Annotated in this window: 99 protein-coding genes (2 of these 99 cut by a window edge); 23 read left to right on the top strand and 76 right to left on the bottom strand. The window is 72.5% G+C overall.

Annotated features, from left to right (window positions below):
- Positions 1-842 carry the 3' portion of a fumarylacetoacetate hydrolase family protein gene (locus tag ABME02_RS12135; protein ID WP_353815593.1) on the top strand. The gene continues 34 nt to the left of window position 1, outside the view, so only the last 842 of its 876 coding nucleotides appear in the window; its start codon lies off the left edge, out of view; its stop codon occupies positions 840-842.
- A 109-nt stretch (positions 843-951) separates the two neighbouring features.
- Here ABME02_RS12135 and ABME02_RS12130 read toward each other — a convergent pair whose 3' ends face one another.
- The 9 genes from ABME02_RS12130 to ABME02_RS12090 form a co-directional block, all read right to left on the bottom strand.
- The gene (locus ABME02_RS12130) at positions 952-2,463 is read right to left on the bottom strand and encodes an aspartate ammonia-lyase (RefSeq protein ID WP_353815607.1); all 1,512 of its coding nucleotides are present in this window, start codon (positions 2,461-2,463) and stop codon (positions 952-954) included.
- Positions 2,464-2,638: 175 nt separating this feature from the next.
- Positions 2,639-4,030 carry an adenylate/guanylate cyclase domain-containing protein gene (locus ABME02_RS12125; RefSeq protein ID WP_353815592.1) on the bottom strand — a complete coding sequence of 464 codons (1,392 nt, stop codon included), beginning with the start codon at positions 4,028-4,030 and terminating at the stop codon, positions 2,639-2,641.
- A 108-nt stretch (positions 4,031-4,138) separates the two neighbouring features.
- Positions 4,139-4,429, bottom strand: coding sequence for a hypothetical protein (locus ABME02_RS12120; RefSeq protein ID WP_353815591.1), 291 nt, complete (start codon positions 4,427-4,429; stop codon positions 4,139-4,141).
- 133 nt (positions 4,430-4,562) lie between these two features.
- Positions 4,563-6,059: an NCS2 family permease gene (locus tag ABME02_RS12115; RefSeq protein WP_353815590.1), complete on the bottom strand. Its 1,497-nt coding sequence runs from the start codon at positions 6,057-6,059 to the stop codon at positions 4,563-4,565.
- Between the two features lie 108 nt (positions 6,060-6,167).
- Positions 6,168-6,503: a peptidase gene (locus ABME02_RS12110; protein ID WP_353815589.1), complete on the bottom strand. Its 336-nt coding sequence runs from the start codon at positions 6,501-6,503 to the stop codon at positions 6,168-6,170.
- Complete coding sequence (locus tag ABME02_RS12105) at positions 6,500-7,678, bottom strand: inorganic phosphate transporter (RefSeq protein WP_353815588.1); 1,179 nt, start codon at positions 7,676-7,678, stop codon at positions 6,500-6,502. The genes ABME02_RS12110 and ABME02_RS12105 overlap by 4 nt, the downstream gene beginning before the upstream one ends.
- Before the next feature lie 91 nt (positions 7,679-7,769).
- Positions 7,770-8,252 (bottom strand): 8-oxo-dGTP diphosphatase, encoded by a 483-nt coding sequence (locus tag ABME02_RS12100; RefSeq protein ID WP_353815587.1) that lies wholly within the window; start codon positions 8,250-8,252, stop codon positions 7,770-7,772.
- A 4-nt stretch (positions 8,253-8,256) separates the two neighbouring features.
- Positions 8,257-9,288, bottom strand: coding sequence for a 6-phosphofructokinase (locus tag ABME02_RS12095; protein ID WP_353815586.1), 1,032 nt, complete (start codon positions 9,286-9,288; stop codon positions 8,257-8,259).
- Positions 9,289-9,444: 156 nt separating this feature from the next.
- Positions 9,445-11,568: a DEAD/DEAH box helicase gene (locus ABME02_RS12090; protein ID WP_353815585.1), complete on the bottom strand. Its 2,124-nt coding sequence runs from the start codon at positions 11,566-11,568 to the stop codon at positions 9,445-9,447.
- Positions 11,569-11,858: 290 nt separating this feature from the next.
- On the opposite strand from ABME02_RS12090, the gene ABME02_RS12085 reads away from it, so the two are divergent.
- The gene (locus ABME02_RS12085) at positions 11,859-12,071 is read left to right on the top strand and encodes a hypothetical protein (RefSeq protein ID WP_353815584.1); all 213 of its coding nucleotides are present in this window, start codon (positions 11,859-11,861) and stop codon (positions 12,069-12,071) included.
- 9 nt (positions 12,072-12,080) lie between these two features.
- On the opposite strand, the gene ABME02_RS12080 is transcribed toward ABME02_RS12085, so the two are convergent.
- A complete protein-coding gene (locus tag ABME02_RS12080) occupies positions 12,081-14,045 on the bottom strand; it encodes a DUF2207 family protein (RefSeq protein ID WP_353815583.1) in 1,965 nt (654 codons plus the stop codon).
- A 90-nt stretch (positions 14,046-14,135) separates the two neighbouring features.
- On the opposite strand from ABME02_RS12080, the gene ABME02_RS12075 reads away from it, so the two are divergent.
- Both ABME02_RS12075 and ABME02_RS12070 read left to right on the top strand, forming a co-directional pair.
- On the top strand, positions 14,136-14,414 hold the full coding sequence (locus ABME02_RS12075) for a metal-sensitive transcriptional regulator (RefSeq protein ID WP_129236061.1): 279 nt from the start codon (positions 14,136-14,138) through the stop codon (positions 14,412-14,414).
- A 7-nt stretch (positions 14,415-14,421) separates the two neighbouring features.
- On the top strand, positions 14,422-14,970 hold the full coding sequence (locus ABME02_RS12070) for an O-acetyl-ADP-ribose deacetylase (RefSeq protein WP_353815582.1): 549 nt from the start codon (positions 14,422-14,424) through the stop codon (positions 14,968-14,970).
- Between the two features lie 46 nt (positions 14,971-15,016).
- Here the strand turns inward: ABME02_RS12070 and ABME02_RS12065 are convergent, their stop codons facing one another.
- The 9 genes from ABME02_RS12065 to ABME02_RS12025 form a co-directional block, all read right to left on the bottom strand.
- Positions 15,017-15,874: a glycerophosphodiester phosphodiesterase gene (locus ABME02_RS12065; protein WP_353815581.1), complete on the bottom strand. Its 858-nt coding sequence runs from the start codon at positions 15,872-15,874 to the stop codon at positions 15,017-15,019.
- Positions 15,875-16,090: 216 nt separating this feature from the next.
- Complete coding sequence (locus tag ABME02_RS12060) at positions 16,091-17,626, bottom strand: SDR family oxidoreductase (protein ID WP_353815580.1); 1,536 nt, start codon at positions 17,624-17,626, stop codon at positions 16,091-16,093.
- 33 nt (positions 17,627-17,659) lie between these two features.
- A complete protein-coding gene (locus ABME02_RS12055; RefSeq protein ID WP_353815579.1) occupies positions 17,660-17,899 on the bottom strand; it encodes a hypothetical protein in 240 nt (79 codons plus the stop codon).
- A 10-nt stretch (positions 17,900-17,909) separates the two neighbouring features.
- Positions 17,910-18,770, bottom strand: coding sequence for an aldehyde dehydrogenase family protein (locus ABME02_RS12050; RefSeq protein WP_353815577.1), 861 nt, complete (start codon positions 18,768-18,770; stop codon positions 17,910-17,912).
- Positions 18,767-20,335 (bottom strand): aldehyde dehydrogenase family protein, encoded by a 1,569-nt coding sequence (locus ABME02_RS12045; RefSeq protein WP_353815576.1) that lies wholly within the window; start codon positions 20,333-20,335, stop codon positions 18,767-18,769. Before ABME02_RS12045 ends, ABME02_RS12050 begins: the two co-directional genes overlap by 4 nt.
- 17 nt (positions 20,336-20,352) lie before the next feature.
- Positions 20,353-21,360 (bottom strand): deoxyribose-phosphate aldolase, encoded by a 1,008-nt coding sequence (gene deoC, locus ABME02_RS12040; RefSeq protein ID WP_155051793.1) that lies wholly within the window; start codon positions 21,358-21,360, stop codon positions 20,353-20,355.
- A 33-nt stretch (positions 21,361-21,393) separates the two neighbouring features.
- The gene (locus ABME02_RS12035; protein ID WP_353815575.1) at positions 21,394-22,338 is read right to left on the bottom strand and encodes a sugar-binding transcriptional regulator; all 945 of its coding nucleotides are present in this window, start codon (positions 22,336-22,338) and stop codon (positions 21,394-21,396) included.
- A gap of 127 nt (positions 22,339-22,465) precedes the next feature.
- Positions 22,466-23,680, bottom strand: a complete 1,215-nt coding sequence (locus ABME02_RS12030) for an MFS transporter (protein WP_353815574.1) — start codon at positions 23,678-23,680, stop codon at positions 22,466-22,468.
- 60 nt (positions 23,681-23,740) lie between these two features.
- Complete coding sequence (locus ABME02_RS12025; protein ID WP_353815573.1) at positions 23,741-24,352, bottom strand: TetR/AcrR family transcriptional regulator; 612 nt, start codon at positions 24,350-24,352, stop codon at positions 23,741-23,743.
- A gap of 83 nt (positions 24,353-24,435) precedes the next feature.
- Here ABME02_RS12025 and ABME02_RS12020 point away from each other — a divergent pair, with 83 nt between their 5' ends.
- The gene (locus ABME02_RS12020; RefSeq protein WP_353815572.1) at positions 24,436-25,890 is read left to right on the top strand and encodes a DHA2 family efflux MFS transporter permease subunit; all 1,455 of its coding nucleotides are present in this window, start codon (positions 24,436-24,438) and stop codon (positions 25,888-25,890) included.
- 103 nt (positions 25,891-25,993) lie between these two features.
- Positions 25,994-26,683, top strand: coding sequence for a hypothetical protein (locus tag ABME02_RS12015; RefSeq protein ID WP_353815571.1), 690 nt, complete (start codon positions 25,994-25,996; stop codon positions 26,681-26,683).
- A 38-nt stretch (positions 26,684-26,721) separates the two neighbouring features.
- On the opposite strand, the gene ABME02_RS12010 is transcribed toward ABME02_RS12015, so the two are convergent.
- The 4 genes from ABME02_RS12010 to truB are packed head-to-tail and all read right to left on the bottom strand — an operon-like array spanning position 26,722 to position 29,442.
- Positions 26,722-27,651, bottom strand: coding sequence for a bifunctional riboflavin kinase/FAD synthetase (locus ABME02_RS12010; RefSeq protein ID WP_353815570.1), 930 nt, complete (start codon positions 27,649-27,651; stop codon positions 26,722-26,724).
- Complete coding sequence (locus ABME02_RS12005) at positions 27,648-28,136, bottom strand: hypothetical protein (RefSeq protein WP_353815569.1); 489 nt, start codon at positions 28,134-28,136, stop codon at positions 27,648-27,650. Before ABME02_RS12005 ends, ABME02_RS12010 begins: the two co-directional genes overlap by 4 nt.
- 26 nt (positions 28,137-28,162) lie before the next feature.
- Positions 28,163-28,531, bottom strand: a complete 369-nt coding sequence (locus ABME02_RS12000) for a hypothetical protein (RefSeq protein ID WP_353815568.1) — start codon at positions 28,529-28,531, stop codon at positions 28,163-28,165.
- The gene (truB, locus tag ABME02_RS11995; RefSeq protein WP_353815606.1) at positions 28,528-29,442 is read right to left on the bottom strand and encodes a tRNA pseudouridine(55) synthase TruB; all 915 of its coding nucleotides are present in this window, start codon (positions 29,440-29,442) and stop codon (positions 28,528-28,530) included. Before truB ends, ABME02_RS12000 begins: the two co-directional genes overlap by 4 nt.
- Positions 29,443-29,491: 49 nt before the next feature.
- Between truB and ABME02_RS11990 the strand changes: the two genes are divergently transcribed.
- Together ABME02_RS11990 and ABME02_RS11985 are read left to right on the top strand one after the other, a co-directional pair.
- Positions 29,492-30,499, top strand: a complete 1,008-nt coding sequence (locus ABME02_RS11990; RefSeq protein ID WP_353815567.1) for a ketopantoate reductase family protein — start codon at positions 29,492-29,494, stop codon at positions 30,497-30,499.
- 84 nt (positions 30,500-30,583) lie between these two features.
- Positions 30,584-31,648 carry a hypothetical protein gene (locus ABME02_RS11985; RefSeq protein WP_353815566.1) on the top strand — a complete coding sequence of 355 codons (1,065 nt, stop codon included), beginning with the start codon at positions 30,584-30,586 and terminating at the stop codon, positions 31,646-31,648.
- A gap of 12 nt (positions 31,649-31,660) precedes the next feature.
- On the opposite strand, the gene ABME02_RS11980 is transcribed toward ABME02_RS11985, so the two are convergent.
- On the bottom strand, positions 31,661-32,329 hold the full coding sequence (locus tag ABME02_RS11980) for a nucleoside/nucleotide kinase family protein (protein ID WP_353815565.1): 669 nt from the start codon (positions 32,327-32,329) through the stop codon (positions 31,661-31,663).
- Between the two features lie 61 nt (positions 32,330-32,390).
- On the opposite strand from ABME02_RS11980, the gene ABME02_RS11975 reads away from it, so the two are divergent.
- Positions 32,391-33,299, top strand: a complete 909-nt coding sequence (locus ABME02_RS11975; RefSeq protein ID WP_353815564.1) for an HhH-GPD family protein — start codon at positions 32,391-32,393, stop codon at positions 33,297-33,299.
- Positions 33,300-33,336: 37 nt separating this feature from the next.
- Here ABME02_RS11975 and ABME02_RS11970 read toward each other — a convergent pair whose 3' ends face one another.
- The 3 genes from ABME02_RS11970 to ABME02_RS11960 form a co-directional block, all read right to left on the bottom strand.
- Positions 33,337-34,737, bottom strand: coding sequence for an adenylate/guanylate cyclase domain-containing protein (locus ABME02_RS11970; RefSeq protein WP_353815563.1), 1,401 nt, complete (start codon positions 34,735-34,737; stop codon positions 33,337-33,339).
- Positions 34,734-36,557 carry an NAD(P)/FAD-dependent oxidoreductase gene (locus ABME02_RS11965; RefSeq protein ID WP_353815562.1) on the bottom strand — a complete coding sequence of 608 codons (1,824 nt, stop codon included), beginning with the start codon at positions 36,555-36,557 and terminating at the stop codon, positions 34,734-34,736. Before ABME02_RS11965 ends, ABME02_RS11970 begins: the two co-directional genes overlap by 4 nt.
- Before the next feature lie 207 nt (positions 36,558-36,764).
- Positions 36,765-38,135 carry an MFS transporter gene (locus tag ABME02_RS11960; protein ID WP_353815561.1) on the bottom strand — a complete coding sequence of 457 codons (1,371 nt, stop codon included), beginning with the start codon at positions 38,133-38,135 and terminating at the stop codon, positions 36,765-36,767.
- A 123-nt stretch (positions 38,136-38,258) separates the two neighbouring features.
- Between ABME02_RS11960 and ABME02_RS11955 the strand changes: the two genes are divergently transcribed.
- A complete protein-coding gene (locus ABME02_RS11955; RefSeq protein WP_353815560.1) occupies positions 38,259-39,179 on the top strand; it encodes a LysR family transcriptional regulator in 921 nt (306 codons plus the stop codon).
- A 10-nt stretch (positions 39,180-39,189) separates the two neighbouring features.
- Here ABME02_RS11955 and ABME02_RS11950 read toward each other — a convergent pair whose 3' ends face one another.
- The gene (locus ABME02_RS11950) at positions 39,190-40,476 is read right to left on the bottom strand and encodes a nucleotide disphospho-sugar-binding domain-containing protein (RefSeq protein ID WP_353815559.1); all 1,287 of its coding nucleotides are present in this window, start codon (positions 40,474-40,476) and stop codon (positions 39,190-39,192) included.
- A 64-nt stretch (positions 40,477-40,540) separates the two neighbouring features.
- Between ABME02_RS11950 and ABME02_RS11945 the strand changes: the two genes are divergently transcribed.
- A complete protein-coding gene (locus ABME02_RS11945) occupies positions 40,541-41,167 on the top strand; it encodes a TetR/AcrR family transcriptional regulator (RefSeq protein WP_353815558.1) in 627 nt (208 codons plus the stop codon).
- Between the two features lie 28 nt (positions 41,168-41,195).
- Here ABME02_RS11945 and rbfA read toward each other — a convergent pair whose 3' ends face one another.
- The 4 genes from rbfA to nusA all read right to left on the bottom strand — a co-directional run bounded on the left by rbfA (position 41,196) and on the right by nusA (position 45,954).
- Positions 41,196-41,651: a 30S ribosome-binding factor RbfA gene (gene rbfA, locus ABME02_RS11940; RefSeq protein WP_353815557.1), complete on the bottom strand. Its 456-nt coding sequence runs from the start codon at positions 41,649-41,651 to the stop codon at positions 41,196-41,198.
- 129 nt (positions 41,652-41,780) lie between these two features.
- Entirely contained in the window at positions 41,781-44,567 is a 2,787-nt protein-coding gene (infB, locus tag ABME02_RS11935; RefSeq protein ID WP_353815556.1) for a translation initiation factor IF-2, read from the bottom strand.
- An 88-nt stretch (positions 44,568-44,655) separates the two neighbouring features.
- Complete coding sequence (locus ABME02_RS11930) at positions 44,656-44,901, bottom strand: YlxR family protein (protein ID WP_353815555.1); 246 nt, start codon at positions 44,899-44,901, stop codon at positions 44,656-44,658.
- Positions 44,902-44,955: 54 nt separating this feature from the next.
- Positions 44,956-45,954, bottom strand: coding sequence for a transcription termination factor NusA (gene nusA / locus ABME02_RS11925; RefSeq protein ID WP_353815554.1), 999 nt, complete (start codon positions 45,952-45,954; stop codon positions 44,956-44,958).
- 174 nt (positions 45,955-46,128) lie between these two features.
- On the opposite strand from nusA, the gene ABME02_RS11920 reads away from it, so the two are divergent.
- On the top strand, positions 46,129-47,634 hold the full coding sequence (locus ABME02_RS11920; RefSeq protein WP_353815552.1) for an alanine/glycine:cation symporter family protein: 1,506 nt from the start codon (positions 46,129-46,131) through the stop codon (positions 47,632-47,634).
- A gap of 27 nt (positions 47,635-47,661) precedes the next feature.
- Here ABME02_RS11920 and ABME02_RS11915 read toward each other — a convergent pair whose 3' ends face one another.
- The gene (locus ABME02_RS11915) at positions 47,662-48,216 is read right to left on the bottom strand and encodes a helix-turn-helix domain-containing protein (protein ID WP_353815551.1); all 555 of its coding nucleotides are present in this window, start codon (positions 48,214-48,216) and stop codon (positions 47,662-47,664) included.
- A gap of 124 nt (positions 48,217-48,340) precedes the next feature.
- Between ABME02_RS11915 and ABME02_RS11910 the strand changes: the two genes are divergently transcribed.
- Positions 48,341-49,957: a flavin monoamine oxidase family protein gene (locus ABME02_RS11910; RefSeq protein WP_353815550.1), complete on the top strand. Its 1,617-nt coding sequence runs from the start codon at positions 48,341-48,343 to the stop codon at positions 49,955-49,957.
- 18 nt (positions 49,958-49,975) lie between these two features.
- Here the strand turns inward: ABME02_RS11910 and ABME02_RS11905 are convergent, their stop codons facing one another.
- The 3 genes from ABME02_RS11905 to ABME02_RS11895 all read right to left on the bottom strand — a co-directional run bounded on the left by ABME02_RS11905 (position 49,976) and on the right by ABME02_RS11895 (position 55,166).
- Positions 49,976-53,341 (bottom strand): nSTAND1 domain-containing NTPase, encoded by a 3,366-nt coding sequence (locus ABME02_RS11905; protein WP_353815549.1) that lies wholly within the window; start codon positions 53,339-53,341, stop codon positions 49,976-49,978.
- 45 nt (positions 53,342-53,386) lie between these two features.
- Positions 53,387-53,905 carry a hypothetical protein gene (locus tag ABME02_RS11900; RefSeq protein ID WP_353815548.1) on the bottom strand — a complete coding sequence of 173 codons (519 nt, stop codon included), beginning with the start codon at positions 53,903-53,905 and terminating at the stop codon, positions 53,387-53,389.
- Positions 53,906-54,056: 151 nt separating this feature from the next.
- Entirely contained in the window at positions 54,057-55,166 is a 1,110-nt protein-coding gene (locus ABME02_RS11895) for a helix-turn-helix transcriptional regulator (RefSeq protein WP_353815547.1), read from the bottom strand.
- Between the two features lie 169 nt (positions 55,167-55,335).
- Here ABME02_RS11895 and ABME02_RS11890 point away from each other — a divergent pair, with 169 nt between their 5' ends.
- Positions 55,336-55,764: a hypothetical protein gene (locus ABME02_RS11890; RefSeq protein WP_353815546.1), complete on the top strand. Its 429-nt coding sequence runs from the start codon at positions 55,336-55,338 to the stop codon at positions 55,762-55,764.
- A gap of 57 nt (positions 55,765-55,821) precedes the next feature.
- Here the strand turns inward: ABME02_RS11890 and ABME02_RS11885 are convergent, their stop codons facing one another.
- Positions 55,822-57,858 carry a PhoX family protein gene (locus ABME02_RS11885; RefSeq protein WP_353815545.1) on the bottom strand — a complete coding sequence of 679 codons (2,037 nt, stop codon included), beginning with the start codon at positions 57,856-57,858 and terminating at the stop codon, positions 55,822-55,824.
- A gap of 237 nt (positions 57,859-58,095) precedes the next feature.
- Between ABME02_RS11885 and ABME02_RS11880 the strand changes: the two genes are divergently transcribed.
- A complete protein-coding gene (locus ABME02_RS11880) occupies positions 58,096-58,902 on the top strand; it encodes a DUF1206 domain-containing protein (protein WP_353815544.1) in 807 nt (268 codons plus the stop codon).
- A 72-nt stretch (positions 58,903-58,974) separates the two neighbouring features.
- Here ABME02_RS11880 and ABME02_RS11875 read toward each other — a convergent pair whose 3' ends face one another.
- From ABME02_RS11875 to ABME02_RS11795, 17 genes are all read right to left on the bottom strand, one after another.
- Positions 58,975-60,741, bottom strand: a complete 1,767-nt coding sequence (locus ABME02_RS11875) for a proline--tRNA ligase (protein ID WP_353815543.1) — start codon at positions 60,739-60,741, stop codon at positions 58,975-58,977.
- A 57-nt stretch (positions 60,742-60,798) separates the two neighbouring features.
- Complete coding sequence (locus tag ABME02_RS11870; protein ID WP_353815542.1) at positions 60,799-60,972, bottom strand: hypothetical protein; 174 nt, start codon at positions 60,970-60,972, stop codon at positions 60,799-60,801.
- Positions 60,973-61,088: 116 nt separating this feature from the next.
- The gene (gene ispG, locus ABME02_RS11865; protein WP_353815605.1) at positions 61,089-62,219 is read right to left on the bottom strand and encodes a flavodoxin-dependent (E)-4-hydroxy-3-methylbut-2-enyl-diphosphate synthase; all 1,131 of its coding nucleotides are present in this window, start codon (positions 62,217-62,219) and stop codon (positions 61,089-61,091) included.
- A gap of 92 nt (positions 62,220-62,311) precedes the next feature.
- The gene (locus tag ABME02_RS11860; RefSeq protein ID WP_353815541.1) at positions 62,312-63,397 is read right to left on the bottom strand and encodes a YihY/virulence factor BrkB family protein; all 1,086 of its coding nucleotides are present in this window, start codon (positions 63,395-63,397) and stop codon (positions 62,312-62,314) included.
- 90 nt (positions 63,398-63,487) lie between these two features.
- Positions 63,488-64,141: a hypothetical protein gene (locus ABME02_RS11855; protein WP_353815540.1), complete on the bottom strand. Its 654-nt coding sequence runs from the start codon at positions 64,139-64,141 to the stop codon at positions 63,488-63,490.
- Positions 64,142-64,368: 227 nt separating this feature from the next.
- Entirely contained in the window at positions 64,369-65,445 is a 1,077-nt protein-coding gene (locus tag ABME02_RS11850; RefSeq protein ID WP_353815539.1) for an alpha/beta fold hydrolase, read from the bottom strand.
- Between the two features lie 57 nt (positions 65,446-65,502).
- Positions 65,503-66,156, bottom strand: a complete 654-nt coding sequence (locus ABME02_RS11845) for a CoA transferase subunit B (RefSeq protein ID WP_353815538.1) — start codon at positions 66,154-66,156, stop codon at positions 65,503-65,505.
- Between the two features lie 2 nt (positions 66,157-66,158).
- Positions 66,159-66,932, bottom strand: coding sequence for a CoA transferase subunit A (locus tag ABME02_RS11840; RefSeq protein ID WP_353815537.1), 774 nt, complete (start codon positions 66,930-66,932; stop codon positions 66,159-66,161).
- Positions 66,933-66,947: 15 nt separating this feature from the next.
- The gene (locus ABME02_RS11835) at positions 66,948-67,859 is read right to left on the bottom strand and encodes an alpha/beta hydrolase (RefSeq protein ID WP_353815536.1); all 912 of its coding nucleotides are present in this window, start codon (positions 67,857-67,859) and stop codon (positions 66,948-66,950) included.
- Positions 67,856-68,602: a 3-hydroxybutyrate dehydrogenase gene (locus ABME02_RS11830; RefSeq protein WP_353815535.1), complete on the bottom strand. Its 747-nt coding sequence runs from the start codon at positions 68,600-68,602 to the stop codon at positions 67,856-67,858. The genes ABME02_RS11835 and ABME02_RS11830 overlap by 4 nt, the downstream gene beginning before the upstream one ends.
- Positions 68,599-69,261, bottom strand: coding sequence for a TetR/AcrR family transcriptional regulator (locus ABME02_RS11825; protein WP_353815534.1), 663 nt, complete (start codon positions 69,259-69,261; stop codon positions 68,599-68,601). Before ABME02_RS11825 ends, ABME02_RS11830 begins: the two co-directional genes overlap by 4 nt.
- Positions 69,258-70,805 (bottom strand): class I adenylate-forming enzyme family protein, encoded by a 1,548-nt coding sequence (locus tag ABME02_RS11820; protein ID WP_353815533.1) that lies wholly within the window; start codon positions 70,803-70,805, stop codon positions 69,258-69,260. The genes ABME02_RS11825 and ABME02_RS11820 overlap by 4 nt, the downstream gene beginning before the upstream one ends.
- A complete protein-coding gene (locus tag ABME02_RS11815) occupies positions 70,798-71,886 on the bottom strand; it encodes a branched-chain amino acid ABC transporter permease (RefSeq protein ID WP_353815531.1) in 1,089 nt (362 codons plus the stop codon). Before ABME02_RS11815 ends, ABME02_RS11820 begins: the two co-directional genes overlap by 8 nt.
- Positions 71,883-72,758 carry a branched-chain amino acid ABC transporter permease gene (locus tag ABME02_RS11810; protein ID WP_353815530.1) on the bottom strand — a complete coding sequence of 292 codons (876 nt, stop codon included), beginning with the start codon at positions 72,756-72,758 and terminating at the stop codon, positions 71,883-71,885. The genes ABME02_RS11815 and ABME02_RS11810 overlap by 4 nt, the downstream gene beginning before the upstream one ends.
- Positions 72,758-73,486, bottom strand: a complete 729-nt coding sequence (locus tag ABME02_RS11805) for an ABC transporter ATP-binding protein (RefSeq protein ID WP_353815529.1) — start codon at positions 73,484-73,486, stop codon at positions 72,758-72,760. The genes ABME02_RS11810 and ABME02_RS11805 overlap by 1 nt, the downstream gene beginning before the upstream one ends.
- Positions 73,483-74,238, bottom strand: a complete 756-nt coding sequence (locus ABME02_RS11800; RefSeq protein ID WP_353815528.1) for an ABC transporter ATP-binding protein — start codon at positions 74,236-74,238, stop codon at positions 73,483-73,485. Before ABME02_RS11800 ends, ABME02_RS11805 begins: the two co-directional genes overlap by 4 nt.
- A 41-nt stretch (positions 74,239-74,279) precedes the next feature.
- A complete protein-coding gene (locus tag ABME02_RS11795) occupies positions 74,280-75,476 on the bottom strand; it encodes a substrate-binding domain-containing protein (RefSeq protein WP_353815527.1) in 1,197 nt (398 codons plus the stop codon).
- A gap of 153 nt (positions 75,477-75,629) precedes the next feature.
- Between ABME02_RS11795 and ABME02_RS11790 the strand changes: the two genes are divergently transcribed.
- Positions 75,630-76,814 carry an acetyl-CoA C-acetyltransferase gene (locus ABME02_RS11790; protein WP_353815526.1) on the top strand — a complete coding sequence of 395 codons (1,185 nt, stop codon included), beginning with the start codon at positions 75,630-75,632 and terminating at the stop codon, positions 76,812-76,814.
- A 72-nt stretch (positions 76,815-76,886) separates the two neighbouring features.
- Positions 76,887-78,167, top strand: a complete 1,281-nt coding sequence (locus ABME02_RS11785) for a low temperature requirement protein A (protein WP_353815524.1) — start codon at positions 76,887-76,889, stop codon at positions 78,165-78,167.
- Between the two features lie 67 nt (positions 78,168-78,234).
- Here the strand turns inward: ABME02_RS11785 and ABME02_RS11780 are convergent, their stop codons facing one another.
- The 6 genes from ABME02_RS11780 to ABME02_RS11755 all read right to left on the bottom strand — a co-directional run bounded on the left by ABME02_RS11780 (position 78,235) and on the right by ABME02_RS11755 (position 83,765).
- A complete protein-coding gene (locus ABME02_RS11780; RefSeq protein WP_353815523.1) occupies positions 78,235-78,525 on the bottom strand; it encodes an SHOCT domain-containing protein in 291 nt (96 codons plus the stop codon).
- A gap of 132 nt (positions 78,526-78,657) precedes the next feature.
- Positions 78,658-79,320: a response regulator transcription factor gene (locus tag ABME02_RS11775; RefSeq protein ID WP_353815522.1), complete on the bottom strand. Its 663-nt coding sequence runs from the start codon at positions 79,318-79,320 to the stop codon at positions 78,658-78,660.
- Positions 79,317-80,495: a sensor histidine kinase gene (locus ABME02_RS11770; protein ID WP_353815521.1), complete on the bottom strand. Its 1,179-nt coding sequence runs from the start codon at positions 80,493-80,495 to the stop codon at positions 79,317-79,319. Before ABME02_RS11770 ends, ABME02_RS11775 begins: the two co-directional genes overlap by 4 nt.
- Before the next feature lie 89 nt (positions 80,496-80,584).
- Positions 80,585-81,910 (bottom strand): M50 family metallopeptidase, encoded by a 1,326-nt coding sequence (locus ABME02_RS11765; protein ID WP_353815520.1) that lies wholly within the window; start codon positions 81,908-81,910, stop codon positions 80,585-80,587.
- Positions 81,911-82,013: 103 nt separating this feature from the next.
- Complete coding sequence (dxr, locus tag ABME02_RS11760; RefSeq protein ID WP_353815519.1) at positions 82,014-83,099, bottom strand: 1-deoxy-D-xylulose-5-phosphate reductoisomerase; 1,086 nt, start codon at positions 83,097-83,099, stop codon at positions 82,014-82,016.
- A 24-nt stretch (positions 83,100-83,123) separates the two neighbouring features.
- Positions 83,124-83,765: a 4'-phosphopantetheinyl transferase family protein gene (locus ABME02_RS11755; protein WP_353815518.1), complete on the bottom strand. Its 642-nt coding sequence runs from the start codon at positions 83,763-83,765 to the stop codon at positions 83,124-83,126.
- An 85-nt stretch (positions 83,766-83,850) separates the two neighbouring features.
- On the opposite strand from ABME02_RS11755, the gene ABME02_RS11750 reads away from it, so the two are divergent.
- On the top strand, positions 83,851-84,612 hold the full coding sequence (locus tag ABME02_RS11750) for a lysophospholipid acyltransferase family protein (protein ID WP_436408264.1): 762 nt from the start codon (positions 83,851-83,853) through the stop codon (positions 84,610-84,612).
- 93 nt (positions 84,613-84,705) lie between these two features.
- Positions 84,706-85,620 carry a hypothetical protein gene (locus tag ABME02_RS11745; protein WP_353815517.1) on the top strand — a complete coding sequence of 305 codons (915 nt, stop codon included), beginning with the start codon at positions 84,706-84,708 and terminating at the stop codon, positions 85,618-85,620.
- Positions 85,621-85,658: 38 nt separating this feature from the next.
- On the opposite strand, the gene ABME02_RS11740 is transcribed toward ABME02_RS11745, so the two are convergent.
- Positions 85,659-86,138, bottom strand: coding sequence for an OsmC family protein (locus ABME02_RS11740; protein ID WP_353815516.1), 480 nt, complete (start codon positions 86,136-86,138; stop codon positions 85,659-85,661).
- A gap of 102 nt (positions 86,139-86,240) precedes the next feature.
- Here ABME02_RS11740 and gabT point away from each other — a divergent pair, with 102 nt between their 5' ends.
- The gene (gabT, locus tag ABME02_RS11735; protein ID WP_353815515.1) at positions 86,241-87,626 is read left to right on the top strand and encodes a 4-aminobutyrate--2-oxoglutarate transaminase; all 1,386 of its coding nucleotides are present in this window, start codon (positions 86,241-86,243) and stop codon (positions 87,624-87,626) included.
- A gap of 3 nt (positions 87,627-87,629) precedes the next feature.
- Complete coding sequence (locus ABME02_RS11730) at positions 87,630-88,619, top strand: asparaginase (protein ID WP_353815514.1); 990 nt, start codon at positions 87,630-87,632, stop codon at positions 88,617-88,619.
- 100 nt (positions 88,620-88,719) lie between these two features.
- On the opposite strand, the gene ABME02_RS11725 is transcribed toward ABME02_RS11730, so the two are convergent.
- The 14 genes from ABME02_RS11725 to ABME02_RS11660 form a co-directional block, all read right to left on the bottom strand.
- Positions 88,720-89,523 (bottom strand): ABC transporter permease, encoded by an 804-nt coding sequence (locus tag ABME02_RS11725; RefSeq protein ID WP_353815603.1) that lies wholly within the window; start codon positions 89,521-89,523, stop codon positions 88,720-88,722.
- A 95-nt stretch (positions 89,524-89,618) separates the two neighbouring features.
- Positions 89,619-90,530, bottom strand: coding sequence for an ABC transporter permease (locus tag ABME02_RS11720; protein WP_353815513.1), 912 nt, complete (start codon positions 90,528-90,530; stop codon positions 89,619-89,621).
- Positions 90,531-90,533: 3 nt separating this feature from the next.
- A complete protein-coding gene (locus tag ABME02_RS11715; protein WP_353815512.1) occupies positions 90,534-91,733 on the bottom strand; it encodes an ABC transporter ATP-binding protein in 1,200 nt (399 codons plus the stop codon).
- The gene (locus ABME02_RS11710; protein ID WP_353815511.1) at positions 91,733-92,950 is read right to left on the bottom strand and encodes an ABC transporter substrate-binding protein; all 1,218 of its coding nucleotides are present in this window, start codon (positions 92,948-92,950) and stop codon (positions 91,733-91,735) included. Before ABME02_RS11710 ends, ABME02_RS11715 begins: the two co-directional genes overlap by 1 nt.
- Positions 92,951-93,106: 156 nt before the next feature.
- Entirely contained in the window at positions 93,107-96,073 is a 2,967-nt protein-coding gene (locus tag ABME02_RS11705; protein WP_353815510.1) for an FtsK/SpoIIIE domain-containing protein, read from the bottom strand.
- A gap of 100 nt (positions 96,074-96,173) precedes the next feature.
- Positions 96,174-96,632: an FHA domain-containing protein gene (locus tag ABME02_RS11700; protein WP_353815509.1), complete on the bottom strand. Its 459-nt coding sequence runs from the start codon at positions 96,630-96,632 to the stop codon at positions 96,174-96,176.
- Between the two features lie 146 nt (positions 96,633-96,778).
- Entirely contained in the window at positions 96,779-99,115 is a 2,337-nt protein-coding gene (locus ABME02_RS11695) for a transglutaminase-like domain-containing protein (protein WP_353815508.1), read from the bottom strand.
- The gene (locus tag ABME02_RS11690; protein ID WP_353815507.1) at positions 99,112-100,512 is read right to left on the bottom strand and encodes a DUF58 domain-containing protein; all 1,401 of its coding nucleotides are present in this window, start codon (positions 100,510-100,512) and stop codon (positions 99,112-99,114) included. The genes ABME02_RS11695 and ABME02_RS11690 overlap by 4 nt, the downstream gene beginning before the upstream one ends.
- Positions 100,509-101,480, bottom strand: coding sequence for an AAA family ATPase (locus ABME02_RS11685; RefSeq protein ID WP_353815506.1), 972 nt, complete (start codon positions 101,478-101,480; stop codon positions 100,509-100,511). Before ABME02_RS11685 ends, ABME02_RS11690 begins: the two co-directional genes overlap by 4 nt.
- Positions 101,481-101,499: 19 nt before the next feature.
- Positions 101,500-107,358 (bottom strand): Ig-like domain-containing protein, encoded by a 5,859-nt coding sequence (locus ABME02_RS11680; RefSeq protein ID WP_353815505.1) that lies wholly within the window; start codon positions 107,356-107,358, stop codon positions 101,500-101,502.
- The gene (locus ABME02_RS11675; protein ID WP_353815503.1) at positions 107,355-108,770 is read right to left on the bottom strand and encodes a serine/threonine-protein kinase; all 1,416 of its coding nucleotides are present in this window, start codon (positions 108,768-108,770) and stop codon (positions 107,355-107,357) included. The genes ABME02_RS11680 and ABME02_RS11675 overlap by 4 nt, the downstream gene beginning before the upstream one ends.
- Positions 108,771-108,859: 89 nt before the next feature.
- The gene (locus ABME02_RS11670) at positions 108,860-109,666 is read right to left on the bottom strand and encodes a PP2C family protein-serine/threonine phosphatase (RefSeq protein ID WP_353815502.1); all 807 of its coding nucleotides are present in this window, start codon (positions 109,664-109,666) and stop codon (positions 108,860-108,862) included.
- A 25-nt stretch (positions 109,667-109,691) separates the two neighbouring features.
- Positions 109,692-110,807 carry an FHA domain-containing protein gene (locus ABME02_RS11665; protein WP_353815501.1) on the bottom strand — a complete coding sequence of 372 codons (1,116 nt, stop codon included), beginning with the start codon at positions 110,805-110,807 and terminating at the stop codon, positions 109,692-109,694.
- Between the two features lie 29 nt (positions 110,808-110,836).
- Positions 110,837-112,267: a gamma-aminobutyraldehyde dehydrogenase gene (locus ABME02_RS11660; protein ID WP_353815500.1), complete on the bottom strand. Its 1,431-nt coding sequence runs from the start codon at positions 112,265-112,267 to the stop codon at positions 110,837-110,839.
- A gap of 202 nt (positions 112,268-112,469) precedes the next feature.
- On the opposite strand from ABME02_RS11660, the gene ABME02_RS11655 reads away from it, so the two are divergent.
- Both ABME02_RS11655 and ABME02_RS11650 read left to right on the top strand, forming a co-directional pair.
- Positions 112,470-112,952: an Lrp/AsnC family transcriptional regulator gene (locus ABME02_RS11655; protein ID WP_353815499.1), complete on the top strand. Its 483-nt coding sequence runs from the start codon at positions 112,470-112,472 to the stop codon at positions 112,950-112,952.
- A 28-nt stretch (positions 112,953-112,980) separates the two neighbouring features.
- Complete coding sequence (locus ABME02_RS11650; protein ID WP_353815498.1) at positions 112,981-114,396, top strand: aspartate aminotransferase family protein; 1,416 nt, start codon at positions 112,981-112,983, stop codon at positions 114,394-114,396.
- A 160-nt stretch (positions 114,397-114,556) separates the two neighbouring features.
- Here ABME02_RS11650 and ABME02_RS11645 read toward each other — a convergent pair whose 3' ends face one another.
- Positions 114,557-115,343, bottom strand: partial view of a DUF4192 family protein gene (locus ABME02_RS11645; protein ID WP_353815497.1) — the 3' portion only. The gene runs 419 nt beyond the window's last position; only the last 787 of its 1,206 coding nucleotides appear in the window; its start codon lies beyond the right edge, outside the window — the gene reads right to left on this strand; it ends in the stop codon at positions 114,557-114,559.

The following is a 115,343-nucleotide window of genomic DNA, read 5'->3' as shown; positions in this document are numbered from 1 at the left end:
CGACCCCCCGACTCGCGGTGGTCCACGACGAGCGGGCGATCTTCCTCGACGAGGTGATGCCGAACGCCCCGCGCGACCTGCAGGAGCTCATCGAGCAGGGCGCCGACGCCCTCGCCGACGTGCGCGCCGTGGTCGACGCCGCAGTCGCATCCGGTGCGCCGACCGCGCCGGTCTCCGAACTCCGGCACGACTCGGCCGTGCTGCGGCCGTCGCAGGTGCTCGCCATCGGCGCGAACTACGCCGCACACGCCTCCGAGCTGAAGCTCCGCTCCGAGTCGGCCATGACGATCTTCTCGCTCTGGCCGAACTCCCTCGCGGCGCACGGTGCGACGACGACGTGGGCCGGCGACGTCGCCACCCAGGTCGACTACGAGGCCGAGCTCGGCGTCATCATCGGCACGCCCGCGCGCGACGTCTCACCGCAGGACGCCCTCGATCACGTGTGGGGCTACACGGTCGTGAACGACATCACGGCGCGCGACATCCAGTTCAGCGAGGCGCAGTGGTCGCGCTGCAAGTCCTTCGACGGCTTCACCCCGACCGGCCCTGTCGTCGTCACCGCCGACGAGATCCCCGATCCGCAGGACCTCTGGCTCACCACCAACCTCGACGGCCACATCCTGCAGGACGCCTCGACGAACGAGATGGTCCGCAGCGTCGCCGAGATCATCTCGTACCTCTCGAAGACGGCCACCGTCCCCGCCGGCACCCTCATCTCCACCGGGAGCCCGGGCGGCGCCGGGTACTCCCGCAACCCGCAGGTCTTCCTCCACGACGGCTCGACCGTCACCGTGACGATCGAGGGCATCGGCTCGCTCACCACGCACTGCCGCGTCATCTGACGAGGCGGGCACGCGTCGGCATCCACGGGCCGTGCGCGGGCCCGACACGACGGCGACGGATGCCGCATGGCATCCGTCGCCGTCGTCATCGACGCCCGGGGCGCCGGCCTCAGTCGCTCGGCTCGCCCTTCAGCTCGACGACGTTGATCGCCTGCGTGATGGGGTGCACGCCCGACAGGCGCGACGGCAGGAGCTGCCGCGTGACGTCCTCGCGGGTCATGAGGCCGGCCTCGACGACGAGGTCGGCCACCGGCCGGCCGGTCGCGAGCGCGGCCTTCGCGAGCTTCGCCGCCTCGGCGTAGCCGATGAACGGGATGAGCGCCGTGATCACGCCGACGCTCGAGGCGACCTGCGCCTCGAGGTGCTCGGTGTTCGGGGTGATGCCGTCGACGCAGTTCACGCGGAGGGTCCAGCACGCCTGGCGCATCCAGGTGATCGACTGCAGGAGCGAGTGGGCGATGACCGGCTCGAACGCGTTGAGCTGCAACTGGCCGTTCTCGGCGGCCATCGTGACCGTGACGTCCGCGCCCGCGACCGCGTAGGCCACCTGGCTGACCGCCTCGGGGATGACCGGGTTGACCTTGCCCGGCATGATGCTCGAGCCCGCCTGCTTCGGCGGCAGGTGGATCTCGCCGAGGCCGGCCTGGGGCCCCGAGGAGAGCAGTCGGAGGTCGTTGCAGATCTTCGAGAGCTTGATCGCGCTGCGCTTCAGCGCGCTCGAGAAGGTCATGAAGACGCCGGTGTCGCTCGTCGCCTCGACGAGATCGGGGGCCGTCTCGAGCCGCTGTCCGGTGATCTCGCTGAGGTGGCGCACGACCGCGGCGGCGTAGCCGGGGTCGGCCGTGATGCCCGTGCCGACGGCGGTGCCGCCGAGGTTGACCTCGGAGAGCAGCTTGATCGTCTCGCGGAGTCGCGCGATGTCCTCGCCGAGCGTGGTCGCGAAGCCGTGGAACTCCTGGCCGAGCGTCATCGGCACCGCGTCCTGCAGCTGCGTGCGGCCGACCTTCAGGACCTCGTGGAACTCGCGGCCCTTGCGGCCGAACGAGATGCGCAGCAGGTCGAGCTCGGTGAGCATCGTCGTGAGCGACGCCGTCATCGCCAGCTTCAACGCGGTCGGGTACGTGTCGTTCGTCGACTGGCTGCGGTTGACGTCGTCGATCGGGTGGATGAGGTCGTACCGGGCCTTCGGGTAGCCCGCGATCTCCAGCGCGACGTTCGCGATGACCTCGTTCGCGTTCATGTTCGTCGACGTGCCCGCGCCGCCCTGGATGACGCCCACCACGAACTGGTCGTGGAACTCGCCGTCGATGATGCGCTGGCAGGCCTCGTCGATCCACGCCTGCTTGCGGGGATCGAGCGCGCCGAGCTCCTTGTTGGCGCGGCACGCCGCCTGCTTCACCTGCGCGAGCGCGACGACGAGCTCCGGGTACACGGAGATCGGCCGCTTCGAGATCGGGAAGTTCTGGAGCGCGCGCTTCGTGTGCACGCCCCAGTAGGCATCTGCGGGGACCTCCACCGAGCCGAGCGAGTCGGTCTCGGTGCGCGTCTCCGTGGTGTTCGTGGGGATCACCTCGTCCTCCGATCGGACGCTCTCGACGGTGTTGGGATGCGGTCGGGTCATCGACACTTCGGCTCCATCGCCTCGGGGACACGCGCGGGATCGCCGCGCTCGGTACGTCCCCGAGCCTACTCGCGGGTCCGCGCCGATTCGCGCTGCAGCGTGTACGTTCCATGCGCGTCGGCTGTACACGGCGTCCGATTCGTGCGTCCGTGCACCGACTCGCGCGGAGCGCGGCTCATCCCGGGCCGGTGACCTCGAACAGGCGCCACTCCCCCGGCACGCCCTTCAGGACGTGCGTGCCGCGATCCTCGAACCCGATGCCCGACCCGACCACCAGGTCCTTGACGGTGCTCGAGGCGAACACCGTCCCCGCCGACGCGTGCGACATGACCCGGGAGGCCAGGTGCACCGCGATCCCCGCGACATCGTCGCCCTGGAACTCGACCTCGCCGCTGTGCACCCCGGCCCGGACCTCGAGGCCGAGCGTCCGCACCGCCGAGGCGATCTCCCACGCGCAGCGCACGGCGCGCGCCGGTCCGTCGAACAGGGCGAGGAACCCGTCGCCCGTCGACGAGACGTCGGTGCCGCGATACCGCTCGATCCGGGATCGGACCAGTTCGTCGTGCGCGAGCTTGAGGTCGAGCCAGCGCTGGTCGCCGAGTCGCGCGGCGAGATCCGTCGATCCGACGATGTCGGTGAACAGCACGGTCGCGAGCACGCGATCGTCCACCGGCACCGGTCGGTCGCCCGTGACGAACTCCTCGACCTCGTCGAGGAGTTCGTCGGCTTCGACGAACGGCGGGTACCAGGCCGCACCCCGCAGTTCGACGAGCCGCGCGCCGGGGATGTGCTCGGCGAGGTACCGACCCATCGGGAGGCGATAGTGCCGGTTCTCACGCTTGTGGAGCACGAGCGTCGGGACCTGGATGCTCGGCAGCACCGACCGCACGTCCAACTGCAGCACCCACTCGTACATGCGCGTCGCCGCGGCGGGGGATGCCGACAGGCGCATGTACCGCCCGACCCACCGCTGCAGCTGCGCATCGTCGGCGACGTCCGGTGCGGTGAGCTGCAGGACTCCTCCCGTGCCCCAGTTGCGGCGCCACTCGCCCAGCAGGAGCTCCGCCGTCGGCTCCGGGATGCCGATCGGGTAGTCGGGCGCACGGAGGAGCCGGGCGAAGGTGTTCACGAGCACGAGGGCGTCGGTGCGCTGCGGATGGCTCGCTGCCAGCATCATCGCCATCGGTCCGCCCTCCGCGTCGCCGAGGAGCGTCGCCGAGTGGGAGCCGGCGGCGTCGAGCACGGCACGCGCGTCGTCCATCCAGTGCTCCAGCGTCGGCAGGGCGCCCATGGCGACCGGATCCGAGAGCCCGGCCCCGCGCTTGTCGAAGCAGATCACGCGCGCGAAACGGCCGAGCCGCTCGAGGTACCGCACCATCGACGGGTGCTCCCACATCACCTCGATGTTGCTCGCCCAGTTGCCGATGAACATGAGGTCGCGCGGTCCGCGGCCGAACACCTGGTACGCGACGGATCCGTCGCCGCTCTCGGCGTAGCGCGGTTCGGGCGCGCCCGACCCCCACGTCGAGATGCCCAGCCCGTGCTCCGCGTCCATCCGCTCCCCCACGCGTGTCCCCTCACGCGTCAGGGTAGACCCGGGAACGCGCCGGGCGCAGGCCCGGACGTGGGCGAGGCCCCCGACCGGCAGGTCGGGGGCCTCGACGGGCTCGGGCCGTCAGACGAACGCGAGCGGTGCGAACGGCAGCAGCAGCAGGCCGAAGGCGAGGAACGCCAGCGTCGCGACGACGATGCCGGCGAGCATCACGCCGTTCAGCACGATGCCCCAGATCGCCATCGTGCGGGCCGACGGCTCGCGGCGCAGCGCCAGGATGCCGAGCACGAGGCCGGCGACGGGCACCACGAACGTGAAGCCGGCGACGAGCGAGACGAGGCCGAGCACGAGGCTCGACACGGCGAACCCGCGCGTCTCGACGTCGGTCGCCGGTGCGGGGGTGACGGTGGTCATCAGTGGATCTCCTGTCCATCGGGATGATCCGAGACTACGGACGGCGCCGGGCCGTCGACATGGGGCGAACCCCCGGATCGGTGGGGCGGCAGCCGCCCCTCCGTGCGCCGGGCACGCCCGCCGCGTCGCCGGCTCAGCCTGCGAGCAGCGCCTCGACGGGCCCGCGTGCGAAGTAGACGACGAAGCCTGCGGCGACGACCCAGAGCAGCGGGCTGATCTCCCTCCCCTTCCCCGCGAGCGAGCGGACGACCACCCAGCTGATGAAGCCGGCGCCGATGCCGTTCGCGATCGAGTACGTGAGCGGCATGACGGTGACCGTGAGGAAGACCGGCAGGAGCACGCTGAAGTCGCCGAAGTCGATCTCGCGGATCTGCGACATCATCAGCGCGCCCACGATGACGAGCGCCGCGGCGGCGACCTCGGACGGCACGACGGAGGTCAGCGGCGTGAGGAACATCGCGAGGAGGAAGAGCGCGCCCGTCACGAGGTTCGCGAGCCCGGTGCGCGCGCCCTCGCCGATGCCGGAGCCGGACTCGATGAACACCGTGTTCGACGAGCTCGACGTGAGGCCGCCCGCGACGGCGCCGACGCCCTCGACGACGAGCGCCGAGCGCAGGCGCGGGAACTCGCCCTTCGCATCGGCGACACCGGCCTCCTTCGAGAGGCCCGTCATGGTGCCGAGCGCGTCGAAGAAGTTCGTGAACACCAGCGTGAAGACCAGCATCAGCGCGGCGAGCACGCCGATGCGCTCGAAGCTGCCGAAGCTCACCTGGCCGACCAGCGACAGGTCGGGCAGGCTCACCCACTGGGCGGGCAGGTCGGGCACGGACAGGCCCCAGCCCTGCGGGTTCACCGAGCCGTCGGCGCCGAACCTCGGACCGAGGTCGAGGGTCGCCTCGAGCACGACCGCGAGGACGGTGCCGGAGAGCAGGCCGATGAGGATGCCGCCCTTCACCCTGCGCGCCACCAGCACGCCCGTCAGCAGCAGGGTGACCACGAAGACCACGGTCGGGATCGTGCCGACCGAGCCGTCGACGCCCAGCCCGACGGGCGGGGACGACGCGCCGGTCGCGGTCACGAACCCGGCGTCGACGAACCCGATGAACGCGATGAAGAGCCCGATGCCGACCGTGATCGCGAGCTTCAGCGGCATCGGGACGGCCTCGAAGATGAGGCGGCGGAGGCCCGTGGCCGCGAGCAGCACGATGATGAGGCCGTTGACGAGCACCAGGCCCATGGCCTCGGCCCAGGTGACCTGGCCGACGACCGAGACGGCGAGGAACGAGTTGATGCCGAGGCCCGCGGCGAACGCGAACGGCAGGCGCGCCACGACGCCGAAGAGGATCGTCATGACGCCGGCGGTGAGCGCGGTCACGGCCGCGACCTGCGCGAAGCCCAGGTTCTCGCCGGCGACATCCGTGCCGCCCGACAGGATGATCGGGTTCAGGATGACGATGTAGGCCATCGTGACGAACGTCACCACGCCGCCGCGGATCTCGGCGGGGATCGTGGAACCGCGGCGCGTGATCTCGAAGAAGCGGTCGAGTGCGCCGGTCGGGCGGGGCCCGGCGGGCGTCGGGTGCTCGGCGGAGTCCGGGCGCGATACGGTGTCGGGGCGGGAGGTGGTCATGTCGTCCTGTGGGTCTCGTCGGGTGCGCGGGTCGCGCACGTTCGGTTCGGGCTCCGCCCCGAGGCGAGCGGAGGACGGGACGACGATGGCCCGGGGTCGTGGTGCGGCTCAGCCGCCGTGCAGGGCCGGCACGATGAGGTAGATGCCGTACAGCACGGCGAGGCCGCTGAGGGCGAAGCACGCCCACGCGCCGACGACGGCCGCACGCTTCTGCCCGTCGGTCAGCGGGCTCTTGCGCGCGGCCTTCGCGGCGCGCTTCGCGGCCCTCGCCGCCTCCTCGGGCGAGATCACCGTGATGGCGTCCGTGAACTCGGCGGGTGCCACGACCGGCGTGCGACCGCCGACCGTCAGCAGGCGGATGCCGAGGGCGTACGCGCTGACGACCACGCTCGCGCCGACGAGCGACGCGACGAGCACGATCACGAACGAGATCCAGTCGATCACGAGTTCACCTTCCGCTTCGGCTCGGGGCTGCGCTTGATCCGCACGGCACGGCCGGAATCGGCCACCTCGCTGAGGACGTTCCGATGCGACACCTCGTCACGGCGCGACCAGAGGAAGATCCCCCCGATGATCACCGCCGCGGCGAGCGCGTCGATGAGGACGCCGACCACGCCGATCGTCGCGACGACCGCCGCGAGGGCGCCGACGCCGCCGGCGGCGGGCAGCGTGAGGATCCAGCCGATGCCGATGCGGCCCGCGGTGCGCCAGCGGACCTTCGACCCGCGTCGGCCGAGCCCGGAGCCGATGACCGACCCGGAGGCGACCTGCGTGGTCGAGAGCGCGAAGCCGAGGTGGCTCGAGGCGAGGATGGTCGCCGCGGTCGCCGTCTCGGACGCGAACCCCTGGGCGGGCTTGACGTCGGTGAGGCCCGTGCCGAGGGTCTTGATGATGCGCCATCCGCCCATGTAGGTGCCGAGCGCGATGGCGACCGCGCAGGTCACGATGACCCAGAACTCGGGCCCGGACCCGACGGGCTGCGCACCGACGGAGATGAGCGTGAGGGTGATGACGCCCATGGTCTTCTGCGCGTCGTTGGTGCCGTGCGCGAGCGCGACGAGCGAACTGGAGAAGATCTGGGCGTGACGGAACCCGTCGCGGCCGTCGGGCCTGCCGTCGTACCGCCTCGTGATGGCGTACGCGAGCTTGGTGGCCGCGAACGCCACGAGTCCGGCCGTGAGCGGTGCGAGGAGGGCCGGGAGGATGATCTTCGACATCACCACGCCGCCGTCGATCGCCTGGATGCCGAAGCCGACCAGCGCGGCGCCGATCAGCCCGCCGAACAGGGCGTGGCTCGACGACGAGGGCAGGCCGAGCAGCCACGTCACCATGTTCCAGGTGATGGCGCCGATGAGGCCCGCGAAGATGAGCTCGGGCGTGATGAACACGCCGTCCTCGCCCTCGCGGATGAGGCCGCCCGAGATGGTCTTGGCCACCTCCGTCGACAGGAACGCGCCGATGAGGTTCAGGACGGCGGCGAGCGCCACGGCGACCTTGGGTCGGAGGGCACCGGTGGCGATCGGCGTGGCCATGGCGTTCGCGGTGTCGTGGAAGCCGTTCGTGAAGTCGAAGAAGAGCGCCAGTGCGATGACCAGCACGACGATGAGGGTGAGATCCACCGGCGTCTTTCTGTCGTCGGCGGACCGGAATTCGCCGGATGTTCACGGAGGGTGGGGTGCGGAATCCGACTGACGTCGGGCCCGGTCGATCCTACGCGACGTGGTCGGACTCATCCACCACGGTCGCGAGGTCCTCGCCGAACACGTACGTCCGCCGGACCTCGCCGCCCGCGAGCACGCCCGGGAGCCATCGCCGGGCGTCGTCCCACATCTCGGCGAGCGGCACCTGCTCGAGCGCGAACCACTCGGGATCGAGCTCGTCCGACGGGGCCGGTTCGCCGGCGAACGCCCGCACGACGAAGACGTTCGAGACCTGGCTCCACGCCTCGCGGTGCGGGAACAGGTACGTCAGGCGCCCGCGCGACTCCAGGTCCGCCGCGGCGACCACGAGCCCCGACTCCTCCTCGACCTCGCGGACGGCGGCGTCCTCGGGCGACTCCCCCGGCTCCAGCTTGCCGCCGAGGCCCACGTAGTTGCCGGCGCCGAGGCCGTGCTTCTTGCGGCCGAGGAGCACCTCGGTCCGTCCGCCGGACTCGCGGATCACGTAGCAGACGCAGACCTCGGGCAGCGGCATCGGCTCAGCCGAAGAGGATCCGCGCCTCGTCGTACCGCGACTGGGGCACGACGTTCAGTCCGCCCGTCGCGTCCGCGATCGAGACGCGTTCGATGTCGGTGCCGCGGAGAGTGACCATGCTGCCCCACGCCCGGTCGAGGGCGGCGTCGACGGCCGCCATGCCGAGACGCGTCGCGAGCACCCGGTCGTACGCCGACGGCGCCCCGCCGCGCTGGATGTGCCCGAGGACCGTGTGGCGCGACTCGATCCCGGTGCGCTCCTCGATCATCGGCGCGAGCTTCTCGGCGATGCCGCCGAGCCGCGGCCGGTTGAACGCGTCGAGGCCCAGGTGCGAGTGCGCCTCCTCCATCGTGTCGAGCTTGAAGCCCTCCGCGACGACGATGAGGGGCGCGCGGCCCCGGTCGCGGACCGATTCGACGTAGTGGCAGATCTCCTCGATGCCCATCGGCTGCTCGGGGATCAGGATCGCGTGCGCGCCGCCCGCCATGCCGGAGTGCAGGGCGATCCAGCCGACGTGCCGGCCCATGACCTCGAGCACGATCGCGCGGTTGTGCGACTCGGCGGTGGTCCGCAGGCGGTCGATCGCCTCGGTCGCGATCTCGACGGCCGTGTCGAACCCGAACGAGTAGTCGGTCGCGGCGAGGTCGTTGTCGATGGTCTTCGGGACGCCGATGACGGGGATGCCGCCCTCGTCCCAGAGCCGGCGCGCCGCGGTCAGCGTGCCCTCGCCGCCGATCGCGATGATCGCGTCGATGCCCTCCTCGTCGAGCATCCGGCGGATGTTCTCGGGGCCGCCCTGCTCGCCCTCGAACGGGTTGGTGCGGCTCGAGCCGAGGATCGTGCCGCCCTGCTTGGAGAGCCCGCGCACGTCGTGCCGGGTGATGGGCATGATGTCGCGCTCGACGACGCCGCGCCATCCCCAGCGGAAACCGACGAAGTCCGCTTCGTGCGAGATGACGCCCTTGAGCACGGAACCGCGGATGACCGCGTTCAGTCCGGGGCAGTCGCCGCCGCTCGTCAGAATGCCGATCTTCATGCCTGAGTGACTCCTCGTGAGAAGGGACGTTCGCGGGGGTGCCGCATCGTCGAGGCGCGAACGTGGGGAGTCTAGCGGGGCTCGCGGCATCCGGTCGCGTCGCGACCCCTCCTCGGGGCCGACGGCGACGACCGCGGATGCCGCGAGCCCGAGGCGCTACAGGGCGCCGTCGAGCGCCTGGCGCAGCAGGTGCTGCAGGGCGTCGAGCTGCACCGAGTCGGCCGAGCCGGGCTCGATGTCGCTCCCGTCGAGCGCGCGGAGCGCGAGGCCCTGCTTCTGGTCGATGAGCTCGGCGATGCGTGCATCGACCGTGTGCGCGGCGATGATCCGCCACGCCGTCACGGGCTCGTCCTGGCCGATGCGGTGCACCCGGTCGATCGCCTGCGTCTGCTCGGCCGCGGTCCAGCTGAGCTCGGCGAGCACGACGTTCGACGCCGACTGCAGGTTGACGCCGACGCCGGCGGCCGTCAGCGAGCACACCGCGATCGAGACGTCGGCCTCGGTGTTGAACGCGTCGATCGCCTGCTGCCGCGAGACCGCCGTCTGGTCGCCGCGGATCGACACCGTGCGCAGCTCGCGCGCGGCGAACGCGGCCTCGGCCTGGTCCATCACGTCGATGTGCTTGGCGAAGAAGACGACCTTGCCCGCCGACCGGGCGAGCTGGGCGGCGTAGTCGGCCGCGAGGCCCGCCTTCGCCTGGCCGATCCGGCGCACCATCGTGAAGACGTTCTCGCCCGACTTCGAGGACTTCGACTCCTCGAGCTCGGAGAGCGCCACCGCACGGATGTACTGGTCCCGCTCGAGCTCGTCGAGGTCGCCGACGCGGAGCTTCCGGGACTCGACGAGCACGCGGAACCGGTTCGCGAGCCGGTTGCCGAGCTCGCGCTCGGCGGCGCGGATCGAGCGGCCGAGTTCGTCGTCGAGCTCCACGTGGAGGTCGGCGATGCGCTTGTCTGGGAGGTCGGCGGCGACGTCGACCTTGCGGCGTCGCACGATGCCGAGGTCGATGACCGTGCGGCGCGCCTCGGCGTAGAACCCCGGCTCGGCGGGCGTCAGTCCGGTCTCCTCGAGCTTGCCGAGGAGCTCGGGCGACGGCTTGTCGCCGACGATCCAGCCGAGGAACTGCCAGATCGCGCGGAAGTCGTCGACGTCGTTGATGAGCGGCGTCCCCGTCAGCGCGAGCAGCAGCGGGTCGCCGCCCGGCGTGTTCGCACGGATGCGCTCCGCGAGCGCCAGCACGTTCCTCGAACGCTGCGACTGGAGGTTCTTGATGAAGTGGGCCTCGTCGACGACCATGCCGCGGAAGCCCATGGTCGACAGCCAGGCCATGTGCCGGTCGAGGATGTCGTAGTTCACGACGACCACGTCCGCGAAGGCGTCCACCGTGTCGCCGTCGCCGTGGATCACGGTCGCGCGTCGGTGCGGCGTCCATCGTTCGACCTCGCGCGCCCAGTTCATCTTCACCACGTTCGGCACGACCGCGAGCAAGGGGTACGCGTCGGCGACGGATGCCGCGAGCACCGACTGCGCCGTCTTCCCGAGGCCCGGCTCGTCGGCGAGCAGGAAGGTGCGGTGGCCCTCGCGAGCCGACTCGATGAATCGCGCCTGGTGCGGCATGAGCTCGAGTCCGCGCGGAGCGAGCCGGTCGACCTTGGGCGCCTCCGGCAGGTCCATCGACGCGGCCTGGCCGCCCGATCCCGACTCGAACGACTTGAACAACGGGCCGAGCAACTCCCAGTTCGCCAGCCGTCGGACGGGCACCACGTGGTGGTCGCCGCGGCTGAAGTCCGGCGCGAGGAACGGGTTCGCGAGCTGCCGGGACTTCACCGACGGCGGGACGACCTGGTTCACCGCGATCTCGGGGACCGGCACCGACTCGCGGACGATGATGAGCTCGTCATCGCTGAGTTCGGCGCCCGACTCGAGCAGCCAGTCGCGTCGGAACCGCTGCGCCACCGTCGAGATCGAGGCGTCGGGTTCGAGCAGCGTGATGAGGCTCGTGTCGCGCGCCGCGGTCTTCGCGAGGATCTGGGCGATGCCGTCGAGCCGCTTGAGCAGTTCCGCGCGGGCACCGTCGGCGAGCTCGCCGTCGGCCTTCACGCGTGCGCGCTCCTCGCGCATGAGCAGCGCGATGACCTGGAACTTGGTGCGGTTCGTGGGGCCCAGCTTGTTCTTCTGGGCCTTCTGCTCGACCTCTCGCACCTTCCGCGCGAGGATCGGGATGATGGGCGCGTCGTCGTCACGCGAGCGCGTGCGCTGCCGCTGCCTCGTCTGGGCCAATGGTCCTCCCCTGTCTGGGCCCGATGCGATCGGGCGCTCGGGACCACGGGCGGGTGGTCGGCACCGGCTGACGGGATCGGACGTCGAGGCCGTCGAGGTGCGCCGGATCCGGAGAGACCGAGCATGGCGGAGCGAGTTCCCCCAGCCGTCGGTCCGTGGATGGATCCGTCGAGCGCCTCGGCCATTCTACGCGCCGTGGCGCGATCGGCGCGAATGCCACGCGAACGGGTGCCGGGCGCGTCGGGACCTCGGCCCTGTCGGAGGGCCGCACGCGGGGCTACGCTCGTGCCATGGACGAGTCGACGGGGGTCGGCGGGGGCATCGCCGACGATCACGAGTTCCAGGTCGCGCAGGACGGCGAGCTTCCGCCCGAGCCGGAGCCCGACGAGGACGAGGACGAGCGTCCGACCGGCGAGGATTCGGACGACGACGTGGTCGGCATCGACGCCGAGCGTCGCGTGGTGCTGGCCGACGAACGCGGTCGCGCCGCCGACGAGGAGTGAGCGGGGCGGTCAGACGCCGCCGCCTCCTCCACCGCCGCCACCGCCGCCGGAGGATCCACCTCCGCTCGAGCCACCCGAGGACGAGCTGGACGACGAGCCCGACCAGCTCGTGCTGGAGACGCTGCTGAACGAGCTCACGCTCGCGGCGAAGTACCAGGCATTGAAGCCGCTCCGTCCCGAGTACCAGTCGGGCTCGCGCTCCTGCGCCGCATAGAGCGACGCCAGCACCTGGCTCCACTCGCGCTCCATGCCGAACAGCACCGAGTACGGCAGGAGCCGCTCGTTGAGTCGCAGCACCGCCTCGGGGTCGGGCGTTCCGTCCGAGCGGATCGGCCGGCTCCCGACCGGCGCGGGACGCCCGGTGGGGAGCGCGCCGGGCGCCGGCGGCGGGATGTCGGGTGCGGGCATGGGCGCGCGCTCCGCGCCGCTCGGCGACTGGAGGACGCGGAGGCGGTCGGCCTCGGCGAGCCGGATGTACTCCCGGAGGCCCTCGAGGTGGTCCTTCAGCGCGCGGCCGCGTTCGGTGAGGGGTCGCACGACGCCGACGATGCCGAAGGTGACGAACACCGAGACGCCCGCGACGAGGATCGTCAGCCAGGGCCATCCGCCGCCCATCCCCTCGTCGAGCGCGACGAACCCGAAGACGGCGGCGAGCACCGCCGCCCCGATCGCCAGCAGGGAGAGGAGGCTGCGCACGCCGCGATCGGGCTTGCGCCGGAGGCCCTCGCGCTCGACCCGGGAGTGCACGGAGGATCGGAGCCGAGCGAGCGTCGTGCCGAGCGTGGCGTCGCGCGACCTCAGGTCGCGCCGCGAGCCGATCGGCGCGATCGGACCGAACAGCGCCCGGAGCACCGTCGACGCGTCGCGGTCCGCACCCTCGATCGGGGCGGCGAGCTGGACGGAGTACCTGCGGGAACCGGTCTCGATGACCCGGACACGACGGTCGACCGCCTCGGCGAGCAGCGTGGCCGTGATGCCCTTGGACGGCGCGCGGACGAGGTCGGCGGCCTCCATGAGGGTGAGCCGCTCCGGCGGCTCGTACTCGGCGATGATCAGGCCGCGACCGGGGTGGTCGCGCCAGCGCGTGGCCCGCATGACGCCCGCGGTGACCACGATCGCGACGGCGGCGATCGCGCCCGCGAGGGAGGTCATGGCCGCCGGGGAGGACGTGAACCGCTCGTCGCGCGGCTCGAAGGTCCCGGGCCGGAAGCCGAGCGCGACGGTCAGGTTCTGGTACGGCCCGAGGGCGTCGGCCCGCGCGAGCACGACCGGCTCGCCGTCGGGCTGCACCTCGAGGCTCGCGCACGGCGTGCTGGAGCCCTCGTACCCGCTGTAGCAGGCCACGTCGCCGGTGAACGCCTCGACGAGGTCCGGCTCGAGGCGGACCTCGGCCCGGACCACGCCGAACGGCTGGCGCCAGCCGGTGCCGTTGACGTCCCAGTAGAACTCCTGCAGGTCGAGGTCGTCGGGATCGAACGTGACGTTGCGCTGGTCGTAGGTGATCACGTAGGTCTGCTCGCCGTGGACGAAGTCGTCGGCGGCGATCGTGATCAGCTCGAACTCGCCGTCCTCGCTGCGCTCGGTCTCGAACGAGCGCGAGGCGCCGTCCTGGTCGAACACCGACAGGACGTGGATGTCGGTCGGATGCCCGTCGTAGGTGCGCGGGATCGCGCGACGGATGCCGCGGTTCTGGTCGTACTCGGGGAAGACGGCGACCAGCGTCTCGGTGGTCCGGAGCGTTGATCGGCCGCCCTCGTCGCGACCGAGTTCGTACACCGCGTCGAAGCTCGCGAACGTGAAGTCGTCGACGTCGGCCCGGACCGCCCCGACCGGTTCGGCGACGGCTCGCGCCGACGAGTCGGCCTCCGGAGCGGCCGCCGCGGCCGCCGCAGGTCCGATGCCGAGCGCGAGCGCGGCCAGCACGCTCGCCGCGACGAGGAACGGGCGGCGGCGGATCCGGCGCGGGGTCGTCATGCGCTCACGCTAGCGAAGCGGGCGCCCCCGCGTCATCCGTCGTCGTGCGGATACGCCCCAGGGTATGGCGGGCGGGCGTATCCTGACGGGGTGATCGAGGACATCAAGAAGCGGGCGCTGCACCGCACGAAGATCATCGAGGGCCAGCTCCGGGGCATCGAGAAGATGATCGAGAACGACGACTACTGCATCGACATCATCACGCTGTCGCTGGCGGTCCAGAAGTCCCTCGGATCGCTGAACAAGCTGCTCGTCGAGAACCACCTCCGCACGCACGTGTCGCACATGTACGAGCAGGGCGGCGACCAGCGCGAGGAGGCCGTGGCCGAGCTCGTGCGCATCTTCGAGCTCTCGAACAACCGGGGCTGACCGGCGGATGCCGCGGATCGAGCTCGTCACGGGCGACCTCACGCAGGAGCGCGTCGACGCGATCGTGAATGCGGCGAACTCGTCGTTGCTCGGCGGCGGCGGCGTCGACGGCGCGATCCACCGCGCGGGCGGCCCGGAGATCCTCGCCGAGTGCCGACGGCTCCGCGCGACGACGCTGCCCGACGGGCTGGCGACCGGCGGCGCGGTGGCGACGACGGCGGGCCGCCTCGCCGCCAGGTGGGTCGTCCACACCGTCGGGCCGGTCTGGCCCGGCGACGGTCCCGAGGCGGTGCGACGGCGGGCGCTGCTCGAGGACGCGTACCGCAACTCGCTCGCCCTCGCGGCCGAGCTCGGCGCGGCATCCGTCGCCCTCCCCGCCGTGTCGGCGGGCGTCTACGGCTGGCCGGCGGAGGACGTGGCCGAGGTCGCGATCGCGAGTGCGGCCGCCGCCGCCGCGCCCGAACTCGTCCGGTTCGTGCTGTTCTCCGAGCGGATGCGCGCGACGTTCGCCGAGGCCGCCGCCCGCCTCGGTGCCGACGTGATCGTGGTCGGCTGACCGTCCCCGCCGTCCCCGCCGTCCCCGCCGGCGCGGTCGGGCCGAATCAGGTGCCCGGCGCGGTCGAGGCGATCCAGGCGTCCAGGTCGCTCGGCTGGTCGGTGATGATCCCGTCGACCCCGAGGTCGCTCACCTCCTCCCATCGGTCCTGGCTGTTGAGCGTGTAGCAGAGCACGGCGATGCCTGCGTCGTGCGCGGCGTCGATCGCCTCGGGCGCCGCGGTGACGGATGCCGCCGTCGTGCCGAACCCGATGACGCCGAGCTCCTCGGCGAGCGGCACGGGATCGGCGGGGAGTTCGCGGATCAGCATGATCCGCGGCGTGGTCGGCGCGACACGCTGGATCGACTGCAGGGTCTCGATGCTGAAGCTCTGCAGCACGACCCGCCCGCGGAGGCCGTGGCGCTCGATGAGGTCGAGCACGACCCGCACGTCCCCCGGCGTCCAGTCGGCCTTGAGCTCGACGAGGGCGCGGGCGTCCTCGCGCTCGGCGAGCGCCACGAGGAAGGCCTCGAGCGTCGGGATGCGCTCCCCCGCCCACTCCGCGGAGTACCAGGCGCCCGCGTCGATCCGCTCGAGACGTTCGAGGTCGAGGTCCTCGACGCGCGCGTCGCGCCCGGCGATCCGTTCGAGGTCGGTGTCGTGGAACAGGACGGGCACGCCGTCGCGGGTGAGGCGCACGTCGGTCTCGACGTACGCGAGTTCGTCCATCGCGAGTTCCAGCGCGGGCATCGTGTTCTCCGGCGCCTGCGACCGGTCGCCGCGGTGGCCGATGATCGCGGCGGCGTCGCCGGGCTGCCGGAGCGCGCCGAACACGTCGATCGCGTACACGTCGGTGGGCGTGGAGACGCCCCAGAGCGTGGCGGCGATCGCCACCATGCCGGCGACGGCGAGCGGGACGCGCACGAGGGGTCTCGGCGGTCGCGCGAACCTGCGGGCGGCGCTGCGGCCGGACGGCTCGGAGTCGGGCTGGGCGACCTGCGGGGCGCTGGGTCGAGCGGGGGCCGCGGTCGCTGGGACGACCGCGTCTCGAAGGTGACGCACGGATCGGGCCTTTCCACGATCCGCGCCTCCTTGCGCGGGACCGTGCAGGTCACCCTAGCAAACGCCGTTACCGTTTCGTTACTTTTCTCGGATCCCGCCCCGCTGCGCGCGTCGCGCGGGCGCTCTCCCCGGCTCCCGCTCCTCCGACTGCGACGCAGCGGCGGATGCCTCGGCCTCGGCCGTGATGCGATTGGCCATGCCCGCGAACACGATCCCGTGGAACGGGAAGACCGCCCACCAGTAGAGGCGTCCGGCGAGGCCCTTCGGGAAGTACACGGCACGCTGGCGATACCGCGAGCCCGTGCCATCCGGTTCGGCCGACATCTCGAGCCAGGCCCGGCCCGGCACCCGCATCTCGGCCCGGAGGCGCAGGAAGCGCGGGCGCTCGATGCGCTCGACGCGCCAGAAGTCGACCGCGTCACCAGGGTGGAGCGTGTCGGGATCCCGCCGTCCCCGACGGAGCCCGACGCCACCGAAGAGCTTGTCGATCCAGCCCCTGACCGCCCACGCGAGCGGGAACGAGTACCAGCCGTTCTCCCCGCCGACGCCCTCGATCACCGCCCACAGCGCCTCGACGGGCGCGTTCGAGCGCCGCTCCCGATGGTCGGTGTACACGGTGTGCCCGGCCCAGTCGGGGTCGCTCGGCAGCGGATCGCTCGGGGCCCCCGCGACCTCGGCGTTGCGCCAGCTCGTCTCGACCTCGCCCGACTGCTCGCGCTCGAGCGCGAGCCGCACGGCCCTCCGGTACGGCGTCAGCCCCTCGGCGGGCGGCGGGACGACCCCGTCGATGTCGTGCTCGCGCATCACGCAGTCGAACTGGAGGGACTCGATGATCGGCACCGCGATGCGCCGCGGAATGGGCGTCACGAGGTTCACCCACTGCCCGGCCAGCCACGGGGTCAGCACCGGGAGCGCGGCGATCGGGCGCTGGCGGAGTCCGGCCTCGACCGCGTAGCCGTTCATGAGCTGGCCGTAGCGGAACACGTCGGGCCCGCCGATGTCGAACGCGCGATTCACCTCGGGCGGCACGTCGGCCGCGTGGATCAGGTAGTGCAGCACGTCGCGCACGGCGATCGGCTGGATGAAGTTGCGCACCCAGCGCGGCGCGGGCATGTACGGCAGTACCTCGGTCAGGTGCCGGATCATCTCGAACGACGTCGAACCCGACCCGATCACCACGCCCGCCTGGAGCACGATCGTCGGCACCCCTGACGCGAGCAGGATCTCGCCGACCCGCACCCGCGAGCGGAGGTGCCGCGAGAGGCGGCCCGTCGCCGGGTGCAGGCCGCCGAGGTAGACGATCCGTCGCACGCCGTTGCGCGCCGCGCACTCGGCCACGTTGCGGGCGATCGAGAGCTCGAGGTCCTCGAAGTCGCCGCGGCCGCCCATCGAATGGACGAGGTAGTACACGACCTCGACGTCACGCACGGCGCGGTCGACGGCATCGGCATCGGTGAGGTCGCCCGGAACCACCTCGACCCGGTCCGCCCACGGCACGTCCCGCAGCCGCTCCGGCCGGCGGACGATGACCCTGACCTCGTGCCCGGCATCGACGAGACGCGGCACGAGGCGACCGCCGATGTAGCCCGTCGCCCCGGTCACCAGGACCCGCACGTGCGACCCTCCCCTCGTCGGCGTCGCACGGCCTCAGCCGTGCTCGTTCCCCCGACCATAGTTGCCGCTCGCCCGGGCGAGGAGGTGCTGCGCCTGTGAATCGTCCGCACGTTGCAGCGCCGCGACGAGCTTCGCGGCGGACCGCCCGCCGACGGTCATCACCGCCCGGCCGCCGCGCAGCACGATCACCGCGCCGTGCCCGGTCACCCGGTAGTCGAACGGATCGACCACCAGTCGCCCGCGCTCGTCGGAGGCCCCATCGCGTCCGGACATGCGCTCGCCTCTACCGGAGGCTCTTCGTGTGCCAGACCGTCTTCGTCTCGGTGAACGCGGCGATGCGGTCGAGCGCGGGCGCCGCGGCATCCGGGCCGGGCTCGGGACGCAGCACCCGCTTCAGCGTGTCGGCCGCCGCGATCTCGAGGTCGACCCAGTCGAGCTCGCCGGCGCCGACGAGGTCGAGCGCGTTGACGTCGGCGTGGCTCGCGAGCCACGGCGCGATCTCGGCGGGCGAGCCCGTCAGCACGTTGACGACGCCCTTCGGCACGTCGCTCGTCGCGAGCACCTCGGCGAGGCTGATCGCCGACAGCGGGAAGCGCTCGCTGGCGACCACGATCACCGCGTTGCCGGCCACGAGCGCGGGCGCCACGGCGGAGACGAACCCGACGAGCGAGGAGTCCTGCGGCGCGACGATCGCGACGACCCCGGTCGGCTCGGGCACCGAGATGTTGAAGTACGGGCCGGCGACCGGATTCGCGTTGCCGGCCACCTGGGCGAACTTGTCGGCCCAGCCGGCGTACCAGACCCAGCGGTCGATCGCCTCGTCGACCTGCGCGCCGGCCTGCGCGCGCGTGAGCCCCTCGGCCTCCTCGATCTCGGCGACGAACTGGGCGCGACGGCCCTCGAGGAGCTCCGCGATGCGGTACAGCACCTGGCCGCGGTTGTAGGCCGTGGCGCCGGCCCACCCGGCGACCGCGCCGCGCGCGGCGACGACGGCGTCACGGGCGTCCTTGCGCGAGGCCTTCGCGGCGTTGGCGAGGAACCCGCCGTCGGCGGCGCGCACCTCGTAGGTGCGGCCGGACTCGCTGCGCGGGAACGCGCCGCCGATGAACAGCTTGTAGGTCTTGGGCACGGCGAGGCGGCTCACTTCGCGGCTCCCTTCTTCGCGGGCTTGGTCGTTCGGCGGGTCCGGCGGGCCGGCTTCTCGTCGGCGGCACCGGACGCCGCGCTCGCGGCCTCGACGACTCGCTGGGCCGGGCGCGCGGTCGACGTGACCGACGCGGGCGAGAGGTAGGCGCCGAGACCGTGCCGGCCGCCCTCGCGGCCGTAGCCCGACTCCTTGTAGCCGCCGAAGGGGCTCGACGGGTCGAAGCGGTTGAACGTGTTCGCCCAGACCACGCCGGCGCGGAGCTGGTCGGCGACCGCGAGGATGCGGCTGCCCTTGTCGGTCCAGATCCCCGCGGAGAGGCCGTAGGGGGTGTTGTTCGCCTTCGCGATCGCCTCCTGCGGCGTGCGGAACGTGAGCACCGAGAGCACCGGCCCGAAGATCTCCTCGCGCGCGATCCGGTTCGACGTCTGCACGTTCGTGAAGATCGTCGGCGCGTACCAGAACCCGTTCTCCGGGATCTCGCACGGGGCGCTCCAGCGCTCGGCGCCCTCGGCGACGCCGGCGTCGGAGAGCTCGCGGATGCGGTCGAGCTGCTCGCGCGAGTTGATCGCGCCGATGTCGGTGTTCTTGTCGAGCGGGTCGCCGAGGCGGAGCGTCGACAGGCGGGTCTTCAGCCGCTCGACGACCTCGTCGTGGATCGACTCCTGCACGAGCAGGCGGCTTCCGGCGCAGCACACGTGGCCCTGGTTGAAGAAGATGCCGTTGACGATGCCCTCGATCGCCTGGTCGATGGGCGCGTCGTCGAAGACGATGTTCGCGGCCTTGCCGCCGAGCTCGAGCGTGACCTTCTTGTGCGTGCCCGCCACCTGCTTCGCGATCGCGCGGCCGACGGCGGTCGAGCCGGTGAAGGCGACCTTGTCGACGTCGTCGTGGCCGACGAGCGCCGCTCCGGTGTCGCCCGCACCGGTGATGATGTTCACGACGCCAGGGGGCAGGTCGGCCTGCTGGACGATCTCGGCGAAGATGAGCGCCGTCAGCGGCGTGGTCTCCGCGGGCTTCAGGACGACGGTGTTGCCCGCGGCCAGCGCCGGTGCGATCTTCCACGCGAGCATCAGCAGCGGGAAGTTCCAGGGGATCACCTGCGCGGCGACGCCGAGGGCCTTCGGGTTCGCGCCGAGGCCCGCGTAGTCGAGCTTGTCGGCCCAGCCGGCGTAGTAGAAGAACCAGGCCGCCACGAGGGGCACGTCGACGTCGCGCGACTCCTTGATCGGCTTGCCGTTGTCGAGCGACTCGGCGACGGCGAGCTCGCGGGCGCGCTCCTGGACGAGGCGAGCGATGCGGAAGAGGTACTTGCCGCGGTCGCGTCCGGTCATGCGCGACCAGACGCGGTCGTGCGCGCGCCGCGCCGCGGCGACGGCGTCGTCGACGTCGGCCGCGTTCGCGTTCGCGATGGTCGCGATCTTCTCCTCGCTCGCGGGCGAGACGCTCTGGAACGGGGTGCCACGGCCGTCGACGAACTCGCCGTCGATGAAGAGGCCGTAGCTGTCGCGGAGCGAGAGGATCGCCCGCGACTCGGGGGCTGGTGCGTATTCGAGGAAGCTCATGATGCGGTGCTCTCGTCTCAGTCGATCGTCACGTAGTCGGCGCCGGAGTAGTGGCCGGACGCCATCTTCTGGCGCTGCAGCAGCACGTCGTTCAGCAGGCTGGACGCGCCGAACCGGAACAGGTGCGGCTGGAGCCACTCCTCGCCCACGGTCTCGGCCACCGTCACGAGGTACTTGATGGCGTCCTTCGAGGCGCGGATGCCGCCCGCGGGCTTCACGCCGATGCGCTGGCCGGTCATCAGGTGCCAGTCGCGCACGACCTCGAGCATGAGGAGCGTGACGGGCAGGGTCGCGGCGGGCTGCACCTTGCCGGTGGAGGTCTTGATGAAGTCGCCGCCGGCGAGGATCGACAGCCAGGACGCCCGGCGGACGTTGTCGTAGGTGACGAGTTCGCCGGTCTCGAGGATCACCTTCAGGCTCGCGCTCGTGCCGTCGGGGCGCCGGCAGGCCTCCTTGACCGCGGCGATCTGGTCGAAGACCAAGCCGTAGCGGCCGGCGAGGAACGCGCCGCGGTCGATGACCATGTCGATCTCGTCGGCGCCGTTCGCCACCGCCTCCGCGGTGTCGGCGAGCTTGATCTCGAGCGACGAGCGACCGGAGGGGAACGCCGTCGCGACCGCGGCGACCGAGATGAGACCGTCATCGGGGTCGCCGTGGACCGAGCCCAGGGCGTCGACCGCGTACGGGACCATGTCGCCGTACACGCAGACGGCCGCGACGCGCGGGGTCGTGGCATCCGCCGGGTCGGGGTTCATCGCCTTGGCGACGAGCGAGCGCACCTTGCCGGGGGTGTCGGCGCCCTCGAGCGTGGTGAGGTCGACGAGCGAGATGATGCGGTCGAGCGCCCACTTCTTGGAGGACGTCTTGATGGAGCGCGTGCCGAGGCCCGCTGCGCGCTGCTCGAGGCCGACGGCGTCGACGCCCGCGATGCCGTGGAGGTACCTGCGGAGCGTGGCGTCGTCGGGCTCACCGCCGAGTACGGCGAGCGCGCGCTCGCGCGCGGTGACGAGGGAGGTGCCGGACATGGTTGGTGACCTGTCTTTCGTGGTGCGGCCGGATCAGCCGTCGAGGAGGTGGAGTGCCGTGGCCTCGTCGGTGACGAGGACGGAGCAGAGGCCCGAGCGCACGACGGCGTCGGCGACGGCGTGCTTGCTCCGGCCGGCGATCACGGCGATGCGGAGACGTCCGTCGCGGACGTCGTCGAGCGTCAGGCCGACGGTCCGCGCATCGAGCGCGGGGTCGACGATGTTGCCCTCGGAATCGATGTAGCGGCCGACGACGTCGCCGACGGCGCCCTTCTGCACGAGCAGGTCGACGTCGGCCTCGGTGAGGTAGCCGCTCTCGATGTGGACGGAGGTGTGGTCGGCGGGACCCGCGCTGAACAGGTACGCGTCGGCGGACCGTGCCAGCTCGATCACGCCCGCGACGACGCGATCGGACTCGATCGCCTCCTTCGTCGCGAGGTGCTCGAGGATCGCGGGGCTGGGCAGCAGGGTCGCGCTGCCGCCGCCCTTCTGCGCGATGGCGACCGCCGTCGCCGCGGCGGTGCCTGCGCGACGGTTGAGGCTCACGCCGCCGTTGATCTGGACGACGTTGACGCCCGTGGCCCAGCCGTTGCGGAGGTGCTGGGAGATCTCGAAGAGCGTGCGGCCCCAGCTCACCCCGAGCGTGCGGGGCACGGGTCGGAGCGCGGTCAGGTAGTCGGCCGCGGCCTGCGCGGTGCGCGACTGCAGTTCGTCGGGCGACGCGACGCCGGCCGACGAGACGACGATCGCGTCCTCGAGACCGCGCTCCTCGCGCAGGCGCCGCTCGATGGGAAGGCGCCGGGCACGCGGGTGGAGGATCTCGATGCGGATGAAGCCCTGCTGCTTGGCCTGCGCGAGCAGGCGCCCCACCTTCCATCGGGTGAGCCGCAGCGCCTGGCCGATCTCGTCCTGCGTCTTGTTCTCTTCGTAGTAGAGCTCGGCCGCGCGGATCGAGAGGAGTTCGTCGGTCTCGTCCATTCGTCTCCTTCCGCCTCATCCAGCGTAGGCAGGCGTTCGCTCATCGGCAACACTCGCGTGCAAGTCTGCTCATATGAGCAGGCGCGGCCGGATCGTGCGCCCGGATGCGGCATCCGTCGATGCCGACTCACACCGCCCGCTCGTCCTCGAGGAAACCGGCGCGAGCGACGACCATCCCGGCCACGACCGCCGGCACCGACGTCGCGAGGAGCAGCAGCATCGGCGCCGTCCACGACCCGGTCGCCTCGTGCAGGAGACCCACGGCGACGGGCCCGAGCGCGACGACGACGTAGCCGACCGACTGCACGACGCCGCTGAGGGCGACGGAGCCCGCGTGCGTTCGCGTCCGAAGGTTCACCAGCACGAGCGACAGGGGGAAGAGCAGCGGCCCGACGCCCGCCAGGGCGACCCACAGCCAGGTGGCTCCGGCGGGCGCGACGAGCAGGCCCGCCCAGCCCGCCGCGATCGTCGCTCCCGCGACGACCACCATCGCGCGCACCCGCCCGGGTCGCGTGGCCAGCGCCGGCACGACCAGCGACACCGGCAGGCCCATCGCGGCGTAGAGCGCGAGCAGGACGCCGGCCGCGGCCGCGCTCGTGCCGGCCGTGTCGGCGAGCATCGAGGGCAGCCAGGCGAAGACCGCGTAGGCGTTGAACCCGGCGACCGAGAACACCGTGGCGAGCGACCACGCGAGCGGCGACCGGACGGCGTGGCGGAGCAGTCCCGGCTCCGCCTCCTCGGGAAGTTCCGCGGGCACCGCGCGGCGCGGGTGGACGAGCAGCGCGACCCACGGGACGAGCGCGGCCAGCGCCACGACCGCCCAGGTCTCGAACGAGGCGCGCCAGCCCGCGGCCTCCGAGACCGGCACGGCGACGAGCGGCGGGACGAACGTGCTCACCGAGAGCGCGGTGACGTAGAGCGCGGTGACGAGGCCGACCCGGTCGGGGAAGTAGCGCTTGACGAGCGGCGGCAGCAGGACGTTGCCGACCCCGACGGCGGCGAAGGTCAGGGCGCTGGCGGCGAAGAGCCACCACGCCGAGTCGACGAGGCCGCGGGCGGCGCTGCCCACGACCAGTGCGACGAGCGCGCCGACGAGCACGGGCTCGAGGCCGGCCCGGCGCGTGAGCACGGGCGTCGCGATGCCGAAGGCCGCGTAGCACAGCGGCGGAAGCATTCCGAGGACGCCGACGAGCGCCGTCGAGAGCGGGATGTCGCGTTCGACGAGGTCGAGGATCGGTGAGAGCGACGCGACCGCGGTGCGCAGGTTGAACGCGACGAGGAGGATGCCGAGGAGCGCCAGGGTGCGACCGTGCCAGAGCGGCCTGGTCGTCTCGGGGCTCACCAGCCGAGTCTAGGCGCGCCCGCCGTCGATCCGGCCACCCGGTCGAGGCCGGCCGGCCGATCAGGCGGACGCGCGCTCGAGCACCTCGGCGACGTGCGCCCCGAAGGTGCAGTCCATGAGCTCGGCGGCGTCGCGATCGCGCTTGGCCGCGAGTCCGACGCCCGAGGCGAGCAGCGTGTTGATGAGCATCCCGTCGGCGAGGAACCGGTGGATCTGCTCGGGCGTGAACCCCGCCTCGTCGCGCAGCATGCGGAACACCTGGAGGAAGCCGTCACGTGCGACCGGCCCGATCACCGGGTCGGAGCCCATCATGAAGCCGTGCAGCAGCGTCAGCAGCGTGCCGCGGTCCTCGACCAGTTCGAGGTACGCCTCGCCGAGCCGCGCCTCGCGGGCCTCGCCGACGCCGGCCGCATCCGCCCCGGCATCCGCATCGGCGAGCGCGGCACGGAATGCTGCGAGCAGCCGCGCGAGGGTCCGGCGGAGCGTGGCGATGAAGAGCTGCTCCTTGGTGCCGAAGAGTCGCACCACGTACGGCTGGCTGATGCCGGCCGCGCGAGCGACGCGGTCGGTCGTCGCCGCCGCGTACCCGAGCTCGCCGAAGACGGTCGTGGCGGCCTCGAGGATCTGCTCGCGGCGCTCTTCGGCGGGGATGCGCTCGGATCGTGACGTCATGCTTGACATGTTATCAGTCGATAACTACATTGCGTTCTTGTAATCATTCGATTACTTCATATCTCAGCGAAACGAGCCTCCACATGTCATCACCACGCCGGGCCCCCGTCTGGCTCATCCTCGTCGCGACGTCCCTGCCGATGTTCATGGCGTCGCTCGACAACCTCGTCATCACCAACGCGCTCCCGGTCATGGCCGCCGACCTCGGTGCCGGCATCGAGGAGTTGCAGTGGTTCCTCAACGCCTTCACGCTCGCGTTCGCGACGTTCATCCTCCCCGCGGCCGCCCTCGGGGACCGCGTCGGTCGCCGCACCGTCTTCCTCGGCGGCATCGCGGTCTTCACGGCCGCGAGCGTGCTCACCGCGCTCAGCACCGAGCCGTGGATGGTCATCGGCGCTCGCGCCGTCCAGGGCCTCGGCGCCGCCGCCATCATGCCGCTCTCCCTCACGCTCGTCGCCGGCGCGGTGCCGGCGCGCCTGCGCCCGCTGGCGATCGGCATCTGGGGCGGCGTCTCCGGCCTCGGCGTCGCACTCGGGCCGCTCGTGGGCGGCGCCGTCATCGAGGGCTGGAACTGGCAGTCCATCTTCTGGATCAACGTGCCGATCGGCATCGTGGCGCTCCTGCTCGTCCGCCTCGTGCTCGACGACGTCCGCAGCGAGCGTCGGCCCATCGACCTGCTCGGCGTCGGGCTCGCGGGCCTCGGCGTGCTGGGCCTCGTGTTCGGCATCGTCCGCGGCAACGAGGCGGGGTGGACCAGCGCCGAGGTGCTGCTCCCCCTCGTCGCCGGGGCCGTGCTGCTCGTCGCCTTCGTGTGGTGGGAGGCACGCGCGAGCGCGCCGGTGCTTCCGCTGTCGCTGTTCCGGGACCGGAGCTTCAGCGTCGCGAACGCGGTCGGGTTCACCTTCAGCTTCGGCGTGTTCGGCGCGATCTTCCTGCTCGTGCAGTTCCTCCAGGTCGTGCAGGGCCGCAGCGCCCTCGATGCCGGTCTGATGACGATGCCGTGGACGCTCGCGCCCATGTTCGTCGCCCCGCTGGCCGGCCTGCTCGCGCCGCGCGTCGGCACTCGCGCGCTCATGGTCGCCGGGCTCGGCGCGCAGGCGACCGCGATGTTCTGGATCGCCGCCACGCTCAGCGAGGACGTCGCGTACCCGGCGCTCGTCCCCGCCTTCGCACTCGCCGGCATCGGCATGGGCCTCGTCTTCGCGCCGATGGCGACCGCCGTGCTCGCCCGGATGCCCGAACGCGACCACGCGAAGGCCTCCGGCACGAACGCCACCCTCCGCGAGATCGGCGGCGCCCTGGGCGTCGCGGTGCTGACCGCGGTGTTCACGGGCGCGGGTGGCGCGCTCACGCCGACCGCGTACGTCGACGCCGCGGTCCCGGCCGTGGTGACCGGCGCCGCCGTCCTCGCCGTCGCTGGGCTGCTCGCGGTGCTCCTGCCCTCCGGCCGATCGGAGCAGCCGGTCGAGGCGGCGCCCACCGCAGGCGAACCGACGGTCGGGCGGGCGTCCACCCCGCCGGTTCCCGTCGCCGGTTGACCGCACGGCGCCGCGCACCGTCGGTCCGTCGTCACCACCGCGTGGCGGCGGACCGACCGTCGTCGGCGGGGCCGAGCGGGCGCGGCGAGTCTAGGCTGGTCGCGTGGCCGACCTCTCGCGCTATCTGCCGCTCAGCCGACGACCCGACGTGGACGAGTCCGGAGTGACCGCCGACCGGCGCGCCGAGACCGCCGAGGTGCTCCGCGCGCTCGCCGCCATGATCCGCGACGGCGACGACGGGCTCTGGGCGGCGCCGACCGAGCGTCTCGGCTGGCATGTGGCCGAGGTGACCGCCGAACTCGCGAACGGATTCGATCGCGGCCGCACGCGTCGGGCGATCGACGCCGCCGGGCGCCTCGTCCGCGGCGGGGAGGCGCGCCGGCTCGAGGAACTCCCCCGCCTCGACGGTCCGTCGGCCGCCGCCGGCGCGCTGGAGGCCCGCGCCGACCACGTCCTCGCCCGGGAGCATCCGACGGGGATCGTCGAGCTGGACGATGCCGTCGTCGCCGCCCTCCTCGTCGGCGGCGCCGCCGACGTCGTGGTCCCCCTCTCGCCCCGGGCGTCGGGGACCGTCGCACTCCGCCGGGCCGCGGCCGCCCCGACCGAGATCCGCGCCGTGATCGCCGGCCACACGCTCCGGGCGACGGACGCCGGATGGGAGTTCGGCCACGGCAGCCCGCTGGTCGACAGCGCGCACGGGTTGCTGCGGTTCCTCACGGGCATCGGCACCGTCGCGCCGCACCCGCCCTCGGACGACGACGGGTCACGGGTGCCGCAGGCCCCGCCGTCCTGATCAGACGGCGTCCGCGCCGGTCGCCTCCCGCCCCCGGCTCAGCCGACGAGCTCGCGCGCCCGATCGACGTCGCGGCCCATCTGCAGGATGAGCGCGTCGATGCCGTCGAACTTCTCCATGCCGCGGATGCGGTGGGCGAACTCGACGCCGACCACGTGGTCGTAGAGGTCGAGGTCGCGGTCGAGCACGTACGCCTCGACCTGCTTCTTCGGCACGCCCTCGAACGTCGGGTTGTCGCCGACCGAGATCGCCGCCGGGTACCGCACGCCGCCGTCGATGAGCCAGCCCGCGTACACTCCGTCGCCGGGGACGAACCCCTCGGAGTCGAGCGCGAGGTTCGCCGTCGGGTAGCCGAGCTCGCGACCGCGCTTGAAGCCGTGCACGACGATGCCGCTGACCGTCGGCACGTGGCCGAGCAGCTCGGCGGCGTGCTCGACCTCGCCCGCCTCGAGGAGCTCACGGATCCAGGTGGACGACACGCGGCGCCCGCCCTCGGGAACCACGTCCTCGACGACGACGACCTCGAATCCGTGCTCCTCGCCCTGCCGGCGGAGCATCGCGACGTCGCCCTCGTTGCCGGCGCCGTACCGGAAGTCGTGCCCGACGAGCAGCACCTTCGCGTCGAGCGCATCCACGAGGAACCGCCGGACGAACGCCTCGGCGGTGTTCGACGCGAGCGCTCCGTCGTAGTGGAGCAGCACCGTCGCATCGAGGCCGGTCGTGGCGAGCAGCTCGAGCTTCTGGCGGGTGCTCACCAGCTGCGGCGGGCACCGGTCGGGTGCGTGGAAGGCCGCGGGGTGGCGGTCGAACGTGATCGCGACGGCTTCGAGGTGCCGCGACCCGGCGATCTCGCGGAGCTTCGCGATGACCGCCCGGTGCCCCTGGTGCACGCCGTCGAACTTGCCGATCGTGACGGCGGACGGGCCGTAGTGGGCGGGGACGGACTCGATCCCCGCGAACGTCCTCACCGGCGCCCCTCGCCGTCGACGGATGCCCGCGACGCGTCGGCGCGGGCCTCGGCGGGGTTGTCGTGCACCGGATGGCGCGCCAGCCACCACATGCCGAGCGGCGGCAGCACGAGCGGGACGAACAGGTACCCGCGGCCGAACCACGACCACACCGTGTCGTGCGGGAAGAGATCGGGTCGCAGGATGCTGAGCAGGCCGACGACGATCACGCCCGTGAACTCGAACACGATCGTGGCCCATGCGATGCGGTACCAGGTGCGACCGGGCAGCACGAGCGCGACGGTCGCGAGGACGTACACGACGGCGGCGAGTGCCGAGAGCGCGTAGGCCACGGGAGCCTCGTCGAACCTCTCGACGATCTGCACCAGGGAGCGCCCGGTCGCCGCGAGCGCGAGCACGCCGTAGACGGCGACGAGCACCCGGCCGATGCCGCTGAGCCGCCCGCGGCGACGTGCGCCGGCAGGGGCGGTGGATGTCTCGTTCATGTCGTTCGATTCTCCCAGACCGAGCCTCACGCCTGCTGCACCGTCCAGATCTGGAGCATCCGGTAGACCATGACCGCGACGGCGAGCGCGGCGACGCCGCACACCACGGTCGCCCAGCGGCCGCGGTCGATGAGCGCCCAGAGCGCCGCGGCGGGCGGAAGCAGCACGGCGCTGACGAGGTAGACCCAGAACTCGAGCAGGCTCCCCGTGGGCGGGTTGCCGACGGCCGGCGCGACGAGCGCGACGACGACCTGGCCGATGAGCAGCAGCTCGATGAGCGCGAGCGACCCGAGGACGAGGTCGTTCGGCACGCGGCCGGCGAGTCCGAGCACGATGCACACCAGGCCGGCGACGACGGCGACGCCGACCTGGGCGTACGCGAACCACTCGATCATGCGCCCTCCTCGGCGGGGAATCCGGTGACGACCTTGAGCTGCGGCCCGCGGCGCTCGACGATCGCGACGAGCACGTCGCCGGGCCCGACGGCGGCGATCGGCGTGCCGCCCGCGAGCTCCCGGGCCGGGTCCGGCGCGTCGATGCGCTTGCCGTGGCGCAGGTCGCGCACCGCGTCGACGTCGACGTCGACCACGGGCAGCACGCGTCGCGTCGCATCAGCGGGCGACAGTCGCGCGGCGGCGACGTCGATGCCGTCGAGCGCACCGGCCTCGGCGACGTCGAAGCGTCCGATGCGCGTGCGCCGGAGCGAGGTGAGGTGGCCGCCGACGCCGAGCGCCGCACCGAGGTCGCGCGCGAGCGCGCGCACGTAGGTGCCGGAGGAGCACTCGACCCGGACGTCGAGGTCGAGCCATCCGTCGCCCGCGCGGGCGTCGAGCAGTTCGAACGCCGACACGGTCACGGTGCGCGGCGCCAGCTCGACCGCCTCGCCGTCGCGAACGCGCTGGTAGGCGCGCTTGCCGTCGACCTTGACGGCGCTGACCGCGCTCGGCACCTGCTCGATCGTGCCGGTGAGCTCGGCCATGCCGGACTCGACGGCCGTGGGGGCGATCGCGGCGACGGCCTCCGCGGAGGCCGCGGCCAGGGCCTCGCCCTCGGCGTCGTCGGTCGTCGTCGCCCAGCCCAAGCGCACCGTCGCGAGGTACTCCTTGTCGAGCCCGACCAGGTGGTGGAGGAGCCTCGTCGAGCCCTCGATGCCGAGCAGGAGGAGCCCGGTGGCCATCGGGTCGAGCGTGCCCGCGTGCCCGACCTTGCGGGTGCCGGCCAGCCGCCGAACCCGGGCGACGACGTCGTGGCTGGTCATCCCCTGCGGCTTGTCGACGAGGAGGATGCCGCTGTTCACGCGGTACAGGCTAACAGCGCCGGCCACCCCCGCCGGGCGCTCGCCCTACGCTGGACCGGTGAGGATCGGCATCATCGGCGCGGGCGCGCTCGGCGGCACGTTCGCCGCGCTGCTCGCGCGCGCAGGGCACGACGTGGAGGTCACGGCTCGCGGTGCGGGCCTCGAGGCGATCCGGCGGGACGGCATCCGGCTGTCGGGCGGGTACGGCGACGCGCACGTGCACCCGGCGGCCGCGGAGCGCCTGACCGCGCGGCCGGACCTCGTGCTCGTGTGCACGAAGGCGCAGGATGCCGCGGCGGCCATCACCGCGAACGGCGCGGCGATCGACGGGGTCCCGGTGGTGGTCGTCCAGAACGGCCTCGACGGCGTCGCGACCGCGGAGCGGCTCCTCCCCCGGTCGTCGTGCATGGGCATGCTCTCGATCATCGCCGCGAATTACACCGAGCCAGGGGCGGTGCGGGTGACGACGACCGCGGCCAGCTACCTCGGCCGGGGCGATGGCGCGCCCGACGAGGAGGTGCGGCGCGTCGCGGCGCTGCTCTCCGAGGCGGTGCCGATCGTCGCGGTGTCGAACTTCCGCGGCGCGCAGTGGACGAAGCTCGTCGTCAACATGCTGAACGCGGTCCCCGCGATCGTCGGCCGGAGCGTGCAGGAGGTCGTCGACGACCGGGCGCTCCGGCGCGTGGTCGCGGCATCGATGCGCGAGTGCGTGCGCGTGGGCGTCGCCCGCGGCATCCGCTTCGGTTCGCTGCAGGGCCTCGGCGACGGTCGCCTGCGCGCGTTCGCCCGGCTCCCGCTCGGGCTCGCCCAGGTGCTGCCGTGGTCGATGCGGGTCCGCATGGGGTCGGTGCCGAATCTCGGCTCGACGCAGCAGAGCCTCCGGCGCGGCCAGCCGACCGAGGTGGACTTCCTGAACGGCGCGGTCGTCCGCGAGGCGCGGACCGCCGGGATCGACGCCCCCGTCAACCTCGCGCTCACGACGCTCGTGCACGAGGTGGAGCGATCGGGCGCGCCGCTGCCGGACGAGCGGGTCGTCGCGGTCCTGGACGCGGTCGGCGCGGACTGAGCGGAAGCAGCCCTCGTCGCGGTTAGGGTTCCCCTGCATCCGACCGGATCGACCGGCCGGAACGACCGACCGGAGCGAGCCGACGTGGAACCCGACGACACCGCCACCCGACCCCGCGAGACCGGACCGGAGACCCTCGAGCCGGAAGCCGGCGACGCGACCGTCACCCGGCCCCGTCCACTCCGCTGGTGGATGTGCCTGCTCATCGGCGCCGCGGCCGCGGCCGTGGGCCTGCTCCCCTGGCTCGTCGGGGGGATGCGCCTGCCGCTGCAGAACCTGTGGGCGACGGAGACCCTCCCCGACGACTACCCACTGGTGCTGCTGCCCTTCAGCCAGTACTTCCTCGCGCGGATCGCCGCGCTGCTCGTCGTCGGCGCCGCGATCGCCGGCATCGTCGCGCGTGCGACGAGCGAGCTCCGGCGCCGTTCCGGCGTCGCGTGGACGCTGGTCGGGCTGCTGTCGGTGCAGGTCTCGGCGATCGTGCAGACCGCCGTGGTCGTCCGCGAGGGCCTCGAGGACCGGTTCGAGTCCGACCTGTACCTCGCGGCGCTCGTGGCCGTCGCGGTGCTCGCGAACCTCATCGGCGTGGCCGTGATGCTCCTCGTCGCGTCGGCGCCGCGGGCGGGCGCCGTCATCGGGCTGGCCGTCGCCGCGGTGCTGGCGTCGTCCTGGCTCGGCGGCCTGCTCCTGCCCGACCCCGCGCTCGGCGGGCCGACCGCCGAACCCGTGCTGCTCGCGCTGCGCTGGCTCCCCGCCGTGCTCGTCGGCGCCGCCATCGCCTGGGGCGGTATCGGCACCGTCGGACGCGTCATCGCGGCCGTCGTCGCGCTCGCGGCGCTCTGGATCGGCCCGGCGCTGATCACGGCGGTCTCGAGCGCCGCCGGGAGCCGCGTGCTCGCCCGCCGCCCCGACGAGATGATCGACTACGCCGCGGACGTGTTCCGGTCGGCCTCGACGCTGCCCGAGGTCGTCGTGCCGCCACTCGTCGTCGCGGTCGCGGTCGCGGCGGTCGGGCTCGTCGGGCGGCTCGTCGTGCGGCGGAGTCGGGCGTCGACCTCCGACCCCGAGCGGTCCGCGTCCTCCACCGACGGGTCGCCGTCCGAGCCGGAGGACGCCGAGGCATCCGCGCCCCCGTCGACGGGGGACTGACCGGCGCCCCCGTCAGTCGGAGTCGGGCCGCGCGCCGGCCGCCTCAGCCCACGCCTCGTCCGCCGGGCCGTCCTCGTCAGCGCCGCCTGCCGCCGCACCGCGGCGCGGACGCGCCGGGTCGGCGAGGTCGATGACGATGGACGCCACCGCCCTCGGGTCGCTCGACGCGTAGGCGAGGCGGTCCGCCGGATCGGTCGGCTCGCCGTCGACCGCGAGGGCCACGTCCCACTCGTCGCGGAGTCGCTCACGCAGCAGGAACCGCCCGTCGAGCACGAGGATCGCGTCGGCGGGACCGGTGCGCCACTTCGGCTCGACCCAGGCGTCGCGCGCGAGGTCGAAGCCGCGCGTGACGAACGCCGTCGACCCGGCCATCAGGAACGGCTCGACGAGCGTGCGCTGCAGCAGGGACTCGTCGATGCCGTAGCGCCAGTACCGCTCGGGCGTGTCGGGCCCGTACTCGGCCTGCGCCTCCCGCGAGCGGTGGAAGTCCTCCACGCTCGCCCTGAAGACCGCCAGGTCGCGCTCGCGCAGCACGTCGGCGAGGTCGTCGCCGAGCTCGGTCTTGCCGCTGCGGAGCGGCCCGTCGATCGCGACGATCACCCGCCCGCGGCCCGTGCGAGCGAGCAACTCGTCGGCGACCTCGCGGAGGAACGCCACCCGGGGCGTGGTGACCAGGCGCATGCTCCGAGCGTACGTGGCCCGCCGCGGCCGCGTCGACCGACGAGCCGCCTACGCTGGACGGATGCCGACCCTCCCCCGAGCCGCGGACGCCGCGCCGGACCCCGCGATCGCCGAGGCGGTGAACCGGTGGTTCTCCGACGCCGCGCGACCGCTGCCGTGGCGGGCCGCGGACATCTCGCCGTGGGCGGTGCTCGTCAGCGAGTTCATGCTGCAGCAGACCCAGGTCGCGCGCGTGCAGCCGCGCTGGGAGGAGTGGATGCGGCAGTGGCCGACGCCCGCGGACCTCGCCGCCGCGCCGCCGTCGGAGGCCGTGCGCATGTGGGACCGCCTCGGCTACCCGCGACGGGCGCTGTGGCTGCACCGCGCCGCCACGGAGATCGTGGAGCGCCACGGCGGCGACGTGCCGAGGGACCTCGACGCGCTCCAGGCCCTGCAGGGCATCGGGCCGTACACGGCGCGCGCGATCGCGGCGTTCGCCTTCGGCGATCGGCACCCCGTGGTCGACACGAACACGCGGCGCGTGATCGCCCGCGCGGTCGACGGAGCCGCCGAGGCCGGTCCGCCGGCCACGAAACGCGACCTCGACGCGATGTCCGCCCTCCTCCCGGACGAGGCCGACGCCGCGCGCGCGTTCAACGCCGGCGCCATGGAGCTCGGCGCGACGGTGTGCACCGCCAGGTCGCCGCGATGCGACGACTGCCCGATCGCCGGGCGCTGTGCGTGGCGCGCGGCCGGCTACCCCGCCTACGACGGCCCGCGCCGCGCTCGACCGGCGAGGTTCGAAGGCAGCGACCGCGAGGCGCGGGGGCTCGTCATGCGCGAGCTGCGCGCCGCCCACCGTCCGGTCCGGCAGGACGAGCTCGCCCGCGCCGTCGCGGACCCGGACCGGCTCGCGCGCGCCGTCGACGGGCTCGTCGCCGACGGCCTGGCGGCGCGCGTCGACGGTGGCCTCGCGCTGCCCGAGGCCTGACCCGGCGCGCGACCGCCGCGGCGCGGATCCGCGCCCGCTACGCCTCGTCGAGCCCGAGCAGCTCGAACGCCTCGACGGGCGCCCGTCGCCCCTTCACGGCGAGTGCGCCGAGCGGCCGCAGCACGGCCGCCCCGCCGAGCCGCCGAGCGGTCTCCGCGCCGATCGCCACCCCGCCCACCGGTGCGGACCCCTCGAGCCGGGAGGCGACGTTCACGGCATCGCCGATGACGGTGTAGGTGCGCCCGCCGCCCGTGCCGAGGATGCCGACATTCGCCACGCCCGAGTTCACCCCGACCCGGAACCGCGGCCAGTCCGGATGCTCCGCCTGCACCGCGACGGCGGCCTGCTGGAGCGCGAGCGCCGCACCCGCGGCCCGGCGCGCGTGCGAGGACCCTGGCGCGGCATCCTCGAACACGACCATCACCGCATCGCCGATCAACCGGTCCACCCGGCCGCCGAATCGCTCCACGAGGGGCGGGATCACATCGGTGAAGTACGCGTTCAGCGTCGCGGTGACCTCGGCCGGGTCGTGCGCCTCCGAGAAGCTCGTGAAGCCCGCGAGGTCGGCGAAGAGCACCGACACCTCGCGCTCGCCCGCCGCGGTGTCGCGCGTGTAGAGGCCCGACCAGCGCTCCTCCCGCCACGACCGCTGCGCAGCGATCACGATGAGCACGAACGCGGCGAGCATGAGCACGTGCCACTCCCACCACGACAAGTGCCAGTTGCGGCCGAACACGACCGCGATCTCGGCCTCGGCGAGGAGGGTGAACGCGGCGGCGAACGCGAGCGGCAGCGGCGACGCGGCGTGCCGCGGCATGCGGAGGTACCTGAGGACCGCGACGGCGTAGCAGGCCAGGCCGACGATCGCGAGCAGGACGAACGGGCCGGTCATCCGCTCGGGCGGGGATGCGGCGAGCGGTCCGGCTTCGAGCAGCGACGCCAGTGCCCAGAGGAGCATCGCCACGAGGAGCGCGGCCACGAGCCAGGGCGCCAGGCGCAGCACGCGCGCCCCGTGCGCCCCGTCGAGGTCGGCGCTCGACCACGCCGCGAACACCGCGGCGATCGTGAGGCCGACGGGCGTCGCGAGGGCGAACCCCGTGTTGCTCCCGGAGAGCAGCACGCCCGGCGTCGCGAGCGCATGGAGCGCGAGGAACCCGGCGGCGGCGAGGAACGACAGCGACACGAGGACCAGGCGCGCGTCATGGCGCAGCCGCGCCGCAGCGGCGACCGCCCAGGCGAGGGCGGCGTTGATGGCGCCGGCCGCGAGCACCAGCCAGAAATGCGTCGGCTGGTGCTCCCACTCGAGGTCGAGCGCCGGCCGGGCGATGAGGAGGGCGAGGCCGGCCAGCGGGATCGCGAGGAGCAGGATCGTCCACGCGATGCGCCCGGCGGTCGGCGGCGGTGCCGTCGGACCGGTGCCGGGCGCCAGGCCGGTCACGGCCCGGTCGCCTCCGCGCCCGGCGCGGCGGCGGACGCGGCCCCGCCGGCGTGCGGCTTCGCGGGCGCCGCGGTCGCCGGCGGCGCGGCGAGGGGCGGCACCGCGATGGGCGCCGCGACCGTCGGCGGCTCGACGGCGCCGGTCTCGACTTCGGCGATTCGCCGGTGCACCGACGACACCACGACCGACCCCTCGCCGACGGCCGACGCCACGCGCTTGACCGAGCCCCGACGCGCATCGCCCACGGCGAACACGCCCGGCACGCTCGTCTCGTGCGGGAACGGCTCCCGCTCGAGCGGCCAGTTCGCCCGCTCGCCCTCGGCGACGACCTCGGGCCCGGTGAGCACGTACCCCCAGCGGTCGCGCAGGATCTCGGGCGGCAGCCACTCGGTTCGCGGCGCCGCACCGATCAGCACGAAGAGCCCGCCGCACTCCACGTCGCGCTCGTCCCCCGTGTCGCGATCGCGCACCCGGATGTGGTCGAGCACGCCGTCGCCGCCCCCGCCGACGACCTGGGCTCGCGTGCGCACGGCGACGCCCTGCGCGTCGAGCTGGTCGATGAGGTACTGCGACATGCTGGCCGCGAGCCCGGTGCCGCGCACGAGGACCGTGACGGATGCCGCGTACCGCGCCAGGTGCAGCGCAGCCTGCCCGGCCGAGTTGCCGCCGCCGACGATCGTGACGTGCCGTCCGACCATGCCCTGCGCCTCGATCGCCGAGGCGCCGTAGTAGACGCCGGCGCCCTCGAACGGCTTCAGCTCGTCCACGTTGAGGCGACGGTACGACACCCCGGTCGCGAGCACGATCGACGAGCAGCGGATGCAGTCCTCGGGTGCCACGCGCACTCGGAAGCCATCGCCGTCGCGCTCGATCCCGACGGCTTCGCGCGCGTGCGCGAAGCGCGCGCCGAACACCCAGGCCTGCTGGTAGGCGCGCTGAGCGAGCTCCGAGCCCGAGATGCCCCGCGAGAAGCCGAGGTAGTTGCGGATGAGCGAGCTCGAGCCCGCCTGCCCGCCGATCGACTCGCGCTCGACGACGAGCACGTCGAGGCCCTCGGACGCCGCGTACACCGCCGCGGCGAGGCCGCCGGGCCCGGCGCCGACGACGACGACGTCCGCCTCCCCGTCGAGGGTCGTCGTGAGGCCGTAGGCGGCCGCGAGCTCGGCGTTGCCCGGGTCGCGCAGGACGCTGCCGTCCATCAGGAGCACGAGGGGGACGTCCGGCACCTCGTCCTCGATGCCGACCGCCGCGAGCCGCTCGCGCGCGGCATCCGATCCCGGCTCCAGCCACTCGTGCGGGATGCCGCCGCGGGCGAGGAGGCTCCGCAGGTCGTGCGTCCGCGGCGTCCCCGCGCGCCCGATCACGGCGACCTCCCTCGGCCGCAGGCCGATCGAGCGCTCCCACTCGAGCAGGAACTCGGTGATGGTGCGGTGGAAGTACTCGTCGGGCGAGTGCCACGGGCGGATGACGTAGTACTCCAGCTCGCCGGCGCCCATCAGCGAGAGGATCTCCTCCCGCACGGCCGCATCGCCCCACTGGCCCCACTCGATCAGCCGGCCGCGGCGGACGTCGGGGAACCGTCGCCGAGCGTGCGCGAAGACCGATCGTCCGTCGAGGTCGCCCGCGCGGTCGGCGAGGATCAGCGCCAGCAGGCCGCCCTCGTCCGCGAGGGCGTCGATGCGGTCGGCGGCCTCGTGCTCGTCGTGCGTGGGCACGATCTCGTAGTCGACGCGGTATCGCCGCTCGAGTTCGGTGACGACGGAGGTGCGCGCGCCGGGATCCCGTGCGACCACGAGGATGACCGGCCGTGCGGCACTCATGCGCTCTCCTCCCGCCGGGACGCCGCGAGCATGCTCCGGGTCGATGCCCGGCCGCCGCCGACGCCCGAAGTGTACCGCCGGCCGAGGCCCCGACGACAGGGTCGCGGGTCCTCCCGTCCGGGGCACAGTCGGCGAGCGGCGAGCGGATGCCCCGGGGCGTCGGCCCCGGGGCATCCGTCGTGCTGTGCTGCGCCGGTGCCCGGCCGCTCAGCCGACCGTCCCGGTCGACTCCGTGCGCGCCCGGTCGGCGGCGTCGATCTCCCGGAGGTCGAGCCCGCGGGTCTCGCGTGCCGCGGCGACCGCGACGAGCGTGATCGCGCACGCGATCGCGACGTAGATCGCGATCGGCACGCTCGAGCCGAACTGGCCGAGCAGGCTCGTGGCGATGATCGGCGCGAGCGACCCGGCGAAGATCGAGGTGACCTGGTAGCCGAGCGAGACGCCCGAGTACCGCATGCGGGTCGGGAACATCTCCGCCATGATCGCGGGCTGCGCCGCGTACATGAGGGCATGGAAGACCAGGCCGAGCGCGATCGCGGCCCAGATGATGATCGGGTTGCCCGTGTTCATGAGCGGGAAGGCGAAGAACGCCCACGTCGCGCCGAGGACCGCGCCGGCCGCGTACACGGGCCGCCGGCCGAATCGGTCGGAGAGGTTGCCCGCGATCGGGATCGCCGCGAAGTGCACGACGTGCGCGGCGACCAGGATGAGCAGCGTGTTCGCGGTGCCCTCCTTGACGACCTGGGTGAGGTAGACGATCGAGAACGTGACGACGACGTAGTAGAGGATGTTCTCCGCGACGCGCAGGCCCATCGCGGTGACGACGCCACGGGGGTAGCGCTTGATGACCTCGAGCACGCCGTAGCTCGTCGCCTTGGCGGCCTCGCGCTCGGCCTGCATCTCGAGGAAGATCGGCGCGTCGGTCACCTTGGTGCGGATGTACCAGCCGATGAGGACGATCACCGCGGAGAGCCAGAACGCGACCCGCCAGCCCCAGCCGAGGAAGGCCTCGTCGGAGAGCGTCGAGCTCAGCACGAAGAGCACGAGGGTCGCGAGCAGGTTGCCGACGGGCACGGCCGCCTGCGGCCAGCTCGCCCAGAACCCGCGGCGCTCCGACGGGCTGTGCTCGGCCACGAGGAGGACGGCGCCGCCCCATTCGCCGCCGAGTGCGAAGCCCTGCAGGAACCGGAGCAGCACCAGCAGCGCCGGCGCGGCGAGGCCGATCTGCGCGTACGTCGGCAGGCAGCCGATGAGGAAGGTCGCGACGCCGATCAGGATGATGCTGAACTGCAGCAGGGTCTTGCGGCCGTACTTGTCGCCGAGGTGTCCGAAGACGATGCCGCCGAGGGGACGGGCGATGAAGCCGACCGCGTAGGTGAGGAACGCGGCGATGATGCCGGCGTACGGGTCGTCGGACGGCGGGAAGAAGACCGTGCCGAACACGAGGGTCGCGGCCGAGGCGTAGAGGAAGAACTCGTACCACTCGACGACGGTGCCGGCCATCGACGCGGCGACGACACGTCGCAGTCCCGAAGTGTCGCGGGTCGCGGCGGCGTCCCGTGCGGGTGCCTGGGTCATTCGATGCTCCTTTGCATGGAACGGGTGGGGGGCGACGCAGTTCACGTCACCGGATGAGTTTCGCGTGCATGCCTGTGCAGACCAATGGCGAAGATTGCACCGGCGATGTGCGAAACTGCACAGATGCCACTCGCACCGCCGCGCCGCACGCCGAGCGCCGACGACCTCATCGTGCTGCTCGCCGTCGCACGCGAGGGCCGGTACACGGGTGCGGGCGCCCGCTTGGGGCTGAACCACACGACGATCGCCCGCCGCATCGACGCGCTCGAGCAGGCGCTCGGCGGCAGGGTCCTCGTCCGGGGCGCCGCCGGCTGGGTGCTCACGCCGCTCGGAGAGCACGCGCTCGCCGCCGCGGAGGACGTCGAGCAGGCGATGCGACGCCTCTCCCCCGCCGAGCCGACCCTGGCCGGGGTCGTGCGGCTCTCGGCGACCGACGGCTTCAGCGGATTCATCGCGTCGCCCGCGATGGCGGCGCTGCGCGCGCGGCATCCCGGCGTCTCGCTCGAGATCGTCGCCGCGACCAGGCGCGCCGCCCAGCAGCGCGTCGGCGTCGACCTGGAGGTCGTCGTCGGCCGCCCGCACGTGCATCGCGCCGAGGCGATCCACCTCGGCGACTACGTGCTGGGCCTGTACTCGAGCCGAAGCCTGCTCGACCGTCACGGCATGCCGGAGTCGGTCGAGGACCTCACCGGCCGGCCGCTCGTGTACTTCATCGAGTCGATGCTGCAGGTCGACGCCCTCGACGCGGCGCGCCGCTCGACGCGCGGGATGGTCGATGCCGTCTCGAGCACCAACGTGTACGTGCACGTCGATGCGACACGCGCGGGCGCCGGCTTCGGACTGCTTCCGGCGTTCCTCGCGGATCCGCACGACGACCTCGTCCGGCTCTTCCCGGACGAGATCGAGGAGCGCCTGCCCTACTGGCTCGTGTGCCGCCCCGAGGCGCTGCGCCAGCCGACGGCGGTCGCGTTCATCGCCGCGCTCCGGGCGCGGATGGCCGAGGCGCGCGACGTGCTGCTCGGTCGGAGCGCGACCGACCCGTGAGCGGCCCCGGTCACGCGGGTGCCAGGACGGCCCCCACCGCCTCGAGCAGCCCCCGCTCCCGCGGCGCCTCGCTGATGTCGTCCCGGATGCGCTCCGCCGCTCGTCGGTGACGCGGGTCGTCGAGGACGCGACGCACGGCGTCTTCGATGTCGCCGCTCCGCGGCGTCCCCGTTCGGAGATCCAGGCCGACGCCGGACCACTCGACCCGTGCGCAGGTCTCGACCTTCTCCTCGGTGTCGCCGGCCGCCACGATCGGGACCCCGTGCGCGAGCGCGTGGTTGAGCCCGCCGTACCCGCCGTTCGTGACGAAGACGTCGACGAGCGGCATCAGGCGGTCGTCGTCGAGCATGCGGGCGACACGGACGTTCGACGGGACCGGACCGAGGTCGGACACCGGACGGCCCCCCGTCGTCACGACGACGAGGACGTCGGGCCGATCCGCGAAGGCCCCGATGGTCGGACGGATGAGCTCGTCGAAGTCGCGATTGGCGAGCGTGCCCTGGCTGACGTAGACCACGACCTCGGCGGCCCGGAGGTCGGACCACCACGACGGAAGGCGCTCGCCCGCCTTCGGCGACGCGAGCGGACCGATGAATCGGAGGGTGTCGGGCGCATCGCTCCTCGGGTACTCGAACGACGGGACGGAGAACTGCAGGTACCGGTCGGCGACGCGCGGCCACTCGGTGAGGAACGCCGGCAGCCTCCGGCCGGTGCGATCCATCGCGACCGCGTCGGCGTCGCGCTGGAGGCCCCGGAAGACCACGCGGGTCACGACGGCGTTCAGCACGCGGTTGCGGATCCGCCCGATCGCATCGCTGCGCGGCGGCAGGCCGAGCATCGGCGGTGCGGCATCCCGGCTGAGCAGCACGACCGGGAAGGCCCCGCACGCGATCACCGGCGGCCGGTCCTCGCGCGGGAGCCCGCACACCGCCCCGAGTGCGAACACGGTGGCCTCGGCGAGGATCAGGTCGATGCCGCCGTCGATCTCGGCGCGGATCGCGTCGATCCATCCCGGCAGCGTCGCGATGAAGTTGCGGTGGGTGTTGTCGATCGCGGCGCGGATCCCACTCAACCGCTCGCCGTCGCGTTGCCGTCCGGCGTCGAGCATGGCCGGGGTGATGTCGGATGCCGCGGCCAGGGGGACGTGTTCGGCTCCGACCGCGGCGACCGCGTCGGAATACGCCCCGCCGGTGAGGAACCGGACGGAGTGGCCGTCACCGACGAGCACGCGCCCGACCTCGAGCATCGGGCGGACGTGTCCGTCCAAGGGCATCGCACACAACAGGATCGAGGACATCGCGCGCCTCCATGCGGTAGGTCGGGCCGATGCTATTATTCACCCGTTCGACGATAGGGTCAATATGCCGAGACGGTACGACAATCGGAGCCGCGCCGAGCGCGCGGCCGGCACGCGCCGTCGCGTCATCGACGCCGCCGCGGATTCCTTCCGCGAACGCGGCTACTCCGGGACCCGGATGTCCGACATCGCCGCGCGGGCCGGCGTCTCGACGGACACCGTCAACGTCAACGGCCCGAAGTCGGCCCTGCTGCAGGCGGCGGTCGAAGTCACGTCCTTCGGCCGGGAGGGAGAGCACCTCGTGTTCGAGTTCGACCTCGGTGCGGACATCCTCCGGCAGGTCGACGCCGAGGCGTTCGCGTCACTGCTCGCCGGGGCGATGGTGTCGTTGAATGCGAGGGTCGCCTCGCTCTGGGCCGTGCTGGCCGCCGAATCGCTCGTCGACCCCGAACTCCGGGCGCGGCACGACGCCATGATCGCGAGCATCATCCGATCCGCCGACGCGGTAGTGGCGCTCGGCGAGGAACGCGGCTGGGTCCTCGGCGACCGGGACCGTCGCGAACGTGTCGCGACGATCCTCGCGGTCGGCTCGACCGACTCGTACCGACGCGTGCACGACGACCTGGGCCTGGGCGACGACGGCTACCGCGAATGGCTGCGTCGCGGCATCCTGGCGGCGCTGGGCCACTGACGTCCCGAGCCGCCGAGACCCGGGCGGATCAGCGAGTCGACTCGTCGTCGAGCTCGTCGACCGCCTCGCGCGACGTGACGTACGGGTCGGCGTCGCCGGCGTACTGCGCGCCGGCGGCGAGCGCCGTGGTCTCGGCGTCGCGGTCGCGCGCCTCGCGGAGCAGCTCCTCGATGTGCTGCGCGTTCTCGGGGATCGCATCGGCGATGAACTCGAGCGTCGGGGTCAGCCGGGCCGTGATGTTGCGCCCGACCTCGCTCCGGAGCATCCCGGTCGCGGCCTTCAGCGCGAGCGCCGAGTCGCGGCGCTCCTCCTCGGTGCCGTAGACGGTGTAGAAGATGCTCGCGTGCTGGAGGTCGCCGGTCACGCGGACGTCGGTGATCGTCACGAACCCGAGGCGCGGGTCGCGGAGGCCCTTGTCGAGGCGACGCGCCACGATCTCCTTGATGCGGTCGGCCAGTTTCCTGGCCCGCTGCGGATCGGCCATGATGGCCTGCCTTTCCGTTCCGCCCCGGATGCCGCGGCTGCGGCGCCGCCCGGTGCGGTCCCTTCGGTTCTGGTGGAGGGGTCGGGGCCCCGCTCGTCGTGTCGACGAACGGGGCCCCGCACCGAGGGCCTAGACCCGCGGCTTCTCGCGCATCTCGACGGTCTCGATCTCGTCGCCGACCTGGATGTCGTTGTACTTGCCGAGGCCGATGCCCGCCTCGAAGTCCGTGCGGACCTCGGTGACGTCGTCCTTGAACCGGCGGAGCGACTCGATCGCGAGGTTGTCGCCGACCACGACGCCGTCGCGGATGACGCGTGCCTTGGCGTTTCGCGTGATCGTTCCCGACCGCACGATGACACCGGCGATGTTGCCGAACTTCGAGGAGCGGAACACCTCGCGGATCTCGGCCACACCCGACTGCACCTCTTCGAACTCGGGCTTGAGCATGCCCTTGAGCGAGTTCTCGATGTCGTCGATCGCGTTGTAGATGACGTTGTAGAAGCGCACGTCGACGCCCTCGCGGGCGGCGCGCTCGCGCGCCTTCACGTCGGGGCGGACGTTGAACCCGATCACGATCGCGTTGTCGATCGTGGCGAGGTCGATGTCGCTCTCGGTGACGGCACCCACGCCGCGGTGGAGGATGCGGAGCTGGACCGAGTCGTCGACCTCGATCTTCATCAGCGACTCCTCGAGCGCCTCGACGGCACCGGACACGTCGCCCTTGATGATGAGGTTCAGCGCCTCGACCTTGCCCTCCTCCAGCGCACGCGTGAAGTCCTCGAGCGAGATCCGCTTGCGGGCCTTGGCCAGCTGGGCGTTCCGCTCGGCCGCCTCGCGCTTCTCGGCGATCTGGCGGGCGGTGCGGTCCTCCTCGGTGACGAGGAAGGTGTCACCGGCGCGCGGGACGCTCGAGAGGCCCTGCACCTGCACCGGGCGCGACGGCGTCGCGGCGGCCACGGGCTCGCCGTTCTCGTCGCTCATCGCGCGGACGCGGCCGTACGCCGTGCCGGCGACGATCGCATCGCCGACCTTGAGCGTGCCCGACTGGATGAGCACGGTCGCCACGGCGCCGCGGCCCTTGTCGAGCTTGGCCTCGATGGCCACGCCTCGCGCGTCCTTGTCGGGGTTCGCGCGCAGGTCGAGCCCGGCGTCGGCGGTGAGGAGCACCGCGTCGAGCAGCTCCTGGATGCCGATGTTCTCGCGTGCCGACACGTCGACGAACAGGACGTCGCCGCCGTACTCCTCGGCCACGAGCCCGAACTCGGTGAGCTGCTGGCGAACCTTGGCCGGGTTGGCGTCGGGCTTGTCGATCTTGTTCACCGCGACAACGATCGGCACGTTCGCCGACTGCGCGTGGTTCAGGGCCTCGACCGTCTGCGGCATGATGCCGTCGTCGGCCGCGACCACGAGGATCGCGATGTCGGTCACCTGGGCACCGCGGGCACGCATGGCGGTGAACGCCTCGTGGCCCGGGGTATCGATGAAGGTGATCGCACGGTCGATGCCATCGTGCTCGGTGTGCACCTGGTACGCACCGATGTGCTGGGTGATGCCGCCGGCCTCGCCCGCGACGACGTTCGCGTTGCGGATGGCGTCGAGCAGTCGCGTCTTACCGTGGTCGACGTGGCCCATGACGGTCACGACCGGCGGACGCGCCTGGAGGTCCTCGTCGGACTCTTCGGCCTCTTCTGCGTCGAGGTCGATGTCGAAGCCCTCGAGGAGCTCCTTGTCCTCGTCCTCCGGGGAGACGACCTGGATCTTGTAGCCGAGCTCGGCGCCGAGCACCTCGAAGGTGGCCTCGTCGAGCGACTCCGTCGCCGTCGCCATCTCACCGAGGTGGAACAGCACGGTGACGAGCGAACCGGGGTTCGCGTCGATCTTGTCGGCGAAGTCGGAGATCGAGGCGCCGCGGCGCAGGCGGATGACGGTGTTGCCGTCGCCGCGCGGGACGCTCACGCCGCCGAGCGACGGGGCCTCCCGCATCTCGAATTCCTGCCGCTTCGTCCGCTTGGACTTGCGCGCCTTGCTCTTGCCGCCACCGCGACCGAACGCGCCGGCCGTGCCGCCGCCGGGGCCGCGACCGCGACCACCGCCGCCACCGGGACGCGGGCCGCCGAAGCCGCCGCCGGGCGCACCGCCCGGGCGGAAGCCGCCGCCGGCGCCGCCGCCGGGACGCGGGCCGCCGCCACCGCCGCCGGGGCGCTGGAAGCCGCCGGGACGACCGCCGCCGCCACCGCCCGGACGCGGAGCACCGGGACGGGGCGAACCGGGACGCGGGGGCTGCGGCCGCGGGATGTTGCCCGGGGTCGGGCGCTGGCCCATGCCCTGCGAGCTCGAGAACGGGTTGTTGCCCGGGCGCGGCTGGCTCGGGCGCTGGCCCATGCCCTGAGAGCTCGAGTACGGGTTGTTGCCGGGGCGCGGCGCTCCGGGGCGGGGACCGCCCGGTCGCGGTGCGCTCTGGCCGGGCTTCGGCGCGCCGGGGCGTGCCACGTCGGCCGCCGGCTTCGGGGCACCGGGCTTCGGCGCGGCGCCGGGGCGCGGCGCGGCCGGCGCCGCGGGCTCGGCGGATGCCGCGGGGGCGGCCTTCTTCTCAGCCGCGGCGGCCGCGGCCTTCTTCTCGGCCTCGGCCTGGCGCTCGGCGACGCTCATGGGAGCGTCGGTCGACGGCGCGGCCGCGGGCTTCGGCGCCGGCTTGGGGCCGGGCTTCGCCGCGGCGGCCGGCTTGGGTGCCGGTGCCGGCTTGCTCGCCGCGCCGGCGCCCTCGAGGGCGGCCCGGAGGCGACGTGCGACGGGGGGTTCGATCGAGGACGACGGGCCCTTGACGTATTCGCCCATCTCCTTCAGCTTCTCGAGCGCGACCTTGCTGTCGACGCCGAGCTCGCTGGCGATCTCGTGTACGCGTGGTTTGGCAGCCACTTCTCTCCTGTTCCGGGTCCGACCCCGGGACAGGGGCGGACCATCAATGGCGGACGGGTCTCATTTCGAGCCGCTCATGAGTTGTCCATTAGCCGTTCAGCCTGTTCTCTACATCGGAAGTGTCCAGCTCGCCGCTCACGCGAAGCGCGCGCCCGAAGGCGCGCCGTCGCTGGGCGAGTCGGAAGCACTCGAGCGTCGGATGCAGCCACGCGCCGCGCCCGGGGAGCACCGCCGACGTATCGGCGAGGACTCTGGTGTGCTGGGCGACGATCCTCAGAAGCGAGGACCGCGGGGCGCGCGAACGGCATCCGATGCACGTTCTGACGGGTTCCATCCTACACCTCCACGCTGGGCGTCCTCCGACCGCCGCCGGGGCGGCCGGCGAGCCTCACGCCTGGTCGAGGATCGAGTCCGGCTGGATGTCGATCTTCGCGCCGGTGAGCTTCGCCGCGAGGCGGGCGTTCTGGCCCTCCTTGCCGATGGCGAGCGAGAGCTGGTAGTCGGGGACGAGCGCGCGCACCGCGCGGGTGCCCTCGTCGATGACGTACGAGCTCGTCACCTTCGCCGGCGACAGCGCCGACGCGACGAAGGTCGCGAGGTCCTCGTTCCAGTCGACGATGTCGATCTTCTCGCTGCCGAGCTCGGCCGTGACCGCGCGCACGCGCTGCCCGAGCTCGCCGATGCAGGCTCCCTTGGCGTTCACGCCGGGCTGGTTGGCGCGGACGGCGATCTTCGTGCGGTGGCCGGCCTCGCGGGCGAGCGAGACGATCTCGACGACCCCGGAGGCGATCTCGGGCACCTCGAGCGCGAAGAGCTTGCGGACGAGCGCGGGGTGGGTGCGCGAGACCGTGATCGACGGGCCCTTCGCCCCCTTCGAGACGCTGGTCACGTAGACGCGAATGCGCTGGCCGTGCGGGTACTCCTCGCCGGGCACCTGCTCCTCGGGCGGCAGGATCGCCTCGACGGTGCCGAGGTCGATGTGCACCATGCGCGGGTTCGGACCCTGCTGGATGACGCCGGCGACGATGTCGCCCTCGCGGCCGCGGAACTCGCCGAGCACGGCGTCGTCGGCGATGTCGCGCAGGCGCTGGTTGATGACCTGCTTCGCGGCGAACGCGGCGATGCGGCCGAAGTCGCTCGGGGAGTCCTCGGCCTCGCCGATGACGTTCCCCTCCTCGTCGTGCTCGGGCACGAAGACCGACACGTGCCCGGTCTTCCGGTCGAGGTGCGCGCGTGCGCCCTTGGGGTTCGCGTGGCCGTGCTGGCCGGGGTTGGTGTGCTTGAGGTAGGCCATCAGGATCGCCTGCTCGATGATCTGCACCAGTTCGTCGAACGGGATCTCCTTCTCGCGCTCCATCATGCGGAGCACGCCGAGGTCGATGTCCATTACGGCCTCCTCTATTCAGCTCTCGGTCCGCCTCCCCCTCTCGGGCGGAACACTCAAGCGTAGCGGATGCCGGGGACTCCGTCGGCCCGGGCGGCACGGTTCGACCGCACGGACGATCACGCCGATCCAGCCGGGTTCCCGAGGTCCGCTCGCCTCGCCTGCCATGCTTGCCGGATGGACGCGCTCAACGACCTCGTGCTCGCCGCGGGCGACACGCTCTGGACCTGGATCGTGCTGCCCGTCGTGGTGCTGCTCGGCCTCTACTTCACGGTGCGATCCGGCGTCGTGCAGTTCCGCCTCATCCCCGAGATGTTCCGGACCCTCACCGACAAGACACCGCGCGACGAGTCGGGCGAGCCGCAGTCGGTGTCCGCGTTCCAGGCGTTCACGATCTCCGCGGCGTCGCGCGTCGGCGTGGGCAACATCGCCGGCGTCGGCACCGCGATCGCGATCGGCGGGCCGGGCGCGATCTTCTGGATGTGGCTCATGGCCTTCATCGGCGGCGCCTCCGCGTTCGTCGAGTCCAGCCTCGGCCAGCTCTTCAAGGTGCGCGACAAGGACGGCTTCCGCGGCGGACCCGCGTACTACATCGAGCGAGGCCTGAAGGCGCGCTGGGCCGGCATCCTCTTCGCGGTGATCCTCATCGTCTGCTTCCCGTTCGCGTTCTCGTCGCTGCAGGCGAACACGATCAGCGCCTCGCTGACGGGCGCGGTCGCGCCGGAGGGCGGCGCGGCCTGGATCGCGTGGGTCGCGGGCGCGACGCTGGCCGTGCTCACCGGTCTCGTCGTCTTCGGCGGCGTCCGCCGCATCGCGCACGTCACGCAGGCGGTCGTGCCGCTCATGGCGCTCATCTACCTGCTCGTCGGGCTCGTCATCGTGGCGATGAACATCACCCGGCTGCCCGAGGTGTTCGCCTCGATCTTCACCGAGGCGTTCGGGTTCAACGAGGTCGTCGGCGCGACGCTCGGCACGATCATCCTCACGGGCGTCAAGCGCGGCATGTTCTCGAACGAGGCCGGCCTCGGCTCGGCGCCGAACGCCGGCGCGAGCGCGGCCGTCACGCACCCGGTGAAGCAGGGCCTCGTGCAGACCCTCGGCGTCTACTTCGACACCTTCCTGGTCTGCACGATCACCGCGTTCATCATCCTCGTGTCGAACCCCGACCTCGCGAACGCCGAGCGGGGCATCGGGCTCACGCAGGACGCCATGGTGGCGAACCTCGGGCCATGGGCGAGCATCCTGCTCACGATCGTCGTCTTCCTGCTCGCGTTCAGCTCGATCCTCGGCAACTACTACTACGGCGAGTCGAACATCGAGTTCATCTCACCCAAGCCGTGGCTGCTCACGACCTACCGTTCGCTCGTCGTCGTCGCGATCTTCGTCGGCTCGGTGGCGGCATCCGACCTCGTCTGGAACACCGCCGACGGGGTGATGGGCCTCATGGCGCTCGTGAACCTCATCGCCATCGCCCTGCTCTCCGGCATCGCGTTCCGGCTGCTCCGCGACTACACCCACCAGCGACGACAGGGCCGCGACCCGGTGTTCACGCGCGACCGGCTTCCGGATGTCTCCGGCATCGAGTGCTGGGTCGACGAGCGCTCCGTGACGGGCCCGATCGACGTGTCGACCGCGACGCACCAGGCCGAGAAGCACCGCGATCACCTGCACCACGACGACTGAGCGCGCTCGCGGACCGGCCGGCCGCGATCACTCCGGCGTCGGCGGCGAGTTCACCCACACGAGCTCGGCGCCCTCGCTCGCGGTGTTCGCGACGCGGTGCGGCGTGCTGCTCGGGAACACGATGCTGTCGCCGGTGCCGAGCTCGTACGCGTCGTCGCCGAGCTCCACGCGGACGCCCCCGCTCGTCACGAGGATGACCTCCTCGGAGTCGCCGTGCCGGTACTGCCGGGACCCGGTCGACCCGCCCGGCTCGATCGTGACGGCGTACATCTCGACGTGACCGTGCGGCGGCTCGGTCAGGAACCACTTGACCATGCCGTCGCTCGCGGAGAACCGGCGCCGCTGCGCGGCGCGGACGACCCGGCCGGCCGGCACCGGTCCCGGCGCGACGAGGTCGCCGAGCGACACGCCCAGCGCGTCCGCGAGCCGGCGGAGCGTCGCGACGCTCGCGTTCGCGCGGCCGGTCTCGAGCTGGCTCAGGAAGCCGGACGTGACCCCGGCCTGCGCGCCGAGCGCACGCTGCGACATCCGCCTGGCCGTGCGGTACCGCCGGACCTGTTCGCCGACGCCCTCATCGCCCACGTCGACGGCTCCTCTCGCCGGGGCGGGTGTTGACGCCGCTCATGGATTGCTGCTCAATATCACTAAGCAACATGTTAAGCAGCACTCCTCTTCCCACACTCCACCGGATCGCGAGGCTCTCATCATGGCAGGACGCATGGGCACCACCCCCACCTCGGCACGCATCGGACGCATCATCCGAGCGCACGCCGAATCCGAGCGGACGGGCGTCCCCGTCGACGACGTGCTCGGCCGCACCGCCGAGGCCGCGCCGGGCATCTCACGACGGACGCTGCTCCGCGGCGGCGCGGCGATCGGCGCAGGCGCCGCGCTGGCGATGGCCTCGCCCGCGCACGCCGCGAACGCGGCGAAGCCCAGCGCCCCGCGCGTGGCGATCGTCGGCGCCGGTCTCGCCGGACTCCGCGCCGCGCACTGGCTCTGGCGCGTCAAGGGCATCGCGTCGACCGTCTACGAGGCGAACACGCGCCCCGGTGGCCGATGCTGGTCGCTCCGCGACCACTTCTCGAACGGCTTCGTCGTCGAGCACGGCGGCGCGCTCATCAACACCGACCACAATGCGACCCGCAACCTCGCCTCGAACCTCGGCCTCAGCCTCGACGTCGTCGCCGGCGGCAGCTACCAGGGCTGGGGGGACAAGTACTGGATCGACGGCGTCGACTACCCGTACGACGACGCGAACGACGACTGGGGCGACGTGTACCAGGCCTTCAAGTCGGACCTCGCGGCGGCCCCCTACTGCCAGACGTACGACTCGAAGACCGCCGCGGGCGTCGCCCTGGACCACCTGACCGTCGACGACTGGCTGCAGCAGAAGGTCCCGGGCGGGCTCGCGAGCCCGTTCGCGAAGCTGATGCAGTCGAACGTCATGGCCGAGTACGGGCTCGAACCGCACGAGCAGTCGGCGCTGAACCTCGTCTACCTGCTCGGCTGGAACGCGCAGAACAGCCTCTCCCCCGTCAACGGCGCCGACGAGAAGTACACCGTGCGCGGCGGCAACGACCTGCTGATCTCGCGCATGATCGACCAGCTCCCGCCCGGCACGGTGCAGTACGGCCGTGAGCTCGTCGCGGTGGCGCAGCGCTCCGACGGCACCGTGCGGCTGAGCTTCGGCTCGGGCAACTCCACGGTCGACGTCGTCGCCGACCGCGTCATCCTCGCCCTGCCGTTCACCACGCTGAGGGAGTGCGACCTGACGCAGTCCGGGTTCTCGACGCTGAAGCGCCGCGCGATCGCGGAGGTCGGCCTCGGCGCGAACTCGAAGATCCACGTCGAGCTCGCGAGTCGACCCTGGGTCGAGCAGGGCTACGGCGGTGCCGCCTACACGAACAAGGAGGGCTTCCAGTGCGGCTGGGACGACACGGCCGACCAGCCGCTGCCCGCGGGCGTGTTCAACTTCTTCCCATCGGGCGACCAGGTCAAGGCCTGGAAGGGCGACCCGTTCGGCGTGGCCCCCGCCGCACAGGTGAATGCCTACCTCGCTCAGCTCGAACCGATCTTCCCCGGCGTCACCGCCGCCTACACGGGCCGCTCCTACCGCGACTTCTGGTGGGCCAACCCGTGGTCGAAGGGCGCGTACACGTGCCAGCGTCCCGGGCAGTACACCGAGCTCTTCGGCGTGGCGGCGGTGCCCGAGGGCAACATCCACTTCGCCGGCGAGCACACCAGCGTGTACTACTACGGCTTCCTGAACGGCGCGGTCGAGTCCGGCGAACGCGCCGCGAAGGCGGTCGCGCTCTCCTGAACGGGCGAGTGCGGCCGGTCAGGGCGCGTCGGGGCAGGTGCGCCGGTACGGCTCGTCGCCGAAGTGATCCGCCCATTCCGTCCTCGTGAGCTGACGCGCGGCGAGCGCGCACGCGGCGTCGCGCATGGCGTCGAGGTCGCGGACGGCGATCCCGCCGTCCGGCCGCCAGCGCCGGATCGTGGCGGGATCGCGCGTGACCGTCACGATCTCGGCGGCGCCCGCGATCCAGTCCATCGTGGACGTCCATGATTCAAGCGGCTCCAGGAGCCGGCGCAGCGGCTGCCCGGTGTCGAGGTCGTACGACCAGATCCCGTCGACGCGGCTGCAGAGGAAGCCCGATGCCGGGGGGACGAGGACCGTCCCGCAACGGAGGTCGGTCCTGACCCAGCGCACCTCACCCGATGGAACGCCGATGCGCGCCGCCCGGTCCGAGGACATCACCAGCAGCCCGCCGGTCCCGTCCGACGCCATGAGGAGCGAGGTCATCGAGACGTTCCCCTCGACGGGCAGGTCGATGACCCCGGCGAGCGCGAGCGTCTCGGCGTCGTAGACGCGGAGGTGGTCGCCCGCGCCGGCGACCACGCGGCCGTCGACGAACGCGATCCGCTGGAGGCCGGTCGCGTCCTCGGACGTCGCTGCGGCCTCGGACGGACGGATGAGGCGGCCGGTCGCCAGGTCGACCATCGCCGGCTCTCCCGCGCCCCGCAGGAGCAGGTAGGCGGCGCGCCCGTCGGGGGCGAGCGCCGGGCGATCCCTGAGATCCACGTCGAGGGTCGTCGCCTCGAGCGCGAACCCGCTCGAGCGCAGGGGCACGCCCACGAGGTCGCTCACGCAGCAGGCCCCGGGCTCGGCCGACGAGGGGCGACGAGTGTGGATCAGCGCCGTCGAGCCGTCCTCGCTGACGATCACCTGTCGGTACGGGGCGGCCGAACGGCTCACGCTGCGAGCCGCCTCGCCCCCGAGGGAGGGCAGGTCCACGTCCAGTTCGCGCACGACCTCCCCGGTGGTGAGGTCGAGGATCATCGTGGCGGGGCCGGAGCCGGCGGCACCGCCCTCCGCGGCCGGATCGACGGTGATGAGGGCCGTGCGGGTTCTGGGGACGACCGCCGCGGCCACGCTCACCGCATCTGGGAACCTCATCGTGCGCATCAATCCGTCCGCGTTGCCGAAGGCGCCCTGCAGCGCGATCGCGGCACGCGGGTCCTCGGGCCAGCGCCGGTGGATCTCCACGGCCACGAGCGCCGCGACCTCCCGGTCCGTCGCCGCGCTCGACGCCGTCGAGGTGAGCGCCTCGATGCGGACCTCCTCGGCGGCGGCCTCGGCGTCCGCACTCCGGACCACCGCGACGCCCGAGGCGATCACGGCGATCACGGCGAGGATCGCCGAGACCGCGAGTGCGACGCGCAGCCTGCGGTTGATCGCGCGCTCCCGTTCCGCGCGCTCCTCCAGTTCCCGCACCTCGTCGCGGTGCGCGGCGAGCGACGCGGTGATGAAGTCGGACTCGGTGCTCGTGAGGCCGGCAGCAGTGCGATCCCGCCATTCGACGGTCGCCTGCAGGCTCGCACCGCGCATGAGCTCGTCGTCCGGTCGCCCGGCGGCATCCCACGCAGCCGCGGCCGCCTCGGTCCGACGCAGCATCCGCGCATCTCCCGCATCCTCGTCGAGCCAGGCGTCCAGCCGCGGCCAGGCCCGACCGACGGCCTCGTGGGCGATGATCGCCGAGTCCCGGTCGATCGTGACGAGTCTCGCCGCGACCAGGGACTCGACGACGGCCCGGCGCGTGGCGCCGCCGGTGAGCGTGTCGAGCGGCACGCGGCGGCGGACGGTCGCGCCCTCGGGAGTGCGCTCGACCAGTCGCATCATGAGCGAGCGGCAGGCCTCTCGTCCGCCGGTTCCGAGGGCGCCGTAGACCTGCTCGGCGGAACGGGCGATCGCGCCGGCGATCCCGCCGACGGCGTCGTATCCCTCGAGCGTGAGGGTCGCACCGTCGCGACGGCTCCACGTCGCGGCGAGGGCGTGGGACAGCGCCGGGAGGATGGCGGAGCGGTTCCCGGCGTCGCGGAGGATCACCTCGACCAGGCCGGTCTCGAGGGAGAGCCCCGCCGCCTCCGCGGGCCCCGTGCACGCGAGCCGGAGCCCGTCCTCGGCCATCGGGGCGAGCGCGTAGACGTCCTGGCCGAGCGCCGTGCCGATCACCGGGACCGCGCTGGCCCGGTCCAGGAAGTCCGAGCGGAGCGCGAGGAGCATGCTGCCGCCGGCATCGAGCCACGAGCGGATGAGTGCGGCGAGCTCGCGCAGCTCGTCGCCCGGCAGCTCGAGCAGTTCCTCCGCCTGGTCGACCGCGAGCGTGGCGGGATCGCCCGACACCGCGTCGCGGAGCTCCGCCAGGCCCGATTCGTCGGGCGTGATGACGACGACCTGCCGGCCGATCTCGCGCAACCGGGGCACGACGCCCGCGCGCAGCACCGAGGACTTGCCGGAGCCGCTCGGGCCGACGATCGTCACGACCGCTCGGGGGCGGACGCGGGCGAGGATCGCACCGACGTCGCGATCTCGTCCGAAGAACAGCGCCGCGTCGTCGACGTCGTACGCGGCGAGGCCGCGGTACGGGCACGTCTCGTCCACGCCGCTCGGCCGCTCGCCCGCCGGTGCCGCGTCCGGCTCGAGTGCGGGATCGTGGCGGAGGATGTCGACCTCCAGGCCGCGGAGCTCGCCGCCGAGGTCGAGCCCCAGCTCCTCGACGATCCGCACGCGGGCGGATCGGAGGACCCCGACCGCCTCGGCCTGGCGTCCGGCACGGTAGTTCGCGAGGGCGAGGACGGCCCAGCGGTGCTCGCGCAACGGCGACTCCCGCACCATCCGCTCGGCATCCGGGATCACCGCCGCGTCCTCGCCCAGGCGGAGCCGCGCGTCGAGCAGCTCCTCCTCGGCGTCGGCGTGGATCTCGGCGAGGCGCATCGCCTCGGCGCGCGCGGGCGGCCAATCGGGGACGTCCGGGTACGGATCGCCGCGCCACAGGTCGAGCGCACGGCCATAGGCGGCGGCCGCGCGGTCGTGCGCGCCCTCCAGCCCGAAGCGCCGCGCCCGCGACACCTCGCGCTCGAAGGTCACGGCATCGATCGCGCCATCCGGGACGCCCAGACGGTACCCGCCTGCGACCGTGAGCACGGCGTCCCTGCCGAGGCGCGAGCGGATCCTCGCGATCGCGTTCTGGACCTGCTGCGTCCATGTCTGCGGGGGCTGCTCGCCCCAGCATGCGTCGGCCAGCTCGTCCGGTGAGACCGAGCGTGCGCGCCGCACGACCAGGGCGGACAGGATGGTCCGCTCCCTCGGGCTCAGCGCCGGCCCGCCGGTGTCGAGGGGACCGAGCACGCACACGGTCATGATGGCAGTGTCGGCCCGCCCGCCCATCGCGTCAACGGGACGGGGTCACCGCTCGAGGACGGTGATGCCCACCATCGGCGGCGGGAAGGGACCGGGTCGCATCTCGAGCGCGACGACGAAGTCGTCGTCGACGAAGCCCCAGCGCTCGCCCTCGTCTCCGCCGCGGAGCGGGCCGTTCCAGACCTGCGGGACGATCTCGCCGATCCGCTCGGCCAGTTGCTCCGCCTGCGGCTCGGGCTCGTCCATCTCGAAGATCATGTCCCAGACCCCCGGAGCCACGCTGGAGTAGACGAGTTCCCCGTCCGGAAGCGGGAACTGCGCGGGGAAGTCCTCGGCGACGCCCTCGATCTCCTCGACGTACTCCCCCTCCTCGCCGTAGGCCTCCCAGATCGGGTCGTCCCACTCCGCCTCGGCGGCAGCCTCCGTACCGGCGGCCGCGGTGGCCGCGGGCTGGCCGCCCTGACCTCCCGAGGCGCACCCGGTGAGCAGCAGCGCGGCCGCCGTCGCGACTCCTGCGATGCGCCGGTGCACGGCCCCGTGTTCCGTGTTCGCTGCGAACATCATTGCCTCCACCTCTCGAACCCTGCGGCGGGCGGCGGGTGATCGTCGCCCTCGGCCGGGGAGCCCGGTGCGTGCTCCCCTCTCGTGTTCCGAGCCTTCATCAGGGCGCTATCCGTTCGCTATCCGTGGCGGTCGAGCGAGTACCCGACGCCGCTCAGCGCCGATCGCGCAGGTAGGCGAGGCTGGCCGCGACGCGGCGATGCGTGTCGGGCCCGGCCTGCAGTCCGAGCTTCTGGAAGATCGCATTCACGTGCTTCTCGACGGCCGAGAGCGACACGTGCAGTTCGCGTGCGATCGCCGGGTTGCTGCGGCCGGCCGCGACGAGCGCGAGCACGGCGGACTCGCGGTCGGTCAGGCGGTCGAGTCGCGGGTCGGGGACCGCGGCGTCTGCGGCGTGCGGTGCCGGCGCGGCGACCTCCCCCTGCCCGGCCGGCAGTGCGCGCGACGCGGCCTCGAGCCGCGCGGCGATCGACTGGAGTTCCCGTCGCAGCCGCCGGGCCTCCGCGTCCGCATCGGCCTCGTCGTCCAGGCGGGCGCCGGCGATCAGGCCGACGGGCACGAGCGGCGAGGAGGCGAGGAACAGGGCCGTCGTGAGTCCCGCCGCCGTCGACTGGAGCGCGGCGCCGACCGCGACGACCGAGGCCATCGCAGCGAGCGCCGCGAGCGGCCACGCGAGCCGGCGACGCAGCGCCCGGTCGCCGCGCGCGAGCCGGACGAGGCCGACGACGACGGACGCCGCGGGCAGCACGAACACGAGCGCGCTCGCGGAGGCGATCCAGCCGGGCAGCACCTCGGCGACCGGTCCGAGCATCGTGGTGCCGTCGAGGACCGCCGGCGTCGGCCCGGCGAACGCGGCGAGTACGGGAATCGCCAGGCCGGCGCCGAGGACGACGAACGACCACCGCGGGACGGGACCGTCGGGGTAGCCGGCTGCGAGGGGCACGAGCAGGCCGAAGCCGGCGACGAAGGCGACCTGGGAGGCGAGGTGCCACGCGAGGCCCGGTCCGGGATCGGCGAGCGCGAGCGCCGAGACGGCCAGGGCCACGAGGTGCAGCACCCCGATCCCGGCGACGGCGCTGCACGTGAACGCACTCGCCCGCCAGATCGGGCCGAGGAGGCCGGCGAGGACGAACATCACGGGGACGATGAGCGTCGGGGCGGTCTCGGCGAGCGGGAGCGGTGCCGCGAGCACCGCCGCGACCAGCGCGGCGGCGGCCGTCGCGGCGAGGACGACCGCACCGACTGCCGACCGCATCCGAGGCATGCCCGCAGTATGCCACCGATCGGCGCCGCACGATCGTGCGGTCGACCGCAGCGGTCGTGCGGTCCACCGCAGTGCGTCCGTACGGCGGCCGCGATTGGCTGGCGTCGCCGGGAGCCACCCGGATCAGCCGACGCACCGCGTGGTTCGCGGCCACGAGAGGGGAACGAACATGTCCAGCACCCAGACCGACCTCGAAGGCGCCGCCGGGTCCGGACCGGACGGCCGAGCGACAACCGCCCCCGATCGGGGGCGACCCGGCGCGCGCGCCAGGATCGGGCAGGGCATCCTCGTCGCCCTGTTCGCCGTCTCCGCGGTGTTCGCCATGTCGGTCCTGTTCGCCGACGACCCGTTCCCGGCGTCGGCGACCGTGCTCATCGCCTCCTTCGGCGCCCTCGCCGCCGTGCTCGGCATCGTCGCGGTGGTCGGCGGGCTCGGCTCGCGGGTCGTCCGCGTCGGCCTCTGGGCGTTCCCGCTCTTCTTCGTCTGGCACGTCGCCGCGCTCGGCACCTGGATCCCCGACGCCGGGTTCGCGGTGCTCTCCGCGGTCGGCGTCGCACTGGTCGGGGCACCGCGGGCGCAGCGCCGCGCCGAGGCGTGAGCGAAGGGGCGATGACGGATGCCGCGGCATCCGTCACCGCCCCTTCGATCCGGCTGCTCAGCCCTTCCAGACCTGCACGACCGACGGCCGCGGCGCGGCGACCCTGTCGCCGGAGTGCGCCGCGACGTAGTCCGGGAAGTACGACGTCTGCGCGCCGACCGCGCCGTTCTCGCCGGGGTGCTGCACCGCGACGAACACGAACCCCTCGCGGTCGTGGATCACGGGGCCGCACGTCTCGGCCTCGCGCGGCACCGCGAGGAACTGCTGCACGTTCCCGCGCTGGTCGCCCTCGAGCGGCACGCGGAACAGGCCGTCGTTGTAGCCGATCGTGCTGGGCGCGCCGTCGGTCGAGATCCACAGGTTGCCCTCGGAGTCGAACGCGACGTTGTCGGGGCACGAGATCGGCGAGACGAGTTCCTTCGGGAAGCCGGCGAAGTAGGTGTAGTCGGTGACCGCCGGGTCGCCGCAGAGGAGCAGGATGCTCCACCCGAACGTCTCGCCGCCCTGGCCCGACGTCTCGGTGAGCTCGACGACGTGGCCGTACCGGTTGCCGGTGATCGGGTTGACCTCGTCGAGGGTCGCGACCGTGCGGCGGCTGTTGTTCGTCAGTGCGAGGTACACCTTGCCGGTCACCGGGTTGGGCTCGACGTCCTCGGGGCGGTCCATCTTCGTCGCGCCCATGAGGTCGGCGGCGAGGCGCGTGTACACGAGGACCTGCTCCGTCGTCATGCCCGGCACGACGCTCTCGCCGCCGCGGGTGAGTGCGATCCACTCGCCGGTCCCGTCGAAGGCGCCGTCGGTCGGCAGCGCACCGGCGCCCGTGATCTCGGAGGCCGGCGAGTTGCCGGAGAAGCGCGCGACGAAGAGGTCGCCCTCGCTGAGGAGCGTCATGTTCCGCTTGCGCGCCCCGGTCGTGGTCGCCGCCGTGTAGCGTCCCCTGGAGACGAACTTGTAGAGGTAGTCGTTGCGCTCGTCGTCGCCCATGTACGCGACGGCGCGGCCGTCCTCGGCGATGATGACGTTCGCACCCTCGTGCTTGAAGCGGCCCATCGCCGTGTGCTTCTTCGGCGTCGACGTCGGGTCGCTCGGGTCGATCTCGACGATCCAGCCGAAGCGGTTCGGCTCGTTGACGTACCCAGGGTGGTGCGCGTCGAAGCGCTCGTCGTACTGCTCCCATCCGGTCTCGGTCGACGTGGTCGAACTGCCGCTGTAGCGACGCTGCTCGGCCGTGTCGGCGGCCCAGGCGAAGTAGCCGTTGAAGTTCTCCTCGCCCGAGAGCACCGTGCCCCAGGGTGTCGTCCCGCCCGCGCAGTTGCCGACGGTGCCCTTCACCCAGCGGCCCTCGGGGTCGGCGGCGGTCTTCAGCAGGTCGGAGCCGGCCGCCGGGCCGGTGAGCTCGAACGTGGACTCGACGGTGAGCCGTCGGCTGCGCCGGCCGTCGACGACGTACTCCCACGGGTCGCCGACGCGGCCGCGCTTCAGCTCGACGACGGCCATGCCCATGGCCGCCTTGTAGATCTCGCCTCGGCGGCGCCGCTCCTCGGGGTCGGCGGTCGCGGGGAACATGAGGTCGGGGTTCACGTACTCGTGGTTCGTGACGAGCACGCCGGTCCTGCCGCTCGGGTCGGCGATGATGTCGAGGTAGTCGTTGTTGTAGCCGAACTGACCGGCCTGGGCCTCGGCGGTCTGGTGGTCGAAGTCGAAGGCCGGGACGGACGAGAACAGCGGGTCCCCCCAGCGGATGATCGGCTGCCAGCGGTAGCCGGCCGGAACCGTGAACGCGTCCACCGTCCGGTCGACGGGCGCGATCGGAGTGAACGCGAGCCCCGCGGTGCCGGGCTTCGCCGCGAACGCGGGAGCGGCGTCGCCGCCTGCGGCACCGGCGACCACGAGGCCGACGGCGCCGGCGACGCCGAGCCCGAGCACCGAACGACGCGAGATCGCCTGCGAGGCGATGTCGCGGAAGTGGGCGTTCGAGGACGTGTTGCACTCGGGGCCGAGGCACGCGTCGGCGCACTTCAACCGGCAGGTCACGGGCGACCGCTTGCCGATCGCGTGCGAGACCGGCGTGAGACGGAGTTCGGGAATGGTCATGGATGCTCCTCGTTCAGTGCGCGGACGCCCCGCGCGTCGGGCCTGAGAGACGCGCCGAGCCTGTCGGGTCGGGATGACCGCCCGTCGACGCCGCGGCGTCCCCCGGGTGAACGGCGGGCGGACGCGGCGGGAACCGCCGCGGAGGCATCGCGCGAGCGGATACCACTCCGGATCCACCCCACGCAACCATGGGCGGCGACCTGCCGCGAGTGGCACCGCCGTCGCTACGCTGTGCGGATGATGACCGATAGAGGCAAGGCCGCGGCCACCGCGGCGCAGAACTCCCGTGCCTTCGAGATCGCCGCGCGCGTCGGCTTCGTCGTGCTCGGCATCGTGCACATCGTCATCGGCGGCATCGCGATCTCCGTCGCGCAGGGCGCCGGCGGCGAGGCCGACCAGAGCGGTGCGATGCAGCAGGTGTCGAGCCTCCCCTTCGGCGTGGTGCTCCTCTGGGTCATCGCGCTCGGCCTGTTCGCCCTCGCGATCTGGCAGGTCACCGAGGCGTTCCTCGAGCGCGACCCCGACACGAAGAAGAAATGGGGGCACCGCGTCAAGTACGTCGGGACCGCCATCGCGTACATCTCGATCGGCATCACGTCCCTCGTGTACGCGCTCGGCGGCCGTTCCGACTCCGACCAGTCGTCGCAGTCGCTCAGCGCCCAGGTCCTCGCGGCTCCCGGCGGCGTCTTCCTCCTGGTCCTGGTCGGGCTCGCGATCGTCGGGGTGGGCATCGCGTTCGTCTACCGGGGCGCGACCCAGCGCTTCGCGAAGCACCTCTCCCTGCCGTCCGATCCGATGCGGAAGGGCGTGCTCACGCTCGGCACGGTCGGCTACATCGCCAAGGGCATCGCGGTCGGCGTCGTCGGCGTGCTCTGGGTCGTCGCCTCGCTCACCAACGACCCCGAGAAGGCCGGTGGCCTCGACGCCGCGTTGAAGAGCCTCGCCGACCTGCCCTTCGGGACGGTCGTGCTCTGGCTCGTCGGCGCCGGGCTGATCGTCTACGGCGCCTATTGCTTCGCCCGTTCCAAGTACGCGCGCATGTGAGACGGCGGCGGGAACACGCGGGGGCCGGTGCGGAGCATCCGCACCGGCCCTCGCCGCGTCAGGAGGGGGCGATCAGCGCCCGAGCGCCGCGCGCACGCCGTCGATCGGGACGCTCGTACGGTCGCCCGTCGCGCGATCCCAGACCTCGACGACGCCGTCGGCGACGCCGCGGCCGGCGATCACGATCGTCGGCACGCCGATGAGCTCGGCGTCGGCGAACTTCACGCCCGGCGAGAGCTTGGGCCGGTCGTCGAAGAGGACGTCGAGTCCGGTGGCCTCCAGGTCGGCGACGACGCGCTCCGCGGCGTCGAACGCCGCCTGGTCCTTGCCGGTCGCGAGCACGTGCACGTCGAACGGCGCGACCGCGGCCGGCCAGACGAGGCCCTTGTCGTCGTTGTTGAGCTCGGCGATGATCGCCAGGATGCGGGTCACGCCGATGCCGTAGGAGCCCATGGTGACGGTCGCGAGCTTGCCGTTCTCGTCGAGCACCTTGAGGCCGAGCGCTTCGGCGTACTTGCGGCCGAGCTGGAAGACGTGGCCGATCTCCATGCCGCGCGCAAGCTCGACGGGTCCGGAGCCATCCGGCGCCGGGTCGCCCTCGCGCACGTTCGCCGCCTCGATCGTCCCGTCCGCGACGAAGTCGCGTCCGGCGACGAGCCCGAACACGTGCTTCTCGTCGAGGTTGGCGCCCGTGATCCACTCGGTGCCGTCGACGATGCGCGGGTCGACGAGGTAGCGGATCCCGGTGGTCGACTCCGCGCCGAGCACGGCGCCGTCGGGCGACCACGGGCCGATGTAGCCCTTGACGAGCCCGGGGTTCCTCGCGAAGTCCTCCTCGGTCGCCGCCTCGACCTCGGCCGGGGCGAACGCCACCTCGACGCGCTTGGCGTCGACCTCGCGGTCGCCCGGGATGCCGACGACGACGATCTCGCGGGTGTGGTCGGGATGCGTGAGCGCGAGCACCACGTTCTTCAGGGTGTCGGCGGCGGTCCAGTCCCGACCGTCGGGACGCGGGTACTCGAGGTTCGCGAGGTCGACGAGCGTCGCGATCGTCGGCGTGTTCGGCGAGTCGAGCACCTCGGCGGGGGGCAGGCCGTCGAACGGGATCGGCTCGGGCGCGACCGTCGTGAACGCCTCGACGTTGGCCGCGTATCCGCCCGCCGACCGGACGAACGTGTCCTCGCCGACCGGCGTGGGGTGGAGGAACTCCTCGCTCTTCGAGCCGCCCATGGCGCCCGCATCGGCCTTGACGATGACGTAGTCGAGCCCGAGCCGGGCGAAGATCCGCTCGTAGGCGTCGCGCTGGGCCTGGTAGCTGGCGTCGAGTCCAGCGTCGGAGACGTCGAACGAGTACGCGTCCTTCATGGTGAACTCGCGGCCGCGCAGGAGGCCCGCGCGGGGGCGCGCCTCGTCGCGGTACTTGTCCTGGATCTGGTAGATCGTGAGCGGCAGTTCCTTGTACGACGAGTACAGGTCCTTCACGAGCAGGGTGAAGACCTCCTCGTGCGTCGGGGCGAGGAGGTAGTCGGCCTCCTTGCGGTCCTTCAGCCGGAAGAGGGCGTCGCCGTACTCGGTCCAGCGGCCGGTCTGCTCGTAGGGCTCGCGCGGCAGCAGCGCCGGGAAGTGCACCTCGTGCGCGCCGGCGGCCTCCATCTCCTCGCGGACGACGCGCTCGATCTTCGCCTTCACCCGCAGGCCGAGCGGCAGCCACGCGAACACGCCCGGAGCCTGGCGCCGGATGTAGCCGGCGCGCACGAGCAGCTTGTGGCTCGCGACCTCGGCGTCGGCCGGGTCTTCGCGGAGCGTGCGGAGGAAGAAGTTCGTCAGGCGTGTGGGCACCCGACGATTCTATGCAGCGCGGATGCCGCGGGCCGACCCGGCGAGGGACCGCCGCCCTCAGTCGCCCTCGACGTCCCGTTCGTCCTCCATCGCGAACGACTCGAGGTCCTCCGCCGCGGCATCGGCCGCATCCGCCTCCGGCACGTCCGCCTCATCGGTGCCCTCGTGCAGGGTCCCCGTTCCGTCCGGGTAGCCCGCTTCGTCCGGGTACTCGTAGCCGTCGCCGCTCATCGCGCCCACCTCCCGCAGCGCCTCCCCCGGCGCCCGTGGCCGCCACCCTACCCGTGGCCGACACGCGCCGACAGGGGCCGCGAGCCATCCGCTCGACGTGCGCGACGGCCGCCCGTCTAGGGGGTGACGACCGTCGGCGAGCCGACCGGGGCATCCGCCCCCATCTCGCCGGCGATGCGGTTCGCCTCGGCGATGAGGGTCTCGACGATCTCGGCCTCCGGCACGGTCTTGATGACCTCGCCCTTGACGAAGATCTGGCCCTTGCCGTTGCCCGAGGCGACGCCGAGGTCGGCCTCGCGCGCCTCACCGGGGCCGTTCACGACGCAGCCCATGACCGCGACGCGAAGCGGCACGCTCATGCCCTCGAGGCCGTCGGTGACGTCGTTCGCGAGCTTGTAGACGTCGACCTGCGCGCGCCCGCACGACGGGCACGAGACGATCTCGAGCTTGCGCTCGCGGAGGTTCAGCGACTGCAGGATCTGCAGGCCGACCTTGACCTCCTCGACGGGCGGCGCCGAGAGCGAGACGCGGATCGTGTCGCCGATGCCCTCAGAGAGCAGGATGCCGAAGGCCGTCGCCGACTTGATCGTGCCCTGGAACGCCGGGCCGGCCTCGGTGACGCCGAGGTGCAGCGGCCAGTCGCCCCGCTCGGCCAGCATGCGGTACGCCTTCACCATGACGATCGGGTCGTTGTGCTTGACCGAGATCTTGAAGTCGTGGAAGTCGTGCTCCTCGAAGAGGCTCGCCTCCCAGACCGCCGATTCGACGAGCGCCTCGGGCGTCGCCTTGCCGTACTTCTGCAGCAGGCGCGGGTCGAGCGAGCCGGCGTTCACGCCGATGCGGATCGAGACGTCCGCCTCCTTGGCGCGACGGGCGATCTCGGCGACCTGGTCGTCGAACTTGCGGATGTTGCCCGGGTTCACCCGGACCGCGGCGCACCCCGCGTCGATCGCGGCGTAGACGTAGTTCGGCTGGAAGTGGATGTCGGCGATGACCGGGATCTGGCTCTTCTTGGCGATGATCGGAAGCGCCTCGGCGTCGTCGCGGCTCGGGACCGCGACGCGCACGATGTCGCAGCCCGAGGCGGTGAGCTCGGCGATCTGCTGCAGGGTCGCGTTGATGTTCGGCGTCGGCGTCGTCGTCATCGACTGCACGCTGACCGGCGCGTCGCCGCCGACGAGCACCTTGCCCACCTTGATCTGGCGCGACTTGCGTCGAGGGGCCAGTACTTCGGGGACCTTGGGCATTCCGAGATTCACTGCAGGCACGACACCGAGTCTACGGCCGGGTCGCCGGGCGGGGCCTCCATCGAACGGATGGCCCGGGACCGACGCATCGATCAGGCGCCCCGCTCCTCGCCGCGCTCGCCGCGGTGGTCATGTCCACCGTCGTGCGCCCGCCGGATGCGACGGCCGAGCTCGAAGTCGCGGCGGTGCCGCTCCGCGGCCTTCTCGATCGAGCGCGTCCCGCGGGGCGGCATCCTGAGCCGTTCCTCCGCCGGGATGCCCGCCTGCAGCTGTCGCGTGCGCTCGAGTTCAGCGTTGAACTCGGCGCCGAGCAGCAGCGCCGCGTTCGTGATCCAGAGCCACAGCAGGAACACCACGATGCCGGCGAGCGAGCCGTAGGTGCGGTCGTACGTCGCGAAGTTCGCGACGTAGAGGGCGAATCCCCCCGACGCGACGAGCATCAGGAGGATCGCGATGACGGCGCCGAGACTGATCCAGCGGAACTTCGGCTGTCGGGCGTTCGGGGTCGCGTAGTAGAGCAGGGCGACCACGACCACGACGATCGCCGCGAGCAGGGGCCACTTCGCGACATCCCACGCGGTGCGAAGCGTCGCGCCGACGCCGAGCGCCTCGCCGACGGCATCCGCAACCGGACCGGAGACGACGAGGATCACGGCGACGATCGTCACGAGCAGGATGACCCCGACAGTGATGAGGAGCTGGAAGGGGCGCAGCTTCCAGAACGGCCGGCCTTCGTCGATCTCCAGGATGCGGTTCATCGCACGGGTGAAGGCCGCGATGTATCCGGACGCCGACCAGAGCGCGACGACCAGGCCCGTCAGGAAGCCGACCGTCGCCGCTCGAGATCCGGCGAAGGCTCGCAACGGCTCCTCGACCACCTCGAGCACCGGGCCGGGTGCGACCTGCTCGGCCAGGCCGAGGATCTCGCGGATGGCGCCGCCCTGTCCGACCAGCGCGAGCAGCGAGGTGACGGCGAGCAATCCAGGGAAGACCGAGAGGGTTCCCCAGAACGTCAACGCCGCTGCGGTGTCGAGGCACTCGTCGTCGATGAACTCGCGGAACACGCGGCGCCCGAGGTACCGCCACGCGCGACGGGTGATCTGGAACGGCGAGGACGGCTTGCGCGGATCCCGCGGATCCGCCACCGGGGCGTCCGGATCGACTCGTGCGCCCTGCATGGCGTCCTCCCCCCGTCAGGTCGGCTGGGATGCGGTCGGTTCCATCCTGCGACGAAACGGCGCGCCGCGGGAGGGGTGGCGTCGCCCGCGTCAGGCGCATCCTTCGGCAAGGACCTCGGGAGCGGAGATCCGGCCGATCGCGTCCGCGGCGTCGCCGGACCGGCTCACGGTCACGGTCGGCGACTCGTCTCCCTCGGTCGCGGTCTCGACCGGCCGGCCGCCGCAGGTGTACAGGTCGGCGTCGAACACGGGGTCGCCGTCGAGCGAGTCCCATGCTGCGCCCACGGCGAAGCCCTGGTTCGTCCGGAGCGCGACGCCGCCGACCTGGTCCGCCTCCACGCGGAGGGTGGTCGGCGCAATGGCGTAGATCGGTTCGGGGATCCGGTCCTCCCACCCGTCGATGAAGCGCGCCTCGATGACGGTCACGCCGCCCCAGTCGTCGGTGGTCGCGGGCGGGAAGTGGTTGCTCCCCGGCCAGTCCTCGACCTCGGGCTCGCGCTCGAAGACGTCCGTGAGCATGGCGACCGCCGGTGCGGCGGGAGCGAGGTAATCGATCGACGCCACAACGCTCCCGTCGTCCGCCTGCAGTTCAGCGGTCGTCGGCCGTATGACGATCGCGTTCACGCGCTGGAGTGGATCCGGCTCGGCGCTGGGCGTCGGCTCCGACGCTGCGACCGCGTCGGGGCTCGGGCTCGCACCGGGCACGGAGCCCTCGAACGTCGCGCTGCAGGAGGTCGTCAGCACGGCCGACGCCGCGACGAGGACGAGGCCCAGGGCGGCGCGCAGGGATCGGGTCCCCTCGGTCCTTCGGAGACGGGTCCGGTCGAATTCGGTTCGATCCGGACCGCGGGTGGACAGGTCTCCCCGATCTTCCCAACCCGAGTGGCGGAGGCGTCGGCGGCTGGCATCACGGGTTGGCAACGAACCCCCGACATCGGGCGGACCGAGTCGCGCACGTGCAGGCGCCCGGCTCAGGCCGCCGCCTCGGGCTCCCCGACCACGTGCGCGACGAGCTCGGCGACGAAGCGCTCGGGCTCCTCGAGGAGCGGCGAGTGGCCGCTCGCCTCGAACACGGCCTCGCGGTACGCACCGCCCCGCTCGGCGTATGTCTCCAGCACCGCGCGGGTCTGGGCGACCATCGGCTGCGCAGGCGCCACGTCCGCTCCCGGCCAGCCGGGGATCACGCCGAGCGCGCCGAGGTGGTTGAGGTCGAACAGCGACGTGTCCGAGACGATGACGTCGTTCGCGCCCCGGACCCACAGGATCGGCGGCTTGGCCTCCAGGTCGACGATGCCGCTGACGTCGAACCGGGTCGGCGCCATGGTGTTGAGCACGCCCCGCGTGCCCGGGGCGAAGCCCGGCCAGTTCTCCGACGGCTGCGCGTCACCCGGGTAGTTGTCCTCGCCGATCGCGGTCGTGAGCATGGATTCGACCCACCGGTCGTCGTGCTCGGAGGCGAAGCCGGGCGTCACGTACGTGCCGAGGTACACCGAGCGAGGCGACGACGGTGCATCGGCGGTCCGATCGCCGCCCTGGAGTCGCGCGATGAAGTCGGGGTTCGCTCCCCCGCCGCCCGAGCCGGCGGCATCCGGGGTGAGCAGCCGGCCCGCGGCATCCGTCGCCCCGAAGCCGTAGGGCGACACGGGGTTCACGAGCGTGACGGATGCCACGGGCAGCTCGTGCTCGAGGAGCGCCTGCATCACGACGCCGCCGCCCATGCTCCAGCCGACCAGGTGCACCTCGTCGAGCCCGAGGGCGTCGACCACGGCCGCGACGTCCTCGGCGTAGTCCCCGAGCCCGCGGGTCGCGTCGACCGGCCGCACCTCGCTGCCGCCGAAGCCGCGGAGGTCGACGGCGAGCGCGCGGACGTCCGTCGGCAGGGCGAGCATCGTCGGCTGCCAGAACAGCGACGACGACACGTTGCCGTGCACGAACAGCACGGTCGCGCGCGGCGCGTCGGCGTCCGCTGCGGGACGCTCGAGCACCTGCGCGGTGTAGCGCGGCGTCGTGAGCTGGTGCACGACGATGCCGGGGAGGATGTGGTCCATGTGGCGCTCCTTCGGGCCTTCGGGGTGGTGCGGGTGGTGCGGGTGGTGCGGGTGGGTCTACGTCGTGAGTGCGGTGACGCCGGAGGTGTCGAGCGCGGGCTCGGTCTTCTCCACGACCTCCTCGACGCTCACGCCCGGGGCGAGCTCGATGAGCTTCAACCCGTCGGGGGTCACGTCGATGACGGCGAGGTCGGTGATGATCCGGTCGACGACGCCCTTGCCCGTCAGGGGCAGCGAGCACGAGTCGACGATCTTCGCCGAGCCGTCCTTCGCGACGTGCTCCATGAGCACGATGCGCTTGCGGGCGCCGTGCACGAGGTCCATCGCCCCTCCGGGGCCCTTGACCATCTTCCCGGGGATCATCCAGTTCGCGAGGTCGCCGTCCTTCGACACCTGCATGGCGCCGAGGATGGCCGCGTCGACCTTGCCGCCGCGGATCATGCCGAAGCTCGTCGCCGAGTCGAAGTACGCCGCACCGGGCAGCACCGTGACGGTCTCCTTGCCGGCGTTGATGAGGTCGGGGTCGACCTGGTCCTCGGTCGGGTACGGGCCGACGCCGAGGATGCCGTTCTCGGACTGCAGCACGACGGTGACCCCGTCGGGCACGTAGTTCGGGACGAGGGTCGGCAGGCCGATGCCGAGGTTCACGTACGAGCCGTCGGCGAGCTCCATCGCCGCGCGCGCGGCCATCTCGAGCCTGGTGAGCGCCATGGTCAGTTCCCCTCTCGCACGGTGCGGCGTTCGATCCGCTTCTCGATGTCGCGCCCCACTTCGACGACGCGGTCGACGAAGATGCCGGGCAGGTGCACGGCGTCGGCGTCGATCTCGCCGGGCTCGACGAGCTCCTCCACCTCGGCGATGCAGATCCGGCCGGCCATCGCGCAGAGCGGCGAGAAGTTGCGGGCCGACTTGTCGAACACGAGGTTGCCGTGCCGGTCGCCCTTCAGGGCGTGGACGAGCGCGAAGTCGGTCGTGATGGCCTCCTCGAGCACGAACTCGTGCTCCTCGCCGCGCATCGTGAAGGTCTGCACGGGCTTGGCCTTCGAGGCGATCGCGATCGACCCGTCGGCGGCGTACTTCTGCGGCAGGCCGCCCTCGGCGACCTGGGTGCCGACGCCCGTCTGCGTGAAGAACCCGGCGATGCCCGCGCCGCCGGCGCGGAGCTTCTCGGCGAGCGTGCCCTGCGGGGTCAGCTCGAGCTCGAGCTCGCCCGAGAGGTACTGCCGCTCGAACTCCTTGTTCTCGCCCACGTACGACGAGGTCATCTTGCGGATGAGGCCGGCGCCGAGGAGGAGCCCGAGGCCCCAGTCGTCGACGCCGCAGTTGTTCGAGACGACCGAGAGGTCGCCGACGCGGCGCTCGAGCAGCGCCTGGATCAGCACCATGGGGATGCCGCAGAGCCCGAACCCGCCGACGGCGAGCGATGCGCCGTCCGGGATGTCGGCGACGGCCTCCGCGGCCGATCCGACGGTCTTGTCCAGTGTCATCGTGTGACCTCCTCGTCAACGCGTCCCGACGGATGCCGCGGCGTCGGCCTCGGCGAGCCGCGGTGCGACGACCGCGGCGACCCGGGCTGCGCCCGCATCCGTCATGACGATGGTGTAGTGGTTGAGCTCCGCGACGTCGGTGACGCGGAGCGCCGGCATCCGTTCTGCGTCCGCCGCCACCCGTTCGGCAGGGTACAGCGCCTCGGGCTGATCGAGCATCCCGCGCTCGGCGCGGAGGAAGTCGACGGGACCCGGAAGTCCGAGCAGGTCCTCGAGGTAGCCGTCGCCGCCGTCGAGCTCGAGCACGTTCTGGGCGACCGCCTCGGCCCGCGAGGAGCTCCGCAGCTCGGGCTCCGCGCCCACGAGGTCGTAGGCGACGTAGTCGGCGACCCGCTCGTCCCAGGCCGGCCCGATCGCGGGGTGCGCCTTCCAGAAGTCGGCGTACGCATCGTGGTCGGCGAACCGCATCTCGAGCCGGGCGATCGCCGGACCGAGGACCGCTGCGGCGATCTCCTCCGGGTCCAGGCCCTCGGGGTGCGGGATCGGCAGCCCGCCGTCGACGAGCACGAGCCCGGCGACGCGGTCGGGATGCGCGGCCGCGAAGCGCACCGAGACGAACGCGCCCATCGAGTGCCCGACGACGAACGCTCGCTCGATGCCGAGGCCGTCGAGCACGCGCAGCTGGTCGTCGGCGTGGTCGCGGAGCGACCAGGGTCCGGGCAGGTCGGCCGAGCGTCCGCGACCCCGCAGGTCGGGCGCGACGATCCTTCGATCGGGCAGCGCGGCGGCGACGTGGTGCCACGCGCGGTGGCTCGCCGTGATGCCGTGGATGGCGAGCATCGGCACGCCCGCGGCATCCGCCCGCCACTGACCGCCGGCGAGGTCGCCGCCGCGGACCGTCGCGGAGAAGGGCTCGGGTCGGGTCATTTCGCGCTCCATCCGCCGTCCATCGTGTAGCTGGCACCCGTGACCATGCGGGCGTCGTCGCTCGCGAGCCAGCGCACGAGGCTGGCGACCTCTGCGGGCTCGACGAGCCGCTTGATCGCGGACTCGGTGAGCATGACCTTCTCGACCACGTCCTCCTCGGGGATCCCGTGCACCTTCGCCTGGTCGGCGATCTGCTTCTCCACGAGCGGGGTGCGCACGTAGCCGGGGTTCACGCAGTTCGACGTGACGCCGTGCGGGCCGCCCTCGAGCGCCGTGACCTTCGACAGCCCCTCGAGGCCGTGCTTCGCGGCGACGTAGGCCGACTTGAACGGGGAGGCGCGGAGGCCGTGCACGCTCGACAGGTTGATCACGCGACCCCAGCCGCGCTCGTACATGCCGGGCAGCGCCGATCGGATCAGCAGGAACGGGGCCTCGAGCATGATGCGCAGGATCAGCGAGAACCGCTCGGGCTCGAACTCCTCGATCGGGCGGACGTGCTGGATGCCCGCGTTGTTGACCAGGATGTCGGCGTCCAGGGCGAGGTCGGCGAGCGCCGCGGTGTCGCCCAGGTCGACCTGCCAGGCCTCGCCGCCGATGCGCTCGGCCGCCGCCGCGGCCGCCTCGCCGTTGAGGTCGGCGATCGTCACGTGCGCCCCGGCCTCCGCGAACGCCTCGGCGCACGCGAGGCCGATACCGCTCGCTCCCCCGGTGACGATCGCCCGCCGTCCCGACAGTCCGGTCATGAGTCCTCCCCTTCGCTCCGGCGGTCGCCCCGTCCCAGGGCGCCGCCGATGAATCGCATCATCTCGTCGAGCACGTGCTCGGGGACCGCGTCGGTCCCCGACGCGGTCGGGTCGGCGTCGTCGCCGGCGCCGGCCCCGCCATTGCCCCACAGCACCCAGCGCATGCCGATCATCTCGCCGATGCCCATGAGCGCCCAGGCGGCCACGGTCGGGTCGATGTCCGAGATCTCGCCGCCCTGCTGCGCCTGCCGCAGCCCGTCGATGTAGCCCTCGACGATGCGCGTGTAGTGCAGCCTCAGCGCACCGGGCGAGACGAACTCGGCCTCGCGGACCACGCGGTAGAGCGCCGGATGCTCCGCGGTGAACCGGAAGAACGCCGCGAAGCCCTCGCGCTCGGCCCCGAGCCGGGTCGTCGCGCCGCGCGCACCCTCGCTCATCGCCTGCCGCACGCGGTGGTTGAGATCCTCCACGAGCTCGTCGAAGACGTCGAGCTTCGAGTCGAAGTACAGGTAGAACGTGCCCTGCCCGACGCCCGCCCGCTCGGTGATGCGCGAGACGGACGACTCGGTGTACCCGTGCTCGGCGAAGACGTGCTCGGCGGCCTCCAGGATCCGCCGCCGGGTCTGCTCGCCGCGAGCCGTGCGCGGTGCGGCGCTCATGCGCCCGCTCCCTCGGCCAGGCGCGCCGCACGTTCGGCGAGCACGCGCCGGAGCGTCTTCGCAGCGGTCGAACGCGGGATCTCGTCGATGAAGCGGATGTCGCGCGGGACCTTGTAGCCCGCGAGCGAGCCGCGGGCGAACTCCGCGAGCTCGGCGGCATCCGTGATCGCACCCGGCCGGAGCACCACCCACGCCGACCCGACCTCGCCCCAGCGCTCGTCGGGCACCCCGACCACCGCGACGTCGGCGACCGCGGGATGCGCGATGAGCACCGACTCGACCTCGGCGGGCGAGACGCCCTCGCCGCCGGAGATGTAGACGTCGGTCAGCCGGTCGACGATCGTGAAGTACCCGTCCGCGTCGCGGCGCACGAGGTCGCCCGTGTGCAGCCGCCCGTCGCGGAGTGCCGCGCCCGTGGCATCCGGGTCGCGGAAGTAGCCGGCGAACACACCGGGCCCCGAGACCAGCAGTTCGCCCTCGGCCGCGCCGTCGAGGAGCTCGCCCGTCGCCGGGTCGGCGACCTCGACGTCGACGTGCGCGTACGGCAGGCCCGCCGAGCCGACGCGCTCGCGCGCCTCGCGGTCGGGCAGGCAGAGCACGTTCGGCGACGCCTCGGTGAGGCCGTACCCCTGGGTGAGTGCGACCCCGCGCGCGTGCCACGTCCGCAGCAGCGCGGGCGGCATGGGCGCACCGCCGACGACGGCGTGCCCGAGCCTCGACAGGTCGGTGTGCGCGAAGTCGGGGTGCTGCGCGAGGAACAGGTAGTTGGCCGGGACGCCCATCATGGTCGTGATCCCGCGCTCGGCCACCAGGCGCAGCACGCGGCCCGGGTCGAAGGTCCGCTCGAGCACGACGGTCGCGCCCGACCACCACGCGAGCAGCGGCTGGATGTTCCAGCCGCCCACGTGGAACTGGGGCATGACGGCCAGCACGACGTCGTGCTCGCCGATCGCGATCGTCTTCGAGAGCGACAGGTTCGTCCAGAAGCAGTTCGCGTGGGTCAGCATCGCGCCCTTCGGGCGCGAGGTGGTGCCCGAGGTGAAGACGATGAGCAGCGTGTCGTCGTCGCGGACCTCGGTCCTGGTCGTCGGCGTCTCGCCCCGCGCACCCGGATGCGGCACCCGCTGCTCGACCCCGTGCGTGCCGAGCGCCGCGACCGGGATCCGCCGCGCGAGCCGGCCGAGCGTCGCCCGGGAGAGCGTCTGGAACTCGTCCTCGACGAGGAGCAGCACCGGATCGGCGATCTCGAGCTGCTCGGAGAGCTCGCGGGGCGACAGGCGCCAGGACAGCGGCACGAGCACCAGCCCGGCCTTCGCGCACGCGAAGAACAGGATCACGTGGTCGGCGCTGTTGCCGGTGATCGTCGCGACTCGGTCGCCGATCGCGTAGCCCGCCGCCCGGAAGCCGCCGGCCAGCCGTTCGGCGCGCTCGTCGAGCTCGCGGTAGGTGATCGCCACCCCGCGGTCGTCGATCGCGATCGCGTCGGGCGCGGTGCGCGCCCGATCGGCGGTCCAGCGGCCCAGGGTGCAGGCTCCGTCAGGCATCGACCGTCTCCTCCGGCTCGGCCGGGTGCTGCTTGCGGCCCGTGGCGATGCGGGCGGGCAGCCCGGCGATGCCCCCCGGGAGGAACAGCACCACGAGGACGAACAGCGTCCCCAGGATGAAGAGCGGCTCGGACAGCGGGACCCGGAGGATGTCGGGCAGGGCGGCGATCGCGTCCGACCCGGCGAGCGCCGTGAGGCGCTGGTCGAGCAGTGTGTAGACGATACCGCCGACGATCGCGCCCCATCGAGCGCCCGCACCGCCGAGCACGACGATGACGAGCAGCGTCAGCGTGAAGTCGGCCGTCGCGATGCGCGGTGCCGCGCCGGACTGCAGGAGGAGGTAGCCCATGCCCGCGACCGACGCGAGCACCGACGCGGCGATGAACACCAGGAGCTTCACGTTGTACGGGCGGATGCCGATGACGCGCACGCGCAGCTCGTTCTCGCGGATCGCCTCGGCGACGTGACCCGCGCGGCTCTTCTCGACCCAGAGCACGACCAGGTACACGAGCACCAGGATGCCGAGCGCGAGCCAGTAGAGGTTGCGCGTGTCGACGACGCCGACGAACTCCGGCGGGACGTGCGCGGTGTCGAGCGCGAGGCCCTCGTCGCCTCCCGTCGCGCTGCCGGGATTGCGGCGGATCAGCACCGACCCGGCCTGGGCGAACGCGAGCGTCACCATCGCGAACGAGATCCCGGTGACCCGCAGCGCGAGCGCCCCGACGGTCGCGGCGAGCACGAACCCGAGCACGAGCGTCGCCGCGATCGCGACGGTGAAGACCAGGGCGCTCGGCCATTCCGCGGGTCCGAAGGCCTCGAGCGTCATCGCGAGCCCGTAGGCGCCTGCGGCGAAGAACAGCGCGTGACCGAACGAGAGGAGGCCGGCCAGGCCGAACATCATGCGGTAGGTGAGCGCCAGCGCCGCGATCAGCAGGGCGAACGCGAGCAGCTGGAGCGTGCCCGGCGTGTAGGTCGGCCCCGGGAGGACCCCCGGGACGTCGATCGCGAGCAGCGGGAGGATCGCGAGTGCGACGACGAGCAGGATGCCGCCGATGACGAGGCGGAGCGACTTGGCGGTCATGCGGCCTTCCCCATGAGTCCACGCGGGCGGATGAGCAGGACGGCGGCGAGGAGCACGACGACGACGAGGTCGCCGGTGCCGCCGAGGTAGAAGTTCGCGAACTGCTGCAGCACCGCCACGAGCACCGAGGCGATCGCGGCGCCCGTGAGCGAGCCGAGTCCGCCGATGACGGTGACGATGAACGCGAAGATGAGCAGCACCGATCCGAGGTGCGCCGAGACGTACCCGTAGTAGACGGAGGCCAGGACCCCGCCGAGCCCGGCGGCGGCGCCGCCGATCGCGAAGACGAGCGTGAACGATCGGCGCACGTCGATGCCGAGCGCGGTCACCATGTGCCGGTTCTCGACGCCGGCGCGGATGATGAGGCCGTAGCGCGTCTTCCGGAGGAAGAGCACGATGCCGCCGAGGACGAGCGCGGCGCAGGCGATGAGCAGGAACCGGTCGTTCGGGATGCGTGCCCCGAGGATCTCGGTGGTCTGCGTGAGCCACGCCGGGCGGTCGGTGTAGATCGGGTCGGTGCCCCAGATCCCCTCGAACAGGGCGACCGCGGCGAGCGAGATGCCGACCGTGACGAGCGCCTGCTCGATGTGCCGCTCGTAGAGGCGGCGGATGATGAGCACCTCGGTGAGCACGGCCACCGTCGCGCCCACGAGGATGCCGACGAGCGCGGAGATCGCGAGCCCGGTCCAGGTGCCGTCGGAGATCCGGCGGCCGGCCTCCCAGCCGAGGAAGGCGGCGATCGTGAGGAACGCGCCGTGCGCGAAGTTCAGCACGCCCATGAGGCCGTAGATGAGCGAGAGACCGCTCGCGACCAGGAAGTAGAGGGCCCCGAGGCCGAGGCCGGTGACGATCAGCAGGATCAGGGTGTCCATCAGGCGGCCTCCCGCTCGTCGTGCACGCCGAGGTAGCGCTGCACGCGGTCATGGTCGTCGAGGAGCTCCTCGGCCGACCCCGTGAACACCACGCGGCCCGAGGAGAGCACGACGACGCGCTCGGCGAGGCGGCGGACGACGATGAGGTTCTGCTCGACGAGGAGGATCGGGGCGGTGCGCGCGGCCTCCGCGAGGGCATCGGCGACCTCGTCGACGATGCGCGGGGCGAGCCCCTTGGTCGGCTCGTCGACCAGCAGGAGCCGGTTCTCGTTGACGAGTGCGCGGGCGAGCGAGACCATCTGCTGCTGGCCCCCGGAGAGCGTGCCCGCGCGCTGCTCGCGCCGGGCCTCCAGGTCGGGGAAGAGGGAGGCCACGAGCTCGCGCCGCGGCGACCGGTCGCGCTCGGCGAGGCGCAGGTTCTCGGCCACCGTGAGCGAGCCGAAGACCTCCCGGTCCTCGGGCACGTAGGCGACGCCGCGCTGGACGATGCGGTGCGTGGGCGTCCGGTCGATGCGCTCGCCGGCCAGGCGCACCTCGCCCGTGCGGTCGATCAGGCCGAGGATCGACTTGATCGTCGACGTCTTGCCGACGCCGTTCCGGCCGAGGAGCGCGGTGACGCCGGTCGCGGGGACGTCGAACGAGACATCCTCGACCACCTGCTGGCCGGCGATGCGGCCGTACAGGTTGCGGACGCTCAGGATGGGTTCGCCGGCGACGGTCCCGCTCATGCGGCGGTCCCGAGGTAGGCGGACTGGACGGTGGGGTTCGCCATGACGGCCTCCGGGGAGTCGACGGCGAGCAGTTCGCCGTGGTGCATGACGGCGACCCGGTCGGCGAGACCGAGGACGACGTCCATGTGGTGCTCGACCATGAGCACGGTGCGGCCGCCGCGATGGAGCCCGCGGATGACCTCGGTGAGCGCGGGGACGTCGGCCGAGCCGACGCCCGCCATGGGCTCGTCGAGGAGGATCACGCGGGGCTCCATCGCGATGAGCATCGCGATCTCGACCTTCCGCTTCTCGCCGTGCGAGAGCCCGGAGGCTCCCGCACCGGCCCGTTGCGCCATGCCGACCTCCTCGAGGGCGGCGAGGGCTCGCCGGGTCGCGGCATCCGTGCGCCGCGGGGTGCGGAACACGGATGCCGCGCGGCCCTCGCGCGCCTGGGCGGCCAGCCGCACGTTCTCGAGCACGTCGAGCGCCGGGAAGAGGCTCGACGTCTGGAACGTGCGGCCGAGGCCGGCCGCGGCGCGACGGTGGACGGGCTGGGCGGTCACGTCGGCGCCCGCGAGGCGCACGGCGCCCTCGGTGGGCCGGAGGACGCCGGAGACGATGTTGAAGAGCGTCGTCTTGCCGGCGCCGTTCGGGCCGATGACGCCGAGCATCTCGCCCTCCGGCACGGCGAGCGACACGTCCTTGAGGAGCTGCGCGCCGCCGATGCGGAGGTCGACGTGCTCGAGTTCGAGCGCCGGGTGGTCGGTCATGATCGCGGTGGGGCCTTCCGTGCCTGGTCGAACGGGATGGGTCAGCCGGCGACCGGCGGGGCGACGGTCTCGGCGTCGACGGTCTCGATGAGCTCGGGGGCCCATCCGTCGGCGCCCTCGACGAGCTTGACCTGGTACATCGGCTGGATGAGCGCGTGGTCCTCGGCGCGGACGGTGATCTCGCCCTTGACCGACTCGAAGGTCCAGCCCTCGAGCGCGTCGATCATCGCGTCGACGTCGTCGCCGCCCTCGCGGACGGCCTGCACGATCATCTGCGCGGCCACGAAGCCGTCGACCGAGAAGAGGTCGGGCACGGCTCCGGCCTCCTCGAGGCGGGTGATCATCTCCTCCTCGATGTCGGTGCCCGCGGCGCCGCCGAAGTAGTGGTTGAGGAACGAGATGTCCGCGGACGCGTCGCCGTAGGCCTGGTACGTCGCGACGTCGCCGAGGCCGGTCACGACCGGGGCGGCGTCGAAGACGCCCTGCTGCTGCAGCGCGGTCCACATGGCGCCCGAGGAGGCGCCCGCCCACGCGACGAAGATCAGGTCGGGCTGCGCGTCGGTGAGCTGCTGCGCGAACGGCGTGAACTCGGTCGCGTCCTCGGCGACGAGCACGCCCTGGACCTCGGCGCCCTGGCCGCCGAGCACGGCCTCGACACCGGCGAGGTTGCCCTGGCCGAACGCCGTGTCCTGGGCGAAGACGACGACCTTCTTGCCGTCGGGGTCGCCGATGAAGGTTCCCGCGGTCGCGACGTCCTGGTAGGTCTGGCGGCCGGAGCGGAAGGTGTAGCCGTTCACGCCCGTGATGGCGTCGGCGGCCGCGGGGCCCGAGATGTAGAGGATCTCGTTCTGCTCGGCCTGCTCGGCGAGCGAGGTCGCGATGCCCGAGACGACCGTGCCGGCGAGCACCTTGGTGCCCTGGCCGATGAGGTCCTTGGCCTTGGCGACCGCGGTGTCGGGGTTGCCCTGGTCGTCCTCCCAGGTGATGTCGAGCTCCTGGCCGTCGACCTCGCCCGTGCCCTCGGTGGCGTAGTCGAGGCCGGCCTCGAAGCCGGCGGTGTAGGCCTCGCCGTAGGCGGCGAGCGGTCCGGTCTGCGACGTGATCATGCCGATCGCGACGGGAGCGGCATCCGCCCCGTCGGCGTCGCCTCCCCCGGAGGCGGTCGGTGCGCAACCGGCCATGGTGAGCGCCGCGACGGCGACGAGCGCCGGCGCGAGGTACTTCGGTGTAACTCGCATGCTGTGAGCCTCTCTGAGTGACGACGGTGTCAGAAACCTGACAGGTGGTTCAGGTCTCAGGAACGTACACTAGAGTCGATCGCGCACGACGCGCAACCCGGATCGGTGCACCGACCCCGTGCACCGACGCAGAGACGAAGGAGTCCCACCGAAATGAGCTTTCCCGACGTCGTCATCGTCGCCGGCGCCCGCACGCCGTTCGGCCGCATCGCCGGCAACCTCGGCAGTCGCACCGCCGTCGAACTCGGCACCGTCGCCATCCGCGGCGCCCTCGAGAAGGCCGGGGTCTCCCCCGACGACGTCGACGCCGTGATCATGGGCCAGGTGCTGCAGGCCGGCGCCGGGCAGAACCCCGCCAAGCAGTCCGCGGTCGCCGCGGGCATCCCCTGGCGCGTGCCCGCGATCACCCTGAACAAGGTGTGCCTCTCCGGCCTGGTCGCGATCACCGACGCCGCGCGACTGATCCGCCTCGGCGAGGCCCAGGTCGTCGTGGCCGGCGGCCAGGAGTCCATGACCAACGCGCCCCACCTCCTCCCCGACTCCCGGAAGGGCCACATGTACGGCAGCGTCGAGCTGCTCGACCACACCGCCGCCGACGGGCTGACCGACGCGTTCGACCGGGAGTCGATGGGCGCCTCGACCGAGCGCTACAACGACCGGTACGGCCTGGGGCGCGCCGAACAGGACGAGATCGCGGCGGCCTCGCACGTCCGTGCGGGCACGGCGCAGGCCGCGGGCGTGTTCGACGACGAGATCGTCCCCGTCGAGATCCCGCAGCGCAAGGGCGACCCCGTGGTCGTCACGACCGACGAGGGCGTCCGCCCCGATTCGACGCCCGAGACGCTCGCGAAGCTCCGCCCCGCCTTCGCGGAGGGCGGCGCGATCACCGCGGGCAACTCCTCGCCGATCTCCGACGGCGCCGCGGCCGTCGTCGTCGCGAGCCGCGCCTGGGCCGAGGAGCGCGGCCTCCCGTGGCTCGCGCTGGTCGGGGCATCCGGCCAGGTCGCCGGGCCCGACAACTCGCTCCACTCGCAGCCCTCGAACGCGATCGCGGCTGCGCTCGACCGCGCCGGCTGGCAGGCCGGCGACCTCGACCTCGTCGAGATCAACGAGGCGTTCGCCGCCGTGTCGCTGCAGTCGATGAAGGACCTCTCGCTCGACCCGGAGAAGGTCAACATCCACGGTGGCGCGATCGCCCTCGGCCACCCGATCGGCGCATCCGGCGCCCGTCTCGCGCTGCACGCGGCCCGTGAGCTCGCGCAGCGCGGCGAGGGCAGGGCGGCCGTCGCGCTGTGCGGCGGCGGCGGCCAGGGCGAGGCGCTGCTGCTCTCGCGCTGACCCGGCGTGAGCGGGCCCGCGCTGTGGTGGAATGATCCCCACGGCACGGGCCCGCCCGACGAGGAGGCGCACATGAGCGAGACGACGACGGACTCCTCGGGGCGCGAGGCGCACCGGCCGACGCGCCTCGACCACCGGCTCCGCCGGATGACCGGGCGCGACCCGCACGAGCCGCACCGCTCGGCCACGCCGCTCGAGCTCTTCTTCGACCTCGTCTTCGTCGCGGCCTTCAGCGCGGCGGGGAGCCAGACCGCGCACCTGCTCGAGCTCGGCCACTTCGCGGCCGCCACGGCGGGCTTCGTGTTCGCGATCTTCGCCATCGCCTGGGCGTGGATCAACTTCACGTGGCTGGCGTCGGCCTACGACAACGACGACATCTTCTTCCGCGTCGCGACGATGGTCGTGATGATCGGGGTCATCGTGCTCGCGCTCGGCCTGCCGCAGGCCTTCCACTCGATCGACGAGGGCGGCGAGCTCGAGAACGGCGTCGTCGTGATCGGCTACGTGATCATGCGCGTCGCGGTCGTCGCGCTCTGGATCCGCGCCGCACGCCACGACCCCGCGCACCGCCGGACCGCCCTCGCCTACGTCGTGCTCGTCTCGGCCGCACAGGTCGGCTGGATCCTGCTCCTCGTGGCGAACCCCCCGCTCTCGACCACGTTCATCGCGTTCCTGGCGCTCGTGCTGTTCGAGATGGCGGGACCGATCATCGCCGAGCGGGTGGGCGGCCCGACGCCGTGGCACGCGCACCACGTCGCCGAGCGGTACGGCCTGCTCGTCATCATCACGCTCGGCGAGATCGTGCTGGGCACCATCCTCGCGATCAGCGCGGTCGTCGAGGAGCAGGGCTGGGACGTCGAGGCCGTGCTCGTGACGGTCGGCGGCACGATGCTCGCGTTCGGGCTCTGGTGGGTGTACTTCGTCATGCCGTCGGGCGCCGTGCTCGCGCGGCACCGCGAGCGCGGATTCGTCTGGGGCTACGGGCACCTCGCGATCTTCGGCTCGCTCGCGGCGACCGGCGCGGGCCTGCACGTCGCCGCCTACGTGATCGAGGGCACGGCGCACATCGACGACACGACGGCGCTGCTCACCGTCGTCGTCCCGGTGGCCGCCTACTCGACCGCCCTGTTCACGATCTACTCCGCACTGCTGCGGGAGTTCGACCCGTTCCACATCCTGCTCTACGTCGGCAGCATCCTCCCGCTCGTCGCCGCGGTGATGGCCGTCGCCGCCGGCGCGAGCATCGGCACCGGCATCGTGATCACCGCGCTCTCCCCGGTCGTCGTGATCGTCGGCTACGAGACCATCGGGCACCGGCACCAGGCCGCCGCGCTCGAACGCGCGCTGGCGTGATCGCGCCGACGCGGTGAGGCGAGCGGATGCCCCGGCACGCCGCCGCGGCATCCGCTCGCCGGATCGATCAGCCGTTCGGCCGGTTCGTGCGGAGCACCTCGAGCCGGGCCCGGTACTCGGTCTCGTCGATGTCGCCCTGCGCGAAGCGTTCGGCGAGCGTCGACTCCGCCGACGCCGACCGCGCCCACGGCGGGCCGTCGGCGCCGCCCCACGCGCGCCGACGACGCGTGACGAGGAACACCACGAGCCCGATGACGAGGATCCAGAGGATCGGGACGAACAGGAACGCCCAGCCGAATCCGGGGCCCCACGGACCGGCGTGGGCGACCGCGGATGCGGCGGCGAGGGAGGTGAGCATGTCGGGACTCCTTGATCGTGCGGCCCCGGTCCGGGCCGTCGATCTCAGCCTCGCCGCGCGCCCCGCCCGGCACATCCGCCGTCGGGCGGCACTCGGACTACTCCTCGGGGAGCACGCCACCGGTGCGCGAGGTCACTGCCAGCCGGGCGCGACGAGCCCGGTCTCGTACGCCACGACCACGAGGTGCACCCGGTCGCGCGCGTGCAGCTTCGACATGATCCTCGAGACGTGCGTCTTCGCGGTCAGCGGGCTGAGCACGAGCCGTCCGGCGATCTCGTCGTTCGTGAGGCCCTGCCCGACCAGCCGGAGGACCTCGAGTTCGCGCTCCGTCAGTGCCGCGAGCGCGTCGGCGTCGGGCGCCTCGCGGAGGCCCGCCGACATCCGCTCGAGGAGACGCCGGGTCACGCCGGGCGACAGCAGCGCGTCGCCGGCCGCCACCACGCGGACCGCGCGGATGAGGTCGGCCGGCTCCGTGTCCTTCACGAGGAACCCGCTCGCTCCGGCCCTCACCGCCCGCGCGACGTACTCGTCGAGCTCGAAGGTCGTGACGACGACCACGCGGACCCCGGCGAGCGCCGGGTCGGCGGCGATCTGCTCGGTCGCCCAGAGTCCGTCGCCGCGCGGCATGCGGATGTCCATCAGCACCACGTCGACGGGCTCGGCGCGCACGAGCGCCAGCAGGTCCTCGCCGGTCGACGCCTCCCCGACGACGGCGATGTCGGGCTCGGCCTCGAGGAGCGCACGGAATCCCGCTCGGACGAGGAGCTGGTCGTCGGCGAGTGCCACCCGGATCATGCACCGCCTCCCCACGGCAGCCGCGCGGTGACCCGCGTGCCGCCCCTCGGGGACCGCTCGACCGCGACCGTGCCGCCGAGCAGCGCCGCCCGTTCGCGCATGCCGAGGATGCCGCCGCCCCCGGCCGCACCCTGCACGCCCCGACCGTCGTCGTCGATCGTGAGGAGCAGCTCGTCGCCCAGCCGTTCGACGGCGACGACCGCTCGCGTGGCCCGCGCGTGCCGGACCACGTTGGTCAGCGCCTCCTGCGCGATGCGGTAGGCGGCGAACTGCACCGCGCGCGGCGGCTCGGCGTCGAGGCGGTCGACGAGCTCGGCGTCGAAGCCGGGTGCGGCGACACCGGCGACGAGCTTCGGCAGGTCGGCGAGCTCGGCCTGCGGGGCGAGCGGAGCCGACTCGTCGCCGGCGGCGTCCGCGCGGATGACGCCGAGCACGCTGCGCACCTCCTCGAGCGCGGACTTCGAGGTCGCCTTGACGTTCTCCAGGGCGCTCCGCGCCCGGTCGGGATCGCGGTCCATCAGGTGCAGGCCCACGCTCGCCTGCACGTTGATCTGCGAGAGCGCGTGCCCGATGACGTCGTGCAGCTCGCGGGCGATCCGCATCCGCTCCTGCTCCTCGGCGGTCCGCCGACGCTGCTGGAGGTCCGTGCGGTAGGCGGCCGCGCGCTCGCGCCGCACGCGGACGAAGGCGCCGATGCCGAAGCACGCCGCCAGGAGGACCGTCGTGCCGGCGACCCGCAGCGGGTGCCACTCCGGGCCGAAGCCCGACGCGAGCACGATCGCCGCGACCCAGCCCGTGACGACCGAGACGACCGCCCAGCCGAGCGCACCGCGCGCGACCGCGAGGACGATCGCGAGCGCCAGGGCCACGTACGGCGGACCCACGTCGGGCGGCAGGACCAGGTCGGCGAGTGCGAGCGCGGTGACGGCCGCGACCGTCGGACCCGGCGCGCGACGTGCGGCGAGGAGCGCGAGCGGGCCGGCCACCGCGAGCCCCACGTGCAGGACCTCGAGGCTCGCGGGCAGGCGCATCCACGCCGCGATCGCGATCGCCGCGGGCACCTGCACGATCGCGCTGATCACCACCGGCGCGACGAGCACGACGTTCGGCGGCGGCCGGAATCGCTCGGGTCGTCCGCCCCACGGGGCGGCGCCGTCCCAGGTCGGCGCGGGCATTCCCCGATCGTATCCCCCGGCGGATCGACCGGGATCCGACCCGGGGCGCCACCCGGACTACTCCCCCGGGAGTAGTCCGAAGTAGTCCGTCAGAGCACGCTGATGGGCTTGACGATGTCGGCGTAGATCAACAGGGCGCTCATGCCGCCGAGGACGATCACCATCGCGAACGTGAGCGGCATCAGCTTCGCGAGGTCGACCGGACCCGGGTCGGGGCGGTTCCTGAGCTTCGCCCAGCCCCGACGGATGGCCTCCCACAGCGCTCCCGCGATGTGGCCGCCGTCGAGGGGCAGCAGCGGGATGAGGTTGAAGACGAAGAGCGCGACGTTGAGCGAGGCGAGGATGCCCACGAGGCCAGCCGCGCGCGAGGCGATCGGGACCTCGTCGAGGCTCGCGATCTCGCCCGCGACCCGGCCCACGCCGACGACCGAGATCGGTCCATTCGGATCGCGCTCCTCCGGTCCGAACGCGGCGTTGGCGACATCCACCAGTCGCTGCGGGAGGTTGACGATGATGCCCGCCACCGCCTGCACGTTCTCGCCGACCATGGGCAGCACGGCGGACGGCGGCTGGCGCACGGTCTCGGCGGCGGGCGAGATGCCCACGAAGCCGACCTCGTCGGTGATCGGTTCGCCGTCGGCGCCCTCGACGATCCGGCCCTGGTCGTCGGTGACGTAGCGTTCGCTGAGGAGCGGCGTCACCGCGAGCGTCACCTCCTCGCCGTCGCGGAGGACGACGACCGGGATCTCCTCGCCGGGGTGCTCCCTGATGACCGCGGTGGACTCCGTCCACGTCCGGATCGGCTGTCCCGCGACCGCGACGATCGTGTCGCCGGGCTGGATGCCCGCCTCGGCGCCCGGCGCGGCGGGATCACCGGGCTCGCACGTCTGGCGCTCGCTCGTCGCCGGCAGCGCGCACTCCGACACCGACCCGATGGTCGTCGACGGCTGCGAGATGCCGAAGCCCATCAGCAGCACGCCGAACAGGACGACCGCGAGGACCAGGTTCATGAACGGCCCGCCGAACATGACGATGATGCGCTTCCAGACGGGCAGCCGGTAGAACGCCCGGTGCTCGTCGCCGGGCGTGATCGACTCGGCGCTCGAGGCACGGGCGTCCTGCACGAGGGAGCGGAAGAAGCCCGTGCTGTCCTCCTTGGCGTGCCCGTCCCTGCCGGGCGGGAACATGCCGATCATCGCGATGTAGCCGCCGAGCGGGACCGCCTTGACGCCGTACTCGGTCTCGCCCTTCCGGCGCGACCAGATCGTCGGCCCGAACCCGATCATGTACTGCGTGACCTTGACCCCGAAGAGCTTCGCGGGCACGAGGTGCCCGATCTCGTGCAGGCCGATCGAGACGGCGAGGCCGACGACGATGATCGCGACGCCGATCACGAACAGGAGCACGGATTCCACCCCGTCATCGTAGGGGCGATCCCTTGGTGCGCGCTGTCCGCGGACTGTGAACGAGGCGCAGCCATGCGCGTGCGAGGCGCAGCCATGCGCGCGCGACGCGCCGCTACGCGCGCGCGATGCGGAGGTCGGCCGCGCGACGCGCGGCCCGCTCCGCCTCGGCGAGCGAGTCCACGGTGAGCGCGCCCGACGGCGATTCGTGGGCGTCGACCACGGCCTTCACGGTGTCGACGATCTCGGTGAACGCGATCCGGCCGGCGTGGAACGCCGCGACGGCCTGCTCGTTGGCGGCGTTGAACACCGCGGGGTACTCGCCGCCCGCACGGCCGACCTGCTTGGCGAGCCGCACGGCGGGGAACGCCGACTCGTCGAGCGGTTCGAAGCTCCACTGCTGCGCGCTCGTCCAGTCCAGCGGCTTCCCGGCCGCGGCCACGCGGTTCGGCCAGTCGAGGCCGAGCGAGATCGGCAGGCGCATGTCGGGTGGCGACGCCTGGGCGATCGTCGAGCCGTCGACGAACTCCACCATCGAGTGGACGATCGACTGCGGGTGGACGACGACGTCGATACGGTCGTAGTCGACGGCGAACAGGAGGTGCGCCTCGATGACCTCCAGGCCCTTGTTCACGAGGGTCGCCGAGTTGGTGGTGACCACGAGGCCCATGTCCCACGTGGGGTGCGCGAGGGCCTCTGCCGGGGTGACGTCGGCCAGCTCCTCGCGCCGGCGTCCCCGGAACGGCCCGCCGGAGGCGGTGAGCACGAGCCGGCGGACCTCGTCGTGCGTGCCGGAACGCAGCGCCTGCGCTATGGCCGAGTGCTCGGAGTCCACGGGAACGATCTGGCCCGGGGCCGCGAGTCGGGTGACGAGGTCGCCGCCCACGATCAGCGACTCCTTGTTCGCGAGCGCGAGCGTCATGCCGCGCTCGAGGGTCGCGATCGTGGGGCCGAGCCCGACCGACCCCGTGATGCCGTTCAGCACGACGTCGGCGTCGACGCTCCGGACGAGCTGCACGGCCTCGTCGATGCCGACCGCGGTGTGCTCGACGCCGAACTCGTCGGCCTGCCGCTCGAGCTCGGCGCGGTTCGACCCGACGGCGAGCCCGACGACATCGAAGCGGCGCGGATTCGCGCGGATGACGTCGAGCGCCTGCGTGCCGATGGAACCGGTGGACCCGAGGATGATGACGCTGCGCACAGGGCCACTCTAGGCCGCGCGCCCTCAGCGACGAGGCAGCAGGGCGACGGATGCCGCGAGGCGGCCGGGTACCGCGACGTCCACGATGCGGACGTCCTCCCACCGCGACCCGAGCTCGGGCACGCTCCGCGTGATGCGCGCGTCGCCGTGGTCGTCGCCCGGGAGGGAGAGGGCGATCCGGGAGGGCTCGAGGACCTCGAGGTGGCCGACGGCCCGGAGCAGCGCGGACTTGCGCGCCCACAGCTGCGCCCGCACGAGCGCCCGCGCCGACGGGTCGACCTCGTCGAGACGGGCCCGCTCGATCGGATGCAGCGCTGCGGTGTCGAGGGCGGGTGAGGGTTCCGGCGTCGCCGCCTCGATGCCGACCCCGAGCGGATGCCGCGTGCCGGCCGCCGCCACGACGACGCCGGCCCCCGTGGCCGCGTCGGCGAACCACTGGCCGCCCGACGGCGTGGTCGGGTAGCGCACGACGGGGCTGCCGTGCCGCACGCCGCAGACGGGGCACGCATGGACGAGTTCGACGTCGTCCGCCGGCACGCCGGACGATCCCGCGAGGTGAGCGCGCAGCACCGATTCGACTCCGGCGCCGCGCCGGCCGCCCGCGACGACCATGACACGCACGCCGGTGTCCTCGAGCTCCACGACCTCCGCGGATGCGATGTCCATCCGCCCATGATGGCGCACTCGGGGGCGCTCCCCGAGCCCCGGTGATATTCCGGGGCCCGCATACGGCCTCGCGTAGCGTCGGAGGGTGAGTGAGATCGAGGCCGACGCCGTCCCCGCCCCGCCGTCGAAGCCCGGCCCCGTGTACGGGCTCGTTCGCGGCGTCCTCCGCCCGCTCGTCCGGATGATCTACCGGCCGACGATCACGGGCGCCGAGCACGTCCCTCGGACGGGCCCCGTCATCCTCGCCTCGAACCACCTGTCCTTCGTCGACAGCATCGTGATCCCGCTCGCTGCGCCGCGCCCGGTGCAGTTCCTCGCGAAGTCGCACTACTTCACGGGCACGGGCCTCAAAGGCTGGCTGTCACGCACGTTCTTCACGGCGATCGGCGCGGTGAGCGTCGAGCGCGGCGCCGGGGCGCAGGCGCAGGCCGCGCTCGACCAGGGCCGCCGGATCCTCGACGCCGGCAGCGCGTTCGCGCTCTACCCCGAGGGGACGCGGTCGCTCGACGGCCGCCTGTACCGCGGGCGCACGGGCATCGCCTGGCTCGCCCTCACGACGGGCGCCGTCGTCGTGCCGGTGGGCCTCATCGGCACGCAGGAGATCCAGCCCGTCGGCTCGTCGGTGCCCCGGGTGCGCCCGGTCACGGTGCGGTTCGGCGAGCCGCTCGACCTCGGCAGGCACGGCCCGGCGACGTCGGGACGCGCCCGTCGGGCCGCGACCGACGAGATCATGGCGGCGATCCACGCCCTGACGGGCCAGGAGCTCGCGAACGCCTACAACGAGGCCCCGCCGCAGGGCGCGCTCGCGAAGATCGCGGACCGCGTCGCTCCGCGCGAACGCGTGTAGCGACGCGCCGCCGTCGTCGATGCTCGCCGTGACCCGCCGGGGTCGGTGGAGGTTCCCAGCGACGCGGTGGCGCGCACCGGTAGGGTCGGCCCGATGAGGACTCGCTCTCGCGCGTGGATCGCCGCACTCGCGGCATCCGCGGCCCTGTTGCTGGCCGGCTGCGTGCCGACCACCGGGATCGAGCGCGACCCCACGTCGGCCGACCGCCGCATCCCCTCGACCGACCGGTTCGATCCCGGGTTCATCGTGAGCGACGACTCCTTCTACGATTCGGCCGCGATGACGGTGCGCGACATCCAGGCCTTCCTCGAGTCCCGCGACTGCCGGCCCGTCGACGCCGTGCCGTGCCTCGCGGAGTACGCCGAGGACGTGGAGGGTGTCCCTGCCGCCGGGCCACGGCACTGCAGCGCCGTCCCGGGCGGCGAGGCGCTGCCCGCGAGTCGCATCATCGCCGAGGTCGCCGACGCCTGCGGGGTCAGCCCGCGAACCCTCCTCGTGCTCCTGCAGAAGGAGCAGTCGCTGCTCACCAGGCCGAGCGCGCGCGGGTACGAACGCGCGACCGGCTACGGCTGCCCCGACACGGCCGACTGCGATGCCCGGTACTTCGGGTTCTTCAACCAGGTGTACCGGGCCGGCTGGCAGTTCCGGCAGTACACGGTCGAACCGGTGCGCCGTTTCCAGGTCGGCTCGGTCGACGTCGGCTTCCATCCGGACGCCGCCTGCGGCGCGTCGACCGTGCGCATCCGCAACCAGGCGACCGCGAACCTCTACAACTACACGCCGTACCAGCCGAACGACGCCGTGCTGGCCGACCCGTCGGGAGGCGACGAGTGCTCGGCGTACGGCAACCTCAACTTCTGGCGCATCTGGAACCGGTGGTTCGGCGATCCGCACGAGGAACGGCTCCCGGCCTACTTCCCGCCATGCTCACGTCTCGTCGGCGGGTACCCGTGCCCGGCACCCGCACCGCCCGGCTCGGCGCTCGCGCCGTCGCAGTCGCTTCCCTGAGTCCTCGCGCCTCCGGCGGTCCGTCCCGCGGCGTGGGGTCAGTCGCCGCGAACGAGCGTCGTCGGCTCGTGCCGCACCGGGAAGGCGACGGATGCCGCGATGAAGCACTTCTCGGACGCCTCGTGGTGCAGCGACTCGGCGAGCTCGCGCATCGACGGGTCTGCGACGGTGACGCGCGGGCGCAGGACCGCCTCCTCCATCCGCCCGCCGCCGCGCCCGTCCTCCCGCATCGTCGCGGTCGCGGCATCCTCGTAGCCGACCACGACGACGCCGTGGTTCACGGCGACGTGCAGGTAGGAGAGCATGTGGCACTCGCTCAGCGCGGCGAGCACGAGCTCCTCCGGATTCCAGCGGTCGCGGTCGCCGTGGAAGGCGCGGTCGCTCGAGCCAGCGATCTCGTGGAGCTTGCCCGGGGCGCGCACGGCGTGCTGCCGCCCGTAGGACCGGTACGAGGCCGTGCCCTCGCCGCGGTCGCCCTGCCACTCCAGCTCGATCGCGTAGCGGTGTTCGCCGAGCATGTCGTTCCCTCCGGTGGTGCGGCGCGATGGACGCCGCCGTCGTCGATTCTGCACCCGCCCCCCGACCTCGCGCGGCGACCCCGGGGTTAGGCTGGTCCGATCATGACTGACACCTGGATCCCCGTCGAATCCGTGCCCGCCGACCCGGCCGAACCGGCCGCCGTGCCGCAGGAGCGACGGATCGTCACCGCCGTTCCCGGTCCCCGCTCGCAGGAGCTCCAGGCGCGCCGCACCGCGGTCGTGTCCGCTGGCGTCTCGAGCGTGCTCCCCGTCTACATCGAGCGCGCCCACGGCGCCGTCCTCGAGGACGTCGACGGCAACCGGTTCGTCGACTTCGGTGCCGGCATCGGCGTGACCACCGTGGGTCACACGCCCGGCCGCGTCGTCGAGGCGGCCACCGCACAGTCGCGCGACGTGCTGCACACGCTCTTCACCATCACGCCCTACGAGGAGTACGTGCGCGTCGCCGAACTGCTCGCGGCGCACACGCCGGGCGACTTCCCCAAGAAGTCCGTGCTCGTGAACTCCGGGGCCGAGGCGGTCGAGAACGGGGTGAAGATCGCGCGCAAGCACACCGGTCGGCGCGCCGTCGCCGTGCTCGACCACGCGTACCACGGCCGCACGAACCTCACGATGGCGATGAACTACAAGGCCATGCCGTATGGCACCGGGTTCGGGCCGTTCGCCGGCGACGTGTACCACGCACCGAGTTCCTACCCCTACCGCGACGGGCTGTCCGGCGCGGAGGCCGCGGCCCGCACGGTCGCCTACCTCGACAAGGTCGTCGGCGCGTCCGATCTCGCCTGCCTCGTGGTGGAGCCCATCCAGGGCGAGGGCGGCTTCATGGTCTATGCCGACGGCTACCTCCCTGCGCTGCAGGAGTGGTGCACCGCGAACGGCGTCGTGATGATCGCCGACGAGATCCAGTCGGGCATGGCTCGCACGGGCGCCTACTACGCGTCCGAGCACTTCGACTGGACCCCGGACCTGGTGCTCACCGCCAAGGGCATCGCGGCGGGCTTCCCGCTCGCGGCGGTCACCGGCCGTTCCGAGATCATGGACGCCTCGCACCCGGGCGGCCTCGGCGGCACGTTCGGCGGGAATCCCGTCGCCTGCGCGGCCGCCATCGCCGTGTTCGAGACCATCGAGGAGGACGGGCTCCTGGGCGAGGCGCGCCGGATCGAGGCGACGCTCACCGCCGGCCTCGAGCGGCTGCGCGCGAAGTACGACGTGATCGGCGACATCCGCGGTCGGGGCGCGATGATCGCGATCGAGCTCGTCGAGTCGGGTACCGCCGAGACGACCAAGGCCCCGAACGCAGCAGCGGTCTCCGCGATCGTGGCCCACGCGGCGCAGCAGGGCGTCCTGTTCCTCAGCGCCGGCACCTGGGGCAACGTCCTGCGGTTCCTGCCGAGCCTGCGGATGACGGACGAGCTCATCGAGGACGCGCTCGGCGTGCTCGACGACGCCTTCGCGGCCCTCGCCTGACCCGTGGGCGAGACCTTCACGGCCTCGGCCGCAGCCCAGCTCGCCATCGTCGAGCGCGGCGGTTTCGTCGAGTCGCGCCACGTCGGCTCCGCCGTCGTCCTCGGACCCGAGGGCGAGGTCGTGCGCGAACTCGGCGACACCACTGCTCCGGTGATCCCCCGGTCGAGCATGAAGCCGTTCCAGGCGCTCGCGGTGATGACCTCGGGCGTCACCCTCCGGGGCGAGGACGCCGCGATCGCGTCCGCGAGCCACAGCGGCACCCCGCAGCACGTCGCGCTCGTGCGCGGGCTCCTCGCGCGAGCGGGGCTCCCCGCCTCGGCGCTGCGCTGTCCGGCCGAGTTCCCGACCGACCGTGCGTCCCGCGACGAGTTCGTCCGGAACGGCATGCGCCCCGAGTCCATCACGATGAACTGCTCGGGCAAGCACGCCGCGATGCTCCTCGCCTGCCACGCCAACGGCTGGCCGATCGACGACTACCTCGATCTCGACCACCCGTTGCAGAAGCGCATCCTCGACGTGTTCGAGCGCCTCACCGGCGAGCGCCCGGCGGCGACCGTGATCGACGGCTGCGGCGCGCCGGTCCACGCGGTCGGACTCACCGCGCTCGCGCGCGGCGTGCAGAAGGTCGCGTCCTCGTCGACGTCGTCGCCCTTCGCGCTGTTCCGCGAAGGGGCCGCGCTCACCGAGGGCGTGCGCGCGAACGGGTGGGCGATCGCGGGGCCCGGGCGACCCGACACCATCGCGATCGACCGCCTCGGCGTCTTCTCCAAGTTCGGGGCAGAGGGCGTCCAGGTCATGACGGCCGCCGACGGCACGACCGTCGCCCTCAAGATGCTCGACGGCTCGCCCCGCGCCTCGGTGATCGTCGCGGCGCGGCTGCTCGTCGGGGCCGGTGCGCTCGAGGCGTCCGCCGTGGACGGGCTCGAGCCCGAGCTCGGGCTGGACGTGCTCGGCGGCGGACGCGTCGTCGGCCGCATCCGCGCCACGGTCTAGCGCGCTCCCGGCACCCGCACCGAGCCCGGTCCCGACGCCCGCGCCGATACGAGAGGCCGCGACCCCTCGGGCGTCGCGGCCTCATCGTATCGGTGTGCGATCAGCCCATCTGGGCGGCGAGTCGCTTGGCGCGAGCCGCACGCGACACCTGCGCGATGACCACGATCGCGAGTGCGACGAGGAACACCGCCGATGCGATCACGTTCGCCTCAGCCGGGATGCCGCGCGAGGCCGAGATGTAGATGTACTTCGGGAACGTCGTCACCGAACCGGAGTTGAAGTTCGTGATGATGAAGTCGTCGAAGCTCAGCGCGAACGACAGCAGGGCCGCCGCCATGATGCCGGGCGTCAGCAGCGGGAACGTGATGCGCCAGAACACCTCGCGCGGCGAGCCGTAGAGGTCGCGCCCCGCCTCCTCGAGCGCGGGATCGAGGCTGGCCACGCGAGCCTTGACCGTGACCACCACGAAGCTGATGCAGAACATCGTGTGGGCGAGGATGATCGTCAGCATGTCCTTCGGGACGCCGACCGCGAGGAACTGCGCCGCGAGTCCCGCACCGAGGACCACCTCGGGCGTGGCCATCGGCAGGAACAGCAGGAGGCTGATCGACGAGCGAGCCCGGAAGCGGTACCGGACGAGCGCGATGGCGATCATCGTGCCGAGCGTCGTCGCGACGACCGTCGAGACGAGGCCGATGACGATGCTGTTGCCGAACGCCTCGCACACCGCGCCGCCCTCGACGTTGCACACGTTCAACCACTTGTCGAAGGTGAACCCGCGCCACGCGATGTTCGACTTCAGCGAGTCGTTGAACGAGAACACGAAGGTGTACGCGATCGGGATCAGCAGGAAGATGAACGCGAGGACGACGTAGACCGGAAGGAGCCAGTCGCCGAGCCCGATCCGGCGTCGACGCGGTCGCTGGGGTCCGCGCCGGTCCTCGAGCTCCTCGCTCTCGGTGAGGCCGCCGAGGACGGCCGCCGCCTGGACTTCGCCGCTCACAGCAGGTCCTCCGTTCCGGATCGCTTCACGTAGACGCCGACGAGCACGAGGATCGCCGCCATCAGGATGATCGAGAGCGCCGCGGCCGCCGGGTAGTTCAGCAGCACGAGGAAGTTCGCCTCGATCACGTTGCCCATCATCTGCGTGTCCGGACCTCCGAGGAAGTCGCGGCTCGCGTTGACGTAGTCACCGGCCGCGGGGATGAAGGTGAGCAGCGTGCCCGCGACGATGCCGGGCATCGACAGCGGGATGGTGACCTTGCGGAACACCGTGAACGAGTTCGCGTACAGGTCGCTGCCGGCCTCGAGGTACCGCGTGTCGAGCCGCTCGAGCGCCGTGTAGAGCGGCAGCGTCATGAAGGGGATGAAGTTGTACGTCAGGCCGAAGACGACCGCGAACGGCGTACCGGCGAAGTAGGCGTCGGGGGCCAGGAGCGAGAGCGCCTTGAGCGAGGTGATGATCAGCGACTCGTCCGACAGGATCTGCTTCCATGCGAGCGTGCGCAGCAGGAAGCTGATGAAGAACGGGGCGATGACGAGCACGAGCAGCAGGCTCTGCAGCAACGGCCGCCGCCGCGCCTTCACGCCGATGAAGTACGCGATCGGGTAGCTGAAGAGGAGCGCGAACACCGTGGCGAGCAGGGCGTAGCCGAATGAGCGCAGGATGTGCGGCCAGTAGTCCTGGATGACGGCGACGTAGTTCTGCCAGTTGAAGGCGTAGTCGTACACTCCGATGTCGCCGAACTCGCTGGGTGCCTGCAACGAGGTCAGGATCAGCGAGATCAGCGGCGTGATGAAGAACAGGACGAGGTAGAGGATGCCCGGCAACAGGAGGAGGAGCGCGATCGGGCTCTTCCTCCGCGTCGCCTGGGGCTGTGCCTCCGTCGTCGCGAACGCTGCGAAGGCCATGGCTCAGCTGCCCTCGAGCTCCGTGATGAGCGCCTCCCGGCGCTGCACCGCGATGGACTGCGTGTCGGCGTCGGCGGGGAAGCGCGACGACTCGTCGGGCTCGTCGGAGAGCCCGAAGCCGTGCTCCACGTCCCAGCTGAGCCAGACCTCGGAGCCCTCGTGGGCGACGGGCCCGAAGGTCATGTTCTGCGCGAAGACCGACATCGTCCCGACGCCCGGCACCGCGACGATGTACTCCGTGCTGACGCCGGCGAAGGAGACGTCGATGACCCGGCCGGGGCCGAGCAGGTTGCGCCCCGCGACCTCCTCGGGCTGCTCCGCGTGGAGCGTGACCTTCTCGGGTCGGACGCCGACCGTGACGAGTCCCTGGTGGCGCTGCGCACGGGCGGTGGCGACCGTGATGCGGTGGCCGCCCGCGTCGACCGTGATCGCCGTGTCGGTCGTGCCGACGACGTCGCCGGTGAACAGGTTCGACTTGCCGAGGAAGTTCGCGACGAACGCCGTGCGGGGCAGCTCGTAGAGCTCCTCCGGCGCGCCCATCTGCTCGATCGCGCCCTTGTTCATGACCGCGACCGTGTCGGCCATGGTCATGGCCTCCTCCTGGTCGTGCGTGACGTGCAGGAAGGTCAGGCCGACCTCCTCCTGGATCGTCTTCAGCTCGAGCTGCATCTGGCGACGCAGCTTGAGGTCGAGGGCGCCCAGCGGCTCGTCGAGCAGGAGCAGCGCGGGTCGGTTCACGATGGCGCGGGCGAGTGCGACGCGCTGCTGCTGCCCGCCCGAGAGCTGCGCCGGGCGCCGCTGCGCCAGGTGGTCGAGTTCGACCAGCTTCAGCGCCTCGTGCGCCTTGGTCTCGGCGTCCCCGATGCGGCGGCGCTTCAACCCGAACGCGACGTTGTCGATGATCGACATGTGCGGGAACAGGGCGTAGCTCTGGAACACCGTGTTCACGGGGCGCTGGTGCGCCTTCGTGTCGGTGACGTCCTTCCCGCCGATGAGGATGCGGCCCGCAGTGGGCTCCTCGAGGCCGGCGACGAGCCGCAGCGTCGTCGTCTTGCCGCAGCCGGACGGGCCGAGCAGTGCGAAGAACGACCCGGCCGGGATGGTCAGGTCGAGCTCCTCGATCGCCGTGAAGCCCGGGAACCGCTTCTGGATGCCGACCAGCTCGAGGTCGGCGCCGCTCTCGGCGAACTCGCGGATCGACATCACGAACCCAGGAGGATCTGCTGGAACTGCGTCTGGTACTTCTGCTCCTCGGCGCCCGAGAGCGCGCGGAAGATGAACGCGTTCGAGAGCGTCTCCTCGTTCGGGAAGATCAGCTGGTTCTCGGCGAGCTCGGGGTCGATCGCGACGGCGGCCTCCTGAGCCCCGACGACGGGCGTGATGTAGTTCACCCACGCGGCGACCTCGGCGGCGACCTCGGGCTCGTAGTAGTAGTTGATCAGCGTCTCGGCGTTCGTCTTGCGCGGCGAGCCGATCGGGATCAGGAAGTTGTCGTTCCAGAGCGTTCCGCCGGCCGTGGGGATGGCGAACTGCCACTTGTCGCCGGCCTCCGCGTTCAGGACCGTGATGTCGCCCGACCAGCAGATGGCGGCGAGCGTGTCCTCGCTCTTGAGGTCCTCGAGGTACGAGTTGCCCTTGATGTTGCGGATCTGGCCGTTCGCGACCTGCTCGTCGAGGATCTCGATCGCGGCGTCGAACTCGGCGTCGCCCCAGTCGGGGCTCGCGATGTCCACGCCGTTCTGGAGCATGATGAGCCCCATCGTGTCGCGCATCTCGGAGAGCACGCCGACGCGGCCCTTGAGCTCGGAGTTCCAGAGGTCCTCGACCGTCTCGAGGCCGCCGGGCACCTTCTCGGTGTTCCAGCAGATGCCGGCGAAGCCGCCCTGCCACGGGAGGGAGTGGGCGCGGCCCTCGTCGAAGCTGGGATTCGCGAGCGCGGGCGCCAGGTTGGCGATGTTCGGGATGTTGCCGTGATCGAGCTCCTGGGTGTAGCCGAGGCGGATCCAGCGCGAGACCATCCAGTCGGTGAGGCACACCGTGTCGGCGCCGATGTCCTGCCCGAGCGCGAGCTGGTCCTTGACCTTGCCGTAGTACGTGTTGTTGTCGTCGACGGCGACGTCGTAGTTGACCTCGATGCCCGTCTCCTCGGTGAACCGGACGAGCGTGGGGTAGTTGCCGTCGTCGTCCTCGTCGATGTACGCGGCCCAGTTGGCCCAGTTGAGGGTCTTGTCGGTGTCCGAGACGTCGGCCGCTGCGGTCGGGCGCGCCTGGCCGCCACCGGTCGAGCACGCCGCGAGCGCGAGCGCGGAGGCACCGGCTCCGGCGCCCGCGAGCAGGCCGCGGCGAGTCAGCTGCGCCTGGCGGGCCTGCGCGACGAGGGCGCGGACGATGGGGTCCTGGGGAAGGGGACGGCTGCTCACGAGGTCTCCAATCGACATGCATGCGCGTGCAGGGGTGCGAAGATACTGACACACTGCGTGGCGGAACGCAGCAGATTATGTCCAAATCGTAACTTTCTGCGAACATCACGCACGGAATCAGTGTCTTGACCGGCACAGGACGGATGGAATCCGTCGTCACACGGGTGGCCATGCCGCGCGTTCCGTCGTGCGGTCGGCACGGACGCGCCAGCACTGGTCGCGATCGACGTCGAGGAGGGGCGGGAGCTCGGCGTCGCGGAGCAGCGCACGCAGCTCGGAACCTCCCCCGTGGACGAGGAGTTCCGCCCGCGCCCGGGCCGCAGCCGCGAGGCTCCAATTGGCCGCCCACGCGTCGGCGTCGCCGAGGACCACGACGCCAGCGCCGCCCGCCTCGATCGAGGAGAGGGCTCGCCGCGCGGCGTCCGGTCCGTCGGCCAGTCGGACGAGCTCCATCCCCGGAGCCACCCGGCCGATCGAATCCGCATCCGCGCCCGGTCGTGCCGAGGCGACGGCGACGGGTCGGGCGGCGTCCAGGCGGAATGGCGCGGCCTCGACCCGTGGAGCGGGATCCGTCCGACGATCCGCGCGGAGGAACTGGGCGGCGCGCCCGCGCCATTGACCGGCGCCGGGCGGCGCTTCTCCCCGATGCAGGTGGCCGTCGCCGCCCGCGTGCACGAGATCGGCGCGGCTCGGGTGACGCAGCAGCACCTGGGTGGCCGCGACGTCGCGGCCCGCCGAACCGAGCGCCGCAACCCGGCCCGCCGCGAGCGCGATCGCCGGCCCGGCACCTCGGCCCGCGCGCATGAGCTCGTCGAGCGCGTCGAGCGCGGCGAGCCGGTGCTCGTCCGGCCAGCCCGCGAGCTTCAGGTCGACGTCGTCGACCAGGACGAGTCGCGGCGCATGCGTGCGCGCATCGGCGTCGAGCCGGACGCCGGCCCCTCTCCGGAGGATCGCGAGCCCGTCCCATATCGCGCTGCGCGGCCCCTCGAGCCGCAGCACCGCGGCCGGGCCGTGCCGACGTGCGACCTGGGTCGCGAGCGCCTCCAGCAGGGCGGTGCGCCCGGACCCGGGCGCACCGAGCACCACGAGCGGGCCGTCGACCTCGGGGTTCCAGGTCACGGCGATCCGGCGTTGGGCCGCGGGTTCGTCCGCGGCACCGAGCAGCAGCTCGGCCGATCCGGCCCGTTCGTCCCGGCGAGGCGCACCCGCGCCCGCGCCCGCACCCCCACCCGCACCGAGCACCGCGTCGACGTCGTCGAGGTCGATGCTCGGCGGGAGCGGATCGAGCCACGGCCGGCGCGGCCGAGCGGCGTCGGCGTGACGGGCGGCGATGCCGGCGATCAGCTCCCGGTCGGCGCGCGCGGAATGGAACTCGACCGCTCGTCCGTCGCCGGGGTCGAGCAGCGCGCGCCCGGGCCGGCCGGGATCGAGCCGGGCGGCGCCGTCCACGCCGAGCACCGCGACGCTGTCCGCGCGGTCGAGGACGCGCAGGGAGACCCGGATGCCGCAGTTCGCGCTCACCTGCTCGCGGACGATGCCGTTCGGACGTTGCGATGCGAGGATGAGGTGCACTCCCAGCGATCGGCCACGGGACGCGACGTCCGCCACCACGGCGCCGAGCTGGCCGAAGCGCTCGATCATCGCCTGGAACTCGTCGACCACCACCACCAGGCGCGGCAGGGTCACCTCGCCGGGCAGGTCGACGATGCCGCGGGCGCCCGACGTGGACAGCACCCGCTCGCGGTGGCGCAGTTCCGCGCGGATGCTCTCGACGGCCCGAGCCGCCTCGTCCTCGTCGAGGTCGGTGACGAGGCCCGCCACGTGCGGGAGCCCGCGCACGGGCTCGAACGCCGCTCCGCCCTTGAAGTCGACGAGCAGGAACGCCACCCGATCCGGCGCGTAGCGCGCGGCCATGGCCGCGATCCACGTGACGAGCAGCTCGCTCTTCCCGCTGCCCGAGGTCCCCGCGACGAGGGCGTGCGGGCCGCGGACGAGATCGATCGCGACCGGCCCGCCGGCGCCGACGCCGACCGTCGCCGCGAGGCTCGCCCGGTCCGCCGCGGCCCCCGCCGGAGGCGGCAGCTCGCCGAGCCCGATCGAGTCGGGGAGCGCCGCCCGACCCGACGCGACGCCCGCGCGGTCGGCGATCCGCGCGAGTCGATGCGCGGCGCTCCGGGCCTCCGCCTCGGAGAGGAGCTCCGGTTCGATCGCACGTGCCTCGGTGCCGGTCACGTGGACGAGCGCATGTCGAGACGCCGTCACCTCGACGACGGTGCGTACGCCGGGCGGGAGCGACACCGCATCGCGTGCGATCGCGATCGCGATCTCGACCTCGACGGCGCCGTCGCCTCGGGCCTCCGTTGGGATCGGATGGGCGACGGCGTCGGAGGCGTCGGGTTCGGCCTCCTCCTCGACCAGGCGGAGGACGGCGGCGTCCGGGGTGGCCGCGCGGTGCGGAAGGGCGGCGAGCCAGTGCCACGACGGTGGCCCGACGACGCGACACGTCGACGGGTCGGTCGCTTCCGCGACCTGCACGATCGCCGCACGAGCCGAGGCGCGCGCGAGCGCGAGCTCGCCGACGAACCCGACGCCCCCTTCGAGCGCGACGCGCACCGGTGCCTCGGCGAGCACGGCGGCCTCCGCGACGAGCCGGAGCGCCTCGGGATCCTCGCCCGGCGCCCCCTCGATCGACACGCGACTCGCGACCGCTCCGGACCCGACGACGATCGCCTCGGGGAGCCCGGGCGACCAGGCCGGGGCACGGCGGGTCAGTGCTCGAGCAGCCGGCGTGCGACGCCACGCCCGGGCGCGCTCGAGGTCGTGACGCCGCGCCACCTCCGAGCGGAGCCGGCCGAGCTGCTCCTCGCGATCGACGAGTTGCCTCCGACGAGTGCGTCGCGCGGTCCGTCGCGCGTCGAGCACGGCGGCGACGGCCACGAGCGGGCCGAGTGCGGCGAACGCGAGCGAGACGACCGAGCCCGTGATCGCCCAGATCACCACCGCACCGAGGACCGGTGCGGCCGTCGCCAACCACGGGAACGGCGGGCGCGGCGGCTCCGGCAGGAGGGGCGGCACGTGGAGTGCCGGCAGGGCGTCGAGGCTCGGCCCGGCGGCATCCGTCATGCAGCGAGCAGACCAGACGCCGGCATCGATCCGCAGGTCGTGCGGGCGACGCACGGATGTCCCGGTCGTCTGGCCGGCCGTGGAGGACGGGTCGCCGGACTCAGGCGACGACGAACGCCTGTTCGCCGATCTCCACGCGACTGCCCCGTGGCACGAGCACGCGACGGCCCGGCTCGCATCGGACGCCGCCCTCCCCGGGGCGCCGCACGACGGTGCCGTTCGCCGAGAATCGATCGGCGACCCAGAGGCCGCCATCGTGCTCGCCGAACTCGAGGTGGGTCTTCGACACGGACAGGCCCCGATCCACGATCTGCACGAGGTGGTCGAACGACTCCCCCGGCTCCGCCAGCGGTCGGCGACCGACGAGGCCGCTGCCCTGGATCGTCACGACCTCGCCCGTGGTGAAGGTCAGGACGAAACGGGCGGATGCCGCATCCGCGGGTCCGGGTGCCGCCGGCTCGGCCGCTGACGTCGTCTCCGCCTCCGCACCGGGGCCGACGACCTCGACGGGCTCGGCGGTCGCGCCGTGCGCCGTCTCGCCGAGCGGAACGCTCAGCACACCCGAATCGGACCGATGGATGACGTACGTGTCTCCCGGCCGGGGGTCGAGCGGACGCCGCGACTCGGGCGTCGCGGACGTCGAGCTTCCGCACTCGCCGCAGAACATCGCCCCCTCGGGCAACGTCGCACCGCAGATCCGGCAGTTCACGTCCCGGCTCCCTTCCGCGAGCCAGCGTACCCGCCGAGCGACCCGAGCGAGACGCGCGCTCGTGCGCGTTCGAGCCAGGATCGCGGCTCGTCCATGCCGCGCTGCAGTTCGGCCACGGCGGCCCAGACCCGTTCGTCGTCGCCGTCGCCCGGACCATCGGGCCCGAACACGGCCCGATCCACGACCGACGCGAGCACCGCCGGCCCGAGGCCGCCGACCACGGCCGCCTGCTCGGCGCGTGTGGCACTCTCCGCCATCGGGTAGCCGTGATCGGTCGCCTGGTCGGCGAACTCCTCCCATCCGCCCTCGATGCGTTCCTCGAGGGTCGGCGCGCGTCTGCGCAGTCGGCGCCGACGGGCCTTCGCCGCGATGACCGCGAGGAACGGACTCGCGAGGAGGGCGAGGGCGGCGAGCACGATGCCGCCGACGCGGAGCACGGCGAGGACTGCGTCGATCCACGCGTCGCCACGATCCGGATCCTCGGACCCCGAGTCCGGCTCGGCCGCGAGGTCGTCGACGGGCGTCGGGTCCTCCGGGGGCGGCAGCGCGGACTGCGGCCGGGAGACCACCGTCGGCTCATCGGGCTGCCGCTCGGGGATCGGCCGCACCTCCGGGTTCGGGTCGACCGCGACCCACCCACCGTCCTCGGCCTGGACCTCGATCCACGCCTGCAGGTCGGCGCTGCGGAAGACCACGTCACCGCCGGCGTCGCCGGCGGCCTCCCCGTCGCGCGGGAGGTAGCCGACGACGACGCGCGTCGGGAAGCCGATCGAGCGCGCGAGCACGGCCGCCGCGACGGCGTACTGCTCGCCGTCGCCGACCATCGGCTTCGCGGTCGCGAGCTCCGCGAGCCGGTCGAGGGCGTGACCGGACCGACTGGCCACCTCATCCTCGCCGATGCCGTGGCTGACGTATCCCTCGCGGTGGAACCCCTCGATGAGGCCCGCGAGCCGCACGCCCGGCTCGTCGGATGATCGCGTCCAACGGTCGAGCAGCCTGAGCAGTGCGTCGGGCGGGTCCGGGGAATCGGGCAGGACCGCGCCGCCCGGCCGGAGCTCGGCGAGGTCGACGGGTTCGATCCACGCGATCGAGTCGGCCGTGTACCGGTCGTCGCGATCGAGGCCGGACCGGACGCCCGCCGTGCCGGTCACGTCGTTGTAGGCGAATCCGTCCTCGAGTGCGCCGGCCCGCTCCCCTCCGAAGGCGATGCGCTCGAGCTGGCCGATGCCCGGCACCCAGACGTCGTCGTACCCGAGCACGTCGACGTCGAGGCGGACCGCCTCGCCCGGCGTCGCGGACTGGTCGAGCCGGTAGGGCAGCCGCGAGAACTGCCCGGATGCGCCGGAACGATCGCTGTCCCCGACCGAGTAGACGATGCCGTCGTAGGTGTCGAGCGTGGCGATCCGCAGTCCGGCGCCGGCCGGAAGGCCCCCGACGCGGAGCATCTCGTCCTCGGCGACCTCGGGCGCGAACGCCGACCTGAACGCCGCGAGCGGACTGTCGTAGTCGTTCGGCTCGAACGGGGGTCGCAGCTCCGCGCGGACCACGTCGCGGGGTCCGGTCGGGAGCACGAGCGTCGCCGCGGTCGCTCCCACGAGGGCGAGGGCGGCGACGATCGTCGCGCCGATGATCCGCCGCACGTCGGCCAGCGTGGACTCGCCGGAGTGCTCGACGACGGCTCGCCGGCGCTCCGCGATGCCGACGCGCACGAGCCACGCGATGGCGGCGACGAGGAATGCGACGCCCGCCTCGAACGCCACCTCGTCGTGCACGACGCCGAGCACGACGCCGACCACGAGCAGCAGCGCGGGCGGGAGCAGCGCCGTCGACGGGCGGCGCGTGCGCAGCGCGATCGTGACGGCGACCGCCGTCACGATCAGGCCGAGCAGGAACGGCGGGACGAGCAGTGTCTGGTACGAGCCGACCGGGACGGAGATCGTCACGAGCTGCTTCCAGGACAGCGCGACCGCGGCCACGAGTTCGACGAGTCCTTCGGCGGTCGGCAGGACGTCGGCGTAGGCGCTCGACGGCACCGCCACGGGCACGCCGAGCACGAGGTAGGCCGCCGCGATCGCAGACGCGACCGCCCAGGACGGCCAGGTCCAGACGGCGCCGGCGAAGCCGATCGCCGCTCCGGCGACGATCGCCACGCCCGCTGCGTACACGAAGGCCGGGCTCTCGTAGATCGGCCACCACGGAAGCATCGACGTCGCCACGACCGCCATGACCAAGGTCGTGCTCACGATCGCGGAACCGAGGCTCGCACCCGCGACGAGCAGGCGCGTCCGCCGCCGCACGGAACTCGTGCGGGGCGCCCCCTGGGACGTGCTCATGCGACCGATGCCGTCCTCGCGAGCATCGCGGTGAGGTCCTCGAGGTAGCCGATGCCGTAGACCGACAGGCCGCCGACCGAGCGCGCGGTCGCCTCGCCCTCGGCGGAGCACCGCACCGCGACGGACTCGATACCGAGCGGGAGTCGCGAGGCGGCCTGCCGCAGTTCGGCGACGCTGCGCGAGCCGCCGGTGACGACGAAGGCGAGGGACACGCCCGACACCGACTCCGCCGCTGCGCGAGCGGTGTCCGCGAGGCCCGCGGCGTGGTCGTCGGCCTCGACCACGCAGAGCGCGTCGAGCAGCCGGTCGCGTGACGCGGTGGGGAGTTCCCCGACGGCCGGCTGCCGCCGCCTGGGGGCGCCGGTGCCACCTCCCGGAACCGCCGACCCGGGTCCGCGTCGGCTCGCCGGCTCCCCTCGCGTTCCGGGCTCGCGCCGGGGGCGCTCCCGCTCCGAGACCACGAACGCGAGGCTTCGGGCGTCGCGGATCGCGCGAGCACCGATCGACGCCGCGACGCTCACCGCGAGCTCGAAGTCCTCCTCGTCCTCGTACGCGTCCGCCGCGAGGTCGAGCAGCACCATCAGACGACTGCGTCGGGTCTCCTCGAACTGCCGGACCATGAACGTGCCGGTCTTCGCCGAGCTCCGCCAGTGGATGTACCGGCGATCGTCGCCCGGCTGGTACTCGCGCAGCGCGTGGAAGGCGATGTCGCTCGCCGTGAGGTCCCGGGTGGGCGAGCCCTCGAGGTCTCGGAGGAAGCCGGTGCTGAGCGCGGACACCGCGATGGTGCGCGGATGCACGTGCAGCATCCGCACGTCGGACCACACGATCTCGCGCCGCATCAGCCCGACCGGGTCGGCGCGCACGGTGCGAACGGGGCCGACCTCGACGACGCCACGCCGCTCGGTCGGGATCGGCACGCGTTCGTCCAGCGTCCCGCCCCGCGGAAGGGCGGGCACGAATCGGGAGACGACCTTCCGCCCCACCGGGAGCTCGATCCGCGCACCGGAGAAGCGCCGGCGCCCGGGGTTGTGCGCGACGAGGCGCGCCTCGGCCGTCTCTCCGACCGCCACCCGGGGCACGGGCAGCGTGAGGTCGATGGCGCCCGCGCCGCGACCGACGAGCCAGGCGGAAGCGAGCACGAGCACGAGCACCGCACCCCACCCGACGAGCGCGAGCTCGAGCCATCCGAACCCGTAGCCGAGGACCAGGGAGACGACGGCCGCTCCGAGCACGCCCCACCCGAGTGGGGTGACGACGCTCCGGCCCGCGCGCGTCCACCGCTCGACGACGGACGCCGCCCGCCGGACCGCGACGACCGCGCGCGCGATCGTCACCGCGAGGAAGCCCTGCTTCGCAGCCTCCTCCGGGATGGACGTGCGGGTCTGGAAGGTCACCCGGCCTGCCTCGCTGAGGGCGGCGGCGTCTCGATCAGCACCTGGGCGATCATGTTCGACGCCGTCACGCCGTCGAACTCCGCCTCGGGGTCGAGGATCAGGCGGTGCGCGAGGACGGGCTCGGCGAGCGCCTTCACGTCGTCGGGCACGACGTAGTGCCGTCCGCGCCCCGCGGCGTGCGTCTTCGCCGCCCGCACGAGGGAGAGGGCACCGCGGACGCTCACGCCGAGGCGGACCTCGGTCGCGCTGCGCGTCGCATCGACCAGGCGCGACACGTAGTCGTTGATGGTCGGGTCGACGTACACGGTGCGGGCAAGGGCGGCCATCTCCACGATCTGCTCCGCATCGAGGCGCGGCTCGACCCGATGGTCGTGCGCTCGCTGGTCGGTGCCCTCGAGGATCCGGATCGTCGACGCGTGGTCCGGGTACCCGATGGAGGTCCGCATGAGGAAGCGGTCGAGCTGTGCCTCGGGCAGCCGATAGGTGCCCGCCTGCTCGACCGGGTTCTGCGTCGCGATGACCATGAACGGCCGGCCGACGACGTGGGTCTGCCCGTCGACCGTGACCTGGCCCTCCTCCATCACCTCGAGGAGCGCCGACTGCGTCTTCGGGCTCGCGCGGTTGATCTCGTCGGCCAGCACGATGTTCGCGAACACGGGACCCGGATGGAACTCGAAGGCTCCCGACCGCTGGTCGTAGACCGAGACGCCGGTGATGTCCCCGGGCAGCAGGTCGGGTGTGAACTGCACGCGGTTGCTGGACCCCGCCACCGACTGCGCCATCGCGCGTGCGAGCGACGTCTTCCCGGTGCCCGGGACGTCCTCGAGGAGGAGATGGCCCTCGCTGAGCAACGCGGTGAAGGCGAGGCGGATGACGCGGTTCTTGCCGAGCAGGATCTCCTCGACGGCTCCGACGAGCTCGTCGAGGTTCGACGCGAAGCGGGTGGCGTCCTCGGGGGTCATGGTCATGCGGTGCTCCTCATGGGACTCATCGGGACTCGAACCTCGCGGTGACGCCCGCGACCTCAACATCCAACCAGACGAGGTCGCCGGGCTTGGCTCCGTTGACCTGACAGGAGGTCGCGCTCTGGGCCGTGCGGCCGACGCGGTCGCCGTCGGCACCGCACCGGAACGCGGCCGGGAGGCCGTTGTTCGCCGGGGCGGCCGTCCACGACCAGGTCGAGGTGGCGTCATCGTAGGCGCGACCGGGGAGCGCGAACGTCAGTGTCGGCGAGTCCCCGCCGGGGAACGTGCCCGACCACGGGCCGCAGGTGCCCCAGACCGTGCAGCTGCGGACCTGGAAGCGCGCGGTCTCCCCGAACGGACGGTTCAGCAACTGTCGCAGCCAGCCCGAGCCGGAGAAGTCCTTCGGCGAGCCGACGCGTGCGCCGGCGGCGTCGACCGCGATGATCTGGAGGCGCTTCGACCCGCCGTCGACGTCGTCGATGTACCGGTCCCAGGTCTCCGGGTTGGTCCAGTCCATGTCGCTCCGGACGTCCGAGATCGCTCCCGGCGCCGGACGGACCACCGTCGCAGCGACCTCCGTGGACACGCAGCCGGCTCGGTTCCAGCCCCAGACGACGAAACCGTATCGCGCCGACTCCACGTTGGTGCCCGTGAACTGGACGCTCGAGGCCCCGGCGCCCACGCGGACCATCTCGGCGACCGTCCCGCCGACCGTCGGGGCGACGACCGTGCCGGGCGCCGGGCTGGTCACCGAACAGGCCTGCGCGCCACCGGGGACCGACGTCTCGCCTTCGACGAGGCGCTGCACGAAGTACCCGCCGATGCCGTCGCCGTTGCCGTCGAACGGCGACCACGACACGACGACCGTGCCGGCGGCGGGGTCGGCGTCGACTGAGATCCCGCCCGCGATCGGCGCGCCGAAGGGGGTGCCGATCGTGCTCGCCTCGGTCCACGCGGCGAGCGCGGGCAACGCCCCGTTGCGGGCGCTGACGGTGATGCCCACGGAACTGCCGTTCGCGAGCCCCTGCGATTCGACCGAGCAGACGGACGCGGTGCAGGCGAGGTCGGCGTCGACCTCGATCGGGGATCCGGCGATCCAGACGACGTAGGTGCTGACCGGGCTGCCCGCCCCGGTCGGCACGGGTGCCCATTCGACCCGGAGCCGCCCGTCGAGCGGCACCGCCCGCAGGCCGGTCGCCGCCGGCGGGATGACGTCCGACCAGACCGGGGTCGGGAGCTCCACCGGGTCGCCGAGCCCGATCGCGTTGCGCGCCTGGATGCGCACGAGGACGGCGGCGCCGGGGCCGTTGCCGAGCGTGGGCACGGTGCAGGTGGTCGCCGCGCACTCCGAGGCTGCGAGTTCCTCGCCGCCCGCGGGGTCGAGCAGGCTGATCCGGTAGGCCTCGATCGGCGAGTTGTTCGATGCGCCCGCCCCGAACGCGAGGTCGAGTTCCCCGTCGCGGAACGCGGTCAGGCGTGCGTCCGTGATGGGATCCGGCCGGTCCTGCACGGAGATCGTGACGGTCCCCCATGCATAGCGGCTCGAGTCGTTCGTGGCGTCGGCCACCTGGTACTCGAGCGTCGTGTTGATGGGCTCGGCACCGGAGGAGACCGTGACGGAGAGGCGCGACCGGTCGGCATCGGGCACGACGGTCAGGCCGGCGGGGAGGTTCTCCGCTCCGAGCCCGCGAACACGCAGCACGCGGAGCGGCGTCCCCGGGAACGGGTTGCCTGCGGCGTCGTTGTCGAGCACGTCGACCGACGTCGTGCGCCCGCGCGGTGCGATCGCGACATCCGGGGCCGGCCGCGCGATGGGACGAGTGGAGGGGACGACGCGCAGCTCGATGCGCCCGGGGGTGCCCTCCACGCCGTCGGCCGAGACCCCGACGGTGATCGAGGTCCGGGTGCCCTGCGGGGTCGACTCCGACGCGCGGACGCGCAGCTCGGTCCCATCGAGGGCCGCGCCGAATCCGTCGGGGAGGTCGCCGACGATGCGGTACTCGAGTTCGGCGTCGCCCGAACCGGCCAGGATGGTCAGGCGCTCGAGGTCGATCGCCTTCTCCTGCCCGGGTTCGAAGTCGATCACTCCCCCGTCGAACGCGGGCGGCTGCCCTTCCCTCGGCGTGACGTCGATGGGGATGACGATGGTCCCGGTGCGCCCCTCCGGGTCGTCCGCGGAGTCGCCGTCCGTGACGGTGAACGAGATGGATGCCGGTCCGAAGTACCCGGCTTCGCTGCGGAACCGCACGGTGTCGGCGTCGACCGCGAGGTCGCTCCCGTCGGAATGCGACGCGCGCACGGTTGCGGCATCGGTGAGTCGGACCGGCCGGCCGGACGCGGCGACGACGTAGTCCTCGAGCTCGAGGACGACCTCCTCGCCGGACGTCACCTCGACGGGCGGAGCATCCCTCCGCAGCTGCGGCAGCGCGTCGTCCCTGCCCGGCACCCAGATGAACGCGTACGCGCGCAGCTCGGGGTCGTCGGGGTGGGCGACGGTGTACGGCACGATGCGGCGACGGTCCTGGACCTCGACCCGCACGGTGCCGCCCGAGACGCGCGCCCCGTCGGAGTATCCCGGGACGAGCGCGACGTCCGCGGCGGCGGCATCCGCATCGGCGATGAAGACCTCGTCGAGCACGTCGACGTCGACCTCCTCCTCGTCGAGCACGTCGGTGAGGCTCAGGACGACGTCGGCGGCCTCCGGCCGGCTGAGCGTCGCGTCGGGATCGGCCGTGATGCGCACGAAGCTCGAGGCGCTCGCCTCGCGCTCGTTCGCGATCGTGTAGATGGCGCCGTACAGGCCCGGACCGTTCGGGACCTCGACGACCACCATGTCGTCGACCTGCTCGACCACGGTGCCGGGGGTGTTGGCCTCGACGCCCGTGAGGCGCAAGGCCGAGCCGTCCGGATCGGTGTCGTTCTCGAGCACGCGCACGGCGATCGTCCGCCCGGGTCGCACGGTGATCTCGTCCTCGATCGCGACCGGACGCCTCGCTCCGTCGAGACCCGGCGCAACCCCGACCCGAACGGTGCCCGTCGCACGGGCCCCGAGGGCGTCGACGACCGTGTAGGCGAACGTGTCCGTGCCCGCCGAGTACTCCCCGGCGTGGTACTCGAGCCAGTCGGCGCCTCGATCGACGACGGTGCCGCGCTCGGGGTTGGACTCCTGGCCGATGAGCTGCACGGAGTCGCCGTCCGGGTCGATGCCGCCGAGCGCGATCGGGATGCGCACCGTCCCGCCTGCCAGGACGCGCGCGATGGCGGTGCGCGGCACGGGCGGCGAGTTGCTCTCGGCATCCGCGTCTCGGACGGTGATCCGCACCGACGCGGTCCCGAACTGCCCGTCGGGGCCCTCGACGCGGTACACGGCCTCGAACTCGCCGGGGCGGTCCGGTGCGTGATAGCGCAGGCGCGATCCCGAGGTGAACAGCAGCCCGGCAGCCGGCTCCTCCACGAGATCGGGCGCAAGCGTCAGTCGGTCGCCGTCGGGATGCTCGTCGTTGTCGAGGACCGGGATGTCGATGACGTCGCCGGTCCGCGCCGACGCCGTGTCGGCCACCGCGACCGGCGGCTGGAACCGGTCGGGCCTCGGTACCTCGACGACCGTGACCGAGCCCACGGCGTCGGCGAGACCGCTGCTCACGCGATAGTCGAACGTGGTGGAGCCGGTCGCGAGCGGCTGCATCAGCGTGACTCGGAGGATGCGATGCTCGACGACCTCGACGCGGAGCGCGGGATCGACCTCGTCCTCGAGGCCGGTGATGATGAGCAGTCCGCCCGTGGGATCGATGTCGGACGCGAGCACGTCGACCTCCATCGGGTGCTCGAGACGGAGGAACGCCGTGTGCGGCACGGTGATGGGCGTCGTGTCGCGCTCGGGGGGCGCCGAGACCTCGACCCGGACGAGGCCCGTCGCGGTGCGGCCCTCGTCGGTCACGGTGTACTCGAGGTAGTGCGTGCGGACGTCGTCCGTCCGGAATCGGAACGTCCCGGCATCGAAGTCGGGGGTGATGATCGCACCCGGCTTCGACGGCACGGCCGTCAGGTGAGGCATCCCGGTGCCGCCCCGGACGTGCCGGAGCGGTTCGAGTTCGATCTCCTCCCCGGCGGTGGCGAGGGCCACGAACGACTCGGCGACGAGCGGCGCTTCGCCCGGGGCGCGGACGGCGACCACGAGGGCGCCCACGCCTTCGTCTCGCCCGTCCGAGACGGCCAGGGACACGGTCCGCGAGGCGCCCTCGCCGGCCTCGTCGAACACGACGACCCCGTCGGCCGTCGACGAGACCCGGTCGGGGGCGTCCACGTTCGCGCGCCGCAGGAAGATGGGGTCGCCGTCCGGGTCCACCCATTCGCCGAGCACGGCCGTCGTCACGCGTCCGCCCTGTTCGACCATCGCCCGGCTCTCCCGGACCTGCCTCGGCGCCTCGTTCTCCTCGGGCGGCCGGACGGCGATGCTGACGATCGCCCGTGCGCTGCCCCCGCGTCCGTCGTCGATCGTGTAGCCGAACTCGAACGCGCCCTGCGCACCCTGGCCGAGGGTCAGTTGGACCTGCTGCCGGTCGGCCACCAGGTCGAGCCGGGCTCCGACGGGCAGGTCGCCGTCCACGGTCGAGACGACGAGGACGTCGCCGTTGGCGTCGTAGTCGTTCAGCAGCACGGGAAGCAGTGTGGCGCGTCCGGGTCGGGCGCCGAACTCGTCGTCCAGCGCGACCGGCGCCACCTGGGCCTTCTCGATCGTGGGCGTCGCGTCGGGGTCGTTCTGCTCGACGGTTTCGTCGTCCCGCTCGATCGCGAGGAGGTCGTCCCAGTTGTCGATCAGGCCGTAGTCGCCGGAGGCCGCCCACGTCGCGCCCGAACGCCGGTCGTTCAGCACGACCGTCTCGCCGTTGGCGCGGAAATCCGGTGAGAGCGCGCCTTCGGCGCCGACCAGGCTCACCTCGCTGCCGGACCCGCCGTCGCAGTCGCGCCAGGCCGTCCGGTCGCCCCACGCCGCGTGACGGCACTCCGCATGCACCAGGGGTGCTGCAGGTTCTCCCGAGTGCGCGGCGGACAGCTGCGTGGCCTCCGAGCCGTCGAACGGGAGCTCCAGCAACCCCTCTCGCGTGGCGAGCAGCACGGCGTCGCCCGCCGCAGCGGGCCGCTGCAGGACCGGGTCGTCGGCGTCGAGTCCCTCCAGGGCCGTGGTCGCGCCGCCCTCGAAGGTCACGACCGCCGCCTCCGCGTCGAGGATCGCCCACCGGCCGCCGACCGACGTGATCTGCGTTTCCGCCTCCTCGTCGAGCGGATCGACCTCCCACGTGGCCTGCGTCCGGTCCGGATCAGCCGCGGACAAGCGCGAGACGACGCCGGTGGTCGGCGTGAAGGCGAAGATGCGCCCCGCCTCGTCGACGGAGACGACCGATCCGGCGCCGAACGACAGCGCAGGATCCGCCTCCGCGTCGAACGAGGCGAACTCGTCGACCGGCCAGACCCAGAGGTCGCCGCCGGCGGTGACGACGACGCGGTCGCCGGCGAGGGCGAGTTCGGCGTCGCCGGGGACGGCGACCGTGGCGGTGACGGTCGACGTGGTGGGATCGACGATCCCGACGCTCGCGCGATCGCGGTCCAGGACGAGCACCGTGGCGCCGCTCTGGACGATCTCGGACCGCGTGCCGCCGGTGTCGACCACGGTGTTCAGCTCGTGCACGGCCGTGTTGGCGCGCCCCACGGTCTGCAGCCCGTCGTTCGGCACCCACACCGAGGCGTCCCCGAGGTCGACCCGCTGCGCCGTGTACCCTCCGGATGCCACGGCGATGCCGGCCACGAGCGCGACGACCGCCGCGATCGAGGCGCCGGTCACGATCGCCGATCGCCGACGCGCCCAGAGGGTCCGGAGATTCATCGCGGGACCTCGTCGACCTCGGTGCAGCGCTCCGCGCTCGGCTGGCCGGTCCGGCCGTCGCGCCAGACGGTGACCGTGGCGCAGACCGTGCCGGGCTCGTCGAGGCTCACCGCGTACTCGGCGGCCCGTTGCGGTGCTGAGGTCTCGCCCTGCACGGTGACGATGTAGGCGTCGCCCTGGCGGATGCCGGGGTCGTCCCACGCGAACTCGACCGTGGCGCCGTCCGTGCTCGCCCGGACGTCGGCGACGACGGGGATGTCGCCGGCGCTTCCGGCGACCGTCAGGAGCCCGGCGACCACCAACCCGACGAAGACGGCGGCCGCGATCGCGACGCCCAGGATGAGGCGGCCGGTCGACGGCGGCGTGGTGCGGGCGCGGCCGGACAGCGAGCCCTGGGAGTGCGAATCGAGGCTGCGCGGCATCGGACGCGCGGACCCTCCGGCGCGGCGCCGCCGCGAGCGTCCGGATGCGGCGGCCACGCTCGTGCCGGCGCCGATGCGCGTGCGCTCGTCGAGGTCGACGGCGGTCGCGAGCGCCCAGTCGTCCATCGCGACCTCGAGCGGCGTCTGGGGCAGTGCGAGCTCCTCCTCGACCGACTGCAGGTCGCGGATGAACTCGAGGGCGCTGTCCTGCCGGTCGGTGGGCCGTTTCGACATCGCGCGGGCGAGCACCGCCTCGAGGCTCCGCGGCACGTCGGGCCGACCGGTGGTCGGGACCCTGGCCTTCTCGATTCGACCGACGAGGGCGACCGTGCCGTTGTCGCCACCGGGGACCTCGAAGGGGCTGCGGCCGGCGAGGAGCGAGTACACCGTCGCGCCGAGCGACCACACCTCGCTCGCGACGGTCCCCGCGACCTCGTCGAGGAGCACCTCCGGAGCCGACCACGGCACCGAGAGCCCGACCGCGTCGCTCGCCTCCGCCTGCCCGAGGGTCGCAGCGATGCCGAAGTCGGAGAGCACGGGGTGGCCGTACGCGGTCGTCAGGATGTTGGAGGGCTTGATGTCACGGTGCAGCACGCCCTGGCGATGCGCCGTCTCGATGGCGCTCGCGATCCTGACGCCGATGGCGAGCACCTCCGCGAGCGGGAGCTGCACCGCGCGGTAGCGCTGCCCGAGCGTCGCGGAGCAGTACTCCATGACGAGGTAAGGCCGGCCGTCTGCGGCGACGCTGGCCTGGTAGACGGTGAGGATCGACGGATGGCTCGAGAGCTGCGCCATGAGGTTCGCCTCGGCCTGGAACATCTGCCGCACTTCGTCGTTGACGACCTCGGCGAGCAGGACCTTCACGGCCACCAGCCGACGGGGCATGTTCTGCTCGTACAGGAACACGTCGGCGAACCCACCCGAGCCGAGGACGCGGATGAACGAGAACCCGGGCAGGTTGGGCGGGGTTGACGGCAGACGCCTCGACACGATCCTCCCGCCGACCTCTGGTGCGTTGCATCCCGGCGCGGCGACGCGTCGGGTCTCGCCCAATTCTAGGTCGGGTGCGTCGACCGGGATCAGCCGTCGTCGGCGGCTGTGGACGGCCGGACCACCCGGAGCACGTCGACGACGACGACCGTGACGTTGTCGCGCCCACCATTGCCCACCGCCGCCTCGACGAGCTGCCGGACGGCCTGCTCGGGTGAACGGCCCGAGATGAGGAAGTGGCGGATGCCGTACGGGGTCAGCTCCTTCGTCAGCCCGTCGGAGCACGCCAGCACGCGCATGCCCTCCTCGAGCGGGATCGCCCGGTAGTCCGGGATCGGGGCCTCGTGGAAACCGACCGCGCGCGTGATCACGTTCGAATGCGGGTGCGTCTCCGCCTCCTCGCGCGTGATCTGACCGGCATCGACGAGCTCCTGGACGATCGAGTGGTCGACCGTGAGCTGCTCGAGCACACCGCCCACGAGGCGGTACACGCGCGAGTCGCCGATGTTGAAGACGATCCACGCCGGCTCGTCGCCGATGACGCCGAGCGCCACGCCCGTGACCGTCGTGCCGCTTCCCTCGTCGGTGACGCCGGCACCGCGACCCATGTCGCGAACGGCGAGCTTCAGTGCGTCGTCGATGTCGGCCGTGCCGACCGACGACTTGCCCCCGTGTTCGGCGAGCCGGGTGACCACCGCGGCGCTGGCGAAGTCCCCGGCCGCGTGTCCGCCCATCCCGTCGGCGACCGCGAACAGCGGCGCCTGCGCAACGAAGCTGTCCTCGTTGACGGCGCGGCGCAGGCCGGTGTCGGTCGCAGCCGCCCAGGCGAGCGTGACCTCCGTGCCGTCGGGGAGCACGACCGTGTGGCGGCTGTTGCCGTTGCCGATCTGCGTCACCCGGTCCCCCAGTGTCCGATCGAGTTCATGCGTCGACGCCCCCGAGCGCCGGGAGGATCTCGACGATCGTATCCCCTCCGAGTTGCAGGGAGGTGCCCGGCGTGACCACGAGCGACTCGCCGGATCGCAGCCGACGCCGGCCCGCAGGGGTCTGGACCACGGTCCCGTTCGTCGAGCGCAGGTCCGCCGCGACGAGTCGACCGCCCTCCATCCGGAGTTCGAGGTGCGTCGCGGAGACCACGCCTGCCGGCGAGTGGACGCGGACGAGCACCACCTCCCCGGTCGTCATCCGCGGCGCGCTCGGGCTGCGCCCGATGAGCACGGGGTTCGACACCTCGCCGACCTCGCCGCCGTCGACGCGGTAGCGCAGCGTGGGCTGCCCGCGCTCGACCGCGGGCGCGACGGATGCCGCGGCATCCGCTCGCACGTCGCCGGTGCGCTGCTCGACGAGGCGAGCGCGAGCCGCGCTCGTGAGGACGGTGTCGGCGTCGGCGGCGTTCCCCCGGGCGAACCGGACGGTGTCGTCGTCGACGACCTGCATGGGCGCCGTGGGGACGCCGGAGGTCGGTCCGCGCCGATCACGGTCCGCGCGGGAGGGCCGAGCGATCCGCGTGTCGGCGTCGGGGTCGCCGGCGCGCGAGTCCGGGCGCACCGGAACCTCGCGCCACGACCACTCCACCGCCGACGCGCGGAACGCCGCGCGGTCGGCGGGCACGGCCGTGCCGCGGAGGCCCGCCTGCCGCACCTCGTCGAGCGCCGAGTCGGCGCCGGCGATGCGCAGCCGCGTCACGGCCGTGAACTCGGCGAGGTGCCACGGCGTGATCTCACGCGAGTCGAGGCGGCGCGCGCCGCCCGGCGACGCGAGGTCGATGACCGCGTCGCCGCGCACGATCGCGGTGATCGGGTCGCCCGACGCCGGCCACCACACGATCGCGAAGTGCTCGACGCCGCCGGGGCCCATGGGGATCCGGGCCACGAGCTCCTCGAGTTCGAGCGACCCCAGTCCGGCGGACTCGGCGAGCCCGGTCAGGACCCGGTCGGCGGCCGGTGCCGCGACCGCCGCGATGAAGCGGGAGCCCACGACGACGTCCCACTCCGGGGAGCCGGGCTCGTTCCTGCGGCGCACCGCACCATCGACCATGCGGTCCAGTCTGGCACCGCGCGGGGGTTTCAGCCGATGAAGCTCATCACGTGCTTCAGCCGCGTGTAGTCCTCGAACCCGTACTGGGAGAGGTCCTTCCCGTAGCCGGAGTGCTTGAACCCGCCGTGGGGCATGTCGGACACGAACGGGATGTGCGTGTTGATCCACACGCACCCGAAGTCGAGGTGCTTGGCGAAGCGCATGGCGCGACCGTGGTCGCGGGTCCACACGGAGGCGGCGAGCGCGTAGTCGACCCCGTTGGCCATCGCGAGCGCGTCGCGCTCCTCGCGGAAGGACTGCACGGTGAGCACCGGGCCGAAGATCTCGCGCTGCACGGCCTCGTCGTCCTGGCGCAGGCCGGTGACGACGGTGGCCTCCCAGAAGTAGCCTCGGTCGCCCTGGCGCCGGCCGCCGACGGCGAGGTCCGCGTGGTCGGGCAGGCGGTCGATGAACCCGGAGACGTTGGCGAGCTGGGTCGGGTTGTTGAGGGGCCCGTAGAACACGCCGTCCTCGCGCGGACCGCCGGTGCGCGCGCTCGTCCGGATGCGCTCGACGAGTGCCGCGACGAGTTCGTCGTGCACCGATTCGTGCACGAGCACGCGCGTCGCAGCGGTGCAGTCCTGTCCCGCATTGAAGTACGCCGCGGAGACGATGCCCTCGGCCGCGGCTGCGAGGTCGACGTCGTCGAAGACGATCGCGGGCGCCTTGCCGCCGAGTTCGAGGTGGACCCGCTTGAGGTCGGATGCCGCGGCGCGGGCGACCTCCATGCCCGCGCGGACCGAGCCCGTGATGGCGACCATCTCCGGCGTCGCGTGCTGGAGCAGGGCGGCGCCGGTCGCGCGGTCACCGGTCACGACGTTGAGCACGCCGGCCGGAAGGAACTCGGACGCGACCTCGGCGAGCTTCAGCGTCGCGAGCGGGGTCGTGTCGGAGGGCTTGAGGACGACGGTGTTCCCGGCTGCGATCGCCGGCGCGATCTTCCAGACCGCCATGTTCAGCGGGTAGTTCCACGGGGCGACCTGGCCGATGACTCCGATCGGCTCCCGGCGGACGTACGAGGTGTGGTCGGCGAGGTACTCGGCCGCGGCCCGGCCCTCGAGGTTCCGCGCCGCGCCGCCGAAGAAGCGGAGCTGGTCCACCGACTGCAGGATCTCGTCGGCCACGAGGCTCGCGCGCGGCTTGCCGGTGTCCTGCGACTCCAGGTCGGCGAACTCCTCCGCGCGCTCCTCCATCGCGTCGGCGATCCGGAAGAGCGCCAGCTGTCGTTCCGCGGGGGTCGTCTCACCCCACTGCTCGAACGCGGATTCCGCGGCGGAGTAGGCGGCGTCGATGTCCGCGCCCGTCGAGATCGGGGCGGTCGCGTAGACCTGCTCGGTCGCCGGGTCGACGAGGTCGAGGGTCTCGTCGGCGCGCGCGTCGACGTAGCCGCCGCCGATGAAGTTGCGCAGGAGCTCGGTCACGGGGTTCCTCCGTCGGGATGTCGTCTGACGGCCGCTCGGCCGCGTTCGATGGCGCACCGGGCGAGGCCGGGCGCAGGTGCCGACCATGCTCGCACAGGAGCGGTCCGAACGGAAGAGCCCAGACGATGGAATCCGTGGTGAATGCCCTCGGAATCGACGGAATCGCTTGTCATTCAACAAAGTCACTGTCATGATCGAACGCATGACGAACGGGAACCGCTCGACGAGCCATCGGCCCGTGCAGCTCGACGACGTCTCGAAGGCGATCATCGAGCAGCTCCAGGCCGACGGTCGGCGTTCCTACGCGGACATCGGTAAGGCGGTGGGTCTCAGCGAGGCCGCCGTCCGCCAGCGGGTCCAGCGGCTCACCGAAGCAGGCGTGATGCAGATCGTGGCGGTGACCGATCCGATGCAGCTCGGCTTCACCCGCCAGGCGATGATCGGCATCCGGGTCACGGGCGACACCCGCGCGCTCGCAGAGGAGCTCGCGGCGATCCCCGAGATCGACTACGTCGTGCTCACCGCCGGCAGCTTCGACCTCCTGGCCGAGGTGGTCTGCGAGGACGACGACCAGCTCATCACACTGCTCAACTCCCGCATCCGCAACCTCCCCGGGGTCCAGACCACGGAGACGTTCGTCTACCTGAAGCTGCAGAAGCAGTTCTACAACTGGGGCACCCGCTGACTGCGGCGTCGCCCGGAAGGAGTTCCCGATGACCACCCTCGACGCGACTGCGCGCCTCGGCACCGCCGGCTTCGACGACGCCGCGCTGCAGCAGAAGGCGAAGGACCATCTCTGGATGCACTTCGCGCGCCAGTCCACGATGGAGGAGCACGGCGTGCCCATCATCACGCGCGGCGAGGGCCACCACGTGTTCGACGCCCAGGGCAGGAAGTACTTCGACGGGCTGTCGGGCCTGTTCGTCGTGAACGCGGGTCACGGGCGCCGTCGACTCGCCGAGGTCGCAGCGAAGCAGGCGGAGGAGCTCGCGTTCTTCCCGATCTGGTCGTACGCGCACCCCGCGGCGATCGAGCTCGCGGACCGCCTCGCCGACTACGCGCCGGGCGACCTCAACCGGGTGTTCTTCTCCACCGGTGGCGGCGAAGCGGTCGAAACGGCCTTCAAGCTCGCGAAGTACTACTGGAAGCTCCGCGGGATCCCCACCAAGCACAAGGTCATCTCGCGTTCCGTCGCCTACCACGGCACGCCGCAGGGCGCCCTCGCGATCACCGGGATTCCCGCGATGAAGCAGATGTTCGAGCCGATCACGCCGGGCGGGTTCCGCGTGCCGAACACGAACTTCTACCGCGCGGCCGAGATGGGCGGTCCGGCGGACGACCTCGAGGCGTTCGGCCTCTGGGCGGCGGACCGCATCGAGGAGATGATCCTGTTCGAGGGTCCGGAGACGGTCGCGGCGGTGTTCCTCGAGCCGATCCAGAACTCGGGCGGATGCTTCCCGCCGCCCCCCGGCTACTTCCAGCGCGTGCGGGAGATCTGCGACAAGTACGACGTGCTCATGGTGTCCGACGAGGTCATCGCGGCATTCGGCCGAATCGGCCACATGTTCGCGTGCGATGCGTACGGCTACGTCCCCGACATGATCACCTGCGCGAAGGCCATGACCTCTGGGTACTCCCCCATCGGCGCCACGATCGTGTCGGAGAAGATCTACGAGCCCTTCAAGACGGGGACGACGAGCTTCTACCACGGCTACACCTTCGGCGGGCACCCGGTCTCGGCGGCGGTCGCGCTCGAGAACCTGGACATCTTCGAGGAGGAGCGCCTCAACGAACGCGTGCGCGAGAACTCGCCGCTGTTCCGCGCGGAGCTCGAGAAGCTGCTCGACATCCCGATCGTGGGCGACGTCCGCGGCGACGGGTACTTCTTCGGCATCGAGCTCGTCAAGGACAAGGCGACCCGCGAGACCTTCGACGATGACGAGTCGGAGCGCCTCCTCCGCGGATTCCTGTCGAAGGCGTTGTTCGACGCGGGACTGTACTGCCGTGCCGACGACCGCGGGGACCCCGTCATCCAGCTCGCGCCGCCGCTGACCATCGGCCCCGCGGAGTTCCGCGAGATCGAGCAGATCCTGCGCGGCGTGCTCACCGAGGCGGCGAACCGCCTCTGACGCGCCGCGCGCGGCGACGTCGCGCCGCGTGCCGAGGGCTCTCCGAGACGCCCGGATCCCCAGGGTCCGGGCGTCTCGGCATCCGTCGACGTCCCGGCGTCCGTCGGCGTCTCGGTGTCCGCCGGCGTCCCGTCCGTCGGCGTCCCGCTCCGAGTCCGCCCTACGCGGCGGGCTCGGACCGTCCCGGCCCAGCCAGTGGTCGCGAGAACGCCCACTCGGGGAGCTCGCCGAGGGCGAGGAAGCGGCGCAGGAGCCCGGCCATGGTGTGGTCCGGCGTCTCGGAGATCGCGAGGTCGATGAGCGCGCCGGCCGCGGATCCACGACCGAGCGCCCACGAGAGCCACGCCGCGATGCAGAGCGCGCCCGTGCGCCGGCCGGTCGGGGCGTTGCCGATGGCGATGGTGACGAAGCCCAGGATCGACTGCACCCGATCGGCATCCGGTCGGATCGACGAGCGTCCGAGCATGAGCCTCGCCAGGTACCCATCGACGCTCTCCCCCTCGTCGGGACCCGGGCGTCGCTCCGAGCCGTGCGGCTCGTCGAGGCCCAGCGTGGTGCCGTGATCGCGCTCCACGTCCGCCGCGTCCAGCGACAGCTCGCCGATCGCGGGGCCGAACGCCGACTGGAGCATGATCGCGTCGCGGACTGCGGGCTGTTCCGCGAGTTCGAGGAGCCAGGCGAGTTCCTCCGCGGTGCCGTCGACGCGCGCTGCCGCGATCCGCTCCACGAGGACGATCGGATCCGCGGCGTCCCCCAGTGCGCGCTCGACACGATCGGCCATGTGATCGGCATGGGCCCTCGCACGTTCGGAGAGGCCGTCGAGGACCTCACGGATGTGCGCGGCGAGCGCCCGGTCGGCATCGGGGATGCGGACGAGGTCGGCCGCGGACTCGACGAGGCTCGCGGCGAGCCCCGACGCCTTCGTCGACGATGCCGTGATCGCGCTG

The organism is Agromyces zhanjiangensis (assembly GCF_040496055.1).
GTDB classification, from domain to species: Bacteria; Actinomycetota; Actinomycetes; order Actinomycetales; family Microbacteriaceae; genus Agromyces; species Agromyces zhanjiangensis.
This window is presented reverse-complemented; position numbering and strand designations above follow the sequence as displayed.

Coding starts and splice junctions, on each gene's coding strand:
- ABME02_RS12130 (WP_353815607.1), bottom strand. CDS start 2,463: ATGACCCGACCGCATCCCAACACCGTCGAGAGCGTCCGATCGGAGGAC.
- ABME02_RS12120 (WP_353815591.1), bottom strand. CDS start 4,429: ATGACCACCGTCACCCCCGCACCGGCGACCGACGTCGAGACGCGCGGG.
- ABME02_RS12115 (WP_353815590.1), bottom strand. CDS start 6,059: ATGACCACCTCCCGCCCCGACACCGTATCGCGCCCGGACTCCGCCGAG.
- ABME02_RS12100 (WP_353815587.1), bottom strand. CDS start 8,252: ATGCCGCTGCCCGAGGTCTGCGTCTGCTACGTGATCCGCGAGTCCGGC.
- ABME02_RS12095 (WP_353815586.1), bottom strand. CDS start 9,288: ATGAAGATCGGCATTCTGACGAGCGGCGGCGACTGCCCCGGACTGAAC.
- ABME02_RS12085 (WP_353815584.1), top strand. CDS start 11,859: ATGGACGAGTCGACGGGGGTCGGCGGGGGCATCGCCGACGATCACGAG.
- ABME02_RS12080 (WP_353815583.1), bottom strand. CDS start 14,045: ATGACGACCCCGCGCCGGATCCGCCGCCGCCCGTTCCTCGTCGCGGCG.
- ABME02_RS12070 (WP_353815582.1), top strand. CDS start 14,422: ATGCCGCGGATCGAGCTCGTCACGGGCGACCTCACGCAGGAGCGCGTC.
- ABME02_RS12055 (WP_353815579.1), bottom strand. CDS start 17,899: ATGTCCGGACGCGATGGGGCCTCCGACGAGCGCGGGCGACTGGTGGTC.
- ABME02_RS12045 (WP_353815576.1), bottom strand. CDS start 20,335: ATGAGCTTCCTCGAATACGCACCAGCCCCCGAGTCGCGGGCGATCCTC.
- deoC (WP_155051793.1), bottom strand. CDS start 21,360: ATGTCCGGCACCTCCCTCGTCACCGCGCGCGAGCGCGCGCTCGCCGTA.
- ABME02_RS12035 (WP_353815575.1), bottom strand. CDS start 22,338: ATGGACGAGACCGACGAACTCCTCTCGATCCGCGCGGCCGAGCTCTAC.
- ABME02_RS12025 (WP_353815573.1), bottom strand. CDS start 24,352: ATGACGTCACGATCCGAGCGCATCCCCGCCGAAGAGCGCCGCGAGCAG.
- ABME02_RS12020 (WP_353815572.1), top strand. CDS start 24,436: ATGTCATCACCACGCCGGGCCCCCGTCTGGCTCATCCTCGTCGCGACG.
- ABME02_RS12005 (WP_353815569.1), bottom strand. CDS start 28,136: ATGAACGAGACATCCACCGCCCCTGCCGGCGCACGTCGCCGCGGGCGG.
- ABME02_RS12000 (WP_353815568.1), bottom strand. CDS start 28,531: ATGATCGAGTGGTTCGCGTACGCCCAGGTCGGCGTCGCCGTCGTCGCC.
- ABME02_RS11980 (WP_353815565.1), bottom strand. CDS start 32,329: ATGCGCCTGGTCACCACGCCCCGGGTGGCGTTCCTCCGCGAGGTCGCC.
- ABME02_RS11975 (WP_353815564.1), top strand. CDS start 32,391: ATGCCGACCCTCCCCCGAGCCGCGGACGCCGCGCCGGACCCCGCGATC.
- ABME02_RS11965 (WP_353815562.1), bottom strand. CDS start 36,557: ATGAGTGCCGCACGGCCGGTCATCCTCGTGGTCGCACGGGATCCCGGC.
- ABME02_RS11960 (WP_353815561.1), bottom strand. CDS start 38,135: ATGACCCAGGCACCCGCACGGGACGCCGCCGCGACCCGCGACACTTCG.
- ABME02_RS11955 (WP_353815560.1), top strand. CDS start 38,259: ATGCCACTCGCACCGCCGCGCCGCACGCCGAGCGCCGACGACCTCATC.
- ABME02_RS11950 (WP_353815559.1), bottom strand. CDS start 40,476: ATGTCCTCGATCCTGTTGTGTGCGATGCCCTTGGACGGACACGTCCGC.
- ABME02_RS11945 (WP_353815558.1), top strand. CDS start 40,541: ATGCCGAGACGGTACGACAATCGGAGCCGCGCCGAGCGCGCGGCCGGC.
- rbfA (WP_353815557.1), bottom strand. CDS start 41,651: ATGGCCGATCCGCAGCGGGCCAGGAAACTGGCCGACCGCATCAAGGAG.
- ABME02_RS11930 (WP_353815555.1), bottom strand. CDS start 44,901: ATGGAACCCGTCAGAACGTGCATCGGATGCCGTTCGCGCGCCCCGCGG.
- nusA (WP_353815554.1), bottom strand. CDS start 45,954: ATGGACATCGACCTCGGCGTGCTCCGCATGATGGAGCGCGAGAAGGAG.
- ABME02_RS11920 (WP_353815552.1), top strand. CDS start 46,129: ATGGACGCGCTCAACGACCTCGTGCTCGCCGCGGGCGACACGCTCTGG.
- ABME02_RS11910 (WP_353815550.1), top strand. CDS start 48,341: ATGGCAGGACGCATGGGCACCACCCCCACCTCGGCACGCATCGGACGC.
- ABME02_RS11905 (WP_353815549.1), bottom strand. CDS start 53,341: ATGACCGTGTGCGTGCTCGGTCCCCTCGACACCGGCGGGCCGGCGCTG.
- ABME02_RS11900 (WP_353815548.1), bottom strand. CDS start 53,905: ATGATGTTCGCAGCGAACACGGAACACGGGGCCGTGCACCGGCGCATC.
- ABME02_RS11895 (WP_353815547.1), bottom strand. CDS start 55,166: ATGCCTCGGATGCGGTCGGCAGTCGGTGCGGTCGTCCTCGCCGCGACG.
- ABME02_RS11890 (WP_353815546.1), top strand. CDS start 55,336: ATGTCCAGCACCCAGACCGACCTCGAAGGCGCCGCCGGGTCCGGACCG.
- ABME02_RS11885 (WP_353815545.1), bottom strand. CDS start 57,858: ATGACCATTCCCGAACTCCGTCTCACGCCGGTCTCGCACGCGATCGGC.
- ABME02_RS11880 (WP_353815544.1), top strand. CDS start 58,096: ATGATGACCGATAGAGGCAAGGCCGCGGCCACCGCGGCGCAGAACTCC.
- ABME02_RS11870 (WP_353815542.1), bottom strand. CDS start 60,972: ATGAGCGGCGACGGCTACGAGTACCCGGACGAAGCGGGCTACCCGGAC.
- ispG (WP_353815605.1), bottom strand. CDS start 62,219: ATGCCCAAGGTCCCCGAAGTACTGGCCCCTCGACGCAAGTCGCGCCAG.
- ABME02_RS11860 (WP_353815541.1), bottom strand. CDS start 63,397: ATGCAGGGCGCACGAGTCGATCCGGACGCCCCGGTGGCGGATCCGCGG.
- ABME02_RS11850 (WP_353815539.1), bottom strand. CDS start 65,445: ATGGACCACATCCTCCCCGGCATCGTCGTGCACCAGCTCACGACGCCG.
- ABME02_RS11845 (WP_353815538.1), bottom strand. CDS start 66,156: ATGGCGCTCACCAGGCTCGAGATGGCCGCGCGCGCGGCGATGGAGCTC.
- ABME02_RS11840 (WP_353815537.1), bottom strand. CDS start 66,932: ATGACACTGGACAAGACCGTCGGATCGGCCGCGGAGGCCGTCGCCGAC.
- ABME02_RS11835 (WP_353815536.1), bottom strand. CDS start 67,859: ATGACCCGACCCGAGCCCTTCTCCGCGACGGTCCGCGGCGGCGACCTC.
- ABME02_RS11830 (WP_353815535.1), bottom strand. CDS start 68,602: ATGACCGGACTGTCGGGACGGCGGGCGATCGTCACCGGGGGAGCGAGC.
- ABME02_RS11825 (WP_353815534.1), bottom strand. CDS start 69,261: ATGAGCGCCGCACCGCGCACGGCTCGCGGCGAGCAGACCCGGCGGCGG.
- ABME02_RS11820 (WP_353815533.1), bottom strand. CDS start 70,805: ATGCCTGACGGAGCCTGCACCCTGGGCCGCTGGACCGCCGATCGGGCG.
- ABME02_RS11815 (WP_353815531.1), bottom strand. CDS start 71,886: ATGACCGCCAAGTCGCTCCGCCTCGTCATCGGCGGCATCCTGCTCGTC.
- ABME02_RS11810 (WP_353815530.1), bottom strand. CDS start 72,758: ATGGACACCCTGATCCTGCTGATCGTCACCGGCCTCGGCCTCGGGGCC.
- ABME02_RS11805 (WP_353815529.1), bottom strand. CDS start 73,486: ATGAGCGGGACCGTCGCCGGCGAACCCATCCTGAGCGTCCGCAACCTG.
- ABME02_RS11800 (WP_353815528.1), bottom strand. CDS start 74,238: ATGACCGACCACCCGGCGCTCGAACTCGAGCACGTCGACCTCCGCATC.
- ABME02_RS11795 (WP_353815527.1), bottom strand. CDS start 75,476: ATGCGAGTTACACCGAAGTACCTCGCGCCGGCGCTCGTCGCCGTCGCG.
- ABME02_RS11790 (WP_353815526.1), top strand. CDS start 75,630: ATGAGCTTTCCCGACGTCGTCATCGTCGCCGGCGCCCGCACGCCGTTC.
- ABME02_RS11785 (WP_353815524.1), top strand. CDS start 76,887: ATGAGCGAGACGACGACGGACTCCTCGGGGCGCGAGGCGCACCGGCCG.
- ABME02_RS11780 (WP_353815523.1), bottom strand. CDS start 78,525: ATGCTCACCTCCCTCGCCGCCGCATCCGCGGTCGCCCACGCCGGTCCG.
- ABME02_RS11775 (WP_353815522.1), bottom strand. CDS start 79,320: ATGATCCGGGTGGCACTCGCCGACGACCAGCTCCTCGTCCGAGCGGGA.
- ABME02_RS11770 (WP_353815521.1), bottom strand. CDS start 80,495: ATGCCCGCGCCGACCTGGGACGGCGCCGCCCCGTGGGGCGGACGACCC.
- ABME02_RS11755 (WP_353815518.1), bottom strand. CDS start 83,765: ATGGACATCGCATCCGCGGAGGTCGTGGAGCTCGAGGACACCGGCGTG.
- ABME02_RS11745 (WP_353815517.1), top strand. CDS start 84,706: ATGAGGACTCGCTCTCGCGCGTGGATCGCCGCACTCGCGGCATCCGCG.
- ABME02_RS11740 (WP_353815516.1), bottom strand. CDS start 86,138: ATGCTCGGCGAACACCGCTACGCGATCGAGCTGGAGTGGCAGGGCGAC.
- gabT (WP_353815515.1), top strand. CDS start 86,241: ATGACTGACACCTGGATCCCCGTCGAATCCGTGCCCGCCGACCCGGCC.
- ABME02_RS11720 (WP_353815513.1), bottom strand. CDS start 90,530: ATGGCCTTCGCAGCGTTCGCGACGACGGAGGCACAGCCCCAGGCGACG.
- ABME02_RS11715 (WP_353815512.1), bottom strand. CDS start 91,733: ATGTCGATCCGCGAGTTCGCCGAGAGCGGCGCCGACCTCGAGCTGGTC.
- ABME02_RS11705 (WP_353815510.1), bottom strand. CDS start 96,073: ATGACGGATGCCGCCGGGCCGAGCCTCGACGCCCTGCCGGCACTCCAC.
- ABME02_RS11695 (WP_353815508.1), bottom strand. CDS start 99,115: ATGAGCACGTCCCAGGGGGCGCCCCGCACGAGTTCCGTGCGGCGGCGG.
- ABME02_RS11685 (WP_353815506.1), bottom strand. CDS start 101,480: ATGACCATGACCCCCGAGGACGCCACCCGCTTCGCGTCGAACCTCGAC.
- ABME02_RS11680 (WP_353815505.1), bottom strand. CDS start 107,358: ATGAATCTCCGGACCCTCTGGGCGCGTCGGCGATCGGCGATCGTGACC.
- ABME02_RS11665 (WP_353815501.1), bottom strand. CDS start 110,807: ATGGTCGATGGTGCGGTGCGCCGCAGGAACGAGCCCGGCTCCCCGGAG.
- ABME02_RS11655 (WP_353815499.1), top strand. CDS start 112,470: ATGACGAACGGGAACCGCTCGACGAGCCATCGGCCCGTGCAGCTCGAC.
- ABME02_RS11650 (WP_353815498.1), top strand. CDS start 112,981: ATGACCACCCTCGACGCGACTGCGCGCCTCGGCACCGCCGGCTTCGAC.